Source organism: Rhizobium sp. NPDC090279 (assembly GCF_044769665.1).
Taxonomy (GTDB): Bacteria; Pseudomonadota; Alphaproteobacteria; order Rhizobiales; family Rhizobiaceae; genus Rhizobium.
Genome location: NZ_JBIVYI010000003.1, coordinates 56,386 through 167,827, shown reverse-complemented (window position 1 = coordinate 167,827; position 111,442 = coordinate 56,386). Strand labels below are relative to the sequence as shown.

At 61.2% G+C, this 111,442-nt stretch carries 113 protein-coding genes and 2 tRNA genes (2 of these 115 running past the window's edge); 55 read left to right on the top strand and 60 right to left on the bottom strand.

Annotated features, from left to right (window positions below; all coding sequences use genetic code 11):
- Positions 1–828: the 3' portion of a translation elongation factor 4 gene (gene lepA / locus ACIQWP_RS08775; RefSeq protein WP_402784883.1), read on the top strand. 1,005 nt of this gene lie to the left of the window's left edge; 828 of the gene's 1,833 nt are visible here — the last part of the coding sequence; its start codon lies off the left edge, out of view; it ends in the stop codon at positions 826–828.
- A gap of 9 nt (positions 829–837) precedes the next feature.
- On the opposite strand, the gene ACIQWP_RS08770 is transcribed toward lepA, so the two are convergent.
- Together ACIQWP_RS08770 and ACIQWP_RS08765 are read right to left on the bottom strand one after the other, a co-directional pair.
- Positions 838–1,293: a GFA family protein gene (locus ACIQWP_RS08770; protein WP_402784880.1), complete on the bottom strand. Its 456-nt coding sequence runs from the start codon at positions 1,291–1,293 to the stop codon at positions 838–840.
- 92 nt (positions 1,294–1,385) lie between these two features.
- Positions 1,386–2,120 carry a type 1 glutamine amidotransferase gene (locus tag ACIQWP_RS08765; protein WP_402784876.1) on the bottom strand — a complete coding sequence of 245 codons (735 nt, stop codon included), beginning with the start codon at positions 2,118–2,120 and terminating at the stop codon, positions 1,386–1,388.
- 174 nt (positions 2,121–2,294) lie between these two features.
- On the opposite strand from ACIQWP_RS08765, the gene ACIQWP_RS08760 reads away from it, so the two are divergent.
- Positions 2,295–2,588 carry a SelT/SelW/SelH family protein gene (locus ACIQWP_RS08760; protein ID WP_004108029.1) on the top strand — a complete coding sequence of 98 codons (294 nt, stop codon included), beginning with the start codon at positions 2,295–2,297 and terminating at the stop codon, positions 2,586–2,588.
- 28 nt (positions 2,589–2,616) lie between these two features.
- Here the strand turns inward: ACIQWP_RS08760 and ACIQWP_RS08755 are convergent, their stop codons facing one another.
- The gene (locus ACIQWP_RS08755; RefSeq protein WP_402784871.1) at positions 2,617–3,045 is read right to left on the bottom strand and encodes a BA14K family protein; all 429 of its coding nucleotides are present in this window, start codon (positions 3,043–3,045) and stop codon (positions 2,617–2,619) included.
- 190 nt (positions 3,046–3,235) lie between these two features.
- On the opposite strand from ACIQWP_RS08755, the gene ACIQWP_RS08750 reads away from it, so the two are divergent.
- The 3 genes from ACIQWP_RS08750 to ACIQWP_RS08740 all read left to right on the top strand — a co-directional run bounded on the left by ACIQWP_RS08750 (position 3,236) and on the right by ACIQWP_RS08740 (position 5,262).
- Complete coding sequence (locus tag ACIQWP_RS08750; RefSeq protein ID WP_402786085.1) at positions 3,236–4,657, top strand: phosphomannomutase; 1,422 nt, start codon at positions 3,236–3,238, stop codon at positions 4,655–4,657.
- 92 nt (positions 4,658–4,749) lie between these two features.
- Positions 4,750–4,836: transfer RNA gene (locus ACIQWP_RS08745), tRNA-Leu, on the top strand.
- A 297-nt stretch (positions 4,837–5,133) separates the two neighbouring features.
- Complete coding sequence (locus ACIQWP_RS08740; protein WP_402784868.1) at positions 5,134–5,262, top strand: hypothetical protein; 129 nt, start codon at positions 5,134–5,136, stop codon at positions 5,260–5,262.
- 163 nt (positions 5,263–5,425) lie between these two features.
- On the opposite strand, the gene ACIQWP_RS08735 is transcribed toward ACIQWP_RS08740, so the two are convergent.
- Positions 5,426–5,692 (bottom strand): DUF982 domain-containing protein, encoded by a 267-nt coding sequence (locus tag ACIQWP_RS08735; RefSeq protein WP_402784865.1) that lies wholly within the window; start codon positions 5,690–5,692, stop codon positions 5,426–5,428.
- Between the two features lie 299 nt (positions 5,693–5,991).
- Between ACIQWP_RS08735 and ACIQWP_RS08730 the strand changes: the two genes are divergently transcribed.
- Positions 5,992–6,174, top strand: coding sequence for a hypothetical protein (locus ACIQWP_RS08730; protein WP_402784862.1), 183 nt, complete (start codon positions 5,992–5,994; stop codon positions 6,172–6,174).
- Between the two features lie 87 nt (positions 6,175–6,261).
- On the opposite strand, the gene ACIQWP_RS08725 is transcribed toward ACIQWP_RS08730, so the two are convergent.
- Both ACIQWP_RS08725 and ACIQWP_RS08720 read right to left on the bottom strand, forming a co-directional pair.
- Complete coding sequence (locus ACIQWP_RS08725) at positions 6,262–7,038, bottom strand: SDR family oxidoreductase (protein WP_402784859.1); 777 nt, start codon at positions 7,036–7,038, stop codon at positions 6,262–6,264.
- A gap of 108 nt (positions 7,039–7,146) precedes the next feature.
- The gene (locus ACIQWP_RS08720) at positions 7,147–8,010 is read right to left on the bottom strand and encodes a MurR/RpiR family transcriptional regulator (protein WP_174176042.1); all 864 of its coding nucleotides are present in this window, start codon (positions 8,008–8,010) and stop codon (positions 7,147–7,149) included.
- Between the two features lie 274 nt (positions 8,011–8,284).
- Here ACIQWP_RS08720 and ACIQWP_RS08715 point away from each other — a divergent pair, with 274 nt between their 5' ends.
- Genes ACIQWP_RS08715 through ACIQWP_RS08705 form a run of 3 tightly spaced genes read left to right on the top strand, consistent with a single transcriptional unit; the run spans position 8,285 to position 11,374 of the window.
- Entirely contained in the window at positions 8,285–8,770 is a 486-nt protein-coding gene (locus ACIQWP_RS08715) for a hypothetical protein (protein ID WP_402786082.1), read from the top strand.
- Between the two features lie 11 nt (positions 8,771–8,781).
- The gene (locus tag ACIQWP_RS08710) at positions 8,782–10,257 is read left to right on the top strand and encodes a M81 family metallopeptidase (RefSeq protein ID WP_402784856.1); all 1,476 of its coding nucleotides are present in this window, start codon (positions 8,782–8,784) and stop codon (positions 10,255–10,257) included.
- A gap of 1 nt (position 10,258) precedes the next feature.
- A complete protein-coding gene (locus ACIQWP_RS08705) occupies positions 10,259–11,374 on the top strand; it encodes a D-TA family PLP-dependent enzyme (protein WP_402784853.1) in 1,116 nt (371 codons plus the stop codon).
- Positions 11,375–11,548: 174 nt separating this feature from the next.
- Here ACIQWP_RS08705 and ACIQWP_RS08700 read toward each other — a convergent pair whose 3' ends face one another.
- From ACIQWP_RS08700 to ACIQWP_RS08675, 6 genes are all read right to left on the bottom strand, one after another.
- Complete coding sequence (locus tag ACIQWP_RS08700; protein WP_402784850.1) at positions 11,549–12,682, bottom strand: ABC transporter ATP-binding protein; 1,134 nt, start codon at positions 12,680–12,682, stop codon at positions 11,549–11,551.
- A gap of 84 nt (positions 12,683–12,766) precedes the next feature.
- Entirely contained in the window at positions 12,767–13,996 is a 1,230-nt protein-coding gene (locus tag ACIQWP_RS08695) for an ABC transporter substrate-binding protein (RefSeq protein WP_402784847.1), read from the bottom strand.
- 36 nt (positions 13,997–14,032) lie between these two features.
- Entirely contained in the window at positions 14,033–14,890 is an 858-nt protein-coding gene (locus ACIQWP_RS08690) for a carbohydrate ABC transporter permease (protein WP_402784844.1), read from the bottom strand.
- Positions 14,887–15,774, bottom strand: a complete 888-nt coding sequence (locus ACIQWP_RS08685; RefSeq protein WP_402784841.1) for a carbohydrate ABC transporter permease — start codon at positions 15,772–15,774, stop codon at positions 14,887–14,889. The genes ACIQWP_RS08690 and ACIQWP_RS08685 overlap by 4 nt, the downstream gene beginning before the upstream one ends.
- Before the next feature lie 13 nt (positions 15,775–15,787).
- Entirely contained in the window at positions 15,788–16,945 is a 1,158-nt protein-coding gene (locus ACIQWP_RS08680; protein WP_402784838.1) for a Gfo/Idh/MocA family protein, read from the bottom strand.
- Between the two features lie 195 nt (positions 16,946–17,140).
- Entirely contained in the window at positions 17,141–17,473 is a 333-nt protein-coding gene (locus ACIQWP_RS08675) for a hypothetical protein (protein ID WP_402784835.1), read from the bottom strand.
- Positions 17,474–17,731: 258 nt separating this feature from the next.
- Here ACIQWP_RS08675 and ACIQWP_RS08670 point away from each other — a divergent pair, with 258 nt between their 5' ends.
- Complete coding sequence (locus ACIQWP_RS08670; protein WP_402784832.1) at positions 17,732–18,580, top strand: glycosyltransferase family 25 protein; 849 nt, start codon at positions 17,732–17,734, stop codon at positions 18,578–18,580.
- Between the two features lie 71 nt (positions 18,581–18,651).
- On the opposite strand, the gene ACIQWP_RS08665 is transcribed toward ACIQWP_RS08670, so the two are convergent.
- Together ACIQWP_RS08665 and ACIQWP_RS08660 are read right to left on the bottom strand one after the other, a co-directional pair.
- Positions 18,652–20,634, bottom strand: a complete 1,983-nt coding sequence (locus ACIQWP_RS08665) for a polysaccharide biosynthesis protein (RefSeq protein ID WP_402784829.1) — start codon at positions 20,632–20,634, stop codon at positions 18,652–18,654.
- Between the two features lie 214 nt (positions 20,635–20,848).
- A complete protein-coding gene (locus ACIQWP_RS08660; protein WP_402784826.1) occupies positions 20,849–22,534 on the bottom strand; it encodes a GumC family protein in 1,686 nt (561 codons plus the stop codon).
- Between the two features lie 196 nt (positions 22,535–22,730).
- Between ACIQWP_RS08660 and ACIQWP_RS08655 the strand changes: the two genes are divergently transcribed.
- The 12 genes from ACIQWP_RS08655 (at position 22,731) to ACIQWP_RS08600 (ending at position 37,856) form a co-directional block, all read left to right on the top strand.
- Positions 22,731–23,810: a glycoside hydrolase family 5 protein gene (locus ACIQWP_RS08655; RefSeq protein ID WP_402784823.1), complete on the top strand. Its 1,080-nt coding sequence runs from the start codon at positions 22,731–22,733 to the stop codon at positions 23,808–23,810.
- A gap of 88 nt (positions 23,811–23,898) precedes the next feature.
- A complete protein-coding gene (locus tag ACIQWP_RS08650; protein ID WP_402784820.1) occupies positions 23,899–25,134 on the top strand; it encodes a hypothetical protein in 1,236 nt (411 codons plus the stop codon).
- 154 nt (positions 25,135–25,288) lie between these two features.
- Positions 25,289–26,173, top strand: a complete 885-nt coding sequence (gene purU, locus ACIQWP_RS08645; protein WP_402784817.1) for a formyltetrahydrofolate deformylase — start codon at positions 25,289–25,291, stop codon at positions 26,171–26,173.
- 92 nt (positions 26,174–26,265) lie between these two features.
- Positions 26,266–26,817 carry a hypothetical protein gene (locus ACIQWP_RS08640; protein WP_402784814.1) on the top strand — a complete coding sequence of 184 codons (552 nt, stop codon included), beginning with the start codon at positions 26,266–26,268 and terminating at the stop codon, positions 26,815–26,817.
- 134 nt (positions 26,818–26,951) lie between these two features.
- Positions 26,952–29,879: an aminotransferase gene (locus tag ACIQWP_RS08635; RefSeq protein ID WP_402784811.1), complete on the top strand. Its 2,928-nt coding sequence runs from the start codon at positions 26,952–26,954 to the stop codon at positions 29,877–29,879.
- Between the two features lie 507 nt (positions 29,880–30,386).
- A complete protein-coding gene (locus tag ACIQWP_RS08630) occupies positions 30,387–30,581 on the top strand; it encodes a hypothetical protein (protein ID WP_402784808.1) in 195 nt (64 codons plus the stop codon).
- Between the two features lie 335 nt (positions 30,582–30,916).
- On the top strand, positions 30,917–31,915 hold the full coding sequence (locus ACIQWP_RS08625; protein ID WP_402784805.1) for a P1 family peptidase: 999 nt from the start codon (positions 30,917–30,919) through the stop codon (positions 31,913–31,915).
- A 15-nt stretch (positions 31,916–31,930) separates the two neighbouring features.
- Positions 31,931–32,848 carry a LysR substrate-binding domain-containing protein gene (locus ACIQWP_RS08620; RefSeq protein WP_402784802.1) on the top strand — a complete coding sequence of 306 codons (918 nt, stop codon included), beginning with the start codon at positions 31,931–31,933 and terminating at the stop codon, positions 32,846–32,848.
- A gap of 159 nt (positions 32,849–33,007) precedes the next feature.
- Positions 33,008–34,537, top strand: coding sequence for an ABC transporter substrate-binding protein (locus tag ACIQWP_RS08615; protein WP_402784799.1), 1,530 nt, complete (start codon positions 33,008–33,010; stop codon positions 34,535–34,537).
- An 87-nt stretch (positions 34,538–34,624) separates the two neighbouring features.
- Positions 34,625–35,578: an ABC transporter permease gene (locus ACIQWP_RS08610; protein ID WP_402784796.1), complete on the top strand. Its 954-nt coding sequence runs from the start codon at positions 34,625–34,627 to the stop codon at positions 35,576–35,578.
- On the top strand, positions 35,575–36,441 hold the full coding sequence (locus ACIQWP_RS08605) for an ABC transporter permease (RefSeq protein ID WP_402784793.1): 867 nt from the start codon (positions 35,575–35,577) through the stop codon (positions 36,439–36,441). Before ACIQWP_RS08610 ends, ACIQWP_RS08605 begins: the two co-directional genes overlap by 4 nt.
- Positions 36,442–36,464: 23 nt before the next feature.
- Positions 36,465–37,856: an amidase gene (locus ACIQWP_RS08600; protein ID WP_402784790.1), complete on the top strand. Its 1,392-nt coding sequence runs from the start codon at positions 36,465–36,467 to the stop codon at positions 37,854–37,856.
- 10 nt (positions 37,857–37,866) lie between these two features.
- Here ACIQWP_RS08600 and ACIQWP_RS08595 read toward each other — a convergent pair whose 3' ends face one another.
- Entirely contained in the window at positions 37,867–38,346 is a 480-nt protein-coding gene (locus tag ACIQWP_RS08595) for an Lrp/AsnC family transcriptional regulator (protein WP_402784787.1), read from the bottom strand.
- Positions 38,347–38,470: 124 nt separating this feature from the next.
- Between ACIQWP_RS08595 and ACIQWP_RS08590 the strand changes: the two genes are divergently transcribed.
- Positions 38,471–39,436, top strand: coding sequence for a DMT family transporter (locus ACIQWP_RS08590; protein ID WP_402784784.1), 966 nt, complete (start codon positions 38,471–38,473; stop codon positions 39,434–39,436).
- Positions 39,437–39,786: 350 nt separating this feature from the next.
- Here ACIQWP_RS08590 and ACIQWP_RS08585 read toward each other — a convergent pair whose 3' ends face one another.
- From ACIQWP_RS08585 to ACIQWP_RS08575, 3 genes are all read right to left on the bottom strand, one after another.
- Positions 39,787–40,641 carry an NlpC/P60 family protein gene (locus tag ACIQWP_RS08585; protein WP_402784781.1) on the bottom strand — a complete coding sequence of 285 codons (855 nt, stop codon included), beginning with the start codon at positions 40,639–40,641 and terminating at the stop codon, positions 39,787–39,789.
- Positions 40,642–40,656: 15 nt separating this feature from the next.
- Positions 40,657–41,001, bottom strand: a complete 345-nt coding sequence (locus ACIQWP_RS08580) for a MarR family transcriptional regulator (RefSeq protein ID WP_402784778.1) — start codon at positions 40,999–41,001, stop codon at positions 40,657–40,659.
- A gap of 357 nt (positions 41,002–41,358) precedes the next feature.
- Positions 41,359–42,750, bottom strand: coding sequence for a leucyl aminopeptidase family protein (locus tag ACIQWP_RS08575; RefSeq protein WP_402784775.1), 1,392 nt, complete (start codon positions 42,748–42,750; stop codon positions 41,359–41,361).
- A gap of 167 nt (positions 42,751–42,917) precedes the next feature.
- Here ACIQWP_RS08575 and ACIQWP_RS08570 point away from each other — a divergent pair, with 167 nt between their 5' ends.
- Complete coding sequence (locus tag ACIQWP_RS08570; RefSeq protein ID WP_402784772.1) at positions 42,918–43,748, top strand: tetratricopeptide repeat protein; 831 nt, start codon at positions 42,918–42,920, stop codon at positions 43,746–43,748.
- An 83-nt stretch (positions 43,749–43,831) separates the two neighbouring features.
- Here the strand turns inward: ACIQWP_RS08570 and ACIQWP_RS08565 are convergent, their stop codons facing one another.
- From ACIQWP_RS08565 to ACIQWP_RS08520, 10 genes are all read right to left on the bottom strand, one after another.
- Positions 43,832–44,476, bottom strand: a complete 645-nt coding sequence (locus ACIQWP_RS08565) for a LysE family translocator (protein ID WP_402784769.1) — start codon at positions 44,474–44,476, stop codon at positions 43,832–43,834.
- A gap of 122 nt (positions 44,477–44,598) precedes the next feature.
- On the bottom strand, positions 44,599–45,576 hold the full coding sequence (locus ACIQWP_RS08560) for a type II secretion system F family protein (protein WP_402784766.1): 978 nt from the start codon (positions 45,574–45,576) through the stop codon (positions 44,599–44,601).
- Between the two features lie 21 nt (positions 45,577–45,597).
- Positions 45,598–46,605 (bottom strand): type II secretion system F family protein, encoded by a 1,008-nt coding sequence (locus ACIQWP_RS08555; protein ID WP_402784763.1) that lies wholly within the window; start codon positions 46,603–46,605, stop codon positions 45,598–45,600.
- Between the two features lie 8 nt (positions 46,606–46,613).
- Positions 46,614–48,095, bottom strand: coding sequence for a CpaF family protein (locus ACIQWP_RS08550; RefSeq protein ID WP_402784760.1), 1,482 nt, complete (start codon positions 48,093–48,095; stop codon positions 46,614–46,616).
- Between the two features lie 78 nt (positions 48,096–48,173).
- On the bottom strand, positions 48,174–49,445 hold the full coding sequence (locus ACIQWP_RS08545; protein ID WP_402784757.1) for a CpaE family protein: 1,272 nt from the start codon (positions 49,443–49,445) through the stop codon (positions 48,174–48,176).
- A gap of 31 nt (positions 49,446–49,476) precedes the next feature.
- Positions 49,477–50,208: a CpaD family pilus assembly protein gene (locus ACIQWP_RS08540; protein ID WP_402784754.1), complete on the bottom strand. Its 732-nt coding sequence runs from the start codon at positions 50,206–50,208 to the stop codon at positions 49,477–49,479.
- A gap of 53 nt (positions 50,209–50,261) precedes the next feature.
- Complete coding sequence (locus ACIQWP_RS08535) at positions 50,262–51,794, bottom strand: type II and III secretion system protein family protein (protein WP_402784751.1); 1,533 nt, start codon at positions 51,792–51,794, stop codon at positions 50,262–50,264.
- A gap of 14 nt (positions 51,795–51,808) precedes the next feature.
- The gene (gene cpaB / locus ACIQWP_RS08530) at positions 51,809–52,624 is read right to left on the bottom strand and encodes a Flp pilus assembly protein CpaB (RefSeq protein ID WP_402784748.1); all 816 of its coding nucleotides are present in this window, start codon (positions 52,622–52,624) and stop codon (positions 51,809–51,811) included.
- 164 nt (positions 52,625–52,788) lie between these two features.
- Entirely contained in the window at positions 52,789–53,304 is a 516-nt protein-coding gene (locus tag ACIQWP_RS08525; protein ID WP_402784745.1) for a prepilin peptidase, read from the bottom strand.
- Between the two features lie 94 nt (positions 53,305–53,398).
- Positions 53,399–53,581, bottom strand: coding sequence for a Flp family type IVb pilin (locus ACIQWP_RS08520; protein WP_402784742.1), 183 nt, complete (start codon positions 53,579–53,581; stop codon positions 53,399–53,401).
- 404 nt (positions 53,582–53,985) lie between these two features.
- Between ACIQWP_RS08520 and ACIQWP_RS08515 the strand changes: the two genes are divergently transcribed.
- From ACIQWP_RS08515 to ACIQWP_RS08485, 7 genes are all read left to right on the top strand, one after another.
- A complete protein-coding gene (locus tag ACIQWP_RS08515) occupies positions 53,986–54,414 on the top strand; it encodes a pilus assembly protein N-terminal domain-containing protein (protein WP_402784739.1) in 429 nt (142 codons plus the stop codon).
- A gap of 154 nt (positions 54,415–54,568) precedes the next feature.
- Positions 54,569–55,204, top strand: a complete 636-nt coding sequence (locus tag ACIQWP_RS08510; RefSeq protein ID WP_402784736.1) for a TadE/TadG family type IV pilus assembly protein — start codon at positions 54,569–54,571, stop codon at positions 55,202–55,204.
- Positions 55,205–55,218: 14 nt separating this feature from the next.
- Positions 55,219–55,791 (top strand): TadE/TadG family type IV pilus assembly protein, encoded by a 573-nt coding sequence (locus ACIQWP_RS08505; protein ID WP_402786079.1) that lies wholly within the window; start codon positions 55,219–55,221, stop codon positions 55,789–55,791.
- 134 nt (positions 55,792–55,925) lie between these two features.
- Positions 55,926–57,146, top strand: a complete 1,221-nt coding sequence (locus ACIQWP_RS08500) for a phosphopentomutase (protein ID WP_402784733.1) — start codon at positions 55,926–55,928, stop codon at positions 57,144–57,146.
- Entirely contained in the window at positions 57,143–58,111 is a 969-nt protein-coding gene (locus tag ACIQWP_RS08495) for an adenosine deaminase (protein ID WP_402784730.1), read from the top strand. Before ACIQWP_RS08500 ends, ACIQWP_RS08495 begins: the two co-directional genes overlap by 4 nt.
- Before the next feature lie 121 nt (positions 58,112–58,232).
- Entirely contained in the window at positions 58,233–58,862 is a 630-nt protein-coding gene (gene upp / locus ACIQWP_RS08490; protein ID WP_402784727.1) for a uracil phosphoribosyltransferase, read from the top strand.
- Positions 58,863–58,989: 127 nt separating this feature from the next.
- The gene (locus ACIQWP_RS08485; protein ID WP_402784724.1) at positions 58,990–59,514 is read left to right on the top strand and encodes a TIGR02281 family clan AA aspartic protease; all 525 of its coding nucleotides are present in this window, start codon (positions 58,990–58,992) and stop codon (positions 59,512–59,514) included.
- 36 nt (positions 59,515–59,550) lie between these two features.
- Here ACIQWP_RS08485 and deoA read toward each other — a convergent pair whose 3' ends face one another.
- From deoA to ACIQWP_RS08445, 8 genes are all read right to left on the bottom strand, one after another.
- On the bottom strand, positions 59,551–60,858 hold the full coding sequence (deoA, locus tag ACIQWP_RS08480) for a thymidine phosphorylase (protein WP_402784721.1): 1,308 nt from the start codon (positions 60,856–60,858) through the stop codon (positions 59,551–59,553).
- A 3-nt stretch (positions 60,859–60,861) separates the two neighbouring features.
- A complete protein-coding gene (gene deoC / locus ACIQWP_RS08475) occupies positions 60,862–61,635 on the bottom strand; it encodes a deoxyribose-phosphate aldolase (RefSeq protein WP_402784718.1) in 774 nt (257 codons plus the stop codon).
- A complete protein-coding gene (locus ACIQWP_RS08470; RefSeq protein WP_402784716.1) occupies positions 61,632–62,438 on the bottom strand; it encodes a purine-nucleoside phosphorylase in 807 nt (268 codons plus the stop codon). Before ACIQWP_RS08470 ends, deoC begins: the two co-directional genes overlap by 4 nt.
- Complete coding sequence (locus ACIQWP_RS08465; protein WP_402784713.1) at positions 62,435–62,827, bottom strand: cytidine deaminase; 393 nt, start codon at positions 62,825–62,827, stop codon at positions 62,435–62,437. Before ACIQWP_RS08465 ends, ACIQWP_RS08470 begins: the two co-directional genes overlap by 4 nt.
- A gap of 3 nt (positions 62,828–62,830) precedes the next feature.
- Positions 62,831–63,802, bottom strand: coding sequence for an ABC transporter permease (locus tag ACIQWP_RS08460; protein ID WP_402784710.1), 972 nt, complete (start codon positions 63,800–63,802; stop codon positions 62,831–62,833).
- A gap of 10 nt (positions 63,803–63,812) precedes the next feature.
- The gene (locus tag ACIQWP_RS08455) at positions 63,813–64,916 is read right to left on the bottom strand and encodes an ABC transporter permease (protein ID WP_402784707.1); all 1,104 of its coding nucleotides are present in this window, start codon (positions 64,914–64,916) and stop codon (positions 63,813–63,815) included.
- Positions 64,917–64,923: 7 nt separating this feature from the next.
- A complete protein-coding gene (locus tag ACIQWP_RS08450) occupies positions 64,924–66,435 on the bottom strand; it encodes an ABC transporter ATP-binding protein (RefSeq protein ID WP_402784705.1) in 1,512 nt (503 codons plus the stop codon).
- Positions 66,436–66,515: 80 nt separating this feature from the next.
- Positions 66,516–67,511, bottom strand: a complete 996-nt coding sequence (locus ACIQWP_RS08445; RefSeq protein WP_402784703.1) for a BMP family protein — start codon at positions 67,509–67,511, stop codon at positions 66,516–66,518.
- Between the two features lie 59 nt (positions 67,512–67,570).
- On the opposite strand from ACIQWP_RS08445, the gene ACIQWP_RS08440 reads away from it, so the two are divergent.
- Entirely contained in the window at positions 67,571–67,840 is a 270-nt protein-coding gene (locus ACIQWP_RS08440; protein ID WP_402784700.1) for a hypothetical protein, read from the top strand.
- A 42-nt stretch (positions 67,841–67,882) separates the two neighbouring features.
- Here the strand turns inward: ACIQWP_RS08440 and ACIQWP_RS08435 are convergent, their stop codons facing one another.
- Complete coding sequence (locus tag ACIQWP_RS08435; protein WP_402784697.1) at positions 67,883–68,200, bottom strand: hypothetical protein; 318 nt, start codon at positions 68,198–68,200, stop codon at positions 67,883–67,885.
- 234 nt (positions 68,201–68,434) lie between these two features.
- Between ACIQWP_RS08435 and ACIQWP_RS08430 the strand changes: the two genes are divergently transcribed.
- Positions 68,435–68,524 (top strand) — tRNA-Ser (locus ACIQWP_RS08430).
- A 172-nt stretch (positions 68,525–68,696) separates the two neighbouring features.
- Here ACIQWP_RS08430 and ACIQWP_RS08425 read toward each other — a convergent pair.
- The 3 genes from ACIQWP_RS08425 to ACIQWP_RS08415 are packed head-to-tail and all read right to left on the bottom strand — an operon-like array spanning position 68,697 to position 71,424.
- Complete coding sequence (locus ACIQWP_RS08425; protein ID WP_402784694.1) at positions 68,697–69,275, bottom strand: TetR/AcrR family transcriptional regulator; 579 nt, start codon at positions 69,273–69,275, stop codon at positions 68,697–68,699.
- Positions 69,272–69,808, bottom strand: a complete 537-nt coding sequence (locus ACIQWP_RS08420) for a dihydrofolate reductase family protein (protein ID WP_402784692.1) — start codon at positions 69,806–69,808, stop codon at positions 69,272–69,274. The genes ACIQWP_RS08425 and ACIQWP_RS08420 overlap by 4 nt, the downstream gene beginning before the upstream one ends.
- A 56-nt stretch (positions 69,809–69,864) precedes the next feature.
- A complete protein-coding gene (locus tag ACIQWP_RS08415; RefSeq protein ID WP_402784689.1) occupies positions 69,865–71,424 on the bottom strand; it encodes an FAD-dependent monooxygenase in 1,560 nt (519 codons plus the stop codon).
- 221 nt (positions 71,425–71,645) lie between these two features.
- Here ACIQWP_RS08415 and ACIQWP_RS08410 point away from each other — a divergent pair, with 221 nt between their 5' ends.
- A complete protein-coding gene (locus ACIQWP_RS08410) occupies positions 71,646–72,272 on the top strand; it encodes a TetR/AcrR family transcriptional regulator (protein ID WP_402784687.1) in 627 nt (208 codons plus the stop codon).
- A 174-nt stretch (positions 72,273–72,446) separates the two neighbouring features.
- Here ACIQWP_RS08410 and ACIQWP_RS08405 read toward each other — a convergent pair whose 3' ends face one another.
- Positions 72,447–72,857 (bottom strand): hypothetical protein, encoded by a 411-nt coding sequence (locus ACIQWP_RS08405; RefSeq protein ID WP_402784684.1) that lies wholly within the window; start codon positions 72,855–72,857, stop codon positions 72,447–72,449.
- A 185-nt stretch (positions 72,858–73,042) separates the two neighbouring features.
- Here ACIQWP_RS08405 and ACIQWP_RS08400 point away from each other — a divergent pair, with 185 nt between their 5' ends.
- On the top strand, positions 73,043–73,987 hold the full coding sequence (locus tag ACIQWP_RS08400) for a LysR family transcriptional regulator (protein WP_402784681.1): 945 nt from the start codon (positions 73,043–73,045) through the stop codon (positions 73,985–73,987).
- Between the two features lie 338 nt (positions 73,988–74,325).
- Here ACIQWP_RS08400 and ACIQWP_RS08395 read toward each other — a convergent pair whose 3' ends face one another.
- The gene (locus tag ACIQWP_RS08395; protein WP_402784678.1) at positions 74,326–75,222 is read right to left on the bottom strand and encodes an SDR family oxidoreductase; all 897 of its coding nucleotides are present in this window, start codon (positions 75,220–75,222) and stop codon (positions 74,326–74,328) included.
- Positions 75,223–75,315: 93 nt separating this feature from the next.
- Between ACIQWP_RS08395 and ACIQWP_RS08390 the strand changes: the two genes are divergently transcribed.
- The 3 genes from ACIQWP_RS08390 (at position 75,316) to ACIQWP_RS08380 (ending at position 78,034) form a co-directional block, all read left to right on the top strand.
- Positions 75,316–76,173, top strand: coding sequence for a helix-turn-helix transcriptional regulator (locus ACIQWP_RS08390; RefSeq protein ID WP_402784675.1), 858 nt, complete (start codon positions 75,316–75,318; stop codon positions 76,171–76,173).
- 27 nt (positions 76,174–76,200) lie between these two features.
- Positions 76,201–76,839, top strand: a complete 639-nt coding sequence (locus tag ACIQWP_RS08385; RefSeq protein ID WP_402784672.1) for a class I SAM-dependent methyltransferase — start codon at positions 76,201–76,203, stop codon at positions 76,837–76,839.
- 253 nt (positions 76,840–77,092) lie between these two features.
- Positions 77,093–78,034: an SDR family oxidoreductase gene (locus ACIQWP_RS08380; protein WP_402784669.1), complete on the top strand. Its 942-nt coding sequence runs from the start codon at positions 77,093–77,095 to the stop codon at positions 78,032–78,034.
- Positions 78,035–78,145: 111 nt separating this feature from the next.
- Here the strand turns inward: ACIQWP_RS08380 and attM are convergent, their stop codons facing one another.
- Positions 78,146–78,937 (bottom strand): N-acyl homoserine lactonase AttM, encoded by a 792-nt coding sequence (gene attM / locus ACIQWP_RS08375; protein ID WP_402784666.1) that lies wholly within the window; start codon positions 78,935–78,937, stop codon positions 78,146–78,148.
- A gap of 110 nt (positions 78,938–79,047) precedes the next feature.
- Between attM and ACIQWP_RS08370 the strand changes: the two genes are divergently transcribed.
- Entirely contained in the window at positions 79,048–79,941 is an 894-nt protein-coding gene (locus ACIQWP_RS08370) for a LysR family transcriptional regulator (protein ID WP_402784663.1), read from the top strand.
- Here the strand turns inward: ACIQWP_RS08370 and ACIQWP_RS08365 are convergent.
- Both ACIQWP_RS08365 and ACIQWP_RS08360 read right to left on the bottom strand, forming a co-directional pair.
- Complete coding sequence (locus ACIQWP_RS08365; RefSeq protein WP_402784660.1) at positions 79,938–80,843, bottom strand: phosphotransferase family protein; 906 nt, start codon at positions 80,841–80,843, stop codon at positions 79,938–79,940. The two genes, ACIQWP_RS08370 and ACIQWP_RS08365, sit on opposite strands and share 4 nt — an antisense overlap.
- A 48-nt stretch (positions 80,844–80,891) precedes the next feature.
- Positions 80,892–82,202 (bottom strand): MFS transporter, encoded by a 1,311-nt coding sequence (locus ACIQWP_RS08360; protein ID WP_402784657.1) that lies wholly within the window; start codon positions 82,200–82,202, stop codon positions 80,892–80,894.
- A 109-nt stretch (positions 82,203–82,311) separates the two neighbouring features.
- On the opposite strand from ACIQWP_RS08360, the gene ACIQWP_RS08355 reads away from it, so the two are divergent.
- Positions 82,312–82,764: a winged helix-turn-helix transcriptional regulator gene (locus ACIQWP_RS08355; RefSeq protein WP_402784654.1), complete on the top strand. Its 453-nt coding sequence runs from the start codon at positions 82,312–82,314 to the stop codon at positions 82,762–82,764.
- A 35-nt stretch (positions 82,765–82,799) separates the two neighbouring features.
- Here ACIQWP_RS08355 and ACIQWP_RS08350 read toward each other — a convergent pair whose 3' ends face one another.
- Positions 82,800–83,276, bottom strand: coding sequence for a MarR family winged helix-turn-helix transcriptional regulator (locus tag ACIQWP_RS08350; RefSeq protein WP_402784651.1), 477 nt, complete (start codon positions 83,274–83,276; stop codon positions 82,800–82,802).
- A gap of 97 nt (positions 83,277–83,373) precedes the next feature.
- Here ACIQWP_RS08350 and ACIQWP_RS08345 point away from each other — a divergent pair, with 97 nt between their 5' ends.
- Together ACIQWP_RS08345 and ACIQWP_RS08340 are read left to right on the top strand one after the other, a co-directional pair.
- Positions 83,374–83,742 (top strand): antibiotic biosynthesis monooxygenase family protein, encoded by a 369-nt coding sequence (locus ACIQWP_RS08345; protein ID WP_402784648.1) that lies wholly within the window; start codon positions 83,374–83,376, stop codon positions 83,740–83,742.
- 57 nt (positions 83,743–83,799) lie between these two features.
- Positions 83,800–84,246, top strand: coding sequence for a DUF1772 domain-containing protein (locus ACIQWP_RS08340; RefSeq protein ID WP_402784645.1), 447 nt, complete (start codon positions 83,800–83,802; stop codon positions 84,244–84,246).
- A 28-nt stretch (positions 84,247–84,274) separates the two neighbouring features.
- Here the strand turns inward: ACIQWP_RS08340 and ACIQWP_RS08335 are convergent, their stop codons facing one another.
- Positions 84,275–85,033, bottom strand: a complete 759-nt coding sequence (locus tag ACIQWP_RS08335) for an SDR family NAD(P)-dependent oxidoreductase (RefSeq protein WP_402784642.1) — start codon at positions 85,031–85,033, stop codon at positions 84,275–84,277.
- 57 nt (positions 85,034–85,090) lie between these two features.
- Here ACIQWP_RS08335 and ACIQWP_RS08330 point away from each other — a divergent pair, with 57 nt between their 5' ends.
- Positions 85,091–85,678 carry a TetR family transcriptional regulator gene (locus ACIQWP_RS08330; RefSeq protein ID WP_402784640.1) on the top strand — a complete coding sequence of 196 codons (588 nt, stop codon included), beginning with the start codon at positions 85,091–85,093 and terminating at the stop codon, positions 85,676–85,678.
- A 41-nt stretch (positions 85,679–85,719) separates the two neighbouring features.
- Here the strand turns inward: ACIQWP_RS08330 and ACIQWP_RS08325 are convergent, their stop codons facing one another.
- The 4 genes from ACIQWP_RS08325 to ACIQWP_RS08310 form a co-directional block, all read right to left on the bottom strand.
- The gene (locus ACIQWP_RS08325; protein WP_402784637.1) at positions 85,720–86,601 is read right to left on the bottom strand and encodes an NAD(P)/FAD-dependent oxidoreductase; all 882 of its coding nucleotides are present in this window, start codon (positions 86,599–86,601) and stop codon (positions 85,720–85,722) included.
- Positions 86,598–87,047, bottom strand: a complete 450-nt coding sequence (locus ACIQWP_RS08320) for an RrF2 family transcriptional regulator (RefSeq protein WP_402784634.1) — start codon at positions 87,045–87,047, stop codon at positions 86,598–86,600. The genes ACIQWP_RS08325 and ACIQWP_RS08320 overlap by 4 nt, the downstream gene beginning before the upstream one ends.
- Before the next feature lie 58 nt (positions 87,048–87,105).
- Entirely contained in the window at positions 87,106–87,672 is a 567-nt protein-coding gene (locus ACIQWP_RS08315) for a cysteine hydrolase family protein (RefSeq protein WP_402784631.1), read from the bottom strand.
- 137 nt (positions 87,673–87,809) lie between these two features.
- Positions 87,810–88,559: a sulfite exporter TauE/SafE family protein gene (locus ACIQWP_RS08310; RefSeq protein WP_402784629.1), complete on the bottom strand. Its 750-nt coding sequence runs from the start codon at positions 88,557–88,559 to the stop codon at positions 87,810–87,812.
- Between the two features lie 98 nt (positions 88,560–88,657).
- Here ACIQWP_RS08310 and ACIQWP_RS08305 point away from each other — a divergent pair, with 98 nt between their 5' ends.
- The 4 genes from ACIQWP_RS08305 (at position 88,658) to ACIQWP_RS08290 (ending at position 92,414) form a co-directional block, all read left to right on the top strand.
- A complete protein-coding gene (locus ACIQWP_RS08305) occupies positions 88,658–89,539 on the top strand; it encodes a LysR family transcriptional regulator (RefSeq protein ID WP_402784626.1) in 882 nt (293 codons plus the stop codon).
- Between the two features lie 84 nt (positions 89,540–89,623).
- Positions 89,624–90,430, top strand: a complete 807-nt coding sequence (locus tag ACIQWP_RS08300; protein ID WP_402784623.1) for an alpha/beta fold hydrolase — start codon at positions 89,624–89,626, stop codon at positions 90,428–90,430.
- Positions 90,431–90,567: 137 nt separating this feature from the next.
- Complete coding sequence (locus tag ACIQWP_RS08295; RefSeq protein ID WP_402784620.1) at positions 90,568–91,689, top strand: alkene reductase; 1,122 nt, start codon at positions 90,568–90,570, stop codon at positions 91,687–91,689.
- Positions 91,686–92,414, top strand: coding sequence for an SDR family NAD(P)-dependent oxidoreductase (locus tag ACIQWP_RS08290; RefSeq protein WP_402784618.1), 729 nt, complete (start codon positions 91,686–91,688; stop codon positions 92,412–92,414). The genes ACIQWP_RS08295 and ACIQWP_RS08290 overlap by 4 nt, the downstream gene beginning before the upstream one ends.
- Positions 92,415–92,450: 36 nt before the next feature.
- Here the strand turns inward: ACIQWP_RS08290 and ACIQWP_RS08285 are convergent, their stop codons facing one another.
- Entirely contained in the window at positions 92,451–92,741 is a 291-nt protein-coding gene (locus ACIQWP_RS08285) for a hypothetical protein (protein ID WP_402784615.1), read from the bottom strand.
- Positions 92,742–92,893: 152 nt separating this feature from the next.
- Between ACIQWP_RS08285 and ACIQWP_RS08280 the strand changes: the two genes are divergently transcribed.
- Positions 92,894–93,952, top strand: a complete 1,059-nt coding sequence (locus ACIQWP_RS08280; RefSeq protein ID WP_402784612.1) for a LacI family DNA-binding transcriptional regulator — start codon at positions 92,894–92,896, stop codon at positions 93,950–93,952.
- Between the two features lie 71 nt (positions 93,953–94,023).
- Positions 94,024–94,434 (top strand): RidA family protein, encoded by a 411-nt coding sequence (locus tag ACIQWP_RS08275; protein ID WP_402784609.1) that lies wholly within the window; start codon positions 94,024–94,026, stop codon positions 94,432–94,434.
- A gap of 67 nt (positions 94,435–94,501) precedes the next feature.
- Here the strand turns inward: ACIQWP_RS08275 and ACIQWP_RS08270 are convergent, their stop codons facing one another.
- Positions 94,502–96,667, bottom strand: a complete 2,166-nt coding sequence (locus tag ACIQWP_RS08270; protein ID WP_402784606.1) for a mechanosensitive ion channel family protein — start codon at positions 96,665–96,667, stop codon at positions 94,502–94,504.
- A 164-nt stretch (positions 96,668–96,831) separates the two neighbouring features.
- On the opposite strand from ACIQWP_RS08270, the gene ACIQWP_RS08265 reads away from it, so the two are divergent.
- Positions 96,832–97,797, top strand: coding sequence for a hypothetical protein (locus tag ACIQWP_RS08265; protein ID WP_402784602.1), 966 nt, complete (start codon positions 96,832–96,834; stop codon positions 97,795–97,797).
- A 140-nt stretch (positions 97,798–97,937) separates the two neighbouring features.
- Here ACIQWP_RS08265 and pncB read toward each other — a convergent pair whose 3' ends face one another.
- From pncB to ACIQWP_RS08230, 7 genes are all read right to left on the bottom strand, one after another.
- Positions 97,938–99,242, bottom strand: coding sequence for a nicotinate phosphoribosyltransferase (gene pncB / locus ACIQWP_RS08260; protein WP_402784599.1), 1,305 nt, complete (start codon positions 99,240–99,242; stop codon positions 97,938–97,940).
- Between the two features lie 204 nt (positions 99,243–99,446).
- Complete coding sequence (locus tag ACIQWP_RS08255) at positions 99,447–100,406, bottom strand: 2-hydroxyacid dehydrogenase (protein ID WP_402784596.1); 960 nt, start codon at positions 100,404–100,406, stop codon at positions 99,447–99,449.
- An 11-nt stretch (positions 100,407–100,417) separates the two neighbouring features.
- Positions 100,418–102,055 carry an ABC transporter ATP-binding protein gene (locus tag ACIQWP_RS08250; protein WP_402784593.1) on the bottom strand — a complete coding sequence of 546 codons (1,638 nt, stop codon included), beginning with the start codon at positions 102,053–102,055 and terminating at the stop codon, positions 100,418–100,420.
- Positions 102,052–103,206: an ABC transporter permease gene (locus tag ACIQWP_RS08245; RefSeq protein WP_402784590.1), complete on the bottom strand. Its 1,155-nt coding sequence runs from the start codon at positions 103,204–103,206 to the stop codon at positions 102,052–102,054. The genes ACIQWP_RS08250 and ACIQWP_RS08245 overlap by 4 nt, the downstream gene beginning before the upstream one ends.
- Positions 103,206–104,300, bottom strand: a complete 1,095-nt coding sequence (locus ACIQWP_RS08240) for a microcin C ABC transporter permease YejB (protein WP_402784587.1) — start codon at positions 104,298–104,300, stop codon at positions 103,206–103,208. Before ACIQWP_RS08240 ends, ACIQWP_RS08245 begins: the two co-directional genes overlap by 1 nt.
- A gap of 171 nt (positions 104,301–104,471) precedes the next feature.
- Entirely contained in the window at positions 104,472–106,310 is a 1,839-nt protein-coding gene (locus ACIQWP_RS08235) for an extracellular solute-binding protein (protein WP_402784584.1), read from the bottom strand.
- Positions 106,311–106,417: 107 nt separating this feature from the next.
- Positions 106,418–107,053, bottom strand: coding sequence for a TetR/AcrR family transcriptional regulator (locus ACIQWP_RS08230; RefSeq protein WP_402784581.1), 636 nt, complete (start codon positions 107,051–107,053; stop codon positions 106,418–106,420).
- A 37-nt stretch (positions 107,054–107,090) separates the two neighbouring features.
- Between ACIQWP_RS08230 and ACIQWP_RS08225 the strand changes: the two genes are divergently transcribed.
- From ACIQWP_RS08225 to ACIQWP_RS08205, 5 genes are all read left to right on the top strand, one after another.
- Entirely contained in the window at positions 107,091–107,660 is a 570-nt protein-coding gene (locus ACIQWP_RS08225; protein ID WP_402784578.1) for an isochorismatase family protein, read from the top strand.
- Positions 107,661–107,811: 151 nt separating this feature from the next.
- Positions 107,812–108,846 carry a penicillin-insensitive murein endopeptidase gene (mepA, locus tag ACIQWP_RS08220; protein ID WP_402784575.1) on the top strand — a complete coding sequence of 345 codons (1,035 nt, stop codon included), beginning with the start codon at positions 107,812–107,814 and terminating at the stop codon, positions 108,844–108,846.
- A gap of 99 nt (positions 108,847–108,945) precedes the next feature.
- The gene (locus ACIQWP_RS08215) at positions 108,946–109,326 is read left to right on the top strand and encodes a methylglyoxal synthase (RefSeq protein WP_402784572.1); all 381 of its coding nucleotides are present in this window, start codon (positions 108,946–108,948) and stop codon (positions 109,324–109,326) included.
- Between the two features lie 34 nt (positions 109,327–109,360).
- Complete coding sequence (locus ACIQWP_RS08210; protein WP_402784569.1) at positions 109,361–110,383, top strand: glucokinase; 1,023 nt, start codon at positions 109,361–109,363, stop codon at positions 110,381–110,383.
- A 265-nt stretch (positions 110,384–110,648) separates the two neighbouring features.
- Positions 110,649–111,442, top strand: the start of a protein-coding gene (locus ACIQWP_RS08205; protein ID WP_402786076.1) for an ABC transporter ATP-binding protein. 946 nt of this gene lie beyond the right edge of the window; only the first 794 of its 1,740 coding nucleotides appear in the window; it begins with the start codon at positions 110,649–110,651; its stop codon lies beyond the right edge, outside the window.

Below are 111,442 nucleotides of genomic sequence, written 5' to 3'. Positions count from 1 at the left end.
AGCTTCTCCTTCGAAATGGAATCCTCGGCCGCTCTCGGTTTCGGTTTCCGCTGCGGCTTCCTCGGCCTTCTGCACCTGGAAATCATCCAGGAGCGCCTGGAGCGCGAATTCAACCTCGACCTGATCGCGACGGCCCCTTCCGTCGTCTATCAGCTCACCATGACCGACGGCACCGAGATCGAGCTGCACAACCCGGCCGACATGCCCGATGTCGTCAAGATTTCCGAATTCCGCGAGCCGTGGATCAAGGCGACGATCCTGACGCCGGACGATTATCTCGGCTCGATCCTGAAGCTCTGCCAGGACCGCCGCGGCGTCCAGACCGAGCTGACCTATGTCGGCAACCGCGCCATGATCACCTACGACCTGCCGCTCAACGAAGTCGTCTTCGACTTCTACGACCGTCTGAAGTCAATCTCCAAGGGCTATGCCTCCTTCGACTACAGCCTGACCGACTATCGCGAGAGCGATCTCGTCAAGATGTCGATCCTCGTCAATGCCGAGCCGGTGGATGCGCTGTCCATGCTCGTGCATCGCTCCGCCGCCGAAAAGCGCGGCCGCGTCATGTGCGAGAAGCTGAAGGACCTGATCCCGCAGCACATGTTCCAGATCCCGATCCAGGCCGCCATCGGCGGCCGCATCATCGCCCGCGAAACGGTGAAGGCGCTGCGCAAGGACGTGACCGCCAAGTGCTACGGCGGCGACGCCAGCCGCAAGCGCAAGCTGCTCGACAAGCAGAAGGAAGGCAAGAAGCGCATGCGGCAGTTCGGCAAGGTCGAAATCCCGCAGGAAGCGTTCATTGCGGCACTGAAGATGGGGGATGAGTGAGGCTCAGCCTCACCCTTGCCCCATATACTCCCCGATCAAGCCCTCATAATCTTCCATCGCCGGCAGCGCGGCGTAGCTGTGCTTGGCCGGCGTCGTCACCCAGGGCAGCTTTTCGCTCGTCCAGGTCTCGACGAAGGGCGTGAACCAGCCCGTATCATCAAGCATGGTGGCACGTACATTGACGAACCAGTCGACGCCATCCAGCTTCGTGAACAGCCAGCTCATGCAATGCGGGCAGAAATAGTGATGGATGGCGGCGCCGTGCAAGCCGCCGATCACGGGCTCGCCTGCGGTGACCTCGAAGCCCTGAGTCGGGATGGCGGCGCTCAGCGAATAGGGGCCTGCCGTCATACGCTGGCAGCCGGTGCAATGGCAGGCCATGGTCAGCAGCGGCTTGGCGCTGATCTTCAATCGCACCTGCCCACAGCGGCAACCGCCCTCGCTCGGTAGTTCCAGCGTGCTCATGATGATTTCCTCCTATTTCGTAGATTATCGACGTGTAGCATGTCGCTATCGGAAGCAGCGGCCCTGCAATGGACGAGAGCCCCTGGCGATCCTCAAGCCTCCGCGACTTGCAGAGACTCCGTTCGGGCGCCAATCGTCCGCACCCAGGCCCTGGCGATGGCGAGCCCTGCGGTCTCCGCCGCCGCCGCGTGTTTGGCGAGCAGCTCCGGATAGCTTTCCAACCAGCCGGGTTCCTTGCGCTCGATCGTTTCCTTGAATTCGCTGCGCCAGCGATCGACCACGGCGGCGTTGGCCTCGAAGTGGAACTGCGTGCCGTAGGTGGCGCGGCCGATGCGGAAGGCCTGGTTCGGCGTGACACCGTTTGCCGCAAGGCGTACGGCACCGGCTGGTAGGGTAAAGGTGTCGCCATGCCATTCGAAGATGGTGAATTCGTCGCCGACATCGGCGAGCAGCGCGTCTTTCCTGCCCTCATTTGTCAGGCCGACCGTCTTCCAGCCGAATTCATGGGCGGTGCCGATCAGATTGTCCGCCTCATAGGCTCGCGCCAGGATCTGGCTGCCGAGGCAGATGCCAAGCACGGACTTGTCTTCGCCCTCGAAGCGCCGCATCAGGCCCGCCAGTTCCGGCAGGTAGGGGTGAGTTTCATCATCACGGGCATTCTGCTCGCCGCCGAGCACCACAAGCGCATCATAGGCTGAGGTGTCCTTGGGAAGGGCCTCGCCATCCCAGGCGCGGACCCAGTCGATCGTTGCTCCAGCCTCCTCCAGCGCGATGCCGAGGGCGCCAAGCGGGGTGTTCTTCATGTTCTCGATGATTGCGACGTGCATGCCGATGATTCCCGAGCGATATTCCCGCCAGAGATGAGCACGGGGCGGCCGGTCAGGCAAGAGGCCAGAGCGGTTAAGCTTTCCAAACCACTTCGCGCTTTTCCTGGAATGGCTTTGGCTTGCGGCCGCCTAAGACTATGCCTAGATGTCAGCAAACGACAAAGGATCATGACGATGAGCGACAAGCCGCGGATCACCATTCTCTATTGCACGCAATGCAACTGGCTGCTGCGCTCCGGCTGGATGGCACAGGAGCTGCTGCAGACCTTTACGGACAGTCTCGGCGAAGTGGCGCTGATCCCCGGCACCGGCGGCGTCTTCGAAATCCGCATCGATGGCGAACTGTTGTGGGAGCGCAAGCGCGACGGCGGCTTCCCCGGGCCGAAGGAACTGAAGCAGCGGGTGCGCGATATCATCGACCCGGAGCGCGATCTCGGCCATACGGACCGCGCATCGTTGGAAAGCTGAGCCGTCCCTCGATCCGCCAGCCGAGACATCAATCGAAGGGCGACCGGCAGGGCTGGGTGCCGCGGTTGATCGTGGTGTAGCTGTTGGTGCCGGGATTGTAGGTCCGGTAACGTTCGGCGCACCAGGTCTGATGCCGCCTGAGCTGCTGGGCCGGCGAAGGGAAGACGGTCCGCGACGGCGGCGTAAAGGTCTCGCGAGGCGGCGTTTGGATGCGCGGATTCCCGAACCGATTGACCCCTCCCGTGAAGGGCGGCGTGATCGGAAGCGGCTGGCCGGGCCGGGTGTAGAACTGCCGGGAGCCGAAGCCGAAGCAGCCGCGGGAATCGCAAATGACGGAATCGGTGCGCGGCGGAGTGATGACCTTTCGAGGGTCCGAGGCGGCCGTGGCGAAATCCGCCTGCGACAGCGCGACGAGTGCGAGAGCGCAACCTAGCGCGATCCTGTGAAAAACAGCCATGACGAGCTCCTGTTCCGGACGCTACGAACCTGTGCCGCGGCCGCTGCGCCTCTCAACCTATTTGGGGTCGTGACAGTGGCAAAACCAGTGTTGCCGCAACCGGAACGCATCGACCCACGATCAGTTGATCGCCGCCACCGCTTGCGCCATAACAGCGCAATCATTGCAAGGGAGATTGCCCGTGAGCAGCTTGAAATTCGGCACCAGCGGCCTTCGTGGCCTATCCGCGGACCTTACGGGACGGGCATCCGCGCTTTATGCCACGGCCTTTGCCCGCCATTTGCTGAAGAGCGGCCACGCAAAACCCGGCGATCTCATCCTCGTCGGCCGGGATTTCCGCGAATCGAGCCCGGCCATTTCGGCCACCTGCATCGGTGCGCTGAAGCGGGCGGGCCTGACGCCGATCGACTGCGGCACTTTGCCGACGCCGGCGCTGGCGCTCTATGGCCTGCAGCTGAAAGCGGCCTCGCTGATGATTACCGGCTCGCATATTCCCGCTGACCGCAACGGCATCAAATTCTACCGGCCGGACGGCGAAATCGACAAGCGCGACGAAGTGGCGATCAGCGAGGAAGCCCTGGCGATCGACGATTCGGTTCTGGACGAAACGCCCGACGAAGCGGAAGACCGCAAGGCGCAGACCGAGGCGCTCTTCCTGGAGCGCAACAAGGGCCTGCTGCCATCAGGCAGCCTCGTCGGCCTCGCCATCGGTGTCTACCAGCACAGCACGGTGGCGCGCGATCTCTTCGGCGAGGTGCTTTCCCATTACGGCGCCCGCGTCGTGCCGCTCGGCCGCTCCGAGAGCTTCATCCCGGTGGATACCGAAGCGGTCTCGGCCGAGACCATCCGCCTCATGAAAGGCTGGGCGCCGGAACATGGGCTGGACGCGATCGTTTCGGCCGATGGCGATGGTGACCGGCCGCTGGTCGCGGATGAAACCGGCGAGCCGCTGCGTGGCGATCTGCTCGGCCTCATCGCCGCAAACTTCCTCGGGGCGGACGTGGTGGTCACGCCGGTCACCTCCAATTCCGGTATCGAGGCGGCCGGCTCCTATGCCGTCACCCGCACCCGCGTCGGCTCGCCCTATGTGATCGCCGGCATGGACGAGGCTATTGCCGCCGGCCGGGGCAATGTCATGGGTTTCGAAGCCAATGGCGGCACGCTGACGGCCAGCCGCTTCATCGTCGCGGGAAAACCCTTCGACGCGCTGCCGACGCGCGACAGCTTCCTGCCGATCCTGGCGACGCTTTACGCCGCCGTGAAGGCAAAGAAACCGCTTTCGTCGGTTGCCGGCAGCTACCACCTGCCGTTTGCCGCTGCCGACCGCCTGGAGAATTTCCCCGTGGAGACCAGCGCGGCGCTGATGGCCTATCTGCGCGCCTCCGACGCCAATCTTGCGGATTTCTTGAAGCCGGTGGCTGCCGTCGCTTCCAAGAGCGATATCGACGGGCTGCGGGTCACGCTTGTGGATAACCGAATCATCCATTTCCGCCCCTCCGGAAATGCACCGGAAATGCGCTGCTATGTGGAAGCATCCAGCGAAAGCGAGGCAAAGGCCTTGCTGGAACAGGGACTTGGCCTGATCAGCGCATGGGCGGCAGCCCGGGTCTGACCCGGGCTTCAACCGCTTTTTTCACGAATGACACGAAAACTTCAAAAACCCTGTTGACACCGGACGGCCACCCCCGTACATCGCTCTCCGTCGCCCAGATGGCGGAATTGGTAGACGCGCCAGCTTCAGGTGCTGGTACCCGAAAGGGTGTGGAGGTTCGAGTCCTCTTCTGGGCACCATTCCATTTTGAGAAACGTTGATTTCTCAATATTTTCAAGACTCAGCGAGTAAACGTGATGCAGCTTCCGGTTAGCCGGAAGTTCACGTGAGCTTGTCTTGAAACAGGCCGGGTGGGTGGAAATCCGCGCCTTCGGCATTTCTCGCACAATCTCGGTTCCAACGGTTGCCCGATGCCGCCTGCGGCAGGTGATGACAGCCTGATCGATGACGGACGCCGAAGTTCTCCAGGTCAGCTTTAAATCATTGACTGCCGAAGAAGACATCGACCTAATAAGGGAAACCTCGAGGGATTTTCGATGGATCACAAGAGCGACTGGTACGATCTGATCGTCGGCAATGGCAACGTCAACGAAGGGCTCGGGAGGATGATGGGGTTCATCCTCGCCGTTATCGTGATCCTCAGCCTGATCTTCTGGATGTTCTGAGCGTTCGCCGCCCGAATGTCCGGGGCCACTTCATCACTCTCGCCATGTGTTCCATGTCGATCTAGAGCAGTTCCAGCAAAAGTGCGAAGCGGTTTTGCGTCCGGAACTGCGTAAAGACAAAAGGATAGAGGATTTCCGTGACTCCATTTAAAACGGAAATGCTCTAGTGAAGGCTTCCGGCGTCCGGCCTGACGCTGAGCCCCGCCTCGCGGGCTGCGTCCAGGAAGGCTTTTCGCGAATCCTCGGCGGAAGCCTTGCCAAGAACGGCGTCGAGGCACACGAGCACGGCCTCGTCCACCACAGGCCCGCTATTTACCGGCCATTCCTCGCTCATGCAGTTTGCTGCATCCAACGCGTTGGTAATGATCGCAAAGTGTCCCGCGCCGCCAAGCTCGACTATGACGGGATTGTTCCAATCACCGTGTTCCATGACCCTGCCTCCTCAGCCCGTCCATCTTGCGATAACGGGAGCGATGGCGAGATGTTCCCGCGCTCTGGGGATGCCCTTAAGATTTTCCTGAGGCTTCATCGGGCCAGGCTCGATGTGCGGCATGGCGCGCGATAATCCTCGGCTGGCTTGATGCCGGCGTCCAGGCCTTGGGTGCCGATCGGCCCATCCCTGCTTCCCGCTCTGTGCAAACCTCCATCCCGCTACCGCGCTACCTCTTGCGTCTCCAACTCGTTAACTTTTGCGGTTGGGAGGGCAAGACGAATAAGGGGAACAACAAAATGGACCACGTCTGCAATCTGCTCTGGCTGGCCTTCAGCGTCGCTCTTCTCTTTGCCGCGCTCAATCGACGCCTGGTCGGGGATTATCTCGCCATGTGGTACCTGCTTGTTATCACCGCCGTGACCGTGATGGCCTGGGCGGGCTTCTTTCCGACCGACATGGCAACCGTCCGGGTCCTCTAACTCCATCGGCCCGGCGTGAGAAACGGACAAGGCGAAAATCCGCAAGAGACGGACGGTTGCCTGATGTTCCCCTTTTGGCGGCGCGCGTCAGTAATGTTCGGATTGCGAGAAAGTGTGGGCGAGCTCGGCCTGGCCGGCCGTCAGGCCGCAGTCGACGGGCAGGCAGACGCCCGTAATGGCCGAGGCGAGCGGGCTTGCGAGGAAAGACACGGCATTGGCGACATCGGCGGGATCGACGACGCGCTGCAGCGCATACCAGCGCTTTGCTTCTTCGAAGACATTCGGGTTCGCGGCGGCGCGCACTTCCCAGGCCTGGGTACGCACGGTGCCGGGCGCGACCGCATTCGAGCGGATGCCGAACTTGCCGTATTCGACCGCGACCAGCCGGGTGAAATGCAAAAGCCCGGCCTTGGCGGCGCTATAGGCGGGGTGACCGAAGACGGCCATGCCGTTGACGGAGGCGATATTGATGACCGACCCCTTCGACGCCTTCAGCTGATCCTCGACGGCGCGGAAGCACAGGAAGGCTGCCTCGAGATTGAGGGCATTGTCGGCACGCCAGATGGCGGGCGTGGTGTCATGAAGGCTGACGGCGCGGGCGGCACCGGCGTTGTTGACGAGCGTCTTCACCCCACCCAAACCCGATGCGGCCTTGGCCATGCCGGCAACATCGGCGTCGCTCGTGATATCCGCCTTGAACGACGCGAAACGTTCCGCCGGGCCGAGCCCTTCTGCCGCCTTCCGCACCGCCGCCTCGTCGATATCGACGAGCAGGATGATATCGTGGTCATCCGCCAGGCGCTTTGCGATGGCGCGGCCGATATCGCCGGCCGCCCCGGTGACGATGGCAACAGATTTGCTCATGTGATTTTCCTCTGAATACGTTCCCTAGCGGCAAGTCCGCCGCTCATTATCGTTGCTTCTCTTGCAGCTCCCGACGGAAAACCGCTTCGCACTTTTCCTGGAATTGCTTTAGTCCCCCAGCAGCTGGCGGTCGTCGCCGTCGCGATGGGTGACAAGCTGCTGCTTGATGCGACGCAGCGTCACCGTGGCTTGCGGCTGGATGCGGTAGGCGATCAGGCTGGCGAGAATGTCCACCACGGCGAGATAGGCAATGCGTGTCGATGTCGGCCGATAGATATTGTCGCCCTCCGGCAGATCGACGGGCAGCGTGATCTCGGCAGCGCGGGCCACCGGGCTTTCGCTCTGGGTCAGGGCGATGGTCGGCACCTTGGCTTCGCGCGCCAGCGCGAAAGCGCGCACCAGTTCGGCGTTGCGACCGGAGAAGGATGAGCCGATCAGCACATCCGTCGGCTTGGCGGCAGCTGCCATCATCAGCTGCATGCTGTGGTCGGAGCTCGCGGTAATGCGAAGGCCGAGCCGGAACAGCCGGTTCTGCAGCTCGGTGGCGATCATCGAGGAATTGCCGCCGGAACCGAAGGCATAGATCATCTCGGCGCCGGCAAGCCGGTTTGCCGCGCGCTCGATGGCGGCGACGTCCAGTCCGCGATGCAGCAGGAAGAGCGCATTCTGCGCCTTGGTAATAATGTCCTGGGCGACATCGGCCGGCGCGATGCTCTTCGGCTCGGGTTTCAGATAGCGCATGCCGACATAGGCGGTGCGCGCAAGCTGCACCTTGAAATCGGAAAAGCTTTCGCAACCGAGCCGGCGGCAGAAGCGCGTCACCGTCGGCGGCGAGACATCCGCCTTGCCGGCCAGCTCGATGATGGAGGCGTTGACTGCGAATTCGAAATCATTGAGGACGATATCGGCGATGCGGATTTCCGATTGCGAAAGCCGGCCCCTCTCGTCCTGCATGGTCGTGAAGATATCCATCAGCCCCCCCTTTGTCGCTGTTTTCCTAACGTTTGACACGTAGTAGGCGACGCGACCCATCTCAACCTCACCATCGCCGCCGGCGCCTGTGAACAGGCTTGCGGGCGGATGCGGCTTGTCATTCGTTCCCATTCCGCCGAACCCTGACATGTGATGGCCACCATGCGGTTCCTGCAAATTATTTTCTTGATACGTTGACAAATGACCATAGAAAGCAGAATTTGACCAGTGAAAATCGCAAATTATGAAAAGAATTTAAATGACGGCGAATACCATGCGCGATCCTTTCAAGAATCCCTTCCCTGCCAGCGATACCCCCAGGCATTCGATCTGGGAGATGCTCGTTCCGCGCGATATCGATGCTTTTCTTGCTGCCGACTGGTCGATGGTAGCGGGCGATTTCGTCGAAGAGGGCTTCATTGGCATCGACGGCAAGCGTGACGTCAGCCCGGACAAATGGCGCCTCGCCTTCCCGACGCTGTCGGCCTATCGCGACGAGTGGCTGCGCCAGGCACGCGATTTCGCCACGCAATCCTTCGCCGAAGATGTGCGCACCGCCATCTTCACCACGACGACGCTCGAAGACATCGAGATCGAAGGCGATATGGCGCTGGTGCGCAAGAAGTTCGACGGCAGCCTGAAGAAGTCGGATGGCGGCATCGACGTGATGAAATGGCAGACGCTTTATTATTGCCGCCTGCATGAAGGGCGCTGGAAGATCTGCGGCTTCACCGGTTACCTGCCGAACCCCATGGAATAGAGGCGACAGCATTGCGCATTTTCACCGCGGCCCTTGCGACCGAGACGAATACCTTCTCCCCCATCTGCATCGACCGTCGCGCTTTCGAAGCCTCTCTCTATGCGCCGCCAGGCATGCACCCGGAAACGCCGACGCTGTGTTCCGCGCCGATCACCGTCGGCCGCCGCATCGCGGTGGAAAAAGGCTGGGAGGTAATCGAGGGCACTGCCACCTGGGCCGATCCGGCCGGACTGGTGAACCGCCGGACTTATGAGGAACTGCGCGACGAGATTCTCGATCAGCTGCGGGCCGCGATGCCCGTCGATGCCGTCGTGCTTGGCCTGCACGGGGCCATGGTTGCCGATGGTTACGAGGATACCGAAGGCGATTTCCTCACACGCATCCGCGACATCGTCGGGCCTGATATCCTCGTCTGCTCCGAGCTGGACCCTCATAGCCATCTGACCGGGAAACGTCTCGCGGCGGCGGATTTCTTCGTCTATTTCAAGGAATTCCCGCACACTGATTTCGTCGATCGCGCCGAGGACCTCTGGCGCATCGCCATCGACGCGCTGGAAGGTCGGGTCAAGCCGGTCATGTCCGTCTTCGACTGCCGCATGATCGATGTCTTTCCGACATCGCGCGAGCCGATGCGCTCCTTCGTCGACAAGATCATGGCGATGGAGAAGAGCGACGCCGATATCCTCTCGATCTCGGTTGTTCATGGCTTCATGGCCGGCGACGTGCCTGAGATGGGCACGAAACTTCTCGTCGTCACCGATAATAAGCCGGATAAGGGCTCTGCTGTCGCCCGCGATCTCGGCCTCGAACTCTTCTCCAAGCGCGGCACCTTCATCATGCCGCAGATCGACGAGAAGCAGGCCGTGAGTGAGGCCATGGCCGCGACGTCCGGCCCGGTCGTCATTGCCGATCTATGGGACAATCCCGGCGGCGGCACGGCCGGCGACGCCACGGTCATCCTGCAGGAATTGCTTGATCGCGGCGGCACCGACACGGCGATCGGCACGATCTGGGACCCGATGGCCGTGCAGATCTGCATGGCGGCCGGCGAAGGCGCGGAAATCCTCTTGCGCTTCGGCGCGAAATCGGCGCCGGGCACTGGCAACCCCATCGACGGCCTCGTCAAGATCATCCGCCTCGTCAGCAATGCGGAGATGCGCTTCGGCGAAAGCTTCGCACCCTTCGGCGATGCCGCGCATATTCAGCTCGATGGCATCGACATCATCCTGAATTCGACACGCGCCCAGAGCTTCGATCCGAGCCTGTTCTCCGTCATGGGCATCGATCCGACAACCAAGAAAATCCTCGTCATCAAGTCGACCAATCATTTCTACGCATCCTTCTCGAAGATCGCCTCGGAGATCCTTTACTGCTCCGCGGGAACGCCCTATCCCAACAATCCGGCGCGCACGCCCTATCGCCGCGCGCGAAAGGATCTCTGGCCGATGGTGGCAGACCCCTTTGCGGAAGAACGGAAAGACGCCTGACATGGCCCCTAACATCGCTCATGACATCGCCTTGGAAATCAGCCCCAAGCCCGGCGACCGGATCGACAACCTCTCCACGCCGCGCCCGGTCATCGACGAGGACCGGTTGGCTGCGAACATCGCCCGCGTGCAGTCCTACATGGACGCGCACGGCGTGAATTTTCGGCCACATATCAAGACGCACAAAATCCCTGCATTGGCACGCGCGCAGGTCGCCGCCGGCGCCAAGGGCATCAACTGCCAAAAGATCACCGAGGCGGAGGTCTTTGCCGATGCGGGCTTCGAGGATATTCTGATCACCTTCAATATTCTCGCACCGGAAAAGCTCGCGCGTCTCTCCGCTCTGAACGATCGGATTTCGGGCCTCAAGGTCGTGGCGGACAGCGCCGTGACGGTGGATGGCCTTGCCGGCTGGTTCGCCGCCCGCAAGCCGCTGACCGTTCTGGTGGAATGCGATACAGGCGGGGCGCGCTGCGGCGTGCAATCCCCTGGCGACGCTGCAAAGCTTGGCAAACACATCGCCGGCAAGCCGGGTCTCGTTTTCGGCGGCCTGATGACCTATCCGAAGCCGGATAGTACGGCGGCGACGCAGGAATTCCTGTCGGAAGCGGTAAGGCTGCTGAAAGCCGAGGGCGCGGAATGCCCGATCGTCAGCAATGGCGGCACGCCGAGCCTCTTCGAAGCGCATCTCGTCACCGCAGCCACCGAGCATCGCGCCGGCACCTACATCTATAACGACCGCTCCATGGTGCGTGCGGGCCATTGCGGCGAAGAGGATTGCGCCATGCATATCCTTGCCACCGTCGTCTCGCGCCCGACCGAAGATCGCGCCGTCATCGATGCCGGCTCGAAGGCTTTGACCTCGGATCTTCTCGGCTTTTCAGATTACGGCCAGGTGGTCGGCTATCCCGATGCCGTCATCAAGGGGCTTTCCGAGGAGCATGGCGTCATCGACCTGTCGAAGTGCGCCGGCCCGCGCCCGCAGATCGGCGACAAGATCCGCATCATCCCGAACCACACCTGCGTCGTCTCCAACCTCTTCGACCAGATGGTGTTTCATCGCGATGGCGTTGTCACCCGGGTCGAAGACGTGGCAGCGCGCGGGCTGGTCTGGTAGGCGATCGCCTATCCGTCCTCTTGGTTGCTTCCCGGGCCACCCTCGTCCTTCGACGGGCTCAGGATAAGGGCGGAGGAGCTATGCTGGGCGAGATGATCAGTCCTCATGGTGAGGAGGCCCAAAGGGCCGTCTCGAACCACGAGGGCGGATGGTTGCTTCTGTAGCCGCCTCCCCTCAGGAAGCGGCCTGGTTCAGCAAGTCCATATCGATTTCGGTCAGCTCCACCCGCCGCTCGAAAGCCTGGCCGCTCTCGTCGAAGAGGTGGCAATCGCCGATGCGGATGCTGGTCTTGAGCGGCACATCCATGCGCATGGCGGCACTGCCCGCGAGCGTCGCGCAGAAATTCTCGTCGATCCCGTCAGTCGTGGCATAGGCAACGGTTTGCGCGCCCAGACGCTCGACGACGGTCGGCACGATGGTCAGGGTGAGGTCACCATCGCCAAGCTGGACATGTTCCGGCCGGATACCGAGCGTCAGTGCCTTGCCGACGAAGCCCGGGCGGGGTGTGACAGGCAGCAGGGCCTTCTGCCCCTTGTAATCAACCTCCACGCCCGCATCGCTGACATTGGTGCAGGTGACAGGCAAGAAGTTCATCTTCGGATTGCCGATGAAGCGAGCGACGAAGGTATTGGCAGGCTTGTGATAGAGCTCCAACGGAGCGCCCACCTGCGATATCTCGCCGGCGTTCAGCACCACAATACGGTCGGCCATGGTCATGGCCTCGACCTGATCGTGCGTCACGTAGATCATGGTCGCCTGCAACTGACGATGCAGTTTCGCCAGTTCAATGCGCATGTCGGCGCGCAGGGCGGCGTCGAGGTTGGACAGCGGTTCGTCAAAGAGGAAGATCTTCGGCTCGCGCACGATCGCGCGTCCGATGGCGACGCGCTGCCGCTGGCCGCCAGACAGCTGGCCCGGCTTCTGCTGCAGGCGCTGATCCAGATGCAGGATGCGGGCAGCATTCTCGACCTTGGCCTTGAGCTTGTCCTCCGGCATTTTCTCCACCCGCAAGGGGAAGGCGATGTTCTCGAAGACAGACATATGCGGATAGAGAGCATAGGACTGGAAGACCATTGCGATGCCGCGCTTGACGGGCGGCAGATCGTTGACGCGAGCACCATCGATCATGATGTCGCCGCTGGTCACTTCGTCGAGGCCTGCAATCATGCGCAGCAAGGTGGACTTGCCGCAGCCGGACGGACCGACGAAGACGATGAATTCACCGTCATTTACGTCGAGCTCAACGCCCTTGATGACCTCGAAGTGACCATAAAATTTTTTGACCTGATTAAGGTGCAGCTTTCCCAAACTCTGTCTCCGCGCGGCGCCGCCATTTGACGGGCAGGGCTCCAAAGGCCGCGCGCGGTGCGCGCGGCCCGGTGACTTGCAGGCTTATTTATACTGCTCGAGATCGGCAGCGGCCTTCTTCAGGGCATCCGCCGGCTGGGCCTGACCGGTAACAACCGACTGGACCATGGAGATCATCACGTTCTGGAAGCCCTTATAGTCCTTGAAGAGCGGCTCGGGACCACCGTAGGCGATGCCATCGATGAACGGCTTCCAGGAAGCGTCCTTCTTGACGAACTCGTCAACCAGCGGCGACGGGCGCAGCGGCGTCAGGCCGGCGCCGCCCTGGAGTTCGTATTCCGCCTGCGGGCCCGGAGACGTGATGAACTTGGCGAATTCGGCTGCCTTGTCCTCGACGCCGCTGCCTTTGAAGACGGCAAGGCTGTCGGTGATGAGCAGCGTGCCCTGACCCTTGGCCGAAGGACCGAGCGGCAGCGGTGCTACGCCCCAGCTGATCTTTGTTTCCTTCAGGCGAGCGGCGGCGCCGGAGCCGGCCTGGATCATGCCGACCTTGCCATCGAGGAAGATGGCGCGCATTTCGTTCTGCTCGTAAGCCGTCGGTCCTTCGACCGAGTAAGGCGTAATGTCCTTGTAGGCCTGAAGGGCGGCCAGCACTTCCGGGCTGTCGAGAACAATCTTGTCGCCGTCGATGACCTTGCCGTTGTTGGTGTAAACCCAGTGCAGGAACTGGTGCATGGTGTTGTCGTAGGTCTTGGCCGACAGGCCGTAGCCGGGGATACCGGTCTTTTCCTTGATCTGCTTGGCGTCGGCGATTTCCTCGGCCCAGGTGGTCGGCGGCTTCTCAGGGTCAAGACCGGCCTTTTTGAAGAGGTCCTTGTTCCAGTAGAGTGCCTTGGTCGAGAAGGCGATAGGCGTGCCCCACTGCTTTCCGTCGAACGTTACCGTATTAACGATGCCCGGATAATAGGCCTTCTTCTCGTCGTCCGTCATCGGGATCGGAACGATCAGATCGTTGTCGGCGAACTGCTTCAGCGTGCGCGAACCGACATAGGCCATGGCGACCGGCGTGCCGGCTGCGGCGAGCGTCGTGGCCTTGTCCTGGCACTGCTCCCAGCCGACGACCTCAGGCTTGACGGCCCAGCCCGGGTTCTTGTCTTCCCACTGCTTGATGTACTTGACATGGATCGGATCGATGGTGTCACCGCAATAGATCCAGCTGATCTCCTTGTCGGCCGCGTGCGCGGTCACGGCGCCAAGCGCGGTGGAGCCGAGCAAAGCAAGGGCAAGAAGCCCCGTCTTGAAATGGAATGTCACGTTTAAGCTCCCGTTCTCTCTGGTGGTTGATTTGTTTTATTGCTTCACCGCGCCGGCGGTCAGACCGCTGACGAGATACCGTTGCAGGAAGAAGATCACGACCAGCGCCGGCGCGATGCCGACGAAGCTTGCGGCCATGAGTTCGTTCCAGACGACCTCCTGCCGGCCGAAATAGGCAAAGAGCCCAACCGGCAGCGGCATGTATTCCGTCTTCGAATTGAAGGTAAGAGCATAGATGAATTGCTGTGCGTAGGAACCGATGAAAGTGGTAATGGCGACAACGGTGATGCCCGGCATGGCGATCGGCAGGATGACGCGACGCAGCGTATAGAAATGGCTGGCACCATCAACAAAGGCCGCCTCGTCGAGCTCCCTCGGAATGCGCATCATGTAGGTGCGCAGCAACCAGATCCCTGAGGGAATAAGGAAAGCGACACCCGGTATGATCATGGCAAAGTAGGTGTTCAGCACGCCGAAGGAGCGCATGAGCCGGAACAGCGGGATCAGCAGCACGGCGCCGGAGAACATGTTGACCGCCAGGAAGGCCCCGAGCAGCAGGCCGGAGCCTCTGAACTCGAAACGCGCGAAAGCATAGGCTGCCGGCACGACGAGGATCAGCACGATAATGGTGCTCACGCCGGAAATCAGGAACGAGTTAAAGATATACCAGCCGAAGCCGGGAACACTGGTCCACATCGTGCGATAGGCTGCAAACGAACCGTTTTCGGGAATGAAGCGGTAGGGCGACGAGAAGAGCTGGCTGAGCGGCTTCAGCGAGACCAGGAACCCTTCGACGAAGGGTGCCAGCACGAAGGTCAGGAAGAGCAGGATGCCGGCGTAGATGCCGATGAGCTCGTACCACTTGTAGCGATTGATCATCGAAGGCTGGCTCATCGCTGCTTGGCTCCCGTGGAAAAGCGGCTGGTCAGGCGGAAATAGGCAAGGCAGAAGATCGACAGAAAGATGCAGATCAGCACCGCGCGGGCCGCACCCTCGCCATATTTGTAGGACCCGATCGCCGTTCGATAGGTGTCGATGATCATCGTCGTCGTCTCGCCGTTCGGGCCGCCGCGCGTCAAGATCCAGATGATGTCGAAGGAATTGAAGGTGGCGATCAGCGACAGCATCGACATGGTGACCAGGGACGGCACCAGCAGCGGCAGGGTAATGCGGCGGAAGCGATAGAGACGGCCAGCGCCGTCCGTCCACGCGGCCTCATAGAGATCGTGTGGGATCGCCTGCATGGCCGCCAGCATATAAAGAGTGACCATCGGCACGCCGATCCAGACGTCGGTGACGATCGTCGCCCAGAAGGCCGAGCTGCCATAGGCGAGAAACGCCACCGGGCCGTCGACGATTCCGAAACGCTGCAGCAGGCCCGAAATCATGCCGAACTGGCCATTGTACATCCAGCCCCACATGAAGATACCGATCGCCATCGGCACGATCCAGGGCGGCATGGTCAGCACGCGGAAGAGCGCGCGACCCGGAACGGCCGAGTTCAGCAGTGCCGCCCCCAGCGTTCCGATGATCATCTTGATCGACACGGAGAAGAACGTCCAGATGAAGGTGCGGACGATGACGCCTGCGAATGTGTCGTTGAAGATCTTCGCATAGTTCTCGAAACCGACCCAATTCGTCACCTTCTTCAGCGACGCATCGGTGAAGGACAGGATAACGGTGTCGACCAAAGGATAGGCGACGATGACGATGACGTAGAGAAGAGCCGGAAAAAGCAGGAGCCAGGCGAAGATGACCGTGCTGCGTTGAACACCCATCCTGCGCCCCTCCCTAGGCGGCTCTTGAATGAAGCGCTTCGTCGAACTCGTCCCAGATCGGTCGGAGATCGATGACGGCCTTCTTCATGCGCGCTTCGTCCATCGACAGTGCCAGAATGCCGGCCTCCAGCGCATTCTGGGTCGAAACCGGCAGATGCAGACCCGTTTTGGCGTTCGCGATGATATCAGCGGCCATCTGCTCGTCGGCACCGTAGTGCTGGGAGAGCGTCGTGGCCGCGTAGGTATTTTCGATTACCTTTTTGCCGGTGAGCATCTCATGCACATTGAAATAGCCACGGATAAAGTCGCCTTCGGCCATGCCGCGCGAGCCCATGATGGCAAAGCGGCGGAACTGGTCCGGCACATTCAGATTGGTGTGGAAGTTCATGCCGACGCCGTTGGCATATTCGACGATCGCCACCTGATAGTCGATGATGTCACCGTCGCTGTCGAACACCTTGTCCGATCCCATCCAGCCGCTCGGCTTGCGATGGAAAAGCTCGAGGTCGTTAATGCCTTCTCGAGCCGGGTCGTTTTCGGGAATAAAGCTCTTGCGGCCGCCGAAGCTTGCGACCCTCTCCGGCCTTGCGCCGACCACGCCATTATAGAGATCGAGGTCGTGGCAGCACTTCTCGAGCATGAAGCTACCGGAATAATGTTGGTAGCGGCGCCAGTCGCGCATGAAAAAGGCGCCGTGATAGGGCTCGATATGCTCTGACGCCTCGATGGAAACGACATTGCCGAGTTTCCCTTCGGCCTGGGCGGCCAGCAGATCGCGGTACATTGGCGAGTAACGCAGGACGAGGCCGACATTCAGGCGCTCATGGCCAAACTTTGCCATCAGGCGGGCAAGCTCGATGCTGTCCTTGATTGATGTGACGATCGGCTTTTCGCAGAAAATCTTGAGACCGGCCTCAAGGCCGATGCGGATGTGATCGAGATGCATGTGGTTCGGCGAACCGATCATCAAGAGGTCGATCTTCTCGTTGGCGATCAGCTCCTGAGGTGTCGCATAGGCCTTTCCGGCCGATATGCCCTGTTCCAGCAAACCGGGCAGGCCCGCCGGTTCCGGATCGACATATCCGGCAATCTCGAAACTTTCGTCGATCGCCTTGAAGACATAGCCCAGATAACCCAGGCGGAATCCCAGCCCAATGATTCCAACGCGCATGCTTTTTGAGTTCCCATTACGTAATTTATTTTCGTAACCTTGGGGCAAATTTTCGCATTCGTCAACGACGTTCGCGCATTTAACCAAAAACATGAAATTTATTTTCAGATCGCCGGCAAAACCTGCACGACGTTGAAGCGGAGCCACGCTCGTTTTGATTGCGCTGCCGCTTAATTCGGCAGGCTGCCTACAGCATCATCTATCCGGGCCGTTATATTGCCAATACTGGTAGTTTGGCTTTCTGGTGCTGCTGGAAATGACGCCATTCTGGTCGCAGACATAGCCCAGCCGAGGCAGGCCCCGGTAGAACGGACCGTCATGGAAATAATCCGCGTACACGGTGGCAGTGCGACATTGAAATTTTTCGTCAGCCGCCATTTTCGGCGCCGTTACGCCCGGAAGGTCCTTGTAAGGATAGACGGGAGCGACATATGGCTTCGGCAGCAGCGGATTGTCGGCAAAGGCGGCTGCGGGCATCACGACCGCAAGGAACAGCGCAGCAACGGCGATTTTCGACTTGACCCACATGAATTACCAGGCTCCTTTGCGGATGCGAACGCAACGATCACACGTCGCACTCGATAGATATAATGGGGCTTCAGTGGCACGCCAACGGGTCCCCGATCAGAATCACGCGCATGCGATGGTTTCCGCACCACCAGACGGTCCGTTCACGCTACGTTACACCAAAGAAAATGCTTTTATCTGAGAATACAACATATGCGTGCAATAGCGGTTTGCGACAAGCCATAAGCATGATATATAGTATAAAAAATGGCATCCTAGTTGCTGTCGGCGCGATTTCTGTTTGAAGGAGTAGCAGTCATTCTCGAACAGATTAATCGTATCCCTCCCCGCGTTGATCCCGAGATCGCTGACGACGTCGCTCAGCAGGTTTCGATCTATGTCATCAACCTCGATCGCTCACGTGATCGCTGGGAGCACCTGTGCAGCCAGGCTGTCGAGTACGACCTGCATGTTACGCGCATTCCCGCCGTCGATGGGCGCGTGATTGCGGAGGCGGACCGGGTCGATTTCCACCAGCATTCGTTCATCTACCATAATGGCCGCAAGCTTCTGCCGGGAGAATACGGATGCTACCGCAGCCATCTCATTGCGCTTGAGCAATTTGTCGCCAGCGGCGACAAGATGGCGATCATCATGGAAGACGATGTCGAGCTGAACGAGAAGCTGATCCCGCGCGCCGTCGCAGCGATGGAAAGCGTCCAAGGCGCCCGTCTGGTCAAACTCGTCAACCATCGCCTCGTTGGCTTCAAACCGATCTGCGAAACCGCCGAAAACGATGTCATAGGCCGTTGCATGCACGGCCCGCAGGGGTCGGCTGCCTGCTACATCGTCAACCGCAAGGCGGCCAAGAAGCTGCTGACGACGCTGAAGCCCATGCTTCTTCCTTACGACATCGCTCTGGAGCGCGGCTGGTCGACCGGCGTCGAGACATTCACGACATTGGAAAACCTGGTCGATTTCAGCCCGCACCGCGCCGACACCACCATCGGCAAGCGCGTGCATTACCGCGCCGTAAAGCGGCATTTCATGTTGCGCCTGACGGCATACTGGTTCCGCACATGCGATCAGCTGCGTCGCTGGTACTACGCCATCAAGGTCAAACAGTAGCTCGTGGCAAAGCCTGGCCATCGCCGAGACCAAAAGCACGGCGAGCAGCCGGGCAGCGGCCGAACACGCATTTACAGCTGCGCGACATTGTCGAGGTTCGGCTGATCGACCGTCAGATCCGTCTCGCGTTCGCGATAGACCAGATCGACCACCTCACTACTCGGCGCATAGCCGGAGACCAGCTTCTGCAGCAGGGTTCTTGCGAAGGGAATGTCGTTTTCATCCAGCGCCGCCTCGAGTGCGGCAAGCCGCTTCGACAGCTCGGGCCAGGGCAGAAAATCCTCCTTGGCCTGCATGATGCGCGGATGGCCGGTCGGCTGAGGGTTGTCGCCGATCAATAGTTCCTCGAAGAGCTTTTCGCCCGGTCGCAGGCCGGTGATTTCAAGCTCGATATCGCCATCCGGCTCGTCTTCGTCCCGCACGGTCAGACCGGACAGCTCCACCATGCGCCGCGCGAGGTCGGCAATGCGCACCGGCTCGCCCATGTCGAGCAGGAAGACGTCGCCGCCCGCCGACATAGCACCCGCCTGGATCACGAGCTGCGATGCCTCGGGAATGGTCATGAAATAGCGGGTGATGTCGGGATGCGTGAGCGTGATCGGCCCGCCATCGCGAATCTGCTGACGAAACAACGGCACGACCGAACCGGAGGAGCCGAGCACATTACCGAAGCGGACCATGGCAAAATTCGTGCCGTTGTCGCCTGGCTTGCGATTGGCATCCATTGCCTGCAGCACCATTTCCGCCAGCCGCTTGCTCGCACCCATGATATTGGTCGGACGCACGGCCTTGTCGGTGCTGATGAGCACGAAATTCTCGACACCATAATCGCGCGCGGCTTCAGCAGCGATCAGCGTTCCCAGGACATTGTTGCGGATGCCCGCGACGGGGTTGTATTCGACGAGCGGCACGTGCTTATAGGCGGCGGCGTGATAGACGGTCTTCGGCCGCCAGGCCTCCATGATCTGCCTGATCCGCTGACCGTCCCGGACGGACGCCAGGAAGGGAATGATGCGCACGTCGGCATGGCCGGCGGAGGCTGCCGATTTTTCCAGCTCGGCATGAATGGCATAGAGGGCGAACTCGCTCTGCTCGACCAGCAGCAGCGAGGACGGGCCGTTCTTCAGGATCTGGCGGCAAAGCTCGCTGCCAATCGAGCCGCCGGCGCCGGTGACCATGACGGCCTTGCCGCGAATGTTCTTCTCGATCAGGCCGCGATCGGGCGCGATCACGTTGCGGCCGAGCAGATCCTCGATATCCAGTTCGCGCAGATCCGAAACCGCCACGCGGCCCTGGGCGAGCGCCGTCAGATCGGGCATGGTCCGCACCGTGACGCGGGCCTTGCGCATGTCTTCTAGGATTTCATTGCGGCGTTGCCGCGAGGCGTTCGGCAAGGCCAGCAGCACGCCCTTGATCTCACCCGAGACCACGAGCGCCGGCAGATCGGCCGGATCGTAGATCGGCAGGCCGCCCATGATGCTGCCATGCAGGTTGCGGTCGTCGTCGAGATAGCCGACGACGTTCAGCTCGGCGCTGTTGGCAAGAGCGCCCGTCAGCTGCCGCCCCGAGGCGCCGGCGCCATAGACCAGCACCTTGGCGAGCTGATTGCGATTGAGAAGCCGCTGATAGGCGTTGCCGAGCCAGTAGCGCGTCCACATGCGCGACAGGCCGATCGCGATCAGCAGCAGCAAGGGCTGCAATATGCCGACCGTGCGCGGCACGCCCGGCACACTGATCGCGGTGAAAACCGTCATGAAGGCAAGCGCATAGATCGCCACCGCCTTGACGACCGTCACGAAGGCCGAAAGCCCCGCATAGCGGAAAATCGCGCGATAGAGGCCAAGGACGATGAAGATCGGAATGGCAAGCAGAAGCGAGACTATGGCCGGCAGCCATTCCACTCCTTCGAGAATGACCCAATCGTCGAGGCGCAGACAATAGGCGAACCAGACCGTCAGCACGCACAGGCTGGCATCGACCAGCAGCGCAAGCGCGCGCTTGGTGGAGCGTGGCAAAGCCAGAAACGGCAGAACGAGTTTATCCGCGGGCACCATCGGTCAGTTTTCCCTGGCGCCAGTCATCGGAGCAGCGCACCGCTTTTCTCGCATAGATTGTCTCACAAAGTATCATACGACGCCTAATGACCGTATCGCGCTTCCATTAGCAAGATCCGATCATCCCCAGCGCCGATTTACATTTAGAACAGTCGGCGGACAATTGCATCCTCAATGCTGAAAAAGCCGCCGTCGCGAAAAGGTGAAACCGTGATCACCTGGCGAAGTAGCCACGGATAACGGGGTGCCGAAACAGGCCGAGGAGAATGGCAAACGCCATGCCGAGACCGGCGCCGAACATCGCGCCGGCGATAAGACCGGCCACCATCATCACCTTGCGGCTCGGCCCATCGGGCTTCAGCGGCGGTTCCGCCTCGGAGATCACCCGAATATTGCTCTGCGACAGATCTTGCGCATCGCTTGCCTGGCCGGACCGCTTCAGCAGCGATTCATAGAGATCGCGCGACGCGGTCGCCTTGCGCTGCAGCTCGTTCAGGCCGACGAGCTTGCCTGACGTGTTGACCTGCGAGGCCTTCTGCACGGCAAGTTCCTTGGCGATATCCTGCTCGGCCTTCTGCGCCTGTTCGTAATCGGCGCGGGCAGACGTCATCTGCCGCTGCAGCTCCGCGCGGATTTCTGCGGCAAGGCTTTCCAGCGAGGATTTGGCCGCGAGCAGACGCGGATGGCGGGCGCCGAGCTGGCTCTGCAGGCTGCCGACATTGGCGGCGAGCGTCGCATATTGTTGACGCAGGCTGCTTAGCGCCGTCGATGCCGTGCTGGCGCTGGGACTGTTGGGATTGTTTGCGACCACATCCTCGAAGCTCAGCTTGCCGGCCGCGTCGGCTCGAGCCCTGGCCTCGATTGTTCGCTGCTGGGCGGTCACCAGCATGTCGTTCAGCGCCGTCAGACGCTTGTCGGAGATCAGATTGCCCTCGACAGCCACCATGTCGTTGTCGGCGCGGTAGGTCTCGACCGCCTTTTCGGCTGACAGCACCTGCTGGCGCAAATCCTCCAGGCGAGTATCCAGCGCCGTATTGCTGTTCCTGTAGCTGTTCGCCGCCGCCTTGCTCTCCTCCGCCATGAAGGAGGTCACGAGCTGATTGGCGATCCCAGCCGATTTCTGCGGATCGCCCGTCGTCACTTTCGCAGTCACGACATAGGTGCTGGACTCTCGGGCGATCTGCACGGCTTTCGCCAGGGCAGCGGCCGCCACATATTTTGCCGCCTCGCCGGTGGCGCCGCCATTGAATTTCGGGTCCTGATCGAGTTTCAGCGCATCGACGACGCGGCCAAGCACCTTGCCCGAAGACAGGATCTGCGTCTGGCTGTCGATCATCGTCGTGATCAACTCCGGCGCCGTCGGAGCTTGTTGGGTGGAATCGGAGCCTCCGACCGGGCGGGGATCAAAATAGAGGCTGGTTTCCGCGGAGAATTTCTGCGGGATCATCGGAATGACGGCAGCGCCCAATACGGCGCCGGCTGCCGCCAGGGCGAGCACGACGAGCTTCCTTGCCAAGATCGAACGAATGGCAGAGCGAAGATCGAGGAGCGGCGCATTCGCTGACGGAGCAGATGCCGGCTGCGCGACGACATTCGCCTCGGCCGCTACCGCTTGCTTTGCGGCTGGAACAGCCGCGATTGTCACTGGCTCAGCTGCCGCTTGCGGGAGGGCTGCCTCCTCAGGCTCGAATCTGTCCGCTACCCTCCGATGGGCAGAAGGGTCAGGATCGGGCATTTCAGGCAGCTCGGAAGATGTGACGGGCTCAGCCGCAGCGACGAAGTCGCGCAGGCGCAAGACTGGACTGCGTGGGCGCACGCTGTCGTGCCGCGTGTCAGACGGCTCGGCACCGTGCCAACTCGCAAGTTGGTCCGATCTCTTGCTTCGTTCCATTGAGCTCATGTCAGACTTTCAATGCTTCGCAGGCGGATTCCACGCAGCAGATGCCCTGAGTTTAGAAATGTTTGGCTAACGGAACATTAAGGACGCTCCAAGGAAATCGCGATACCGGCGACGACGGCACCCACCTTTTCACCATTGCTCAACACCATGATCCCTATGAGAAGGACACATCCGCACGGAAGATGGGGAGCATGAAATGAATGGGCAAAGGACCTTGGTGTTGCGCCGCCTGTTGGCGGCAGCTGCCATGCTTGTTTTTGCGGGACAGGCGGGAAGCGGTCTGGCCGCGCCCCAGCTGTGTTACCGCGGCGTCAATCTCTCCGGCGCGGAATATGGCGAGCGCGATGGCGCGGCCAATGTAAACTACACCTACCCTTCGGAAGATACGGTACGATACTTTGCCGGAAAGGGCATGAACGTCATCCGCCTGCCTTTCCGCTGGGAGCGGTTACAGCCCGCGCTCGGCCAGCCTTTGAACGGCGGCGAACTGCAGCGGCTGAAGGACGCGGTCGATCTCATCCAGAAACACGGGATGTCAGTCGTGCTCGATCCGCATAACTACGCCTATTACGACAAGACCCAGATCGGGCAGGCTCCCGTAACGGATCTCGCCTTCGGCGACTTCTGGGCGCGGCTCGCAGTCGAATTCTCCAACCATAAGGGCGTGGCCTTCGGTCTGATGAACGAGCCGCACGACATCAAGGCCCCCGATTGGCTGGAAGCGGCGAACACAGCCATCCGCAGCATCCGCACGGTCGGCGCACGCAATCTCATCCTCGTACCCGGCACGAATTGGACAGGCGCTCACAGCTGGTCGGCCGACGTGCTGGGCGGCGGTGCAAACGGAACGGTCATGCTCGGCATCAAGGACCCGCTCGATTTCTACGCCTTCGAATTCCACCAGTATCTCGATTCCGACAGCTCGGGCACACATCCGGTCTGCGATGGCACCGACAATGCCAAGAGGGGCATGAACGACGTCACCGACTGGCTGCGGAAGAATGGAAAGCGCGGATTCCTCGGTGAGTTCGGCGTCGCTGCCAATGACGGTTGCCTCGATGGTCTCAAACAGGTTCTCGGCATCATGAATGCCAACAGCGACGTCTGGCTCGGCTGGAGCTACTGGGCTGCGGGTGACTGGTGGCCACCGGAGGAGCCGCTCAACGTCCAGCCGCACAACGGCCGCGACAAGCCGCAGATGAAGGTTCTGATAGAGGGACTGAGCAAGAAAACGCCGCTCCCGCCCTTCTGCGCGCTCGTCAAATCGGCGAAATGACCGACGGCAAGCAACCGGCTCTTTGTCGCGAATCATCGGGCTGGTATGCTGCCGCAGCCAGTGAAGACGCCACGACCCCGGATATCTGATGCAACGTTCAGGCGAAAAGCAGCCGATCAATTACGTCATCCTCACGATCTCGCTGCTGGCGGTCTGCTACAACTGCATCCTGGCTTTCATCAATCACAATATCACGCCGCTGACGCCGAGCTCGGTCGTGCTGTCCGAAGTGCTGCTGCAGGTTGCCGCTTTCACCTATCTGCTGACGAAAGGCATCTATGAGGAGGACATCGCGCCGCTCCTTTACCTGCTGCTGACCATCGCGCTGACGATCTTCGTCATGGCCATCAACAAGCAGGCCTATATCGACCATCTGCGCAACGTGATGATCATCTTCGCCTTTTCGATCATGGGACGGCTAGCCAACGAGCGCACCGTCAAGCTCGCCTTCAAGATTTCATGCCTCATCGTACTTGCCGTGCTCATCTGCGAAATCGTGTCGGTGAAGCAGTATGTCGCGCTGTTTCATCCGGCCGAATATTTCCAGAACACGCGCGGCGTGCCACCGGCCACCTACAGCGATATCGGCCTGTTTCGCGGGGCACTCGGCTTCGAGGGCCGGTTTTCCTTCGGCCTGATAGACCACCGGTCATCATCCATCTTCCTCGAACAGGTCTCGCTCGCCAATTTCTGCGGCGTGATGGTGCTGTATCTCATCAGCTTTTCGAACCGGTTGCGCTGGTTCGACCGGCTGCTGATTTTCTCGACCGTGGTGCTGATCCTGCTGACGAACGACACGCGCACGATGCTGATCTTCAGCCTCATCTGCGTTGCCGGCTATTTCATCTATCCCTGGCTGCCGAAGGCGATGGACCTTCTGACGATGCCGGTCATCATCGTCGTCGGTTTCGTCATTCACGGCCTGAAGCCGACGGTGACGGGCGATAATTTCGTCGGCCGCATCAATGGCACGGTGAAGGCTTTCCTCGGCATGGATCTGCAGAGCACCATCGGCCTGCAACTCGATCAGGTCGGCATCTTCTTCGATAGCGGATATGTCTACATCATCTACGGCGCCACCATCTTCGGCCTGATTTTGTTCTGGCTCTACGCCTCGCTCTATCCGGGCGGCGAGACTGTCAATCAGCGACGTCTCGGCCATGCGCTTTCTCTCTTCCTGTTCCTCAATCTGATGATCGGCTCGACGGCCATCTTCTCCATGAAGACGGCCGGCCTGGTCTGGCTTCTCGTCGGCTTCCTGAAATTCAACGAGGGCACCCAGGCAAAGCAACCCCGGAAGCTCGCCCTGGCCACCTCAGGCTGAGGCGGGGATGCGCCGTCCGAAGGCGCAATGGGAACGGCTTTTTCCTCGCCATCCTGCCTAAATTAGCGTCGAAAGCTGATGGGGCGGAAGGTATTTCCCACCCTTGCGATTTCCTTTAAGTGGGCGGGCATCCTCGGTATAAGAGAGAAGAACCATGAAGAACTATGTACTGACCGTTGCGTGCCAGTCGACGCGCGGGATTGTTGCGGCGATATCGAACTATCTGGCCGGACAGGGCTGTAACATCGTCGATTCCAGCCAGTTCGACGATCTCGACACCGGCATGTTCTTCATGCGCGTCTCCTTCATCTCGGAAGAAGGCGTCGGCGAAGCGGCATTGGTCGACGGCTTCAAGCCGATCGCGGAAAAGTTCGCCATGGTGTCGGAGATCCATGATGCCAAGAAGCGCATGAAGGTGCTGCTGATGGTGTCGCGCTTCGGCCATTGCCTGAACGACCTGCTCTACCGCTGGAAGATCGGCGCGCTGCCGATCGACATTGTCGGCGTCGTCTCCAACCATTTCGACTACCAGAAAGTCGTCGTCAATCACGACATTCCCTTCCACCATATTCCGGTGACCAAGGCCAACAAGCCCGAGGCGGAAGCCCGGATCATGGATGTGGTCGAGCAGACCGGCACCGAGCTGATCGTGCTGGCGCGCTACATGCAGATCCTGTCGGACTCCATGTGCCAGAAGATGTCCGGCCGGATCATCAACATCCACCATTCCTTCCTGCCGTCGTTCAAGGGGGCCAACCCCTACAAGCAGGCCTATGAGCGCGGGGTGAAGCTGATCGGGGCGACGGCGCATTACGTCACCGCCGATCTCGACGAGGGTCCGATCATCGAGCAGGACACGGCGCGCATCACGCATGCGCAGTCGGCCGAGGATTACGTGTCGATCGGCCGCGATGTCGAGAGCCAGGTGCTGGCCCGCGCCATCCATGCCCATATCCATTTCCGCACCTTCCTCAACGGCAACCGCACCGTCGTCTTCCCGGCAAGCCCAGGTTCATACGCCTCCGAGCGGATGGGCTGAGACGCGCCACTGTCGCCGTCTCCCTTTTCTTTTCGTTCCGAAGCCCGATTTGATATTGCTGATATCGAATCGGTCAGGGATTAGGAAAAGACATGCCATTCTATCGCGACGGAACGCTGCTGCTTGCGGCGTTCTTGCTATCTGCATCGGCGTCCCATGCCGAAACCGCCGAGCAGGACCCCTCCAAGATCGGTCTCGCCAAGCTGATCGAATGCACGACCTATGACGTGCCGAGCTATAATAATTTCGCCCTATGGCTGACAGGGCCGGAAAGCACCAAGGCCATGCAACAGTTCGGCATGACCGAGCTGCCTTCGGACAATCCCTTCCTGCGCGAATTCCAGCTTTCGGCGCCCGTGACCGTCTTCGGACGGCAGACGAGCAGGATTGTCTTTGCCTCCACTGGACCCCTCGCCGTGCTCGACGAGGCAGATCCGCATCCGCTTGCCAAGCAACTCGGCGTGACGGCGACCGTCGATCAACCGAACAAGTTCCTCGGCGAAAAGGCAATCGTGTCGCGCAAGGAACAGCAGGAAAATTCCGATACCGTGCTGGAGACGCGCATCCTGCTCGACGTCTCCACCGTTGACACCCATCCCGGCAAGACGCTCGCCGGTTGCAGCTATTCCATCGAGGTCGAATAAGAGATAACGCCTAGCCGGCTGCATTGCGCGGCCTATCTTCCGTCTCCTCGCTCGACCACCCTATCTGTTTTGGGTAATTTTCTTTAAGATGGAATGGTTTAGTGTCGATGCAAATGAATCGTCCGGGGGATGCCATGGCCGACGCCACGCTCGTGAACCGTATGCAACTGCCGAGACCGGACGTGACGCCGGAGGACGCAGCCGAGATCCTGCAGACGCATTACGGTCTGAGCGGGACACTGACCGAGCTCGGCAGCCAGCAGGACCGCAACTATCGCATCGATGCCGGCGACAATGCCTATGTGCTGAAGATATGCCGGGCTGAATACGAGCTGGTCGAGCTGGAAGCGCAGAACGCCGCCATCCGCCATCTGCATGCCAAGCCGGATGCGCCGCGCGTGCCCGACATCGTGCCGTCCCTGAATGGCCGTGATGTTCTCGCCATCACCGTCCGCGAACAGGACTATCTCGTCCGGCTGCTCGGTTTTCTCCCCGGCCAGACGCTCACTCAACGCAAGCATCTGCCGCCAGTTGCAGCTGCAGGGCTCGGGGCGCTTTCGGCCCGGCTCGCGCGCGACCTCGCCGATTTCGAGCATCCCGGCCTGCACAGGAACCTGCAATGGGATCTGCGCCGGGCCGGACCGGTCGCCGTGCAGCTCCTCTCGGCGATAACAGACCACGAGGCGCGCGACCGCATCGCCAAGGCGATGGTTGCCGCCGTCAAGCGCATTCAGCCGCTTGCGAGCGAGCTGCGCGTGCAGCCGGTGCATCACGACGTTACCGACGACAATGTCGTCAGCCACCCCGATGCGCATGGCCAGCAAGTGCCGGATGGCGTCATCGATTTCGGCGACATCATCCAGGGCTGGCTGGTGGGCGATCTTGCCGTCACCTGCGCCTCGCTGCTGCATCACGCCGGCGGCAATCCGTTCCATATCCTTCCCGCCGTCAAGGCCTATCACGCGATCTATCCGCTGGAGGAGGCCGAGGCCAAGGCGCTGTGGCCGCTCATCGTCGCGCGCGCCGTCATCCTGGCCGCCAGCACCGAACAGCAGCTCGCCATCGATCCCGACAACGACTATGTACGCGGCAACCTCGATTTCGAGCGCGAAATCTTCGATGTGGCGACCGGCGCGCAGCCGGACGTGATGGAAGCGGCGATCCTCAAGGCGATCGGCTTTGACATCACGCCGATCGCAACCGACCACTGGTCGCCACTGCTGCCCGATATCGATGCCTCGCAGATCGCCGCGCTCGATCTTTCCGTCAACGGATCGGATTTCGCCGACGGCAACTGGCAGAAGCCGGATATGGATTGGCGGCTGCTTGCCCAGACGGCGATAGCCTCCGGCGCCGCGGCGACCCGCTACGGCGAATTCCGCCTGTCCCTCGCAGCCCCGCTCACCATGGCGCCGCCGCAGAATTTCGCCCTGCATTGCGATGTCTGCCTGCCGGCCGGCGCCGCCGTCGCCGCCCCCTTCGCCGGCCTGCTGCAACGCCAGGGCCAGCATTTCGTGCTCGCCGGCGAGGAGATCAGCCTGCATCTCGACGGCATCGAGAGTGCTCTCGAGGACGGAGCGACCATCGAGCAAGGCGCGACGATGGGGACGATCGGCAGCGAGGGTTCGGCGATCGGCGGATTGCGCGTGCAGCTTTGCCGCGTGCCGGGCCTCGTGCCGCCGCTCTTTGCGACAGCGGATCAGGCGGATGGCTGGTCGGCCGTCTCCCCCTCGCCCGTCGCCCTCCTGAATCCGTCATGCGAAGCGCCACGGCCGGATGCGTCAGCACTGCTGTCCCTGCGCAATGCCCGCTTCGCCAAGCCGCAGAAGCACTATTACGCGTTCCCGCCGCAGATCGAACGCGGCTGGCGCGAGTTCCTGTTCGACATGCAGGGGCGCTGCTACCTCGACATGGTCAACAACGTCACGACGCTCGGCCATGCCCATCCGCGACTGACGGCTGCTATCGCCCAGCAATGGTCGCGGCTCAACACCAACTCGCGGTTCCACTATGCCGCCGTCGCCGAATTCTCCGAACGGCTGGCGACGCTGGCGCCTGATGGACTCGACAGCGTCTTCCTCGTCAATAGCGGCTCGGAGGCCAACGATCTCGCCATCCGCCTTGCCTGGGCGCATAGCGGCAAAAGGAACGTGGTCTGCCTGCTGGAGGCCTATCACGGCTGGACGGTCGCAAGCGACGCGGTCTCCACCTCGATTGCCGACAATCCGCGGGCGCTGACGACACGGCCGCACTGGGTGCATCCCGTCCTGTCTCCCAATACCTATCGCGGCCCGTTCCGGGGTCCGGATTCAGGGCTCGACTATCTCAATGACGTCACGGCCAAATTGCAGGCGATCGACGAAAAGGGAGATGGGCTTGCAGGCTTCATCGCCGAACCGGTCTATGGCAATGCCGGCGGCATCGCGCTGCCGCATGGCTACCTTGCCGGCGTTTACGATGCGGTGCGCCAGCGCGGCGGTCTTTGCATCGCCGACGAAGTACAGGTCGGCTATGGTCGGCTCGGCGAACACTTCTGGGGCTTCGAAACGCAAGGCGTTACGCCCGATATCATCACCATCGCCAAGGGCATGGGCAACGGCCACCCGCTCGGCGCCGTCATCACCCGCCGCGAGATTGCCGAATCGCTGGAAAGGGAAGGCTATTTCTTCTCTTCCGCCGGCGGCAGCCCGGTCAGCTGCGTCGTCGGACTGACCGTTCTCGATATTCTCAGGGACGAGAACCTGCAGGAAAACGCCCATGTGGTCGGCGACCGGCTGAAGGCGGGACTGATCACCCTGATGGATCGCTTCCCGCTGATCGGCGCCGTTCACGGCACGGGGCTCTATCTCGGCATGGAATTCGTCCGCGACCGCGAAACCCTGACGCCGGCCACGGAAGAGACGGCCGCGATCTGCGATCGCCTGCTCGATCTCGGGGTCATCATGCAGCCGACCGGCGATCACCTGAATGTGTTGAAGATCAAGCCGCCGCTATGCCTTGCACCCGAAAGCGCCGATTTCTTCGTGAAAGCCCTGGAAAAGGTGCTTGAGGACGGATTTTGACGGTCTCGTCGCGCCGTTAACCATTGAGGTGTTTTAGCGGCGCGTGAATTTTAATGCCGCCGGGGCATTGTCGAATCTCCTGGCAATTCCTATTTGCTTGTCGGTGATCGGCAAGCCGTTCCGACATGGGCGATAGCGCGGAAGTTCATTACAACCTTCCCCGTATTTAGCCAGATACGGAATTTTATTTTACTGATCGTCGACATTTTGACATCTTTAGGAATATGTTTCTGGAGATGAAATTGTTATTGTCTACTAATATAATAGACAATAGCGCACTCGCTCACCGGCTCCTTTTCGGAGCCCAACAAGTACAACACCAACTAGGGACGTGACATGCTGAATTTTAAAATCATCGCTTCGATCCTTGGGCGGTCCGTGCTTGGCCATGACCGCTCGGGCGCGCTCTCCAGCCCGCGCTGTCGAATGTGACGTTCGTCCCCTAATCGGATTCAAACAGTCAATTCGCCATGTCTGCACCGATAGCGGTGCGGAGGGAGTCTATTTATGAAGAAGCAAGTAATCGAGTATGGCGGCGTTCCCGTCGGTATCGTCGTTCCTGACCAGGATCGGCTCAAGTTCATCGCTGTCAAATACCATGTCCATGATCTGGACGAGCAGCATTTCAGAAATGCGGACGAAGTGAGACTCGCAATCCGCGATCTTCTCTCCCGCCAACAGGCCAAGCCGATCCACGTCTGATGGATCGGCTGGCCGTTCCCCTTGCATTGACACAACACCCGCCCTCGCCCTTCGACAAGCTCAGGGGTGAGGGCCAATCTTTTCGCTACCATCGCCAAGCCGATCCTGCTTCCCTTGCTGAAGCCGGACGTTATCGCACATATCGACCGCAAGTCGCTCCGTCCTCATGGTGAGGTGAACGGCCGACGCAGCGACAGCGTAGGCGGACGGGCCTCGAACCACGAGGGTCGGCCCCCACAGGGCCAACTATCCCCAACACCCCGCTTGTCTTTTCCCCCTCTTTACGGTCCTATCGCCGTGACAGTTTCGCGCTGCCAAAGGCGAAGGATTTTTCATTGGCTGACCTTCTCAATCTGCTGACCGATGTCGATGGCGTCGCCGTCGGTCACTCCACCGATCTCGCGCTCGGCTCCGGTGTTACCGCCATCATCTTCGACGAACCGGCGGTCGCATCCTGCACCGTGCTCGGCGGCGCGCCGGGCGGCCGCGATACGGCGCTGCTCGATCCGGCGATGACGGTCAGCGTGGTGGACGGCCTCGTTCTCTCGGGTGGCTCGGCCTTCGGGCTCGATGCCGCCGGCGGCGTGCAAGCGGGCCTCCGGGATATCGGCCGCGGCCTCAAGGTCGGCGATGCGCTGGTGCCGATCGTACCGCAGGCGATCCTGTTCGATCTCATCAATGGCGGCAACAAGGACTGGGGGCTGCACTCGCCCTATCGCGACCTCGGCTATGCGGCCTTCAAGGCAGCAAACAAGGGGCCGTTCGCGCTCGGCACGGTCGGCGCGGGCACGGGCGCCACGACAGCGACGGTCAAGGGTGGGCTCGGCTCGGCCAGTGCCGTCAGTAGCAGGGGGTACAGGATCGCCGCCATCGTCGCCGTCAACGCGCTCGGCTCGGCTACTATAGGCAATGGCCCGCACTTCTGGGCGGCTCCGTTCGAGGAAGATGGCGAATTCGGTGGCTTCGGCATGCCGCAGGTGATCGATTCGCGCCTGCGCCTGAAGGGCGCCAACATCACCGCCACGACCATTGGCGCCGTCGTCACCGACGCGCAGTTGACCAAGGCGGAAGCGCATCGCCTGTCCATCTCAGCTCATGACGGCTTTGCCCGGGCGCTTTTGCCGACACATCTGCCGCTGGACGGCGATACCGTCTTTGCCGCTTCCACCGCCAGGCACGCCCGCGACGACATGCCTGGGTTCATGGAGCTTTGCCATCTCGCCACCATCGTCATGGCGCGCGCAATCGCCCGCGGCGTCTACGAGGCGACGGCGCTGCCGATCGAGGGCACGCAGCCCGCATGGCGGGATCGTTTCGCCAAGCCAGTCGCCTAGCCGGAGATTTCGCGCATGCAGCTCCGGGCGCTGATCTATTTCGATGAGTTGGTGCGCACCAACTCGATGCGCCAGGCGGCCGAAAATCTGAACGTGGCGCCGACGGCGATCAGCCGCCAGATCGAGAATCTCGAATATCACTTCGGCACGCCGCTGGTCGAACGCAGCGCCCGCGGCATCAAATTGACGGCTGCCGGCGAACTGCTGGCGGCGCGCGCCGGCCGGACGCTGCGCGAACTCGAGCACGTTCATCAGCTGATCGAGGATCTGAAGGGCCTGCAGCGCGGCACCGTCAGCATCTATGCCAATGGCGCGTCCGTCGCTACTATCCTTGCTCCGGCGCTGGCCGAGTTCAGTTTGCGGTATCCGCGCCTGCGCTTCGAAGTGACCATCACCAGCGCCCGCGGTGCCATCGAAGCCGTCAACAATGCCGAGGCCGATATTGCGGTGACGCTGTTTGCCCCAGCGCTTTCCGGTACCAAGGTGCGTCTGCGCTCCGAGCTGGTCTATGACGTGATCGCCGCCACCGCCCATCCGCTTGCCGCCGCCAGCCAGATCACGCTTGCGGAGATCGCGGCACACGCGCTTGCCGTGCCCGATCGCTCGTTCGGCGCAAGGCAAGCCTTCGACGCACTATTCGAACGTGAGGGGCTGACACTCGATCCAGTGTTCGAGACGGGATCGCTGGAAATGCTGAAGGAACTGGTGCTGCGCGGCGCGGCCATTACCATGCTGCCGGCGCTGACCGTTCAGAGGGAGATCGAGGCGGGCCAGGTCGTCGCGCGACCGGTTGCCGGCGGCAAGGGCGTGCGGACGCCGGTCGACCTGTGCGTCGCACCCGATCGCCAGCTTTCCTTTGCGGCCGGCAAGCTGCTTGACTTCATCGAGCGCTTCATGCGCCAGCAACTTTCCGCCAAGGGGAGGCAGGATTGATCGAAACGCTGTAGACGACGAGGGTCAGTGTAGCGGTTTCGGCTACACCGAGCACACATTTTCGGAATTGTGTGTGCGCCTGCGAGATGACACTATCCTGAAAAAGACCGCATGCCGGAGGGAAGCCGGACTTGCGGGCAAAAAAGCAAGGGAACCGAGATGACCAAGTTTTCACGCCCGAGCCTTCGCCATATCGCGCGTCGGCTTGCCTGCGGCGCCGCACTTTCTGTCAGCCTGCTGATGACGGGCATGACACAGGCCGAGGCCGCGAAGACGACGCTCAATCTCGGCATGAGCGTCGAGCCGACCGGGCTTGATCCGACGATCGCCGCTCCCGTCGCGATCGGCCAGGTCACCTGGCAGAATATCTTCGAGGGACTGGTTGCGATCGACGAAAGCGGCAAGATCGTGCCGCAGCTCGCCAAGAGCTGGGAGATTTCTCCCGACGGGCTGACCTATACGTTCAAGCTTCAGAGCGCCGTGAAGTTCCATGACGGCGAGGCCTTCGATTCGGCCGCCGCCAAGTTCGCGCTCGACCGCGCCCGTGGCAAGGATTCCGTCAATCCGCAGAAGCGCTTCTTCGCGACCATCGCCTCGGTCGATACGCCCGATCCGGAAACGCTGGTGCTGCATCTTTCCTCGCCGACCGGCAGCCTGCTCTACTGGCTCGGCTGGCCCTCTTCGGTCATGGTCGGGCCGAAATCGTCTGCCAACGACAAGACGACGCCCATCGGCACCGGCCCGTTCAAATTCTCCGCCTGGACTAAGGGCGACCATGTCGACCTCGTGAAAAACCCCGACTATTGGAACAAGTCCGTCGACGTGAAGCTCGAGAAAGTGACCTTCCGCTTCATTTCCGACCCGCAGGCGGAAGCAGCGGCGCTGAAGGCCGGCGATGTCGACGCCTTTCCGGAGTTTGCCGCGCCCGAGCTGATGAGTTCCTTCGACGGCGATGCCAGACTGATGACCAAGGTCGGCAATACCGAGCTCAAGGTCGTGGCCGGCATGAACAACACGCGCAAGCCCTTCGACGACAAGCGCGTTCGCCAGGCGTTGATGATGGCGCTCGACCGCAAGACGATCATCGAGGGCGCCTGGTCCGGCTTCGGCACGGCGATCGGCAGCCACTACACGCCGAACGATCCCGGCTACAAGGACCTGACCGGCGCGCTGCCCTATGATGCCGCCAAGGCTAAGGCACTGCTTGCCGAAGCCGGCTATCCAAACGGTTTCACCTTCACCATCAAGACGCCGCAGATGGCCTATGCGCCGCGCAGCGCCCAGGTGATGCAGGCGATGTTTGCCGATATCGGCGTGACGATGAACATCGAGCCGACGGAGTTTCCGGCGAAATGGGTGCAGGACGTTTTCAGCGGCCGCAACTACGACATGACCATCGTCGCACATGCCGAGCCGCTGGATATCGATATCTATTCGCGCGACCCTTATTACTTCAACTACAAGAACCCTGTCTTCAACGAGCTGATGAAGAAGATCCAGCTCACCGCCGATCCGGCCGAGCAGAACAAGCTCTACGGCGAGGCGCAGGCCATTCTTGCAGAGGACGTGCCGGCGCTCTTCCTCTTCGTCATGCCGAAGCTCGGCGTCTGGGACAAGAAGCTGAAGGGGCTTTGGGAAAACGAGCCGATCCCCTCGAACGTCCTGACCAACGTCTCCTGGGAAGACTGAGCACTTTTGCCCGCAGGCGCGGATGGGCGGATCGTTTCGCCCCTCGCTAGAGATTTCGATGCCGGCCTGATCGGCCACGGATACGCTATGATCGTATTACTCACCCGCCGGATTTTCGGTCTGATCCTGACGCTGATCGCGGTTTCGCTGCTGGTCTTCGCCGTCATGGCGCTGCTGCCGGGCGACCCTGCCGCGATCACGCTCGGCACCTCCGCGACACCCGAAACGCTGACCGCGCTCCGGCATGACATGGGTCTCGACCAACCGTTGATCGTCCGCTATGGCCAGTGGCTTGCCGGCGCGCTGACGGGCGATCTCGGCAGATCCTATACGTATGGCGTGCCGGTTGCAGGCCTCATCGCGGAACGGCTCGCAGTCACCCTGCCGCTTGCGATGCTTGCCATCCTGCTGTCCGTTATCATTGCCGTTCCGCTTGGGGTCGCCGCGGCGGCCAGGCGCGGTGGCGTTTTCGATATCCTCGCCGCTCTGTTTTCGCAGATGGGCATTGCCGTGCCGGGCTTCTGGGTCGGCCTCCTGCTGGTGTTGCTGTTTGCGACCTCGCTCGGCTGGATGCCGGCCGGCGGCTTTCCCGGCTGGAGCAACGGTGTGTGGCCATCGTTGAAAGCACTCGTGCTGCCCGCCGTGGCCCTTGCGCTGCCGCAAGCCGCAGTCTTGACCAGGGTAACGCGCTCCGCTGTGCTCGACACGCTACATGAGGATTTCGCCCGCACCGCAGTTGCCAAGGGCCTGTCGCGCAGCCGCGTGCTCTGGGGGCACGTGGTGCCGAATGCGCTGGTGCCGGTGCTGACCATCCTCGGGCTGCAATTCACCTTTCTGGTCGCCGGCGCCGTGCTGATCGAGAATGTCTTCACCCTGCCCGGCCTCGGCCGCCTCGCCTATCAGGCACTCAGCCAGCGCGACATCATCGTGCTTCAGGATGTCGTGCTGTTCTTTGCCGGCCTCGTCATCGTCGTGAACTTCCTCGTGGATCTCTCCTATCTCGCCGTCGATCCCCGGCTGCGGGCGGGAGGCGCGCGATGACCGCAGCCGAAGCAACAGCTGCCGCCCAGCCTTCCCGCCGCCGCTTTCGGGCGTTGCGACGAGCCAATCTGGTTGTCGGCGCCGTCATCATCCTCGCGCTTGTCGGCATCGCCATCCTCTCGCTGTTCTGGACGCCGGTGCCGCCGGCGAAGATGCAGATCGCCCAAAAGCTGCAGCCACCCTTCGGCTTCGGCCTTCTCGGCACGGATCAGCTCGGCCACGACGTCCTGTCGATGCTGATGGCCGGCTGCTGGAATTCTCTGTCGATCTCCGTTTCGGCCGTCGCGATCGGTGGGACACTGGGCACGATCATCGGCGTCACCGCCGCCGCCCAGCGCGGCCTGTTCGAGGCACTGGTCATGCGCGCCTGCGATGTGATCTTCGCACTGCCGCCGATCCTCTCCGCGATGATCCTGGGAGCTTTTCTCGGGACCGGACGCATGACGGCCATCATCGCCATTGCCGTCTTCATGGTGCCGGTCTTTGCCCGTGTGGCACTCGGTTCGGCGCTGCAGGCCTGGAGCCGGGACTATGTGCTGGCGGCGCGCGCCATCGGCAACACGCAGTTGTCCATCACGCTCCGCCATATCATGCCGAACATCATGGGTAGTATCATCGTCCAGGCGACGATCCAGCTCGGCCTTGCGATCCTGACCGAGGCAGGGCTTGCCTTCCTCGGCTTGAGCGTGCCGCCACCGGCGCCGACCTGGGGCCGCATGCTGGCCGACGCACAGACCTATTTCCACGTCGCGCCGTGGCTCGCCCTCCTGCCGGGCCTTGCCATCGCGCTCTCCGTGCTCGGCTTCAACCTGCTCGGCGACGGGCTGCGCGATCTCCTCGACCCCCGCGAGGCGACGCGCTGATTGAGACATGAAGAGTATAGGCCATGACCGAACCAACCGACCTTTCCATCCGAGACCTCAGGCGCAAATTTGCCGAGAAGAGCCTGTCCCCCAGCGAATACTGGCTGGCAGTCGAACAGCATATCGAGGCATGGGAGCCGACAATTGCTGCCCTTTATGCCTATGATCCCGAGGAGGCACGCAGGCAGGCGGCGGCCTCCACTGAACGCTGGGCAAGGGGCGAGCCGCTTGGGACCCTGGACGGCATCCCGGTGACCCTGAAGGAATTGATCGCCACCAAGGGCCAGCCGGTGCCGCTCGGCACGGCGGCCGTCGAGCTTGTCCCTGCCGCCGAGGACGCGCCGATTGCCGCCCGGATGCGCGAAGACGGTGCGGTGATCTTCGCCAAGACCACCTGCCCCGACTACGGCATGCTATCGTCAGGTCTTTCAAGCTTTCACAAGCTCAGCCGCAATCCGTGGGACCCCAGCCAAAATCCGGGCGGCTCCAGTGCCGGTGCGTCGGCGGCCGCCGCAGCCGGCTACGGACCGCTGCATATCGGCACCGATATCGGCGGCTCGGTGCGACTGCCGGCAGGCTGGACGGGCGTCTTCGGCTTCAAGCCGAGCCATGGCCGCATTCCGGTCGATCCCTATTATGTCGGGCGCTGCGCCGGACCGATGACCCGCATAGTCGAGGACGCCGCCTTCTCGATGGCGACGCTCTCGCGGCCCGACTGGCGCGACGGCACCAGCCTGCCCCCGAACGAGATCGACTGGATGGACCTCGATATAGACGTCCACGGTCTGAACATCGGGCTGATGCTAGATGCCGGCTGCGGCCTGCCCGTCGATGACGAGGTGGGCGATGCGGTCATTGCCGCCGCCAAACGCTTCGAAGAAGCGGGCGCGACCATCATCGACGTCGCGCCGGTGCTGACGCGACAGATGCTTGACGGGCTCGATGTCTTCTGGCGCGCGCGCTTCTGGGGCGACATCGTGGGATTGAGCGAGGAACGCCGCAACTCGATCCTGCCTTATATCCATAGCTGGGCGAAGGGTGGCGCCGATGTCAGCGGCGTCGATGCCGTTCGCGGCTTCAACCAGACGATCGAGATGCGCAAGAGCTGCGGCAGACTTTTCACTGAAGTCGACGCCGTGCTTTCACCGACCAATCCGATCGTTTCCTATCCCGCCGAATGGGCTTCCCCCACCAACGATCCCGCCCGGCCCTTCGAACATGTCGGCTTCACCGTTCCGTGGAACATGTCGGAGCAACCGGCCTCGTCGATCAATTGCGGCTTCTCCCGCTCCGGCATGCCGATCGGCCTGCAGATCGTCGGCCCGCGCTTCGGCGACATGCTGGTGCTGCGCCTTTCCAAGGCCTACGAGGACTGGAGCGGCGGCGTGACAAACTGGCCGAAACGGCCGGGATGAACACGCCCCGCTAATCCCGCGCCAATGGCAGGGAAAGACCGATCTTCACCCGGTCCATGGTGACGAGCGACTTGAACTTCGTGACATTCGGATTGTCATAGAAGAGACGCCGTGCGACCTCTTCATAAGCCGACATGCTGGCGACGACGATAATAAGCACGAAATCCGCCTCGCCGGTGACCCCATAGCATTGCTGCACTTCCGGCGCTTCGAGGAAGCTGCGCTTGATCGCGTTGATAAGGTCATAGCGCTCGTTTGCTATATGGACTTCGACGACAATGGTGATTGGCAGGCCCACCGCTGCCGGGTCGACGACGGCGATGTTCGCCTGAATGACGCCGCTCGCCTGCATACGCTTGATGCGCCGCTGCACGGCCGGCGCTGACAAATTGACCCGTTCGCCGATCTCGCGCTGCGGAACCGTATTGTCCTTCTGAAGGATATCGAGAATCGCCAGGTCGAACTCACCGAGATCGGCAATATTGCGCATTTCAAAACATCCTTACCGCAAAGAAGAAACAAAATTGCATGAAACTTGTCGCAATAGAGCCAAATCCTCTTTCCCTACGTACTAGCTTTGCGCCACAAATCACCCGACTTGCAAAGGCACGAGAATGTCACAGCCGCAAACCGATTACGATATGGGCGCCGCAGATCTTGGCGGGAGGACGGATGCCCGTCGCCCTGTCGACGGCCAGAAAGACACCGACGGCTCGAAAGGATTTCTTTTCGGGGTAGTGGCGATGATCCTCGCGGCGCTTGCGATGAGCATCTCGCCGAGCCTCGTGCGGCTGGCCGATGTCGGACCTTTCGCCAGCGCATTCTGGCGCGTCCTTCTGGCCTTGCCTATCCTCTGGATATGGATGCGCTATGCCGAAGCGGCGAAAGCCGACGCACCCCGCGCCAGCTTTACGATACCGACGATCCTGGCCGGGCTCGCCTTTGCCGGAGACCTGTTCTTCTGGCATCTCTCCATCATGCAGACGACCATCGCCAACGCCACCTTCTTCGCGACGATGGCGCCGCTCTGGGTCGTCATCTTCGGCTGGCTTCTCCTGCGGCAGCGGGTCGATCGCACCACGCTTCTCGGACTTCTGGTCTGCCTTGCCGGCGGCGCGGCGCTGGTGGTGCAGAGCCTGGCGTTCAATCCGAGCCGTGCAGTCGGCGATGCGCTCGCGATCATCACCGGCGCCTTCTTCGGCCTCTATTTTCTGGCGGTCGGTGCAGCACGTCCCAGAACGAATGCCGCGCGCGTCACCTTTGAGCTCAGCATCATAACCGCGGCGATCCTGTTCCTCATCGCCTTCTTCTTCGAACCGCGGATATTGCCGCAATCGATCTCGGGATGGGGCGCGCTTCTGGCGCTCGGCCTCATCAGCCATGCCGGCGGACAAGGGCTGCTCTCGGTGGCGCTTGGAAAGCTGCCGACGGTCTTTTCCTCGCTCGTCATTTTCCTGGAAGCCATCACGGCTGCACTCTTCGCCTGGGTACTGTTCGGCGAAGACGTGACGCTGATGCAAGCCCTCGGCGGCATCGTCATCGTTGTCGGCATCTGGATCGCGCGGCCTCGCACGCCCTGAGACTGTGGACAATACGAACGCCGGCAAGCGCTGCGGCGACAAGGTCGCGGCGCCCTTCTGCGAGATATCGGCATCAAGATCGTGCAATGCCTTTTCAATGACGCGCAGATCGTCCTGAAGGCCGTCATCGGCGCTCATCGAGCTTTCGCTGCCGGCACGCTGGATAGCGCGAGCCTCGCTGCGCAGCTCGCGCAGCCTGTCGATCTTGCCGGTCCTGCGCGTACGGTTGTCGAGCAGAATATCCCGGACCGTCTTTTCCATGGCCGTGATCGGCATGACTTCTCTCCTCTCGATAGGATATCTCGATCAGGGAGATAACGAGCGAGCGAAAAGACGGTTTCGGAGCGCTATCAGTCGATGAAACGGCGATAGCCGGTCGGCCGTTCATAGAGCCAACCGATGCGGTCGATGGCCGCGGCGAAATTCTCGCGGGCGACGGTCATGGTATGGCCGTTGGCGTGAACGATGGTTTCCGGATCTTCCATGATCGCGACATGGCCCTTCCAAAAGACGAAATCGCCGCGCCTCAGCTCCTCGCGCTCGATCGGCTGGCCGAGGCCGGCGGCCTGCATATCGGTATCGCGCGGTGCCACGCGGCCCGTCATCGCGAGCGCCAGTTGCACCAACCCCGAGCAATCGATGCCGAGGCCAGAGCGACCGCCCCAGAGATAGGGTGTCTCGAGGAAGCGCAAGGCGACATCGACAAAATCGCCGCCCCGGTTATCGCCGATCGGCTGCACATGCTTGGCGAAGATGGCGGTGCCATCCTCGAGGACGACATAGTGGTTGCCCCGCGCCTCCGCCGTGCCGGCAACATGCACGAGGCTGCCCATCGAGAGGATCGCGGCATGCGGCTTGCGCAGCTCCGGCTCGGGATAGAGGAAGGTGCGCTGGGGAACGACGACATGGGTCGGGGCGGCCGCGGCTTCCTTGATCGCCGCTTCGGGGAGATAGCCGACATAGCCGTCGGACAGAGCCTTTACCCAGCACCAGCCGTCGCGGCGCTCGAACACCGTCACTTCCTCGCCCATCAGCAGCTCGGTATCGATGCCCGAGGCGAGATCCGGCTTCGGCCGAAGCGCAATGACCGGGACGGCAACGCGCGCGCTTACGCCTTCGACGAAGCGCTCGGCCTCGACTTTGCCCCGCAGGGAAGCCTCGGCGAGATCGGGCCTGAAAGCATTGAGACGGCGGTCGAGCGTCATGGCGGAATTCCCAGATTACAGTTTGCGGCCGTGCTCGATGACGAGATCGCCGAGTTTTTCCAGATAGAGCGCGCCGGTGACCGTGCGCTTGATGATAACATTGCGGCGATCGCGATCGTCGCGCACGCGGTCGACCAATCCCATCTCGCCCATGGTGTCAAGCGCGCGCGTGATGACCGGCTTGGTGACGCCGAGCGTCGCGGCCAGACCGCGCACGGTGTGCGGCGGCGGCACGAGATAGATCTGCAGCAGGATAGCCGTCTGCCGCAAAGTCAAATCATGATCCTCGCGGCGCACCTGAGCGAGCGTCACGCCATGCCAGAGGCCGAGAGCCTGCGAGGCGGAGAGTTCAAGCGGCAAGGGCAACCCCGCAATTCGTTACGCTGCCGTTCCAGTTTCAACCAAGATCGTGGCAGATTCAAGGGGTGAACTTCCCAGTCGCTGGTAAGAAGCGCAACGACGGAACATGTTGAGAATGCACACCCCCCTCTGTCACTTCGTGACATCTCCCCCACAAGGGGGGAGATTGGTAACTCGTTGCACACGCCTACCACAAGCTGACGTTGAGCCTGCTGAACTCCTGGGGTCTTTGTTTTACGGGTGACGAGCAGCAAACTCCCAACGATCTCCCCCTTTGTGGGGGAGATGTCGCGAAAGCGACAGAGGGGGGTATCGGAGGCTCCGCATATTCAGCCCCCTACCTGCAACAACCGCGACCTACCGCACGCTCTGCCTGATATGGTGATACAGCGCCCGGATCGCCTGCGCCTCGCCGCCGCCGGGGGAATGCGGCCGCTCGCTCGGTGCCCAGCCGAAAATGTCGAAATGCACCCAGCTCGGCGTCTTGGTGACGAAGCGCTTGAGGAACAGGGCCGCGGTGATGGAGCCCGCCATGCCGCCGGCGGGCGCATTGGTGATATCGGCGAACTTGGTACGGATATCCTTGTCGTAGCCCATATAGAGCGGCATGCGCCACAGCGGGTCGTCCGTCTCCAGGCTCGCTTCCGTCAGATCGCTGGCGAGTTCCGCGTCGTCGGTGAAGAAGGGCGGCAGGTCGGGGCCGAGCGCGACGCGTGCAGCGCCCGTCAGCGTCGCCATGTCGATCATCAGGTCCGGTGCATCCTCGTCGGCATAGGCGAGCGCATCGGCGAGGATCAACCGCCCCTCGGCATCGGTATTGTCGATCTGCACGGTCAGGCCCTTGCGGCTTTTGTAGATATCGCCGGGACGGAAGGCATTGGCCGAAATCGAGTTCTCGACGACCGGAATGATGACCCGGAGGTCGACCTTGAGCTTGGCGTCCATGATCATCAGCGCCAGGCCCATGACGTTGGCGGCGCCGCCCATGTCCTTCTTCATCAGCAGCATCGAGGAGGCCGGCTTGATGTCGAGACCGCCGGTGTCGAAGCATACGCCCTTGCCGACCAGCGTGATGCGGCGATGACCCTTCTTGCCCCAGCGCATTTCGAGAAGACGCGGCGCATCGGCGCTCGCGCGTCCGACCGTGTGGACGAGCGGGAAATTTTCCTTCAGCAGATCATCGCCGATGATGACCGACATCTCGGCCTTATAGTGTTCGGCAAGCGCCCGGAAGGCGGCTTCGAGCTGCTCCGGGCCCATATCGTTGGTCGGCGTATTGATAAGATCGCGGGCGAGGAAGACGCCGGCCAGCTGCCGCTTGATGTCGGCGGCATCGGCGTCGCGCGGGATCATCAGTGTCGGCGCCGTCGCCTTCTCGGACTTGTAGCGCTCGAAGCGGTAGCTGCCGAGACCGAAGCCGAGCGAAAGCCGGTTCGCCGTCAAAGGCGCCGTCTCGATGTGCCAATCGCCCGCCGGTAGGCCGCGCGCCAACCTGCCCGTCAGGAAGGGTTGCTCTGATGGGTTGGAGCCAAGGCCGAACAATGCACCACCGAGATGACCTTCCGCCGTCGGTATCAGGAGCAATGAGCCGCTTTCGGCCTTGTAGCCGGCCTTGCGGGCCCAATCGAGCGCGATGGGATCGATCGTGCCGGTCTCGATATGCGCCGGGGTGACGGCAAAGATCGGCAGGGTCGCGCCACCCTTCGAATTGAAGGGCGTCGCGCGCTCGATGAATTGATAGGGGGCCATGACTATCCTTTGACGATGACTTCAGGGAATCGGGGACTTCAGGGAATCGAGAGTTAACCGTCTGTTAGGGTTAACAGATTATTGCTGGAGCGAACATTGCGTCGAACCTTTCCCTGTTCCGATTCTAGGCCGGGCGCAAGACTGTAAGGAATTCAGGGATAAGCGACATGCCCGCCGTCTCAGCTGCGTCTTCATTCAGAACCTTTCTCTTGCGGGGAGCTTCGGTTGCGCTTCTGGCGATCGCGCTCGCAAGCTGCTCGACAACCGGCAAAGACCGGATGACAACGGGCTCGATTCCGAAGACGTCACAATCTCTCGACACGATGAACAGCACTGACCTGGCGCAGGCAACTGCGGTCTATGGCAAGGCTTATGACGCCAATCCTAAAGATCGCGATGCCGGCGTCAACTATGCCAACGCGCTGCGCATGAGCGGACGCAACGACCAGGCGCTTGCCGTCATGCAACAGGTGGCAATCGCCAATCCGAGCGATCGCGGCGTGCTTGCGGCCTATGGCAAAGCGCAGGCGGCGGCAGGCCAGCTTGACGAAGCTCTATCGACCATCGACCGCGCCCAGCTTCCGGATCGGCCGGACTGGCGTCTGGTTTCGGCGCAGGGCGCCATCCTCGATCAGCTGGGGCGCTCCACCGATGCGCGGGCGAAATACCGAGACGCGCTGGTGCTGGCCCCCAACGAGCCGACGATCCTCTCCAATCTCGGCATGTCCTACGTGCTGACCGGCGATCTCAAGAATGCGGAAAGCTATCTCCGCACGGCCGTCACTCAGCCGGGCGCCGATAGTCGCGTGCGGCAGAATCTGGCGCTCGTCGTCGGCCTGCAGGGCCGCTTTGCGGAAGCCGAACAAATCGCCCGCCAGGAACTGACGCCGCAGCAGGCCAACGCCAACGTCGCCTATCTGCGCGGCATGCTGGCGCAGCAGAACTCCTGGCAGAAGCTTGCCACCAGCGGCGACACCAGGAAGGTCGCCCAGCAATAAGGCCCGCAAGAACCTGGCGGCTTCCTTGCAAAACTTTCGATAGCAGAGGGCAGAGCCGGCGAACGCTCGACCGGCCCAGACACTTAACGCCAGATGTGACGCGGCAGGCCCTCGGCCACCAGCCGCGCCCCGAGCGCGCCTATGACAGCACCCGCCACCCTGTCGATCCAGAGCTTCGATCCGACATAAAGCGCACGCGGGCGGTTGGAGGAGAAGGCCAGCGTCACCACCACATACCAGCCGACTTCGACCAGGAAGACTGCGGGCGGAACCGTAAACAGCAGCCAGGGCGCCGGAGCCGCGGGCAGAAGTGCGGCGAAAATACTGCCGTAGAAAATGGCCGTCTTCGGATTGCTGAGCTGCGTGCCGAGCGCGAAAAGGAAGTTGCGCACCACACCACCCGCCGCCGGTGTGGCCGGCGCATCGATGGGAAGATCGTCGGCGGCGCTGCGCCAGATACGGATGCCGACATAGATCAGATAGAGACCGCCGCCGATTTTCAGCGCGAGATACAGCCATTCAACTTTCATCAGCAATGCGCTCAGGCCGAACAGGGCCAGGGTCGCGAAAATGACGCTGCCCGTTCCCATGCCGAAGGCCGCGGCAAGACCAGCCTTGCGCGAACGGGAGATGGCAATGCGCGAAACCAGCACGAAACTCGGACCGGGGCTCACCGCCCCGATGAAGACCGCTGCGATGACGCTGAGAAATATTGCCAAGGATGACATGCGGGACCTCCCCATACGGCCGAAACGAACGCCGGCGCTTTTCGGGAATGATGCGCCCGGCGCAATCGGCGACACTGCATAGGAGATTAACCACGCCCGCGTGCCGCGGGCAAGCGGGCGGCTCAGAACTTGTCCATCGCCTGGATGATGGCCGGGCCGAGAATGACGGCCATCAAGACCGGCAGGAAGAAGATGATCATCGGTACGGTCAGCTTCGGCGGCAGCGCGGCCGCTTTCTTTTCCGCCTCGTTCATGCGTTCGTCGCGGCCTTCCTGCGCCATGACGCGCAATGCCTGCGACAGCGGTGTGCCGTAGCGTTCGGCCTGGATGAGCGCTTGCGTCACCGATTTGACGAGCTCGATCTGCGTGCGGGCGGCGAGGTTGTCAAAGGCGGTGCGGCGATCCTGCAGAAAGGAAAGCTCAGCCGTGGTCAGCACCATTTCCTCGGCAAGCGCCGGGGATTGCTCCGCCATTTCCTCGGAGACGCGATGCATGCCGGCTTCGATCGATATCCCCGACTCCACGCAGATCAGCATCAGGTCGAGCGCGTCGGGCCAGGCACGCTTGATCGATTTCTGCCGCTTGGTCATCAGGTTGGAAATATAGATGTTCGGCGCGTAGAAACCGAAATAGGCAACGACGATGACACCAAGCAGGCGGATCGGCAGCGGCCTCGAGGCGAAATAGCCGAGAACGAAGACAACGACGATCGCGACCGCCAGGAACAGGAACGGCAGCAGAAATCGCGCGACCAGGAACATGTTCAGCGCATTTTCCGAGCGCAGGCCGGCGGCGCGCAAGCGATTGACGGTATTGGCATCGACAAGCGCATTGCGCAGGTTGAAGCGCTCGACGATCTGCCTGGCATTTCGATTGTTGTGGCTGCGCAGCGATGCCTTGCCGCCATCGGCACTCAGCCGCGCCCGCTCGCGCGCGCGAATCTGCTCGCGCTCCGTCGACACGGCCTTCATGCGCTTGCCGAGATCACCGCGCTCCAGCAGCGGCAAGGCGATCGTATAGAAGGTGGCAAAGACGGCAACCGCGACGACGACGGCGAGCAGGGTGCCGGGATCGGTCAAGTTGGCAGCCAGATCGGACATGGACTATGCGGCTCCCTCCGCTCAGATCTCGAAATTGACCATGTTGCGCATGATGAAGATGCCGACCGACATCCAGATGCCGGCTCCGATCAAGATCAGATGGCCGCGCGGATCGGTGAACAGGATCATCATGTATTGCGGCGACGTCAGGTAGACGAGTGTCATGACGATGAAGGGCAGAGCGCCGATGATGACGGCGGATGCCTTGGCCTCCATCGACAGCGCCTGGACCTTCGCCTTCATTTTCTTGCGCTCGCGCAGCACCTTCGAGAGATTGCCCAGAGCTTCCGACAGGTTGCCGCCCGCCTGGGCCTGAACGCTAATGACGATCGCGAAGAAATTCACTTCCTGCAGCGGCATTTGGTTTATCATGCGTGCGCAGGCGTCCGACATGCTCAAGCCCACCTGCTGCGCCTCGACCACTCGCCGAAATTCCGACTTGACCGGCTCACGCGCCTCGGCGGCCACCAGCCGCACCGCATCGTTGAGCGGCAGACCCGAGCGAAGAGAGCGGGTGATCAGGTCAAGCGTGTTCGGAAACTCATCGAGAAACTTGACCTGCCGACGCTTGATGAGGAAACCGATGACCCAGCGCGGCAGACCGAAAGCCGTGGCAAAGAACACTCCAAGGACAGCGAGAAGCGGCGCGCCGATAATGAATAGGACCAGCATGGCGAACAGGCCGAACACCACACTGAAGACGTAGAAGCGCGCCGGCGTCAGAGACAGGCCGGCCTGCGCCAGACGCGCTTTCAGCGACTGCTTCCTTTTCGTGTTTTCCGACTGACGCCGTTCCAGATCCTTCAGCGTATCCTGCACCGACTTGCGGCGCTTCGACATTTCCTGGACACGATCGCGCGCCACCTTGACCTTGATACGGTCGGTTTCGGCCTGCTTGACCCGATTGACCCGGCTTTCCGCCTTCTTCTGGATCTCGATCCGTGAATAGAGAATGCCATAACAGACCGCGGCGGCAGAGACCGCCGTCAGCAGCACAATCAACAGCACTATCGGATCGATACCGAACATCGTAAGTCCTATTGCACCTTCTGTTCCATCTCATCGAGAGCGGCGGCCAGGCGCCGCTCCTCGTTATAGTAGCGGGCACGATCCCAGAAATGCGGCTTGCCGATACCGGTGGAGACATGCCGGCCGATGATCCGGCCGTTCGCATCCTCGCCCTCGATTTCGTAGCGCATCAGATCCTGCGTGATGATCACATCGCCTTCCATGCCGATCACCTCGGTGACCTGGGTAATGCGGCGCGAACCGTCACGCAGGCGGGCGGCCTGGATAACAACGTCAACCGAGCTGGAGATAATCTCGCGCACGGTCTTGGCCGGCAGGCTGAAACCACCCATGGCGATCATCGATTCCATACGGCTCAGGCATTCGCGCGGCGTGTTGGCGTGGATCGTGCCCATGGAGCCGTCGTGACCCGTGTTCATTGCCTGCAGCAGATCGAAAACCTCAGGCCCGCGCACTTCGCCGACGATGATGCGTTCGGGGCGCATACGCAGGCAGTTCTTGACCAGATCGCGCATGGTGATTTCGCCCTCGCCCTCGATATTGGGCGGGCGGGTTTCGAGGCGGACGACATGCGGCTGCTGCAGCTGCAGTTCGGCCGTGTCTTCGCAGGTGATGACGCGCTCGTCGCGGTCGATATAATTGGTCAGGCAGTTCAGAAGCGTTGTCTTGCCCGAGCCCGTGCCGCCTGAAATGACGACGTTGCAGCGCACGCGGCCGATGATCTGCAGCAGCGTGGCGCCTTCCACCGTGATGGCGCCGAAGCGGACGAGCTGATCGAGCGTCAGCTTGTCCTTCTTGAATTTACGGATGGTCAGCGCTGGGCCGTCGAGCGCCAAGGGTGGTGCGATGACGTTGACGCGCGAGCCATCAGGCAGACGCGCGTCGCAGATCGGGCTGGACTCATCGACGCGGCGGCCGACCTGGCTGACGATACGCTGGCAGATCGAAAGAAGCTGCGCATTGTCGCGGAAGCGGATCTCGGATTCGACGGTCTTGCCGCCGACTTCGATGAAGGTCTGGCCGGCGCCATTGACCATGATGTCGGCGATGTCGTCGCGGGCCAATAGCGGTTCCAGCGGGCCATAGCCGAGCACGTCGTTGCAGATGTCCTCGAGCAGCTCCTCCTGCTCGGAGATCGACATCGCAAAGCTTTTGATCGTGATGATGTCGTTGACGATATCGCGGATTTCCTCACGCGCGGCCTCGTTGCCGAGCTTGGAAAGCTGCGACAGGTCGATCGTGTCGATGAGCGCGGAGAAGACCTGCGCCTTGGTGTCGTAATATTCTTCGGTGCGTGCTGTGCGACGCCGGCTGGGCGTCTGCATCGGCGGCGGAACGACCTGCTGGCGTGGCTGCGCGGAATCGCGCGACGGCTCTATCAGCACTGCCGATGCCGTTGGTCCGCTCGCGGCGGGCGCACGCGCCAGTGCCGGCGGAGGCATCACGCCGCCGCTCTTTGCAGGACCTTCATTTCCGCGCTTGCCAAACATGTCCTTGATCCAATTCTACTGCTGCTGCACGACCTTCATGAAAGCTCCACTTTCGGAAGTCCATGCGAAATCAAACGGTTACTTTCGCTTCAGAAGGCCAAGCAAACCGCCCTTTCTCGCCTTCTTCAAAGCGACGCGCCCGGTGACGATGTGCGATATCTGCGAGAAGGTCTCCGCGATCGGCGACTTCGGATCGGTCTCGGAAATCATCTGGCCGCTATTGGCGGCATTGCCGAACAGGTTGATGTCAAAGGGGATGATGGCGATCGGGTCCGTCTCCAGCGGCACGCAGAACTCCGAAGGATTGATCTCCGGGCGCTTCGGCATGCCCACCTGATTGAGAATAAGGTGAGGCGCCTTGTCGTTCGGCCGCAGCTTGCGCAAGGCGTCGATCAGGTTCTTGGCATTGCGCAGATTGGCGAGATCGGGTGCCGCGCAAATGACCACCTCGTCGACGGCACCGAGCACCGAGCGCGTCCACTCCGTCCAGACATGGGGCACGTCCAGCACCGCCACCGGCGCGCTGCGCTGAAGGACGTCGAGAACCGGCAGGAAAGCCTGTCCTTCGAAATCATAGGCACGATCTAGCATCGAGGGTGCCGCAAGCAGCGACAGATGCTGGGAGCATTTGGTCAGCAACCGGTCGAGGAAGACCTCGTCCAGGCGCTCCGGCGCATAGACGGCCTCGGCGATGCCCTGCGCCGGGTCCTGATCGAAATCGATGTTGGCGGTGCCATAGGGCAGATCGAGATCGGCAAGAATGGTTTCGGTTGAAAAGAGGCTCGAAATTCCAAAGGCGCAATTATGGGCGATGGTGGATGCGCCCACCCCGCCCTTGGCACCGATGAAAGCAATGCTGCGTCCCAGCGGCTCGGCATCGGGATCGATGAAGATCGACGCCATCGCCGTCATCAGATCGACCATATCGGTTGGCTGCACGATATATTCGGAAATGCCGTTGCGGATCAGTTCGCGGTAGAGACCGATGTCGTTGTGGTAGCCGACGACGATGACCTTGGTGGTCGGATCGCAGACGGCGGCGAGCGGCTCAAGTTCCGCCAGCAGGCTGCGTGGATTGGCGCGCGTCTCCAGGATGATCAGATTCGGAGTCGGCGCCGAGGCGAACATATTCGCCGCGGCCGCGACACTGCCGCTGGTGACCCTGAGACTGGCCCTGGACATGCGTCGATCGTTGGCGCATTGGTCCATCACCTGCTGCAACTGCTCGCTTTCGCAGAAGGCATGTATGGATATGCGCGGCAACGGCCGCAGGTTGTCGAGATTGCCCGAGCGCGAGACCTCTTCCGCTTCCACGGTGGTCGAGCCGATGTCATAGTCGATGGCGTTCATGATTTCATCCCGTTGCGCCGGCCCCTTGCGTTCAATTTCCGCTACCGAAGCCGCCGACCGTTGCCGTGCTGGTCGGAGTGGAGCCGCTGCGATAATCGTTGATGACCTTGCTGCGCTGATCGGCATCGATCGGCGTCATTGCGCGCGGCGATACCAGATCGGTCGGATTGGCAACCTGCGCCGCGAGATTTTGCTGGGTCGCGCAGCCGAAATTATAATAGTTCTGATTGTCGAAGGCGTTGTCGGCGAGGTCGTCCGGCCACTGGCCGCAGGCATTGGTGGCTGCCGTCGTTGCCGTAAAGCGCAGGCGGATCGGCGCCGCGTCGCCAGGGCCGTTAGCCGCATAATATGTGTTGACGATGCGCCCTGACGGAATGCCGCTTGCGACCAGTTCCCGGCGGATCTGCGAATTGAGCGCCGATGCTGCCAGCGCATTTTCCGATTGCCGCGGCGAAAGGATTTCAACGGTGCCGCTTGCATGGGCACGATAATCCTGCACGAAGCCGCGAACCATATCGCGCATGCCTGTTGTCAGGTGCCGGTCGCTGCCTGCGACCGGTATGTCGACGCTGTGTTCCTTTTCGGTCAGCACGATGGGGTGCCGCTGGCGATAATCGTCCCTGATCGCACTGGTCGCCATACCGTCCGGAGAGCCGGCGCAGCCGCTGACAGCCGAGATCAAAGCCAGGACCGGAACGATCAGCATCGATTTGGAGAAACGCGGTCGGATGGTGCGAGGCGCATTGCTTTCGGGGCTGACCATCTTTTGCTCTCTCGCTAAGCTCGTTGAAAAGGCTGCTCTCATGGTCCCGCTCCTCACTTGTAGATGAAGCCGACCGTGCCGTGGAAATCGGCATCGGCGACCGGCGGGCCATCCTTGCGGCCGTAGATCTTGTTGACACGGTTCATGAAGAAGACGCCGGCATCATTGGGCGGCGAGAAATTGTCGTCCGGACGTGCCAGCTTCTCGCGCGCCACGGGCCGAACGAGATAGGGCGTAGCGATGATCACGAGCTCGCTCTCATCCCGCTGGAAACTCTTCTGGCGGAACAGGGCGCCCAGGATTGGGATTTTCGATGCGCCCGGCGTTCCCGAGCTCGTCTGCTGTACGCTGTCGCTCAGCAAGCCGGCAAGAGCGATAGACCCTCCCGATGGCAACTCGACCGAAGTATTGGCTGCACGCTGGTTGTAAGTCGGGGTCGATGATGACGCGACCGGTTCGGAAACCTGGGTCTGCACGTGTAGGCTGATACGCCCCCCGGCAAGAACGACAGGCGTGAAGGCCAGCGTAATGCCGTAGGTATAGGGCGTGATCGTCGTATTGCCGTCCTTGTCCGTGGTGGAATAGAGCGTCTGACCGCCGGAGTTGAAGGTCGCGGCCTGCCCGGAAATCGCAGTGAGCGTCGGCTCGGCCAGGGTGCGCACGGCGCCCGCCTGTTCGAGAGCGTTCAGATAGGTGCTGATATTGTATTTGCCGAGGGCGTATTTGAAGAGCGTCGAGATGCCGCCGGCACCAGTCGCGTTGGTGGGGTCTCCGTTTACTCCCAGGAAGTTCGTCGTTCCGTTGTTCCCGATATTGCCGAGCTGCGCCACGCCCAAACCGGAGGAATTGCTGACCAGATTGTCGAAGCCGATCTGCTTCAGGACGCTGCGCTTGATTTCGGCGACGGTGACCTTGAGCGTCACCTGATCTTCGCCTTCGATCTGGAGCATGTTGACGATCTGCGACGTCTGCCGACCTTCGGCGAAAATGGCGACTGCGTTGTTATCGCCGCTGCCGGAAGCTGTCTCGTTTCGCGTCGTCGCTTCGCCGCCCTTCAGGAAGGCCTGGGCGAGCTGCTGGGCACGAATCGAATCCTGCGGTGTGCGCACCAGGCCGGTGAGGACGATGTTGTCGGAGATGATCTCGACATTGATGTCGGAGTCCGGAATGAAGCGTTTGATATTGTCCTGCAGGCCGGCAATGTCACGCTCGATCTGCAGATCGAGGCTGACGATCTCCTTGCCGTCGGCGCCGAAGATGAAGATGTTGGTCTGACCGACCGTCTTGCCGAAAAGGTAGATGCGGCGCGAGGTCCGCGTCACAGCATCCGCCATCTTGGGATCGGAAACGAGGATGTCGTGCGCATCCGCCGGAAGATCGACGACGAGCGCCTTGTTGAGGCCGAGCTTCAAGGTGCGTTTCGTGCCGAGGCCGGCTATGGTGACGATACTGTCGGAACCGCCAGCGAAAGCTGCTGGCATACGCAGCAAAGCGGGGGCATCCCCCAGCGGCAGGCCGGCAAAGGCAACCGAGAAGGAGAGGATGGCGGCGAGAGGAAGGCCGGCTTTCTTGCTTATCTTGAACATGGTCTCGCCCCTTCTCACTGCGGTTTCGGCCCGGTTGGACCATCGGTCACGATCGCCCCGGACTTGATGACTTGGACCAGGCCACCGCCGTTGTCGCCGGCAAGCAGATAATCGGCCGCCGTCGTATCGGGCTGCTGCGCGTCGGCAACGGAGCGCAGGGCCAGCGTCAGGCGATCGGCCATCTGGTGAGCGACGACCAGCACCTTCGTCTGATCCGGCGTCAGCTCCAGTGTCGCGGTTGCGCCGACCGCAGCCTTGCTTCCGTCCTGCTTTTCCTCGATCTGCTGATCGACGGCCAGAACGCGAACGTTGCTGAGCACGGTTTCGGTGACGAGCTGCTGCTGCGAACCCTTGCGCACCATGATGACGTCGACACGGTCGTTCGGAAGGATGAAGCCGCCCGCGCCGGTGGCGACGGAAATCTCCGTGGCGACGGCCCGCTTGCCGGCCGGCAGCAATGAAGAAAGAATGCGGCTGTTGGAATCGGCGACCTTTTCCTCGCGGATCGGCTCGCCCTCGAATATCGGCAGGCGAACAACCGCACCGGTCAGATCCTTCAGTGCTTCGGGTCGTTCGTTCTGGGTAATGAAGCCCTTGACCAGCCCGCCTTCCGGCCAGGCCATCCATTGGATTGATTTTTCGTTCAGACGCGAACCGACGGGCAGATTGGCGCTCGCAACCAGCACATTGATCGTTGCTTCCTTCTCAATCACCGCCGCGACCTGCTGGGGAACGATATTGCGCGAACCAGCCAAACGCATCGCGAGCAGCCCGGCCATCCCGGCCGCGACGGCTGCCACTGCGAGTATCATTATGCGAGCGGGTTTCATGGTCATTCCTTGAGGAACAGGATTCTTCGCCCTGCAGAATGACCGGCAATTGGTATAATTATGGTTAATGTTAGGTTACATTTATTATTATTTAACCATGATTACTTGATGTATATTAGAAATTATATATGTGTGAGTTCAATTTTTACTCGCCGACTTCCGCCTCAAGGCATGCTGTGCGTCGTGGCCGCGATCAAAAGCGGTGAGGATGGAAAGGCCATGACGCCACCGATGGCAATGGCAATGCCGTAAGGGATTTTTTTCGCAACCAACAATGAATTCGGCAATGGAAGGCCGATTGCCATGATGGTGGTCGCCTGCGAGCGAAGCAGAACGATCAGGAACGTGACCATGCCGCCGATAAATGCGACATAGACGAGGAATTCCACCAGCGACGAATCAAAGCCGAACCAAAGCGTTGCCGCAGCCAGAAGCTTTGCGTCGCCACCACCCATCACATTCAACGCGAACAATGCGAAGCAGGCGAGGAAGACGGCGATGGCGCCGGCGAAATGCATGCCGAGCTCGGACAATGGCAATCCGGAGAAAGGTGCCAACACGATAAACGACACGGCCAGCGCAAGCGATACCCGGTTGGGTATCGTCATGGTCAGCAAGTCAGAAATGGCCGCAATCGAAAGGCACAGTGGAAAGATCAACAATGTTGCGGCTTCCAGCATTTCATCGGCCCGTGCTAGATGAAAATCCAAAAACCGCCCAAATATCTGGGCGGTTTTTCTATATGCTATAGTATGGCCCCGCCACCAGGTACGATTAGTACTTGGTGGATGCGTTGCCCATCTTGTTGGAGATGTTGTTGAAGGTAGTGCTGAGCGAAGTGCCCAGGGTGGTTGCACCGGTGATGATGGCAACCGAAATCAGAGCAGCGATCAGGCCGTATTCGATTGCGGTCGCGCCGGACTCATCTTTCAGGAAGCGCGAAAAAAGCTTGGACATTAATTTAACTCCACTTTGTTGACAGCACGTCCGCCAACTGTTGCCGTTGATCGGATGAGTTGCACGGTAGCTGCGCGCCGTTTCTATCGCTTTAAAGAATTAGGTTAATGTGCAGTAAATACAAAAGCGAAAATAGAATAGTTAATGTGAGTTCTATGTTATTCGCTGCAGTTTTAAAGAAATTCTTCAGCCAAATAGAAATTATTAGATGTATGAATATTAGTGCGATATACGTTTCGTCTCGAAATAATACACGATCTGTCTGGGAAGGTGACGATTGGGGCCGTGTGCGGGACATCTGCGCCATAATTGAGTGACAACAGGCCAGCTTAATCGTTCATTCACCATTCTTTCTCATTCTATCCGAAAATTCTTTTCGCCATCGCTTTCCAAGAGGCCAAGCCATGCCAATCGGCGGCAGAACAGCATTCCTTGCCGGCATTGTCGCCATGGCCGGCCTCATGCCGCAGCTTTCCCATGCTGCCGGAGAAAACATGCTGCGCGTCTATATGGATCACGCGCGCGTATTGAAGCTTGATCGCCCCGTCAGCAAGGTCATTGTCGGCAATTCGCAAGTCGCCGACGCCACGGTCGCCGATCCGAAAACCATCGTGCTGACCGGCCGCAGCTTCGGCACGACAAACATCATCCTGCTCGATGCCGACGGCAATGCCATTGTCGACGAGCAGATCCTAGTGTCGATCGACGAAGGCAATACGGTGCGTGTTTTCCGCCAGACGGATCGCGCCGTACTTTCGTGCACGCCCAATTGTGAACAGCATGCCCAACAGAACAATACGACGGCTGGGGCGCCGGCTGCAGCCGGACAATAATTAAATTCGATAAATCAAATATTCTAAAGTACTTTCGAAGAATTAGCTGCCCCACGATAATCCTGATTTCCTCTAAATATGAATAGAGAAGAGAAACGGATTATCAACAAAGCAATTCTAGTGTCGGCCGCGTGTAAATCGCCGCGGACTCCCCATGACATCAGATGACGCCCTTCTCGCCAATACGAACCCCGCACGGCGATATGCCCGGGGCCGCTTTCGCGAATTCGTGCGTTCTCGGGACGGGACAGCAGCGATCGAATTTGCCTTGCTTGCCATCCCCTATTTTCTGATCGTCTTCGCCATCATCGAGACCTTCGTCGCCTTTACGGCGGAGCAGGTCGTTTCAAACGCCGTCGATACCCTGGCGCGGCAGATCCGGACCGGGCAGATCACCACCGATCCCAACAAGACCTCCTATACGACATCGCAGCAATTCCGGCAGTCATTCTGCAACGAGATTGCCGTGCTCATCACCTGTTCCGCGTCTGAAGTACAGACGCCGGCAAACCTCTATCTCGATGTGGAGAGCTATTCGACCTTTGCGTCCATGCCGACGACGATCCCCCGCAAGTCGTCGACCGATCCCTATTCCGATCTCAACACCACAGGTTTTGCCTTCACGCCCGGCGGTGCCAAATCGCTGAACATGGTGCGCGCCTACTATCGCTGGCAGATCATCACGGATCTGCTGCGCCCCTATCTTACCAACGTGCGTCCAACCGACGGCTCGGCGTCGGTCTATCTCATTGTCGCAACCGCCGCCTTCCAGAACGAGAATTATCCGTGAGCGGCCCCGTCAGCATGCCTGGAAAGGAAAGCGCGCCCTTCTGCATCCTGAGACGTTTCGCCCGCGACGAACGTGGCGTCGGCGCGATCGAGTTCGCCATTCTCTTCCCCGTATTGCTGATGCTCTATCTCGGTGCCTTCGAGCTTACCGTCGGCCTCAACGCATCGAAGCGCGCCAGCCGTTCGGCCGGTTCGATCGCCGATATCGTCTCGCAGCAATCGACGGTCACTAAATCCGTGCTCGCGACCATGCCCTCCGTCGCCGGCGCGATCTTCGCGCCCTACGGCACGACGGGCCTGACGCTGAAGATCACCGGCATTACGATCGACACGACAGGCAAGGCAACCGTCGCCTGGTCCTGGGCGCAGGACGGAACCAGGCCATATACCGCCGGCTCCACGGTCACGGTGCCTGCCAACCTGAACCAGGCAAGCACATTCCTCGTCCGCAGCGAGCTTGCCCTTCCCTATCAGCTTATCAGCTTCGGCACCAATTTCCTGCCGAGCGGCACCAACCAGATCACCATCAGCCGGCAATATTACTACCGGCAGCGCGTCGGCAATTCGATCAGCTGCAGCGACTGCTAGGAACTCCACCGCAAGGGCGGCGCCTGGAGAACCCTTCCAAACGGAAAATTGCCAAGTCGATGCCTCCGTTATATGGGTGACGTCCAATGACCCGGAAGACCTCCCCGGGTGACGGCATTCTTATCGGGTGATCTATGGCGCGCGCCTTTCTCTTCGTTCTGGATTCTTTCGGTGTCGGCGGCGGCCCTGATGCGGCAAGCTACGGCGACGAAGGGGCCGACACGCTTGGCCATATCGCCGAATTCTGTGCCGCGGGCGCCGCCGACCGGGAGGGCCTGCGCCAGGGGCCGCTCGCTCTGCCGATCATGTCCGGCCTTGGCCTGCTGGAGATCGCCAAGGCGGCAACGGGCAATTATCCGGCCGGCATGCCGCGACCGGAAAAACTCTATGGTCTCCACGGCTGCGCCAATGAAGTCTCCCGCGGCAAGGACACGCCATCGGGCCATTGGGAGATAGCCGGAACGCCCGTCATGTTCGACTGGGGTTACTTTCCGGCAGAGGGCGATGCCTTCCCGCCGGAGCTGGTGAAAGCCATCTGCGAGGCCGCCGATCTGCCGGGCATTCTCGGCAATTGTCATGCATCCGGCACCGATATCATCGCCAGGCTCGGGGAAGAGCACATCCGCAGCGGCAAGCCGATCTGCTATACTTCGTCCGACTCCGTCTTCCAGATCGCGGCGCATGAGCGGCATTTCGGCCTCGATCGGCTGATCGGCCTCTGCAAGATCGTGCGTAGCCTGCTCGACGCTTACAATATCGGCCGCGTCATCGCCCGCCCTTTCGTCGGCGAGACCGTGGCGACATTCGAGCGAACCGGAAACCGCCGCGATTTCTCCGTGCTGCCGCCGGAGCCGACACTGCTCGACCGCCTGGTCAAGGCCGAGCGCACGGTGCACGCAGTCGGCAAGATCGGCGATATCTTCGCCCACCAGGGCATCTCCAGGGTCATCAAGGCCAATGGTAACATGGCGCTGATGGATGCGACGCTGAAGGCCATGGACGAAGCCGAGGACGGCGATCTGGTTTTCACCAATTTCGTCGACTTCGACATGCTCTATGGCCACCGCCGCGATGTGCCCGGCTATGCCGCAGCACTCGAGGCCTTCGACGCGCGGCTACCGGAAGTTCACAAGAAACTGAAGGCCGGCGATCTCGTCATTCTGACGGCCGATCATGGTTGCGACCCGACCTGGCGCGGCACCGATCACACGCGCGAGCGCGTGCCGGTCATGGCTTACGGACCGGGCATTCGTGCCCGCTCCATCGGCGTCCGCCAGACCTATGCCGATATCGGCGAGACGGTCGCGAAACATCTAGGAATTGCGGCCGGGCCGCACGGGAGGAGTTTCCTTTGACATCGCATTTGAAGAAAGTGGAGCTGCACTGCCATCTGGAGGGCGCGGCACCGCCGGCGCTGACGCTGGCACAGGCGGAGAAATACGGCGTCGATACCAGCGCCTTCCTCAAGGACGGTATCTACCTCTGGAAGGATTTTGCCGAATTCCTCGTCTGCTACGACAAGGTTTCCGAGATCTACCGCACCGAGGAAGACTATGCGCTCTTGACGGAAACCTATCTGGAAGAGCTTGCCGGCATCGGCACGATCTATAGTGAACTCATCGTCTCGCCCGACCATGGCGACCGCATCGGCCTTGGTGCCGATGCCTATATTGCCGGCGTTTCGGCCGGCATTCGTGCCGCAAAGGCAAAGACCGGCATCGAGGCGCGGCTGATCGTAACCGGCGAACGGCATTTCGGCCCGGACCGGGTGGTGAAGGCGGCGGAATATGCGGCCAAAAGCGACAATCCGTTGATATCGGGCTTCAACATGGCCGGCGAAGAGCGCATGGGCCGCGTCGCCGACTATGCCCGCGCCTTCGACATCGCCCGCGAAGCTGGGCTCGGTATCACCATCCATGCCGGCGAAGTTTGCGGCGCCTTTTCCGTCGCCGATGCCGTCGAGCTGGTGCGCCCTGATCGTATCGGCCACGGCGTGCGCGCCATCGAGGATATGGATCTCGTCAAGCGCCTCGCCGATCTCGGCACGGTGCTCGAGGTCTGCCCCGGCTCCAACATCGCGCTGAACGTCTTTCCGGATTTCCAGTCGCATCCGCTGCGCAAGCTGCGCGATGCCGGCGTGAAGGTGACGATCAATTCCGACGATCCGCCGTTCTTCCATACCTCGCTGAAGCGCGAATACGAACTGGCTTCGTCGGCTTTCGGCTTTAGCGACGACGAGATCAACGCGATGACGCGCACGGCGATCGAGGCGGCGTTCGTGGACGAAGCGACACGGGCGGCGTTACTGACAAGGCTGTAAAATGAGGATTTGGGCCGCAGATTGGGGATGAAATCCCGCAAAGCGGCCTATTTTCTTGCACCAGAGGCGATTTCCGTGGAAGAACCATCTCATATCACGGAACTACTGGAAGGCTGAAACCATGGACGGCGTCACTGTCATCGATCACCCGCTTGTGCAGCACAAGCTCACAATCATGCGCAAGAAGGACACGTCGACGGGCAGCTTCCGCCGGCTGCTGCGCGAGATTTCGACGCTGCTCTGTTACGAAGTGACGCGCGACCTGGAACTGACGATCGAGACCATCGAGACGCCGCTGCAGCCGATGGATGCGCCGATCCTCGAAGGCAAGAAGCTGGTCTTCGCCTCGATCCTGCGCGCCGGCAACGGCCTGCTCGAAGGCATGCTCGATCTCGTACCCTCAGCCCGCGTCTCGCATATCGGCGTCTACCGCGATCACGAGACGCTGCAGCCGGTCGAATATTACTTTAAGGCGCCTGAGGATATTTCCGAGCGCCTGATCATCGTCGTCGATCCGATGCTGGCAACCGGCAATTCCTCGATTGCCGCGATCGACAAGCTGAAAGAACGCGGCGCCCACAATATCCGTTTCCTGTGCCTGCTGGCGGCGCCTGAAGGTATCGCCAATTTCCGCGGCGCGCATCCGGACGTGCCGGTCTTCACCGCCGCCATCGACAGCCATCTGAACGAGAAGGGCTATATCGTGCCCGGCCTCGGCGATGCCGGCGACCGCATGTACGGTACGAAGTAAAATCAGCTATTATACTTTTTATGGAGCCCGGCGGTTATCCAACTGCCGGGCTTTTTATTGATTGCATTAGCGGCATTTCAGCAAAGCTGGCCTATAGATAGCATGGCCCGCAGGAGGGGCCTTGCCGATGCTCGTTCGCGTTCTTGTCTTTGCCGGTATCATTGCCGTTGCAGCGACCCAGGTGCCGATGCTGGTGGATAGCTACGAAGAGCGCGCGGAAAGGCCGGCACCGATAGAGGCCGTGTCGCTCGCGCCGCCAAAGTTGGAGGCTCCTGTATCCTATGGTAGCGTTCAGCTGCGCGCCAATGCCGGCGGCCACTATGAAGGTGATTTCAGCATCAACGGCCGGTCCGTGCATGGGATGATCGATACCGGCGCGACCTATGTGGCGATGAACGAGAGTACCGCGCGCAGCCTCGGCTTCAGCAGCGTCGATCTCGACTTTCGCTACTCGGTCCAAACCGCGAATGGCGCGTCCAAAGTTGCCTATATCAAACTCGACCGCCTGGAGATCGGCACGATCCGGGTTCGCGATATCGACGCCGTGGTAGCGAAGGATAGCGCACTGAGTACGACGCTCATCGGCATGAGCTTCATGAAGAAGCTGAACTCCTATGGAGTGCAGAACGGCACCCTACTGCTGAAGCAATAGGACATCAGGGCATTTCACAAGGCCGCTGCTTTCATATCAAATTCTGCTGAGAATGACTGGTGGCAAAACCGGAGCCGCCTCCACAACACGATAGTTAGCCGACAAATCGGCCGCAGCTCTCTCCGCGCTCGCCTCGTCCGCCGCGTGAACAGTAGCGATACGGTCGCCCTTGCTGACCCGCGTACCAAGCGGCAGGATATCGCTGAATCCGACGCGATGATCGATCTTGTCCTGCGGACGGCGGCGGCCGCCGCCGAGGTCGATGACGCTCATGCCAATCGCACGCGCGTCACAGCTGCCAAGCCATCCATCGGCGGCGGCGAGAACAGGCTTCTGCACCGGCGCGGTGACCAGATAGCGATTAGGATGTTCAAGCAAATCCACCGGGCCGCCGAGCCCATGCACCATCCGGCCAAAAATCTCAGCCGCCTTGCCGGATGCCAAGGCCTCGCGCGCCCGGCCCTCCGCCTCGACGGCGTTCGTGGCAATGCCGGCCTGAACCAGCATTTCGGACGCAAAGGCAAGGACAATCGTTTCGAGCCGCGTGCCTGCCTTGTTCCCCTTCAGGAAATCGAGGCAGTTGTGAAGTTCGACGACATTGCCGGCGGCATCGGCGAGCGGCTCGTTCATGTCGGTGATAAGCGCCGAGGTCTTCACCCCGCCGCCATTTGCCACCTCCACCAGCGAGCGCGCCAGCGTTTCTGCCTCCTCCTGCGAGGTCATGAAGGCGCCGCTGCCGATCTTGACGTCGAGCACCAGCGTTTCAAGCCCCGCCGCCAGTTTCTTCGACAGAATGGAGGCGGTAATCAGGGGGGCGGAATCGACGGTCGCGGTGACGTCGCGCACCGCATAAAGCTTGCCATCGGCGGGCGCCAGCGCGCCGGTCTGGCCGATGATGGCGCAGCCGACCTCGTCGACCACCTTGCGGAAGCGGGCCGCATCCGGCGTAATCCCGTAGCCGGGAATGGATTCGAGCTTGTCGAGGGTGCCGCCGGTATGTCCGAGGCCGCGGCCGGAGATCATGGGAACTGCCAGGCCGCAGGCGGCCGCGATGGGCGCCAGCATCAGCGAGACATTATCGCCGACGCCGCCAGTCGAATGCTTGTCGGCAATCGGCCTGCCGATGCCGTCCCAGGACAGAATATCGCCGGAGCGGGCCATGGCGAGCGTCAGGGCCACGGTCTCTTCCCGCGTCATGCCGCGAAACCAGACGGCCATGGCGAAGGCGCCGATCTGGCTTTCAGCCAGTTCACCACGCCCCAATGCGCCGATGAACCCATCGATATCGGCAGCTGACAGCGTGCCGCCGTTACGCTTCTGCCGGATGATCTCCTGCGGGATCATGGATCAGTAGCCCGAAGACGCCGTCTTGGACTCGCCGCCGGCCAATACGTTCAGAATATCGTCGAGCAGGCTCGACGCACCGAAGCGGAAGGTCGACGGCATGGCCCAGTCGGGCGCCATGATGGTCTCGGCGAGGCTGAGATAAAGCGCCGCATCGGAGACCGAGCCGATACCGCCGGCCGGCTTGAAACCGACCTTTCGGCCGCTGGCACGGATCGCCCGCAGCATGATGTCGGCGGCCTCCAGCGTCGCGTTGACGGTAACCTTGCCTGTGGACGTCTTGATGAAATCCGCGCCGGCGTCGATCGCCAGTTCGGAAGCACGCTGGATCAACGCCGCGTCCCTCAACTCGCCGGTTTCGAGAATGGTCTTCAGGATGACCGGTTCCTTGCACTCGGCCTTGACGGCGGCGACCATATCGGTGACGGCCTGTTCATTGCCGGCCAGGAATGCACGGTAGGGAATGACCAGATCGATCTCGTCGGCGCCATCGGCGATCGCCTCGCGGGCTTCAGCCGCGACGTCTGCCACCTCCATGTCGCCACCGGGGAAGTTCACCACGGTCGCAATCTTCACGGCGTGATCTATTCCGAGAATGCCGCGCGCCTGAGCGACGAAGCGCGGCCAGATGCAGATGGCGGCGGTATTGCCATAAGGCGATTGCGCACGGGCGCACAGCGCCTCGATCTGTGCCGGCGTGCAGTCATCCTTGAGATTGGTCAGGTCGAGCAGAGAAAGCGCAACGGCCGCCGTTTCTCTGAGGGAATGGCCCGTCATTGTGGATCTCCTTCGTCAGCAATCATTTCTTTCAAGATAGCGGCGAGGCGTGTGCCGCCGACCGGCGCCATATCCTTCGTCTCGTCATGCGAGAGTTCGGCGCCCGTCATGCCAGCACCATAGTTAGTGATGACGGAGGCGGCAGCAACCCTCAAGCCGAAAAGACGCGCCAGGATGACCTCAGGCACGGTCGACATGCCGACGGCATCGGCACCGAGGATGCGTGCCATGCGGATCTCGGCCGGCGTTTCGAAGCTCGGTCCGGAGAACCACATATAGACGCCGTGCGACAGCTTGATCTCGGCCTTTTCCGCAGCCTTGCGCATGCGCATGATGAGATCGCTATCATAGGCGCTGGTCATGCCGACGAAACGCTTGTCGCTTTCCTCGCCGATCAGCGGATTCATGCCGGAATAATTGATGTGATCGGTAATCTGCATCACCGATCCCGGCGACATCTCCTCGCGCAGCGATCCAGCCGAGTTCGTCAGGATCAGCGTATCGACGCCAAGGGCCTTCAAGGTCTCGATCGGCGCGCGCATGGCGTTGGCGTCACCCCTTTCGTAGTAATGCACCCGGCCGGAGAGCATGATGACCGGGACGTCGCCGAGCTTGCCCGCGACCAGCGTGCCGGCATGGCCGGAGACGGCGCTGACGGGGAAACCGGGTAGATCGGCATAGGGGATGCGCACGGCTTCCGCGACCTGATCGACAAGCGAACCGAGGCCGGAGCCGAGGATGACGCCGTAGCGCGGCTTCAGATCGCCGAGCTTCTCGGTGAGGATGTCGACGGCGGCGCTCATCCGAGTACCTCCGTCTCAAAGCTGAAGGGCAGCATCTCGTCCATGGTCATGGTCTTCCTCACGCCGGTTTCGTCGCAAAGATAGATCCGCGTTCCCTTACTGGCAAATTCGGCGATCTTCTGCCGGCAGCCGCCGCAGGGCGGGCAAAGCGGCAGTTTCTCCGCGATGACGGCGATCTCGACGATCTGCTTGGCGCCGCCCATGATCATCTGGCCGATCGCAGTCGGTTCGGCGCACCAGCCCTGCGGGAAGGACAGGTTCTCGATATTGGCGCCGGTATAGATCTTGCCATCCTCGGCACGGATCGCCGCGCCGACCGGAAATTTCGAATAGGGAGCATGGGCGAAGGCCATCGCTCCGCGAGCGGCCTCGAACAGATCATGCGACATGGACTAGCGCTCCTTGGTATAGGGCACGCCACCGGCCTTCGGGGGCTTGGCGACGCCGATAAAGCCTGCAAGCAGGATGCAGGTCAGAATATAGGGCAGCGCCTGGAAAATCTGTACCGGCACCTCACCCATGCCCGGAATCGTCTTGCCCTGCATGAAATTGGCGAAGGCATCGAGGAAGCCGAAGAGAAGGCAGGTGAACATGACCGGCACCGGCTTCCACTTGGCGAAAATCAGTGCGGCGAGAGCGATATAGCCCTTGCCTGCCGACATGTTGTTGATGAAAGCGGCCGACTGGGCGATGGCGAGATAGGTGCCGGAGAAGCCGCAGAGGACGCCCGCGACAATCAGCGAACGATAGCGAAGCCATTCGACCGAGATGCCGGCGGTATCGACAGCACCCGGATTTTCGCCGACAGCGCGCAGGCGCAAGCCGAAGCGGGTGCGATAGAGAATCCACCAGGAAATCGGCACGGCAAGGAAGGCGAGATAAGTCAGGATGTTGTTGCCGGAGATGACATTGGCGTAGAGCGGCCCGATGAACGGGATATCGCGGACAGCGTCGACACCCGGCAGGGTGATGCCGGAAAAGCGTGCGGTGGCGGGCAAAGTCGGCGTACGCCCGCCCTGGCCGAACCAGGCATTGCCAAGAACAATGGTCAAGCCGGCCGTCAGGAAGTTGATGGCAACGCCCGAAACGATCTGGTTGCCGCGATTGGTAATCGATGTGAAGCCGTGTAGCAGACCGAGAAGAACCGAAACGACGATGCCGGCGCCGAGACCCGCCCAAGCCGAGCCGCTGATGGCGGCAACGCAGGCTGCCGCGAAGGCGGATGCCAGCATCTTGCCCTCAAGACCGATGTCGAAGATGCCGGCGCGCTCGGAAAACAGGCCCGCCAACGCTGTGAAGATAAGCGGAATCGACAGACGGATAGTCGAGCCAAATATAGCGATCAGAAGATCATAATAATCCATCGTCCGATCCTTACGTTCTAGCAAATTGCTGGTAGATGCGCACGAGCGCGGGGCGGAACATATATTCGAGAGCGCCGGCAAACAGGATAACGAGACCTTGGATTACCACGATCATATCGCGCGTGATCTGAGGTATGTCAAAAGGCAGCGTGTCGCCACCCCTATAAAGAATGCCGAACAGAAGCGCCGCCGGGATAATGCCCAACGGATGGTTGCGGCCCATCAGCGACACGGCGATACCGACGAAGCCCGCGCCCAGCACAAACTCGATCTGCAACCGGCCGGAAGCGCCCATGACCGGATTGAGCGACATCATACCGGCAAGGGCACCCGATATGAGCATGGCGATGATGACCGTGCGGGCATAGGGAATGCCGGCATAGACTGCAGCCGTCGGGCTGAGGCCGAGCGTGCGCATTTCATAGCCGAGCTTGGTGCGCCAGACGAGCACCCAGACAAGGAAACACATGACCAGCGCGATCAGGAAGGAGACATTGAGGGGCGCGGCACCGATGGTCGACCCAAATATACCCATCAGCCAGTCGAGCTTGGGCAGCTGACCACCCTCGAGAAAGGTGCGGGTTTCGGGCGCCATCTTGCCCGGAACGATCAGCACATGCACCAGCAGGAAGTTCATCAGCGCCGATGCGATGAAGTTGAACATGATTGTGGTGATGACGACGTGGCTGCCGCGCTTGGCCTGCAGCCAGGCGGGGATGAGGGCCCAGAGAGCGCCGAAGACGGCGGCACCGACCACCGCAAACGGCATCGTTACATACCAGGGCACGTAATGGTCGAGCGTCAGCGCCACGAGGGCGCAGCCGAGACCGCCGACATAGGCCTGGCCTTCCGAGCCGATGTTGAACAGGCCGGCATGGATGGCGACGGCGACCGAGAGACCGGTGAAAATAAAGCTGGTGGCGTAATAAAGCGTGAAGCCGATACCTTCGCCGCTGCCAAGCGCACCATCTAGGAGAGATGCCAGCGCATCGAGCGGGCTGGCGCCGATAAACCAGACGACCAAGCCCGAGATCAGGAAGGCGACGATCAGATTGAGAAACGGGATCAGACCGTAGTTGATCCATTTGGGAAGCGAAACGGAAGCGGTGCTCATCGAGGCCTCACGCGGCAATGCCGGCCATCATCAGGCCGAGCGTTTGTTCACCGGCCTCAGCCGACTTTTCACCGACGATGTGGCCGGCAAACATGACGAGGATGCGATCCGAAAGCGCACGGATCTCATCCAGCTCCACCGAAACCAGCAGGATCGCCTTGCCGGCGTCGCGCATCTCGATGATGCGGCGATGGATGAACTCGATGGCGCCGATATCGACACCGCGTGTCGGCTGGCCGATCAGCAGGGCTTTCGGATCACGTTCGATCTCGCGCGCGACGACGATCTTCTGCTGGTTACCGCCGGAGAAATTGGCTGTCTTCAGCCGCGCATTCGGCGGACGAATGTCATATTTCTCGATCTTCTCGATGGCATCCTTGCGCATGGCTTCGAGATCGAGCATGCCGCCACGCCCGTATTTGGCGTCGCGGTGATAGCCGAGCATGGAATTCTCATATTCCTCGAATTTGAGGACGAGGCCCATGTGGTGGCGATCTTCGGGAATATGGGCAAGGCCGAGGTCGCGCAGCGCGGCCGGATCGGCGTTGCCGATCGGCTTGCCATGCAGATGGATCTCGCCGGAAGCCGGCTTGCGGATACCGGCGATCGCCTCCAGCAATTCCGACTGGCCGTTGCCGGCAACGCCGGCAATGCCGACGATCTCGCCGGCGCGGACATCGAAGGAGACATTGTCGACCATGGTGACGCCGCGGCCGTCCTTGACGGTGAGGTTGCGCACCGAAAGCAGGACCTCGCCCGGATTGGGAGCGCCCTTTTCGACGCGCAGCAGCACGCGGCGGCCGACCATCAGCTCGGCCAGTTCTTCCACCGTCGTTTCCGCCGTCTTGCGGGTGGCAACCATCTCGCCGCGGCGCATGACCGACACCGTATCGGTGATCGCCATGATTTCGCGCAGCTTGTGGGTGATGAGGATGATCGTCTTGCCCTGGTCGCGCAGCACGCGAAGGATGCGGAAGAGATTGTCGGCTTCGGCTGGCGTCAGAACGCCGGTGGGTTCGTCGAGAATGAGGATCTCGGCACCGCGATACATCGCCTTCAGGATCTCGACGCGCTGTTGCTGGCCGACGGGAAGCTCTTCGATCAACGCATCGGGATCGACGTCCAGGCCGTAATCCTTCTCCAGCCTGCCGAGCTCGGCGCGCGCGGCGGCGACGCCCTTGGCGAGAAGCGCGCCGCCTTCGGCGCCCAGCATCACGTTTTCAAGGACGGTGAAATTGTCGACCAGCATGAAATGCTGGTGCACCATGCCGATGCCGGCCGATATTGCCGTCTGGCTATCGCGGATGGCGATGGGACTGCCGTTGATGCGGATCTCGCCGCTGTCGGCCTGATAGAATCCGTAGAGGATCGACATGAGAGTCGATTTCCCGGCACCGTTTTCGCCGATGATCCCGTGGATCGAGCCCTTGGCGACGGTCAGGTTGATATCTTTATTGGCGTGGACAGCACCGAACTTCTTGTCGATGCCCACGAGTTCGATGGCAGAGGTTTGGTTCACTATAGGGGCTCCAGAAACCGGATTCCGGATAAGAAAAGGGCGTATGACGTTTTTGCCTCGTCATACGCCCTTGTTTCATATCAGTTCTTCGGGCAGGCGTTGTCGGTCAGATAGTCGTGGACCTTGATGGTACCAGCGACGATATCGGTCCGCGCCTTGTCAACCGCAGCCTTCATTTCCGGAGTGACGAGCGGCTTGTTGTTGTCGTCCATGGCAACGGTGACGCCATCTTCCTTCAGGCCAAGCTCCTGGGTGCCGGGCGTGAACTTGCCGTTCTTGGCATCGCTGAAGGCATTGTAAACCGCGAGGTCAACGCGCTTGACGACGGAGGTCAGAACGGAACCCGGATGCAGATAGTTCTGGTTGCTGTCGACACCGATCGACAGTTTCTTGTTGTCGGCAGCCGTCTGCAGCACGCCGAGGCCGGTCGCGCCGGCGGCGGCGTAAACAACGTCGGCGCCCTGGTCGATCTGGTTCTTGGTGAGCTCGCCGCCGCGAACCGGGTCATTCCAGGCAGCACCCGTCGTGCCGGTCATGTTCTGGAACACTTCGATCTTCGGATTCGTAGCGCGCGCACCCAGCTCGTAGCCGCACTCGAACTTGCGGATCAGCGGAATGTCCATGCCGCCGACGAAGCCGACCTTGCCGGACTTCGAGGCGATCGCGGCCATGACGCCAGCGAGATAGGAGCCTTCGTTTTCCTTGAACTTGACGGAGCGAACGTTCGGCAGATCGAGGCTGTCGTCGATCAGCACGAATTCGGTCTTCGGATATTCAGCGGCAACCTTCTGGAGAGCCGAGGTCCAGGCGAAAGAAACGGCGATAACCGGATTGAAGCCCTTGCTGGCGAAGTTGCGCAGTGCCTGTTCGCCCTGGGTGTCGCCCGTCGGCTCGAAGTCGCGATAGGCGATGCCGGTTTCCTTCTTGAACTTTTCAGCGCCGTTATAGGCAGCTTCGTTGAAGGACTTGTCGAACTTGCCGCCGGTTCCATAAACGATTGCCGGCTTGATGTCGGCCGCAAGCGCCGTTGCCGACATGGCAGCCAAGGCGAAAAGCGTCAAAAGGGATTTTTTCATGTGTTGCAGCCCTATTGTTTCTATCTTGTTGGGTCCTCCCGCAAGCCCGTTGACCGGGCATGTCTGCGGAACCGCCGACCTCCCCCGAGGCCAAGCTGGCGCGCATCCTTGCATGGCTGCACGAAAAATTCACGAGAAATTTTTCAGTTGGTAAAGATTTGTGGGAATTGGTGAAAACCCGTCCAAACAACCCGTTTTTTAAACAATTTCGGCCCAAAACTGCAATTTTATTGGTCAGGACGGTTGTCGATCAGCGCTCCGCAATCGCTAGTTTTAACCCCTTCACCGGCGTAACAAGTCCATCGTCAGATCACCGCCGACAACACTGAAATCCCTGAATGGCACAGGTCGAAAGGCACACCAGACCCCTGTCAGGCGGTGAAGCGGCCGGCGACTGGCTGACGCTTGTAGGCAATCATCCACAGAAACAGCGAGATCACCAGGAAGACCGCGAAAGCCGGCTGAAACAACAGCCATTGCATTGCCATGTCATAGAAGCGGGGGTGGACATAATAGGCGATCGCCGAGCGAAGATTTGCCAGCGACGACGGGCTGACATCGTTCCATGCATCGCCCATCGGGGTCATGACCACGGCCGAAGCCGCAACGGACTGGATGGAATCGATAGTTCCGGCGATGACCGCAACCACCAGCGCGACAAGGCTGGCAAAACGCAACAGGAAACGCATAAACTCCTCCGGATACTCGCTTTTCCTCGGCCATACACGCTTGGCCGGTCGCACTCTTTTTCCGTCCTTCTCTTTAGATAAGTTGAGTGTGGGACAAACGCAATGGAGGGGAAGCGCGTAGTTTTTTGTCCAGAAGTCAAAAAACTGTCAGATTCGGGTTGATCCCAGAAAATTCATCGGTATATATCGCGCCGTTCCCACAATAGCTCCTTTATCGGACGCGAAAGTGCAGATGGACAGGTGGCCGAGTGGTTTAAGGCGCACGCCTGGAACGCGTGTGTACGTGAAAGCGTACCGTGGGTTCGAATCCCACCTTGTCCGCCATTTGCCGCTAATAACAGCATGTCACCCAGCAGCATGGTCCATAGCCGATTATACGCTATAGCCTGACATATCTTTGCCGGGGTCATGACCGGCGAAATATCCTGTTGACCGCTATCGACCTCATGCGATCGTCACTGCTGTGTGCGCGGCGCCCTCCAAGCTGCAGTTCACACTACGCATCGAGACGGTCCAGAAGTTCAGAGATCGCATGTTCGTAGTTTTCATGCTCCCGATCGGTTGCAGCCGCCGGCGAGCCGCCGCCCTTTCCGTCCATCGCCACAGCAAGCGCTGCGCCGTGGGTATAGTCCACAAGGATATGCACCCAGAGCAGAGCTCGCGAAGGCGATAGGCCAAGCTCACCGAGCAGATCTGTCAAATTGTCCGTGATCCGCCTTGCGTGGTCGGGAAACACGCCTGGCCGGTAGAAGATAGCAAGGGTTAGACCTGGATGACGCACCACCTTTGTTCGATACGCCCCGAGAAGGCCCTCTATCCGAGATCGAACAGTTCCTTCCAAAGGGACGGCAACATCAGCGTAGACCGTATCCGCCAAAGCTCCAATCAATCCGTCCCGATCTTGGAAATGGTGATAAATCGTCATCGGATTGATGCCCGCACGCATGGCTACGGCGCGCATTGTAAGATTTTCAAAACCCTCGGTGTCCAGGATAGCCAAGGCCTCGGCAAGGATGTTTGCTGGTGACACGCTCGTCTCATCGGCGCGCGGCCTGCCTCGGCTTCGCTTGGTCATCGCGCTATCGTGTAAGTCGATTGCACCAGCCCGGAAGGAAACGGACGGGTGCCCATGTGCCTGAGATTAATGTCGTGCGGAACCGGGCCGAACAAGGGGCGGCCGGTGCCGAGCAATATAGGAACGCGCGTGATTACCAGATCGCTGATCAATCCTTCCAGGAGAAAGGATTGGATGACACGTCCCCCGTCAACATAGACACGGCGGCACCCTTCCGCTTCGAGCGTCGCCATGGCTTGCTGCGGCGATTTCCCCATGAAACGGACCTTACCGGCAAGATCAGCGGGAACCGGCTGCTCCGCCAAGGTGGCTGAAAGAACAAGCACCGGGCGACTGTAGAACCATGGTTTCATGTCACGGACCGCTTCGAAAGTACCTCGGCCCATTATTATGGCGTCGATGTCCCTTATGAAATCATCGTAGCCGTGGTCCTCGCCCGATGCGTCGCGCTCAAGCAGCCACGCGATGTCGCCGTTATCGCGCGCGATGAACCCGTCCAAGCTGGTTGCGATAAAGACATGGCCGGTAATCATCTCGCCTCTCCTAAATTATACGATGTATAATTATAGATCGCGCCAGGTGTCAACGCTCAGCGATGAGCGGGCTGCTTGAGAACCGCAGAGCTGCCGGCTTCACCGAACCATCGCAACACAGCTCGAGCGGCTTCCTCGGCATCGGGTTCGGCCTCGCCGACCCAGGCAACGAAACCGTCGGGGCGCACGAGCAAGGCACTCAAGCCCAGCCGATCCTTGGCGTCACCGGCGACATAAGTGATCCGGTCACTCCTGCGGCTCGCGATCGCTTCAAGCGGTGCGCTGCCAGCGAAATCCAGCAGCAGGCCCTTGCCCGTTCTGAGGTGATCGCCAAGCTTCGTCCCATCGGCCAGCTCGAAATCGGGGGCGCTGCGGCCCACCAGCGGATTGATGTCGCCAAGATCGTAGCGCAGAGAAACGCCCCAGACACGTTCGGCGAAATAGGTCGCGCCGTCGCGCGTATCGATCAGATCGCGGATGACGGCTTCGAGCGCGCGCGAACTCCGGCTTGGCCGCATGAGCGCGACCTGAGCGCGCGACCAGTCGAGCACCTGCGCCCCAACGGGATGCCGCTCGCTCGAATAGCTATCGAGCAGACCCTCGGGTGCCTCGCCGCGGATGGTGGCGGCAAGCTTCCATCCAAGGTTCATCGCATCGCCGAGACCGAGGTTGAGGCCCTGGCCGCCCAAGGGCGAATGAATGTGCGCGGCGTCGCCGGCAAGCAAGACGCGCCCATTGCGATAGGTAGTCGCCTGGTAGGCGCGATCCGTCCATGTGGTGGCAAGCTTGAGCGCCGTCACGGTGATGTCGGTGCCGGAGACATGGCGCAGCACGGCCTGCACCTGATCGAGCGTGATCGGCTCGGTGCGGTGGAAGGCGCCGCCGTCGAAGTCGGCCATCGAAATCGTGCCCGGCGGCGAAAAAGTATACATGCCCGTCGCGGTATAGTGGCGGCCGACGCGAAGCTTGTGCGGGTCCGCTATCTCGATTTCCGCGGAATAGCCGGTAAATTCGGGGTTGGTGCCGACGAACTCGAAACCGCCGGCCTTACGAACGGTGCTGCGGCCGCCGTCGCAGCCGACGAGCCACAGTCCGCGAAAAGTTTCGCCTCCGGCGCGAACGGTGACGCCCTCACCCGACTGCTCGAAGCTCTCGACGCCGAAGCCGCGTCTGATCCCGACCCCCATCGCCTCAGCGCGAGCGGCCAGGACCGTTTCGAGACCTTCCATCTCGACCATCATGCTGGTGCCGGCTGGGCTCGGCAGGCGATAGGGCCACTTCGAGGCGTCGATCTTGTCTTGAAAAAACTGGATGCCGGCGAAATGGCCGCCCGGGCGGCGCGACTGGTGCATCCAGTGCGCAGTCAGTGAGGCGCGATCGCCCGAGCCGTCCTTCGCAGGTTTGGGCGCAGCGACATCATCCAGCAGGCAGCGACGGTAGAAGGCCTCTAGGGTCGGCGCCGAGAGGCCGCGCATGCCAAACGGAAGGCGCTTCAGCGGCGAGCGTGGATCTGCGGCCTGCTCCAGCACCAATACGGAAAGGCCAGCGAGACGCAGCTCACAGGCGAGAAACAAGCCAACGGGTCCGCCGCCGGCAATCAAGACATCATAGTTCAAGACAGAACTCCTCAAGCGAGCGGCGCCGCAAGGGCGCCAGACATCCCGGCTTCGAGCACTCTCAGCCGGCGCGAGTCGTTGAAAAATGCCCATCCCTATTCGGGCGAGCGGCGGTCCGGTCACGGGAAACAGCCATAAAGCCTGTGCCGATTTCACCGATCTTGTGATCGCAGTACGATTTTTATACTCGGTATAAATTTATCTATGGTATAAATATCTCCATGTCAAACCGAATCAAACTCCGGGACCGCAAGAAGGAGATGACGCGTCAGGCGATCTCCAACGTGGCAACGCGCCTGTTCGTGGAGCATGGCTTCGATAACGTGTCCGTCGCCGATATCGCCGATGAGGCCGATGTCGCCAGAAAGACGGTGTTCAATTACTTCCGCCGCAAGGAGGATCTGGTCTTCGATCGCGAGGATGAGGTGCGGGAGCTGGTGCGGAAAGCGATTGCCGACCGTGGCCGGCAGCCGCCCGTCCGCGCCTTCCAGGCGCTGATGCGTGAACTGGTGGAAGCGCAGCACCCTCTGTTCAGGATCACGGAGCGGCCCATCCAGTTCTGGCGCATGGTGGCGGAGAGCCCGGCGCTGACAACACATGCGCGCGAGCTGCAGGTGACGCTTGCCGATGATCTCTCGGGAATGCTGTCCGACGCGGTGGGCAGGACGCACTCCGATCCCGATGCGCGTCTTGCGGGCGCAATGCTGATGGCGACGCTGGTGGTCGCTTATGGCGAGGCGCTACGCGCCTTTCGTGAGAAGGCAGAACCCGAGGCCGCTCTGTTAAGCGTCATGAACCGCGGCTTTGCCGGCGTCGATGTGGCGCTTGCCGGAACGCCCTATATTTGAGGCGAAAGAATTCCGGCAGGTGAACGCCGTGGGTATTGCCGGAGTGGTCTGGGACCCATTTGGCTCATGTGTGAGCGTGAAGACTTGCCATGCTTGTCCCTGTCGGTGCTGCTAGCCTTATCGATGCCGGATATTGCACAATGCCGCTCTTCTGCCTCTTACAATGATCGGCAATCAGCGCACGCCATGCAGCGTGTTCCGCGCGGATCTGCGCAGCACAAGCACTGCACAAAATTGGAGGGTGGCGATAACAAGTGGTCCGACAATTTTTCCAGGATCATGCTGAAACAAGCCTACTCCGGCGTCCAGCACTTGAATGATGCCGGCAAGCGCGCCAAGCACAAGCAATGTTGATGTTGCATGCCTGTAGATTGCTACCCATACCATCAACGCCAGCGGAATTGAGCGAGCCGCCGCGTACATGGCAAACAGAGACGATGCTGGCGTCGCGGTATAGCCACTTGGCAATATCGATAAAGGGCTGACGAGGCCTGCTATGGAATAGCTGCCTGCAACCCAGACATTGATCGCCGTGACCCATGAAGCCAGCGGCCAGGCCTTTTCTTGAAGGAACGATATCGGCATGAATGATTTCCCTGAATTGTTGAAGCATTGGCTTGGCCAAGCGGGGCGCCCATCAGCCCAAAGCCTCCGATTACGAGAAGACAGCTCAGCCTTTGCCGGAGCCTGCGAGGTCGTTCCGAGAGGCTTTCGTGTGAACGGCAAAATCTGTATCAATTGGCGATTATGAACAAAATCGAATTCGATTCATGAATTCCATCGATGACATTCATATTCGCCGCCTCGACCTGACGCTGCTCATTGTGTTCGAAATGCTGCTGAAGAAACGCAATATGAGCGCAGTCGCCGTCGAAATGGGCCTCACCCAGTCCGCCGTCAGTCACGCCGTGGGCCGGCTGCGCGCGGTGTTTGATGATGCGCTGTTTGTCAGGAAGGGCACGGGCGTTGAACCGACGGCGCGTGCGCTACTGCTGGGTCCTCCCCTGGCTGAAGCTCTCGCAAGTGTGCGTAACGCGGCGCAGATCGGGCGGCACTTCGACCCTGGAACGGCGGTTCGCCACTTTACCATTGCCGCGCCGGATACCATCGTTGCATCGATCGCCGAGACAACCTTGGCGTGGCTGGCTCACACAGCGCCGCGCTGTCGGATTATGTTCCGCACCTTCAGCCACGACAGTGCGGCAACCGCCGTTGCCGCTGGAAATGTCGATGTAGCCCTTGGCGTATTCCCAGATACGCCAAGGGAGACAATAGGCAGCGTCGTGAGTTATGAAGTATTCCGCGTTGCCTCCAGGCGCGATCATCCGCGCATTGCAGGAACACTCGACCTCGATACCTATTGCTCCCTCGATCACATATTCGTGTCGCACGATCGCGACGGGCGCGGGATGATCGATACTGCCCTCGACAGCATCGGTCGCCGGCGCCGCGTCGCGGCGATAATGCCGCAAATGCTGGTTGGTTTTGCCGCGGCAAGTCGATCCGATGCAATCATGACCGCACCGCTCAGCGCCTGTCTCTACGCAGCGTCGTTATTTCCGATCGCGCTCCATGAGCCGCCGATCGTCATTCCCGGTTTTCCGCTCACGTTACTGCATCATCGCGATGCACTTGGCGACCCAGCCATTACATGGCTCGTCAAACTTGTCACGGAAGTGCTGTTTCGAAACCAGCAAAATGACCAGGTTCGTTAGGCATCAACCCATTTTTGGAACGCATCCGGTTGCGCAGGCATTTTCATGCACCCGCTTACACACGTCAGTTCGGTCTGAAACTCAGCAGAAGGCTAGGTTTCCTGGTTGGGTCAAAGCACAACAGCGCGGATGCGGGCGCCGATTTTCATCGCTTGTGGCTTGCGATTTTAAACGTCCGTTCGAATTCTAATCCCTGCTGGCCATCTGTCGTGCGCGACAGCGCGCTTTGGGAACATAGTCTCCCATCCGCAAAAGTTCGGCCGACCAAGTCGACCGGACCTTGAGCCATGCGGCTTCTCCAACTCCACGCCGTAAACGGATTGAAGCTCTTGGGGGTGTTACGCCGCGGAAACCTGCAGCCTCGCGAGGTCCTCGAGCAGCGTCGGACCCGTCGGCTCCCAGCCCAATTTCTGCCGGGTCTTGGCGCTGGAGGCCGGCATGTCGTGGCCGGCAAACAGAGCGAGCCAGCCGAAATAATGCGGCGCCTCTTCCTTGACGACGGATTTGGCCGGCAGGTTCAGGCGTCGACCGATGGCTTCGGCAATATCACGCATAGGCACGCCTTCCTCGGCAACCGCGTGATATCTGGCATTCGGCTCGGCGCGCTCGACGACGAGCCGATAAAGGCGGGCGACATCGGAAAAATGCGCGGCAGGCCAGCGGCTTGCCCCATCTCCGACATAGGCGCAGACGCCCTTTTCCCGGTAGATCTCGATCAACGGGGTAATGAGCCCTTGGCTGACCGGATCATGCACCTGCGGCAGACGCACGACCGAGACGTTGACCCCGATTTCGCTGGCAAGGATCGCCGCCTCCTCGGAAGCTGCCCGCGGATGCCTGTCGGAACCGACGATCGCATTGTCTTCCCTGGCGGGCTCGCCCGGCACCGTGTTGGCGATCGGCGTTCCCGAGGTGATGACCAGCGGCCGGCCCGAACCCGCAAGAGCCGAGGCAAGCGTCGCGATGACGCGGCGATCATCCTCGCAATTTTGGGCGAACTTCGAGAAGTCGTGGTTGAAAGCGAGATGGATGACGCCGTCCGATTGCGAGGCGCCGCTTTTCAGGATTTCCATATCCTCGATCGTGCCGTGAAGGACTTCGGCACCAGCAGCAGCAAGCACAACCGCCTTTTCCTTCGAGCGGGAAAGGCCGAGCACCTGATGGCCGGCTCCGATCAACTCCCTGACGACATGCGAGCCGATATTTCCGGTCGCACCGGTAACGAATATACGCATATGCACTGTCTCCTTATTTCGTCGGAGACAAATCTGTGCCTATCGTTTATTCTGGTAAAGTAGTGACCTTATCATAGTAAAAACGCTAACAGGATGACCGATCTCATCGAAACCGAAAACGTGCTTGGGACCTATCTGAGGGACCGCCGCGCGAAACTCGACCCATCCGCGCTTGGATTTGCCGGCGAACGGCGGCGCACGCCAGGGCTTCGGCGCGAGGAAGTGGCGCAGCGCGCCAATATCAGCCCGACATGGTACACATGGCTGGAACAGGGACGCGGCGGCGCGCCCTCCGCCGACGTGCTCGACCGGATCGCGCGTGCGCTCATGCTGACGGAGGTGGAGCGCGAACACCTGTTCCTGCTCGGCCTCGGCCGTCCACCCGAAGCGCGTTACCGCAAGAATGACGGCGTAACGCCGCGACTGCAGCGCGTGCTCGATGCCCTGGAGCCGAGCCCTGCCATCATTCGGACCGCCACCTGGGACGTCATCGCGTGGAACCGGGCCGCACCCGTGATGCTGATCGACTACCGATTACTGCCGCCGGAAGAGCGCAATATCCTGCGCTATATCTTCCTCGATCCGCGTGCGCGCGCTATGCAATATGACTGGGAAAGCGTCGCGCGTTTCGCCCTGGGCGCATTTCGTGTCGATGCGGCTCGCGCAGGCGCATCAAGCGAGATCGAGCCTTTCGTGGCGGAGCTTTGCCGCATCAGCCCGGAATTCAGGGCCATGTGGCGCGAAAACGACGTTCCCGGCCCCCACACCGAAGCCATCAAGCATATACGCCATCCCATCCTCGGCCCGCTCGCCTTCGAATACTCGGCCTTTTCGGTCGATGGCCGGACGGATCTCAGCATGATCGTCTACAATCCGGCAACGCCTGACGATGCCGAGCGCATCAGATCGCTGCTGCCCGCCTCGCCTTCGGATCGCGTCGCTTCCGACTGAGCGCCAATGACGGAGAGAACAGCCTTCATGAGCATTGCCAGCGACACCCGTTTCTGGGACCGAGCTTCACGCAAATACGCCAAGGGTGCGGTTGCGGACCAGGCAGGATATGAGCGTACGCTGGACGGCACTCGCGCGTTGCTGAAAGCAAGCGACAGGGTGTTGGAACTGGGTTGCGGAACCGGAACGACGGCGCTTCTGCTTGCGGGTGACGTCCAGGACTATCTTGCAACGGATATCTCTGCGGAGATGATCGCAATTGCCGCAGAGCGGCATATCGCCCAGCCGATACCGACCCTTGCCTTCCGGGTCGCAACCGCTGAAGCTCTTGCGCCCGGCCCGACACAATTTAATACCGTTCTGGGATTCAACTATCTCCATCTGGTCCGCGATCTGCCAGGCACGCTTCGCCACATCCACCGCTTGCTTGCCGCAAAGGGCCTGTTCATCTCCAAGACGCCCTGCGTCGGCGAGATGAATCCGCTTATTCGACTGGCCCTGCTGCCGGCGATGCGCGCGATCGGCAAGGCACCCTACGCGGGCGTCTTTCGGGCATCGGAGCTAAGTGGGCAAATATTTGCCGCAGGCTTCGACATCCTTGCCACGGAAAATCACGCAACCAGGGGCAACGACAACCGCCCCTATATCGTCGCCCGCAAGAGGTAAAGGGGAGATGCCGGCGACAGCATATGACCCATCTTTCGATTGACCCCGACAACAAGTCAGCCCTAAATACATTTGTCGAAAATGGCTGGCTTGGTCTCGGTAGGCCCAGGCCCTTCTCCTTGAATGGAGAAGCTCTGTTCCACGCAGTCAAGTGGATACCCCGACAGTCCCTGCGCCTCGTGCGCGTTTAGGGTCTGCTCGGTGGCCATCCTTAGATGTTCCTTCGGCAGACCATGTTCGAAGGAAACTTTCCATGTCCGTTATCGATCAATCCAAGCCCATCCTCGTCTATCTCGCCGCCGGCGTTCAAGGCAGTGCCGTCGTTCGCGCCGCTCTTCGACGCGGCTTCAAGGTCAGGGCACTTGTCCGCGACCGGAGGCGGGCTTCGGCGCTCTCGGCCCTCGACGTCGAGCTTGCCGAAGGGGATCTTCGCGATCCAGCCTCGCTTCGCGCCGCCAGCGCCGGCATCGCACATGCCGTGCTCCAGATTCCGATAGGCTCGCGGGACGACATGCGTGTGCAAGCGGATAATGCTGTGTCAGCCTCCCTCAGCTGCGGCCTCAAATCCATCGTCCTGAAGCTCGCCAGCGCCAGCCGGCCGGCCCCTTGCGAAGAGCCGAGCTTCGTCGCCAATGCCACGATCGAGGACGTGGTCCGCCGCTCCGGCCTGCCCTTCACCACCGTCCGCCCGACCATGTATCTCGACAATCTGCTGAAGCCATCGGCGCGGATCGATATCGTCAATGAGGGAACCTTTGCGCCACCGCTTGCCGAATCCCAGTGCATCGCCTGGACCTCCGTCGACGATTGCGCCCGCGCTGCCGTCACCCTTCTGGAACGCGGCATCCATTCCGGCGACCATCGCATAGCCGGGCGGGAAAGCGTGGCCGGTAAGGAACTTGCATCGCGGATCGGTGCCGGGCTCGGACGCCGGGTGGCCTATCGTGCCCAGCCGCTCGATGAATTCGAGAGGGATGTCGATGCGGCGATGGGACCGGGAACGGGCCGCCGCGTCGCCTCGAAATTCCGCTTCTTCGCATCGCATCCAGCGGAAGCGGATGCGATGCTGGCCGCACCGTTCACGCCGCAGCCCGGCCTTGAGGATTTCCAGCCGACCGGCATCGAGGAATGGGTTCGGCAGCACCGGGCGCAGTTCTTCGAAACCAACCAGACGTCATCGGGCGGACCAGGCTGATCGGCTTAGCGAAATCGCGCTGAAAGTGACGCATCCCCGGCAGATCATGCAGGACGAGATTTTCGTCACGCGCCTGCGTGATCTGCTTTTCCAAGGCGAACTGACGCGCCTTCAATCGTAATAGGCCGGAGCCTGTTTGAACCCCGGCCATGCCTCGGGATCATGCCCCGGGACCACCATGGCATTGGTCTGTTCGGCAAGCGCTCGCAGCTTGGCGACCGATCGCACCGTGTCGACGGCGGAAGCCATGAAGCCGGGCAGCGCCTTTTCGTGCCAATGATCGAGCGTATAGGCGGCGTCGATCGCCAACACTATTGCACCCGCATTCGGCAGATGCACAAGGAAGGACTGGTGGCCGACGCTGTGGCCCGGCGTGAAGACCATCCGCAGCGCTCCGTCGCCATGAAGATCGTAAGCGTCGGTGGCATCGCCTTCGAGGAAGTGCCATTTCAAGCCGGGACGGTCGAAATCGCGGCGGACATAGGCGCCGGCGGCGAACCAATCGGGCGTGAAGGCATACTCATATTCGCGGCGCTGGACGATGTGGGTCGCGTTGGGGAAGCGGCCGATAGCGCCGCTATGGTCGGAATGCAGATGGGAGAGCACGACGAAACGGATGTCTTCACTGGATATGCCGAGCCTTGCCAGTTGCGCGACGCATCCCTGTTCCTTCGTCATCACAGGCCGATAGCTGTCGACGACATCGCCCCAATAGCCGCGCGGATCGGCCAGGCCCTCGGCTGCCAGCCCGCCATCGATGACGGCGTTGCCCTTGGGATGCGTGAGCAGAAACCAGGGCACCGGGATTTCATAATCGGCGCCCTCGCCCTGATTCATCCTGATGTCGTGGGCCTTGCATCGCTGCGTGCCCGATTGGAACATGTAAAGCCTGATATCGCTCATGAGCCTGACCTGTGGTTGACGTTTGAGTGCCGTTTTCGGCAATCGAAAGCTCTCTCACTAGGCGGCATCATCCACTTACATTTATCGGCTGAGCCGATATATTGGCGCGCATGGATCTGTTGGTGGCAATGCGCGTCTACGTCAGGGTGGTGGAAAGGGGCAGCATGTCGGCCGCCGCGCGCGATCTCGGCATGGGCCAGCCCGCCGTCAGCGAACGCATTGATCGGCTGGAGCAATATCTCGGCGCGCGGCTACTCACCAGAAACACCCGCAAGCTTTCCCTCACCGATGTCGGCGCCGCCTTCTATGAGCGCAGCAAGCAGGTGCTGGAAAGTGCCGACGACGCCCTGACTGTCGTCAACGGCGATCAGTCCTTGCGCGGCACGCTGAGGATCGCAGCGCCGCATGGCATCGGCGAGGTCATGCTGCCGTCAATCCTGCTGCAGATGCGCAAACAGCATCCGCTGTTGAAGATCGAGCTGATCCTCAACGACAGGATCGTCGATCCGGTGACGGAGGGTGTCGATATCTCGCTGCGGCTGGGCGATCTCGGCGAGGGAAGCTTCATTGCCCGCAAGCTCGGCCATGTCGGCCGCGTGCCGGTGGCCTCGCCGGACTATCTCGCTCTGCATGGGACGCCGACAAAGCCCGAGGACCTTGCCGACCACGCTTTCCTGCGGGTCTCCGGCCTCTTTAACGGCGGACGGCTTCCCTTGATCGGCCCGGATCGGCAAATCGAACTTGCCGCCATCGACATCGTCCTCAGCACCAGCCATTGGCGGCCGCTGCACCGCCTGCTGCTCGATGGAGCGGGCATCGGCGTCCTGCAGGAGCCGGTCTGCGCCGAGGATCTGGCGGGTGGCAGGCTGATCCGCCTGCTGCCCGAATTTACCGTGCCGGGATTCGATCTGCATGCGCTCTATGCGGCGATAAGGCCGGTTTCGCCCCGGATTCGGGCTGTTCTCTCGCTGTTGGAAGAACAGTTGCCGTCCGTCTTGCCCTAGACCCGAGGCCCGACAACCAGGGTTTCGCATCTTGCCATCACCCAGCGGAGATCTTGTTCGCTTCCGCTTAGGGCAGCTTCGCAGACCTGCTGGAGACCGATACGAAGCTGATAGCAGGACAACACCAGCGGATCGCCCATCGCCTCCGGTTCGTGCTCTTCGAAATAGCGGGCTTGCGCCTCCATGCAGGCAAGCCAAGGACGCCAGAAGAAGATGTTCGCGACATCGTAGAGCGGATCGCCGAACAGCGCCTCGCTCCAATCGATGACGCCGGTGATGACGGCGCCGTCGACAAGCACGTTGTTCGACCCGAAATCGCCATGCACGAGCCTGCGGATTTCGGGGCATTGCGGCACGAGGCTCGTCAGGCGATCGAGATGGCGATCCGACCATCCCGCACCGATGACGGCATCCACACGATCCCAGTCGTAATGCCCGTGGTCCGCAATCACAGCGAGGAAGTCGCGCCAGCTTGCATGTTCGCCGATGCCTCGATCATTGAAGCGGCCGAATCCTTGCGTCTCGTCAAGCGACGTTTCGGCCATGGCCCGCAGGACTTTGACGACGGGAGCGACCGCGCCGGGCAAAGCGGCTGCAGGCAGATCCTGCAAAGTGAGCCCGGCGGCACGGCGCGAGACACAATAGGCCTGTTGACCGACAATTCCGATCGAGAGGACTTCCGGGATGGGCAGGGCGGGTGAAGCAAAGCGGCGCGCGCAGAAGACATCCTTCTGAAATCCTTCGGCCAGGCGATTGATGCGAAGGACGAGGCTTTCACCACCAACATGAATGCCGAAGGCCTGCGATTCCTCACCTTGCGATACCGGGTTCCACTGCGAGATCGCACCCAGATCGCGCTCGACGGCTTCAACAATGGCTTCGAATGGCAGCGCCGGCTTCATTTTCTTCCTCCCTCCTTGTTACTTAAAACCAGCTTTGGCAGCGGAAAGCTAGCGATTGCCTTGATCGATGCTTTGCGTCGCCACCTTGGGCGTCGCCCGCAAGGTCAGCGCCCAGAAGACAAGCGTTGCGAGGCTGATGGCGGCACCGGAGACGCACACGCCCGCCCAGCCCGCATGGGCGTAGATGATCGTCGATGTCGATGATCCCACGGCGCTGCCGATGGAGTAGAAGATCATGTAGGCGGCGGTCAGCCTGTTCTGCGCGTCGGGCCGGACGCGATAGATCATGCCCTGGTTGGTGACGTGCGTTGCCTGCAGGCCGAAATCGATGACGAGGACGCCGAGGATCAGCCAGAGGATCGAGCGATCCAGCATCGAGATCGGTAGCCAGGCAACAAGCATCAGCGCAAGCGCAATGCCTGTGGTGCGCTGGCCATGGCCCCGGTCGGCCCAGCGCCCTGCCCTGACGGCACCGAGCGCGCCCGCGGCGCCGGCAAGGCCGAACAAGCCGACTTCGGTGTGGGAGAGGGAATGGGGCGGCGCGGTCAGCGGCAGCACGAGGGGGGCGAGCAGCGTGGTGATATTGGCGAAGATCAGCATGGCGATCACGGCGCGGATGCGCAGGACCGGTTCTTCGACAAGCAGGATGCCAAGCGAGCGGATGAGCCTAAAATAGGAAAGCCCACCCTTCGGCTTTTCCTGTCGCGGCAGTGCGCGCCATAGGAGAAGCGCGATCACAAACGTCAGTAAGGCGGAGACGATGTAGACAGTCCGCCAGCCGGAAAGATCGGTCAGCGTTCCCGCGACGCTGCGCGCCAAAAGGATGCCGAGCACGATGCCGCTGGTGACCATGCCGACGATATGGCCGCGTTCGGCGGGATGCGCGAGGCTCGCCGCATAGGCAACCAGCGCCTGCGTCACCACGGCCAGAAAGCCGACGGCCGCCATGGAGGCGAACAGCATGGTGGCACTGGAGGAAAAGCCAACAAAGAGGAGTGCCGCTACGCTCAGCAGCGATTGCAAGACAATGAGCTTGCGCCGATCGACCAGATCGCCGAGCGGCACCAGCAGGATGAGGCCGAGGCCATAGCCGAATTGTGTCGCGCCGACGATCAGGCCGGCAACCGTGCGCGACAGCTTGAGGTCATCGGCCATGACATCGAGGAGCGGATGGGCGAAATAGGCATTCGCCACGGCGAGACCGCTCGCGACGGCAAACAGGAAAATCGTGGCGCGCGTCAGCGGGGAAATGCCCTCCGCTGAGAACCCGTCGTTGCCAGCCAAGCCTGTTGCCGGGGAATGAAGGCGTGCAACATCCTTCGCGCTGCCAGCCGGCGGCGCGTCCTGGTCGATCGTCATTGCAAAACTCCCGATTCTTCGGTTTAATAATGAAACCATCGATCGAGTAACATTATTGGTTTAATCATGCAACCATTCTTGCAGACAAAAGACCGGGAGGGCTGAGCGCATGGTCGCGCGGAAAAGCCTGAAGGGTGATTATTGCCCGAGCGCGCGGTCGCTTGACGTGATCGGCGACTGGTGGTCGCTCTTGATCGTCCGCGATGCCTTCGACGGGCTGACACGGTTCGGCGAATTTCAGAAAAGCCTCGGCATCGCCAAGAACATTCTCACCGACCGCCTGCGCACGCTTGTTACAAGCGGCATTCTGGAGCTGGTGCCTGCCGGCGACAGCGGCGCGCGCATGGAATATCGCCTGACGGCGATGGGAAAGGATCTGTTCCCGGTCATGGTGGCGCTGCGCCAATTCGGCGAGCGCCATCTCTTCGCCCCGGCGGAAGAGCATTCGCTGCTGGTGGACCGGGCAAGCGGGCAGCCGGTGCAGCTTGAGATCCGCGCGCAGGATGGGCGCCCCATCGGTCCGGACGAGGCGCTGATCTTGAAGGTGCCCGAAGGGGAATGATGCAAAGTCGCAGGACTGCGACCGCGCCTTAGCGGTCAATCCTGCTTTTCGGCATCTCCGTTTCCTTCCAGCTTGCCGCGCAAGGCCAGCATGACCTTGTGCATCGTTTCGATATCCTCGATCCTCAACCCGTCCGACAGTTCGTTGACCCATGGCGCCTGCAGCCGCATGGCAGCATCGAAAATTTGCTTTCCCTTATCCGTCAGCACGACAAGCTGCGCCCGCCGGTGATGCGGATTGGTTTCGAAGGCCACGAGGCCTTCCTTTTCCAGATCATTGACGATGCGCTGGATGTTCTGGCGATTGGCCCCCATGTCGCGTGCCAGCCACGCAACTGGCTGCGGCCGGTCTGCTGCGATAATGGCACCCAGAATCTGCCAACGCGCACTCGTCAGACCAAGGGGGGCAACGAGCCTGTCACCGGATGCGAGCACCCGGCCGTGCAGTTTGAACAGCTCGAGAATGAGATTGGTCAAAGCGCTTCCGACCGAGGTTTGTTTCGCGTCATTCATTTGTCACCATATAATTTAATTGACACCATGATGTCAATTTTCTAGATATGCATCGCACCACATTGACATCATATATCCATATTGAATGGAGCACGCCATGCCTCATATGCGTCCGATGGACCCAAGCTTCCCCATAGAACGGCAGATCGGCATCGATGTCGCTCCCGTCGTCCTCGTGAATATCTTCACCCTCGCTAGGACAGACGAAGAAATCTTTCTCGATACGTGGCGCGACGACGCGGCATTCATGAAGCGGCAGCCGGGATTCATCTCGACGCAGCTTCACCGGGCGATCGGTGAAAGCCCGACCTATTTCAACTACGCCGTCTGGGAGACGATGGCGGATTTCCGCGCTGCGTTTACGCATCCTGAGTTCAGAGCAAAGATTTCGGAGTATCCATCCTCGGCCGTTGCCTCACCGCACCTGTTTCAGAAGGTGGCGATTGCGGGCATCTGCGTGGCCTAATCTCGGCCTCCATGACGAAGCCAAGAGTTCCAAATCAATAAGAGCAGGAGAGATCCGATGCGGCTCGTATTTAACATTCTCGCCATTTCGGGCTCCGCCATGTTCGCCGGCGTTATGCTCGTCATCGGCGTGACTCTTGGCGGCTACTGGAAGAGCCTTCCGGCGTCCGACTTCCTCGACTGGTTCGGCCAAAACGGCCAGTTCATCACACGCACGATTCCGCTTGTCGTCGCCCCGACACTCATCGGCCTGGCCGGCTCGCTATGGTCGGGCTGGGGCGAAGGAACGGCAAGGGCATATTGGACTGGAGCGGCCGTCTGTATTGCTGCCGTCCTGGTTCTCACCGTTGCCTGGTTCCTGCCGACCAACGCGCAATTTGCCTCCAGATCGATCCCCGTCGATCAGGTACCGGCGCGGCTCGATACCTGGCTCATGATCCATAATATGCGGATCGCACTTGCCATGATTGCGTCTGTGCTCGGGATCGTCGCCATCTATCGGTGAAGACGATCAAGCTGCGATCATTCCGGCCTTAGACATGCGCCATGCCACCATCGACGGTCAATTCGGCTCCGGTCGTGAAGCTCGCAGCCGGCGACAGCAGGAAGACAATGGCTTCAGCCACCTCCTCCGCGCGTCCCCAACGGCCCATCGGGATCATGTTCTCCACGTAGCTGCGAATTTCGGGAACGGTGACAGCGGCTTCCGTCAGCGGCGTCTCGATCGGGCCGGGCGAGACGACATTGACACGGATGCGCCGTGCCATGAGATCAGGCGATGTTCCGAGGTTGCGGGCAAACGCGCGGATGAAGCCCTTGCTGCCGGCATAGAGGGCATCGCCAGGCTGGCCCTTGCGTCCCGCGACGGAGCCGACGAAGACCACCGACGCGCCCTCGGCCAGAAGCGGCAAGGCATGAACGAAGGTGAAGACGGCGCCTTTGACATTCACATCCATCAGCCGGTCGTAGCGATCGATATCGAGGTCATCGATGTCGGGCGCATTCGAGAGGCCGGCATTGACCACAAGGCCATCCAGCAGGCCATGGCGCGATGTGACTTCACTCATGAGACGGGCAACTTTGGCCGGCTGGCCGACATCGGCGAACATGCACTCGCCACGGGAGCCGAGATCGCGCGCCAATCTAGCCAGTCGGGTTTCGTCTCTGCCACAGGCGATGACATGCGCGCCGGCTTGGGCCAGTTGCAATGCCGTGGCCCTGCCGATGCCGCTGCTTCCGCCTGTGACGAGGACGATCTTGTTGGAAAGATGCGCAGACGTGTCTGGAGTCATCGCTTGACCTCTGTTATCAACACTTGTTGACAACTCAGATAGAGGTGAAACGCGTAAATGTCAACGAGTGTTGATAATGAAGGACGACCGCCGCGCCTTACGGCAGCGGAAAGTCGCGCCCGCATCCTCTCGGCGGCCCGCGCCGCCTTCACCCGGGCGGGATATGATGCGGTCGGAGTTCGCGAGATAGCGGCATTGGCGAGTGTCGACCCGGCGATGGTGCCGCGGCTGTTCGGCTCGAAGGAGGCTCTGTTCACGACGATCGCGGACAAGGCATTCGGGCTGGAGCCGGCCTTCGAAGGGCCGATCGAGGGCATGGGCCGACGTGTGGCGCACCATCTGATGGGGCCGATCGAGCGCCGCGATCCCGACGATTTCGACGAATTCGCTTTCCTGCTGCGTTCGGTCGGCAGTCCAACGGCGGCGCCGATCCTCTCGGCTGCAATGCATACGACCTTCATCGAGCCCCTGTCGCAGCGCATGAGCGGCCCTGCCGCCGAGGCACGGGCAGCACTTGCCACAGCCTATGTGATGGGCTTTGCAGTGCTGCGCGCCGGGCTCGGCTCTCCGAGCATCGAGGCGGCAGACCAGGATATGATCATCGAAAGACTGGGGGATGCCATCCAGGCGTGCCTGACGCCGTAAAGACGATGGATCGCCAGCGCATCAACCCTGGCGATCCGCAGTCAAAACACCAGCGAGCGATGCAGCTGCGCGCCGGCCCAGGCACCATCGCCGACGGCAAGCGACACCGAATGCGGGATACGGGCGGCATCACCGCAGGCAAAGGCGCCTGGCACGGTGGTTTCCTTCATCGTGTCGGTCTGGATCTGCGTGCCGAAGGGCGTTTCCTCAAGCGCGCAGCCGAGCCGTTCGGCAACCGGGCTCGAGGGCGACACGCGCGACGCGGTGAACAGGCCGGCGAATGGCAGCAACCGTCCATCAGCAAGCCGCACGTCGGCAGCTCCCTCGAGCCTTGCGACAGGTGTTTCCTCGATCGCGACACCGCGCGCAGAGAGATCGGCGCGCTGCGCCTCATCCGGAACAAGACTGCCATTGAGGAACAGCGTCACCTCTCCCCATTCCGGCAGCAATTGCGCCTGATGCAGCGACATCGCCCCTGTGGCGATGCAGCCGATGCGACCCTGATCGAGCTCATAGCCATGGCAGTAGGGGCAATGGAAGACGCTTCTACCCCAACGTTCGCCAAGACCCTCGATCCCGGGCAAGGCATCGAAGACGCCGGTGGCAAAGAGAAGACGCCGGCCATCATGGCGCGCGCCGTCCGCCGTGGTGACGACAAAGGCATCCTTCTCGCCCTCGGCCCGTTCGGCAGCTCCCTCGATCCAGGTCAAAGTCGGATAGGCGGAAAGCTGCTCGCGCGCCTTGCGGGCGATCTCGCCGGGGTTGACGCCATCCTGGCCGAGAAAGCCGTGGGAAGCATCCGCGAAACGATTGCGACGCTTGCCGGCGTCGATGACCAGCACCTTGCGGCGGGCACGGATAAGCTGGAGGGCGGCCGCCATTCCGGCGTAGCTGCCCCCGATGACGATGACGTCATGGGTCACGATAAGGTCCTTTCAGTGCGCCATTGCGCATGACGCCGCGCAAATTCAGTGGCGAGATCGGCAAGGGTGACGTTTTCGAAGCGCTTGAGCAGCAGAGCCTCGGCTTCGGCAAAGGCATCGTCGAGCACGGAATTGACCGATTGCTCGACAAGGCATTCCGGCATCTCGTTGCGATTGCCGATGGCGAAGACGGCCGGTTCGCCCAGCGCCTCGTGCAGCTGGCGCAGCGTGACGGTCTTGAGATCGGCCGCGATCGTCCAGCCACCGGTATGCCCCCTGGCGGAACGGACGATGCCGACCTCGCGCAGCAACCCCATGGTGCGGCGCACGACGACGGGATTGGTGTGCATGCATTGCGCCAGGGTTTCCGAGGTCAGCGGTCCATCCTGCTCGGCCATATGGAGCAGGGCGTGAAGAACGGAGGAAAGTCGGCTGTCGCGTTTCATGTAACTTCAATTATTACGATTTAAAACGACATTCAAGTGTAAACCGCGCGTCGCGCGGTTAAGGGCGTTTTCTAAAATGAACGTCCCGTGCCGAGGCGCAGATGCGCAGCTCGTCGCCCAGCGACCATTCCGCGGCCCTTGCCGCCATGGCCGCCGGTACGCCCTCTGACCCCGGCCCGGCAGGGACGTCATAGGTGGCGTGCGCATCATGCGGCAGCAGCACGCCATAGCCGCGCTCAAGGGCTCCCCGCGCCGTCGCTGCCACACACATCTCCGAGAGCACACCACAGAGCACAAGGTCCTGCACGCCGAACGCGGTCAGAATAGCGTCGAGATCGGTGCCGTCGAAGCCGTTATCGTGGGTCTTCCGAATGACCACTTCGCCTGACAGAGGTGGGAAATGGAGTTTCCATCCGGCCTGAAGCGGCTCGTCCAGCGCACCGGCCGGACCATCGTTCTGCAGGAAAATCACCGGTGCCCATGCCGATCGCGCCCTATCCAACAAGGTCCCGACCATTGACTTCAGCCTGGCATGGTCAGGAATCGCATGCGGGCCTTGCACGAAGGCATTCTGCACATCGACGACGAGCAGGGCATCGGCCGGCCTGTCATAATCATCGATCATTTCCTGCTTTGTTTCCATCGATATGCCAACCCTGTGTTCGGAAGCCCTACATCATATGGATGGCGCGCGATGCGAGTTCAAAGCCGCCGATGCCGCTTTCAAGCAAGCCATTCGCGGTCTGACTGTGCTGCCGCACCTTACACAAATGCCTTCACGACCATCTCGGCGCCGAGCACCAGAAGGCAGACCAAAAACCAGCGTCGAAAAGTGGCGGGGCTGACGCGATTGCGGATGATCTGACCGGCCCACATGCCGGCGAGCGCCGGGACGATCGCAACCGCGGACAGCGCGAGATTGTCGATGCGGAAGGCACCATGCCAGGCGAGCGCGGCGGCCAGCGCTACTGTCGAAACGGTGAAGGACAGGCCGAGCGCCTGAACCAGCTCTTCCTTCTCCAGCCCGAGCGACTGCAGATAGGGCACCGCCGGCACGACGAAAACGCCGGTCGCGCCGGTCAGCAGACCGGTAATCAAGCCGATGATCGGCGATAGCAGCGGCGCCAGCGCCGGAGACACATGCAGCTGCCGGGCAAGCAGAGCGTGGCCCGCATAGACGACGAGCGCGGCTCCGAGCGCAGCCGTGGTCATGCGCGTGTCACCGGCGGCGAGAAGATATGAGCCGGCGAAAGTCCCGACGATGACGGCGAAGGTCAGGAGAAAGAAACGACGGGCAAGCGCGCCGAAGCTCGGGCCGGCCAGAAGCTGCCAGACATTGGTGACGAAAGACGGGACGATCAGCAGGCTGGCCGCCGTCAGTGGCGAGATCAGCGCGCCCAGGACGCCCATCGCCACGGTCGGCAGCCCCATGCCGGTGACGCCCTTGACCATGCCAGCCACGAAAAATGTCGCGAAGATCGTCGCGACGAGCCATATCGAATGATCCATCATGCCCTTTCACTAGCAGAGGCACGGGCCGCCACAATGCGGATGATGCGAAGGCAGCCTTCGGCTTCTCCGAAGGCTGGAGATGCGATACTCTCCAATCCATGCGCTTCGACCTGACCGATCTTCGCCTGTTCCTCGCCGTCGTCGATGCCGGCAGCATCACGCATGGGGCTGCCGATGTCGGGCTTTCGCTGCCGGCCGCCAGCGAGCGGCTACGCGACATGGAGGTGAATGGCGGTGTGCAGCTTCTGGAACGCGGGCGACGCGGCATCAGCCCGACTCCGGCCGGAGAGGCGCTGGCGCATCATGCGCGGTTGATACAGCGGCAGCTCATGCAGATGCGCGGCGAGCTCGGCGAACATGCAAGCGGCCTCAGGGCGACCATCCGGCTTGTCGCCAACACCGCCGCAATCGCCGAATATCTGCCGCCGCGCCTTGCCGAGTGGATGGGAAAACACCCGCGAACCGATATCGATCTTAGGGAGCGCCAGAGCATCGAGATTGCGCGCGCCGTTGCGGCAGGGCTGGCCGAGATCGGCATTCTATCGGATGCGGTCGATACTTCGGGCCTGATATTGCGGCCCTTCGCGATCGATCGACTGGTGGTGGTGATGCCTCGCGACCATGCGCTTGCGGCATCAAAGCAGATTGCTTTCACTGAAATCCTGCATGAGCATTTCATCGGGCTTGCCGGCGGCGCGTTGCAGGATCACATCAACGCGCAAGCCGCCCGGCTCGGCAGCCGGCTGAAAATGCGCGTGCGGATGCGGACATTCGAGAGCATCTGCGACATGGCCGGCCAGGGCATCGGTCTCGGCATCGTGCCGGAAACGGCGGCACGCCGCTGCGGCCGATCCGCGAAGATTGCCGCCCTCCGCCTCACGGACCAGTGGGCCACCCGCCAGCTTTCGGTTTGCGCCCGCTCGCTCGAAGACTTGCCGACCCCGGCGCGCGATCTTTTCGAGCATCTGGCAACGATATGACCACTGCCTGTTGAAAACGCGGTTTTGGATCGACTAGTCTTACAGGATGGCTGTCGGGAGGAGACGGCGCAATGGGAGGTGGATATGGAATTTCACGACGATGAGCTCTATCGCTTCGAAGCAGAGGGGGCCGCACCCCTGCCGCAAACCGAGACGGAAGGCCATGTCGATCATGATGGCGCCCGCATCTGGTATGCCTCCTACGGCAGCGGCGCTGCCGTGATCCTCCTGCATGGCGGGCTCGGAAACAGCGGCAATTGGGGCTATCAGATCACCCCCCTGATCGATGCCGGCCATCAGGTCATCGTCGTCGACAGCCGCGGTCATGGCCGCAGCACGCGCGACGAGCGACCCTACACCTACGAGCTTATGGCCTCGGACGTTCTCGCCGTGATGGACAGGCTAAAGATTGAAAACGCGGCCATTGCAGGATGGAGCGACGGCGCCTGCATCGGTATGGTGCTTGGAAAAACCCATCCGGAGCGCGTTTGCGGCGTCTTCTTCTTTGCCTGCAACATGGACCCGAGCGGCACCAAGGAATTCGTGGCGACGCCGATCATCGAGCGCTGTTTCTCCCGCCACACGAAGGATTATGCGGCCCTCTCCGCCACGCCTGATGCGTTCGATGCCTTCGTCGAGGCCGTCGGCCTGATGCAACGGACGGAGCCGAACTATACGATCACAGATCTCGGCGAGATCGGCGTGCCCGTCGCCATCGTGCAGAGCGAACACGACGAGTTCATCAAGCGCGAACACGCAGATTATCTCGCTCGGCACATTCCGGGCGCGAAGCTGATCTTGCTGCCCGGCGTCAGCCATTTCGCTCCACTGCAGCGACCGGCGCAGCTCAACGCCGCTTTGCTCGGCTTTCTCGCAACAATCCCGGCCTGATACGAGATTCAGTTGCGCACGTCCGATTGTTGGAATAAATGATGAGCATCATCTTATTCGACACTCCCGAGACCGATTCGCCACTGACAGGCCCTTCCGCCCCGGGGAGCAATCTTGGCTCCAGGCAGGAGAATTTTATGACAGCCACTTTGTTTTCGCCGCTTTCCGTTGGCCCCTATGAACTTGCGCATCGCATCGTCATGGCGCCTCTCACCCGCATGCGGGCAAGCCAGCCGGGCAACGTGCCCTCGGCGCTGAATGCCGAATATTATGCCCAGCGCGCCAGCCGGGGCGGCCTCATCATTTCCGAAGGCTCGCAGATTTCCCGCGTCGGACAGGGCATGCCGGCAACGCCTGGGATTTACACCGCGGAACAGATCGCCGGCTGGAAGGCGGTAACGGACGGGGTTCATTGTCGGGGCGGCAAGATCTTCCTGCAGCTCTGGCATGTCGGCCGCATCTCTCATTCCTCGCACCACGCGGATGGCGCCCTGCCGATTGCCCCTTCCGCCATTGCCGCCAAGGGACAGGCCTTCACCGCCTCGTTCGAGCGCGTGCCCTTCGAGACACCGCAGGCGATCGACATCGATCTCATGCCGCTTTTGATCGACATCTATGCGCAGGCGGCCGCCAATGCGAAGCAGGCGGGCTTCGACGGCGTCGAGATTCATGGCGCCAATGGCTACCTGATCGAGCAGTTCCTGCAGGCGCGCACCAACCAGCGAACCGACCAATATGGCGGTTCGATCGACAACCGCACCCGGCTGCTGCTGGAAGTGGTCGAGGCGGTTTCCAAGGTCTGGGGTTCGAACCGTGTCGGCGTCCGTCTTTCGCCCTTCGGCATCGCCAATGACAGCGGCGAGGACGACCCCCTGCGCCTCTACGGCCATGTCATTCGCGAGCTCGACCGGCTGCACCTTGCCTATCTGCATCTGATCGAACCGCGGGCCAGCGGCGCCGGCTTTGCCGAAGTCGACCACAAGAACGTGCCTTCGGCGGCGGAGCTGTTTCGTCCCGCCTGGTCGGGCACATTGATCGCGGCCGGAAACTTCCGGCCCGACAGCGCTCAGGCGGCACTTGCGGCAGGTCACGCCGATGCCATCGCCTTCGGCCGGCTCTTCATTGCCAATCCTGATCTGCCGGAGCGGATTCGCCGCGAGGCGCCCCTCAATCCCTATCATCGCCCGACCTTCTATGGCGGCGGCGCCGAGGGCTATACCGATTATCCGACACTCGATGCCAGGGAGGCCGCCGAATGAGTATGCCAAGCGCCGTTATAGTCGGAGTGGGAGCGGAACAGGGTCTGGGAGCCGCACTCTGCCGGCTGCTCGCCGGCAAGGGCTACCATGTGTTCATTGCCGGCCGGACATTGGCGAAGATCGACCAGGTCGCGGCCGCCATCAAGGCGTCCGGCGGCAGCGCCGAGGCGATCGAGACCGATGCAACCGATGAAGCCGCGGTTACCAGGCTGTTCGAACACGCTTTCGCGGCGCATGCGGATATTGCTGCACCCGACTTCATCGTCTTCAACGCCGGCATCAACCGCCCCATCGGCTTTCGCAATCTGACGGCCGCAGAGTTCGAGGAATTCTGGCGCATCTGCTGCTTCGGCGGCTTTCTTGTCGGTCGCGAGGCGGCACGTCATCTGGCGCCACTTGGCCGCGGCACGGTGATCTTCACCGGCGCTTCCGCCAGCCTGCGCGGCAAGGCAGGCTTTGCGCAGTTCGCCGCCGCCAAGGCGGGTCTGCGAATGATCAGCCAAAGCATGGCGCGTGAGTTCGGGCCGCTCGGCCTGCATGTCGCCCACACCATCATCGATGGCGGAATAGACGGAGAGAGGCTGCGTTCGCGGCGGCCGGATGTGGATGCCGATGGGCTGCTGAATATCGATGCCATTGCCGAAAGCTACTGGCATATTCATCGCCAGCATCCTTCTGCCTGGACACAGGAACTCGATCTCAGGCCCTACAAGGAAAACTTCTGAGGCCGATGCCGGGGCGGCGTACATCGGGGCGTTGCTCTAGCAATTGCGAGACAGCGCCTTGGCGAGAGCGAGGAGCTTCGGGTCTTCAAGCCGGGTGCGAAGTCGGATATCGGCTTCGCCTTCCGTTTCGAACGTCTCGCTCTGTATCGTGAAGGACCATGCCGACGGGCGCTTCCGGCGGCGGAAAAGCCCCACCAGCCGGCGAAGCACGCTCTGCCTGGCGGCCCTGCCCTTATGTTCGACCAACGGCGGATCGACGGCATTCGGATTGCAGGGATCACCCCAACGATCATCGTAGAGATCCTTAAAGAGATAGTTGGTCGGCATCGGTGCATCCTTTATTTTTGAATCGATTCAATTTCGGCTCGCACATCTTCTTGAATCGGTTCAATCGTACGCTTCAAAAACTCACTGTCAAGCGGAATTGAACCGATACAACTTCATTGCTAATATCCGTCGGAAACATATGGAGGATTTCATTGGTCAAGGGCACGATCAGGCTCGCGGATGTCGCCAAGGCGGCAGGCGTTTCGCAGGGAACCGCTTCCAACGTTTTCAGCCGACCCGAGGTCGTGCGTGAAGAAGTGCGTGAACATGTGCTCGAGACAGCCAAACGGCTCGGCTATGCCGGCCCGAGCCTGACTGGGCGCTTGCTGCGCGCCGGAAAGGTCAATGCGATCGGCGTCGCCGCCGCCGAACCTCTGGCCTATTTCTTCGACGATCCCTGGGCAAGAGCGCTATTGGCGGCCGTTGCCCAGGTCTGCGATGCCAGTGGCACCGGGCTTGCGCTTGTCTCGGCCAAGGATCGGCAGAAACTGGACTGGACCATCAAGAGCGCCCTGGTGGACGGCTTTATCCTGCTCTGCGTCGAAGGCGGCGAAAAGCTGGTGCAGCTGACGCGCGAGCGGCAGTTGCCCTTTATTGCCCTGGCATTGAATGACGACGATCCGTCGGTCCCGTCGGTCAGCGTCGACAATATCGGCGGGGCTGCAACTGCCGCCAGGCATCTGGCGGAACTCGGCCATCGGCGCTTTGCCGTGCTTGCCACGGAATTTTCCTATGACCATGTCGGGCCGGTCGGCATCAGCGAGATCGAGCGCGCTGTTTATTCGACCTCGCGCGATCGTGTCAGCGGCTATTGGCAGGCACTCGAAACATTTGGCATTCATCGCGACGAGGTGCCGGTCTACGAGACGGATAACCAAAAAGCGAGTGTCGAGGCCGGTCTGGAATACTTGTTTTCCATGCCGGAGCCGCCGACCGCGATCCTTGCCATGTCCGACAATATCGCCCTATTGGCCATGAACTGGCTGCGCGCGCGGGGACTCTCCGTTCCAGGAGACATCTCCATCGTCGGCTTCGATGGCGTCCCAGAGGGTGGCATGGTGGAGCCGGGCCTGACGACGATGGCTCAGCCCTTTGCCCAGATCGCGCAACGCGCGGTCAGGGCCGTCCTGGACGATGCCATGCCGGTTGAACGCGAAATGATCGACGTCACACTCATCATCCGCGGTAGCACCGCCGCGCCAAAAGCATAAGATTAATCCACCGGCTAGATCGATGGGAACACAAGCAAAATCCGCGGCTGTTTCAAGGAACTCAACTCATCATGGCAACAACTTTCAATCCGCCCGAACTCTGGCAGCCATTCGGCGCTTTCTCCATGATGAAGATTCAGGGCGCAGGTCAGATAGTTCATCTCAAGGGACAGGTATCTCTCGACAGCACAGGAGAGATCGTCGGCCGGAACGATATGAGAGCGCAGGTGCGCAAAACCTTGGAGAATATCCGGAGCGTTCTCGCATCTGTTGGCGGCGCAATGACCGATATTCTTTCCCTTAATCAATATACGACGGATATCGAACAATTCATGGCCGCCGGAGACATTCGCAAGCAATTCTTCGCCGAACCCTTTCCCGTCACCACGACCGTGGAGGTCGTCCGACTATTCGATCCGGACCTGATGATAGAAATCACCGCAGTCGCTGAAATTCCGCATGACCGGTTCAGGATGCCGTAGGAAATCAAGGTTTTCTTGCCCGTTGCAGGCAGAGTTAGCCTAGTCGGACCTGACCCAATCCGCTGTCTCAACCCGCCTGCTGTGCACTGTCGACGTTTGCGGCCCGCATCTCGATGAGCTGCCGGGCCGCAGCCGCAGCGGCATCCTTGTCGCTTGCCACCTGCACGGTCGGGAAGGCGAACTGGATGCCGTTTTCATCGAAGGCCTGCTTGATCAGCGCGAGCGCATTGCGGCGGATGACCGACAGCTCGTTGGGCTTGGCGGTAAGCGCGAGCCTGATTTCGATGGCGAAATCGCCGAACTGTTCGACACCCTTCATCTTCAGCGTCTGGATGATGCTCGGCGCCAATTCGGCATCTTCGAGCAGGCGCTGGCCGATATCCTTGACGATCCGCTTCAGTTTCACCAGGTCGGTATCATAGGTGACCTTGACGATGATCTTGTCGATCGCCCAGTCGCGATTCATGTTGTTGACCGCGCCGAGCGAGCCGAAAGGTATGGTCGCCAGCGGGCCGCGCTGGTGACGCAGCTTCACCGAGCGCAGGCTGAAGGATTCCACGACGCCCTTGTAGTGGCCGCTTTCGATATATTCGCCGATACGGAAAGCATCGTCCCAGAGGTAAAAGACGCCGCTGATGACATCCTTGACGATGGTCTGCGCACCGAAACCCACCGCGACGCCGACGACGCCGGCGCCGGCGATCAGCGGGCCGATCTGGACGCCGAGACCGGACAGCACCATCATGATGGCAATGATGCCGATGACGACAGCGAGAATGTTGCGGAAGATCGGCAGCAGCGTCTGCAGCCGGGCGCGGCTTGCCCTTATCTCATCCGACTCGCCAGCGGCGGGCAGGGACTGCATCACCTTGCCGTCGATGTAGGTTTTCGCCAGTTGCCAGACGAGATCGGCGACCAGAAGGATGACGATACCACCCAGAACACCACGGGCGACACGGCCGACGACCGATTCGCTGCCGCTCATCATCGCATGCGCCTCGACCCCGAGCATCTTGCCGAGCCACAAGGCCGCGAAAGTGATGATCAGCGCACGCACACCGCGGTCGAGCAGCACGGCAGCGATCTTGCCGGCGCCGAAAATGCCGTCGGCCGCGTCATGCAGAGCCTCGATCGCCCTTGTCGATACCGAGAGGGCGCGCGGCAGCAAGATCGCATAGATGCCGACCCACAAGAGGCCATCGAAACCGGCCACCCAGAGACACCAGAGCGTCGCGAAGAAAATCGTCAGCAGCCAGGAAACCGTCTTTGCTCCATGCTTTTCCGGCGCAACCGGCCTCGACCACACCGCGGCGGTGGCAATCAGGAAGAGACCGATGCCAAGCGCGTAACCGATCAGGTCTCTTGCACCGAAAGAAAAGTCCAGCGACGTGACAGCCTGCATGATCGCCCAGCCGCAGGCGAAATAGGCGGCAAACAGCGTACACCGCCGATACCAGTAATAGGCCACTCGCCGCCGCTCGGCGATGCGGGCCACGCCGCCATCCTCATCGAGGACGTCGTTGGCGCGACGCATGGCGATCAATTCCATGACGAGCTTGCCGATGGAAATCGCCAGCCTGATCGAAACCATCGCAATGACGCAGGCGATGGCAAAACTTTCAATGGCCGGCGGCCAATCGAAGGCCAGAAGCGGGACGAGCGTCACCAGGCCGTGGATGATGGCGGGCACGACGCCGCCCAGAAACTGGAAACGTGCCGCCTGCAATTCCGTCTCGGTGCCGGCTGCCCTTTCGGTGCGCCGCATGTGCTTGGTGTTGATGAAGCGCGCAACGGCGAGTTCGGCCACCAGCCCCAGGAAGAAGAGGAGGACAATCTGAATGATGATGCGCACGAGGCCGACCGACTTACCCTCGCCCTCCAGCTTCTCTGACGCGGTCATCACCTCGTAAGGCAGCGTCATCGCAGCGCCGGAGACCAGTTCCAGATGATGCCGCGTATGGCCGAGCATGCCCGACAGGACCGACATCTGATCGTTGCCCGTCGTTCCGGAATCGCCGGCGGGCGCGGGTTGAGGGTTGAGCTGCGTGGTCAGCCATTGTCTGACATCCGGCTCGTTCATCAGCTGGATCAACTCGCGAACCTTATCGGGCGGCGGGGCTGCCGGTTGTGGGGCTGTCGCATTCTGCGCAAACACCGCGACCGGCGCAGCCAGAGCAAATAGACATAAAAGCAGACCCACGAACGTCCACCTACCGCCCCCGACATTCTTCATCCGCGCTGCCCTTCCCGCAATCCGACCATCTGGCCCGCTCCCGCAGACTATACGCGTTTTTCATACGGGCAAGCAGGCACTTACTCCTCATCATGCCGCCATTGCCCCGCAGGGGCAGCCGCGCTAGGTTCTGCGGCGATACCGTCCAGTACTCGGGGATGCGCGTGTTCAATTTCCTGAAAAGGCTCTTCGGCAAAGGCAAGCGCGCGGACATGCATCGCGGCCAAACCTTTCCGATGCCAGAGCCCGACAGCGCGACCGCTACCAAAACGCTCGATCTCAACATTCCCGACGAAGCCTTGCAGGATGAAGCGGCCTTTGCCGCCTATCTGCAGGAGCGGTTACCATTCTTCGGCGACCTGATCCGCGTCGACTACGACCCTCCCGCCGGCAGCCTGACGCTGCACAGCCGCAACGGCGATACGATGACGAAATTCCTGAGCAATGCGTTGCTGGCGCTGCGCGAAAAACGCGGCGCGGCTCGCGCGCAGGCGCTGCTCAACTATCTCAACATGACGGAGGCCCTCGGTGACAACAGCGAGCTCGCCAAGGTCCTGCCGGTCCTGAAAACACGCGATTTCGTCGAGGTGGCGCGGCGGCAGATGATGCAGGCCGTCAAGGACGAACCCGATCCGCCGCAATTCGTCTTTCTCGACGAGGCCGAAAACCTGATCAAGCTTTTCGTCGTCAACGGCGAGACAACAGTCAATTATGTCATGGTCGAAGCACTCGACAACTGGGGTATCGATGCCAGGGAGCTTGCCGAGATGGCCCAGGTCAACCTGCAGAAATTCCTCGCCAAGACCGGCGTTCAGATCGCCAGACGCAGCCGGTTTCAATATGTCGAGGTCGACGGCCAGTTCGAATCCAGCATCGCCTTCCTGCCGAATTTCTGGGCGCAGGTGCAGGAACAATCCGGCGGCGCCGCCCCGATCGCGGCGTTCCTGTCGCGCGACAAGGTATTCTTCACACATGAGAACGACATTGAGGGCCTGCAACTTCTGGAGCTGATCAGCGCCGATTTGAGCGACGTGTCCTACGTTATTTCGCCGGATCAATATCGCTGGGAAAATGGCAGATGGACACTCTTCCGGCGCGTCGCCCGGATGGAAGCGGCCATCCGCCATTAGAGCCGGATGATTTTAGGTCTGTTCGACCTAAAATCTGAATCCGCTCTAGATCAAATAGGTAGAGCCTGATGTCGCCCGAAAACCGCTTACACTTTTCGGCACCACGCTCTAGCCGCTAAAGCGACTCACCTGCAATGGCTTCAAACCAGAACTTCCTGATCGACGCGATCTTCCGCACCGAAGAACTTCAGATAGCGCTCGACTTCCGCCGGCTCGCCCGTCGCCTTCTGCGGATTGTCCGAGAGCTTGACGGCCGGGCGGCCGTTCGCCTCGATCACCTTGCAGACGATCGAAATCGGGCTGAGGCCCTTGAGCTCGGTTGGCGCACAGCCGGCGAAATCGTTGGTGAGATTGGTGCCCCAGCCGAAACTCATGCGCACGCGGCCGTCGAAATGCTTGTAGGTATCGATGATGGCATCGACATCGAGGCCGTCGGAGAAGATCAGAAGCTTCTGGCGCGGATCGCGGCCCATCTTCTTCCACCAGTCGATGATCTTCTCACCGCCTTCGATCGGAGGGGCGCTGTCGGGACGGAAGCCGGTCCAGTCGGCCACCCATTCCGGCGCATTGCGCAGGAAGGAGGCGGTGCCGAAGGCGTCGGGCAGTACCACGAGCAGATTGCCGCCATAGAGGCGGTTCCAGTCGCGCAGCACCTTGTAGGGCGCTTTGCCGAGTTCCTCGTCGTTCCTGGCAAGCGCGGCGGCGACCATCGGCAGTTCATGCGCGTTGGTGCCGACGGCTTCGAGATCTGAATCCATGGCGAGCAGCACGTTGCTGGTGCCGGTGAATGCGTGAGGCACGCCTTCCTTCAGCGCCTCGACGCACCAGCGCTGCCAGAGGAAGCTATGGCGGCGGCGAGTGCCGAAATCGGAAATGCGCAGGCCCGGCAGCTCCCGCAGCCGGTCCACCTTTTCCCACATCTTCGCCTTGGCGCGGGCATAAAGCACATCGAGCGTGAAAGGACCGAGCGCCTTCAGCGCCGTGCGCGAGCGCAGCTCGTTGATGATGGCGAGCGCGGGGATTTCCCACATCGTCGTTTCCTTCCACGAGCCATGGAAGTCGAGAATATACTGGCCATCGCGCTTCGACAGCTCATATTCCGGCAGCTGGAAACTCGACAGCCAGGTGAGAAATTCCGGTTCGAAAATCTGGGCGCGACCATAAAAGCTGTTACCGGCAAGCCAGATCATCTCCTTCTTGGAGAGCCTGAGCGTACGGGCGTGATCGAGCTGTTCACGCAACTCCCTCTCATCGATCACTTCGGCAAGGCGGACGCTCTTGGTGCGATTGATGAGCGAGAAGGTGGCGTCGACATCGGGATAGAGCTTCCAGATCATCTGGAGCATCAGAAGCTTATAGAAATCCGTATCGATCAGGCTGCGGATGATCGGATCGAGCTTCCAGGTATGGTTATAGACGCGGGTGGCAATATCCGTCTTGGTCATGTCGTTCCTGCCCCGTCTCCTGCCCTGCGGACGTCATGCTTGTCGCCAGCGAGTATGCCGGCATGCGTTTCTAGCGCCCTGTTATCAAAAAATGTTGACCGAAAGTCCAGTCGCTGAAAGAAAATTGATACCGGAGCCAATCGGTCGCGTATCCCTCGCAACAGACCGGGCAACGCGCCCCGATTGCTGCCGCCTCATGGAGATTTAGTAGCCCCGGCCGCGATCCACCAGATGCTGCAGCGGTTCGCCGCGTTCGACGCGGGCGATCTGTTCCTCGACGTGGCGCATCAACGCCTTTTCGTCCGACACGGCGGAATCATGCGGCGTGATGATGACATTTTCCAGATCCCAGAGCGGATCGTCGGCCGAAAGCGGTTCGACGGCGAAGACATCGAGCGAGGCGCCACCGAGAATGCCGGTACGAACAGCCGAGGCGATATCGGCCTGCACCTGGCTCTTGCCACGGCCGGCATTGATGAAGACTGGCTTGCCAAGAGCGTTCTGTCGGCGAAGCTTGGAAAGGAGGGAGGCGTTGTAGATCCCGGTCGTATCCGGCGTCAGCGGCAAGAGGCCAACGAGAATGTCGGTGCGCGCCAGGAACGCATCCAGCCTACCGGCATCGAAGGTTTCCATGCCGTCGATCTCTTTCTTGCTGCGCGACCAGCCGATGACGTTGAAGCCCATGATCTTCAACTTGGCGGCGGCATCGCAGCCGAGAACGCCGAGGCCCATGACGCCGACGGTGACATCCGCTGCCTCCGGACCGTGCTGCGGCGCCCAGACATGCTGGCGCTGGTTCCTGAAATGGCCCTGCACATCGCGCAGGTGCATCAGGCACTGCATGACGACCCATTCGCTCATCCGCGTTGTCAGGCTGCGATCGACGAAACGGACCATCGGTATATCTGGCAGGCCGGCAATCGACATCATCGAATCGACGCCGGCGCCGCCCGAGAAAATCACCTTCAGATTGGGCGCGCGCTCGAAAAGATCGGCATCAGGCTTCCACAGAAGCGCATAGTCGACATGGCTCAGATCCACGCCCTTGGTGGCGGGATCGGCCAGATTGATGCTGCTGCGATCGGCAAAGGCGGTTTCCAGCGCCTTAGCGACGGTCTCGGGGCTGAATTTGAGGTCGACAAGAACGGGGCTTTTGGCCGGCATGGCGATGGCCTTCATTGCTGGATGGCGGCGGTGGGCACGGCTTCGATGTTGAAGGCGGCGGCGAGAAGCGCCTTGGTGTAATCCTCTTTCGGCGCGCGGAAAATATCGGCCGAGGCACCCTGCTCCACGACCTTGCCGAAGCGCATGACGATCAGCTCGTTGGCAAGCGCCTTCACCACCTTCAGGTCGTGGCTGATGAAGAGGTAGGCAAGATCGTGCTTCTTCTGCAGGTCGCGCAGCAAATCGACCACCTGCGCCTGCACGCTCATGTCGAGCGCCGAGGTCGGCTCGTCCAGCATGACGAAGCGTGGCTTCAGCACCATGGCGCGGGCAATGGCGATGCGCTGGCGCTGGCCACCGGAGAATTCGTGCGGGAAGCGCCAGCGGGTCGACGGATCGAGGCCGACCTCATCCAGCGCCCAGCAGACGCGCTTGTCGCGCTCGTCGGCCGAAAGAGACCGCTCATGCACCTTCAGCCCCTCGGCGATGATCTCGCCGACCGACATGCGCGGGCTGAGCGAACCATAGGGGTCCTGGAAGACCACCTGCAACTGGTTGCGCAGCGGCCGCATCTCCCGAAACGAATAGCCTGCTATCTCCTTGCCGACGAAGGCGATACGGCCTCGGGACGAAATGAGCCGGGCGAGCGCCAGGCCGAGCGTCGTCTTGCCCGATCCGGATTCGCCGACGACGCCGAGCGTCTGACCGGCTCTCAGCTTCAGATCGATGCCATCGACCGCCTTCACGTGATCGACGACCTTGCGCATGAAGCCAGCCTTGATCGGGAACCAGACGCGGATGTCGCTGCCTTCCATGACCACGGGCTTGCCGTTGTCGCTGGCCGGCGGCTCGCCGCGCGGCTCGGCGGCCAGCAGATGGCGAGTGTATTCGTGCTGCGGCCGGGTGAAGACATCTTCCACCGTGCCTGTTTCGACGATGCGGCCCTTGGTCATGACGCAGACGCGGTCGGCGAACTTGCGGACGATGCCGAGGTCGTGGGTGATGAACAGCATCGACATGCCGTGCGCGCCCTTGAGGTCGCGCAGCAATTCGAGGATCTGCGCCTGCACGGTGACGTCGAGCGCCGTCGTCGGCTCATCTGCGATCAGCAGTTCGGGGCGGTTGGCAAGCGCCATGGCGATCATCACGCGCTGGCGTTGGCCGCCGGACAGCTCGTGCGGATAGGCCTTCAGACGCTTCTCCGGCTCGCGGATGCCGACCTGGTTCAACAGTTCCAGCGTGCGGTTGCGAGCGGCTTCACCCACCATGCCCTGATGCAAGGCCAAGATTTCGCTGATCTGCTTTTCGATCGAGTGGAGCGGATTGAGCGAGGTCATCGGCTCCTGGAAGATCATGGTGATATCGTTGCCACGCACGGCGCGCAGCTCGTTGTCCGATGCCTTCAGCAGATCCTTGCCCTTGAACAGGATTTCGCCCGAGGGGTGGCTCGCGGCCGGATAGGGCAAGAGCTTCAGGATCGAATTGGCCGAGACCGATTTGCCCGAGCCGGATTCGCCGACCAGCGCCACGACCTCGCCCCGATGGATATCGAAGGAAACACCGTCGACGGCGGTCGAGGTCTGCCCACCCTGATGAAAGGCGACCGAGAGATTGCGGACGGACAGTAGCGGAGTGGAGTTTTCGCTCATCGAAACGTCTTCCGTGGATCGAAGGCGTCGCGCACGGCCTCGCCGATGAAAATCAGCAGCGACAGCATGATCGACATGGTGAAGAAGGCCGACAGTCCCAGCCAGGGAGCCTGCAGGTTGGATTTGCCCTGGGCGATCATCTCACCCAGCGACGGCGAGCCGGGCGGCATGCCGAAGCCGAGGAAATCGAGGGACGTCAAGGTGGAGATCGAACCCGACAGGATGAATGGGACGAAAGTCAGCGTCGCCACCATCGCGTTCGGCAGCAGGTGGCGATACATGATGGTGCGGTTGTCGACGCCCAGCGCACGGGCGGCACGGACATATTCGAAATTGCGCGCCCGCAGGAATTCGGCACGCACGACGCCGACCAGACCCACCCAGGAAAACAGCAGCAAGATACCGAGCAGGATGAAGAAGCCGGGCGGCAGCACGGATGCGATGATCAGCAGGATATAGAGCACCGGCATCGACGACCAGATCTCGATGAAGCGCTGCATCAACAGGTCAGTCCATCCGCCGAAATAGCCCTGCACCGCACCGGCGCAGACGCCGACGACGGCCGAGCAGATTGTCAGTACCAAACCGAACAGCACCGATATGCGGAAACCGTAGATCAGGCGGGCCAGCACATCGCGCGCCTGATCGTCGGTGCCGAGCCAGTTGAAATTGCTCCAGTTGCAGTTCGGGTCGGCAACGCCGGCCGCATAGCCCGAGCAGCGCTGCTCCTTGCTCATCATCCAGAAAGGCGGGGTCGGCGCCGACTTTCCCTGAGGAAGGTTGGAATTGGCTGTCTGATAGGAATAGTGGATCGGCGGCCAGATCATCCAGCCATTGGCATTGATCTCATCCTGGATATCCTGGGCGCGATAATCCGTCTGCGCCAGAAAGCCGCCGAATTTCTCTTCCGGATAATCGACGAAGACAGGCGTCAGGATCTCGCCCTTGTAAGAGATGAGGATCGGTCGGTCGTTCGCGATGAATTCCGCGCCAAGCGTGAGGACGAACAAGACCATGAAGATCCAGAGCGACCAGTATCCCCGGCGGTTTGCCTTGAAATTCTGCCAGCGGCGCACATTGGTCGGCGAGAACAGGCCCTTGCGCGGCGGCTTTACGGTCACCGGAAGTGCCGGATGATTGGCTGCATCCATCACACATCCCTCCGCTCGAAGTCGATGCGCGGATCGATCCAGGTGTAGATCAGGTCGGAAACGAGGCTGACGACGAGGCCCAGCAGCGAGAAGATGAACAGCGTCGCAAACACCACCGGATAGTCGCGCTGGACGACGGAGAGATAACTGAGGCGGCCAAGGCCATCGAGCGAGAAGATGTTTTCGATCAACAGCGAACCGGTGAAGAAGGCGGAGATGAAGGCGCCGGGAAAGCCGGCGATGACGATCAGCATCGCGTTGCGGAAGACATGGCCATAGAGCACGCGCCGTTCGGAAAGACCCTTGGCGCGGGCGGTGATGACATACTGCTTCTTGATTTCCTCGATGAAGGAATTCTTGGTGAGCAGCGTCGTCGTGGCGAAGGCGGCGAGCGACAACGAAATCAGCGGCAGCACCAGATGCCAGAGGTAATCGAGGATCTTCTGCCACCAGGTGAGATCGGCGAAATTATCCGAGACGAGGCCGCGCAGCGGGAACCAGTCGAAGAAGGAGCCGCCGGCAAACAGCACGATCAGCATGATGCCGAACAGGAAGCTCGGAACGGCATAGCCGATGATGATGATGCCCGAGGTCCAGACGTCGAAGGTCGATCCGTCCTGCACCGCCTTGCGGATGCCAAGCGGAATGGAAATCGCATAGGAGAAGATCAAAATCCAGATGCCGAGCGAGATCGACACCGGCAGCTTCTGGGCGATGAGATCGATGACCGAAGTGTTGCGGAAGAAACTCTCGCCGAAATCGAAGCGGATATAGTTCCACATCATCTGGCCGAAGCGCTCGAGCGGCGGCTTGTCGAAGCCGAACTGCTTGTCGAGCTTGGCGATCAACTCGGGATCGAGCCCCTGGGCGCCGCGATATTTCGAGCTGCTGTCATCGAAGGCCTGCTGGGCAGCCATGTCCGTACCGCCACCCGACAGGCGGCCATTGGCATTATCGCCCTGGCCGGTCAATTGCGCGATGACCTGCTCGACCGGACCGCCGGGCGCGAACTGCACGATGGTGAAGGAAATCGCCATGATGCCGACGATGGTCGGGATCATCAGCAGCAGGCGTCTCAGGATATAGGCACCCATCAGCCGGCCGCCCCCTCGAAGAGGACCATATTCCGCCTCGCCTCAATCCATCTATCGATCAAATCACATTCCCTTCCGCCGGATGCAAACCGGCGCAGTCATATTAGCTTGAAACTATCCGAATCAGCCTTGAGCATTTGGAGCCAGCGAGGCCCCCAATGCAAGAGAGGCTCACTTTCCGGCGCTCTTCGACCACCAGACATCGGGGAAGCCGATGGAATAGTAGGGAAGCTCGGGGAGGTGCTCGAACTTGTCCCAATAGGCTATCCTGGTCGTCGTCCCGTAGAAGGTCGGCAGAACATAGTGGTGGGCAAGCAGCACGCGGTCGAGCGCCTTAGTCGTCGCTTCCTTCTCCGCCACGTCCTTTGCGAAGATCACCTTCTGGATGAGCGCGTCGACGCCCGGATCGGCGATCCCAGCATAGTTGCGCGATCCCTGGCGGGCTGCGGAAGCGGAGCCCCAGAAATCGAGCTGCTCGTTGCCGGGGTTCAGCGTTTCCGCCCAGACAACCCAGATCATGTCGTAGTCAAAGCTGCGAATGCGATTGATATATTGCGAGGGATCGACCGTCCGGACACTGGCATCGATACCGATGCGCTTCAGGTTCTGTACATAGGGCAACACCGATCTTTCCAGCGAAGGATTGTTCAGCAGAAGCTCCAGCGAAAACGGTTGACCGGTCTGCGCGTTCACCATCTTGTTGCCCTTGAGGACCCAGCCAGCATCCTTGAACAGGGCGATCGCCTTGCGGAAATTGTCGCGCGCCTTCTGCGGATTGCCGCCGACGGGATTGGCATAAGGCGTGGTAAAGACATCGGCCGGCACCTTGTCCTTTACACTATTGAGAACATTGAGCTCGTCTCCTTGCGGGAGACCGGAGGAGGCGAACTTCGTGCCGAAAAAGAAGCTGTCGACACGCGTCAACTTGCCGAAGGAAAGGGTTCGGTTCAGCTCCTCGAAATCGTAGGCATAGTTCAGCGCTTCCCGGACTCGCTCGTCCTTGAACCGCTCGCGCCGCATGTTGGGAACAAGCGCCTGCATGATGCCGACCGAGCGTAGCGTGTTGGGCAGCTCCTCCCGCTTGATGCGGCCGTCCTTGGCGGCCGGAAAATCGTAGCCCGTCACCCAATGGCTGGTCGAATTGTCCTGCCAGTAATCGATGACGCCGCTGCGAAACGCCTCGAACGCAACGTCATAGTCGGAAAAATAGACATAGTTTATCGCGCCGAAATTGTTCGCGCCGACATTGACCGGGGTATTCTTGCCCCAATAATCGTCACGCAGTTCGTAGCGGATCGAAGAGCCCGGCTGGATAGATGCGATCTTGTAGGGACCCGATCCCATGACCGGCTCAAGCGTCGTGCGCGAGATGTCGCGCGGCTTGCCATCGGGACCATTTGCCTCCCACCAATGTTTCGGCAGGACGGTAAGCTGGCCAAGGATCGACGGCAGCTCGCGATTGCCCTTTTCATCGAAACGGAAGGTGACATCGCGCTCGCCGGTCTTTTCGGCGCTCACGACATGCGCATAGTAGCTTGTCGCCAGCGGATTGAGTTCCTTGGCTTTCTCAAAGCTGAAGATGACGTCCTCGGGCGTTACCGGCGTGCCGTCGGCCCACTTCGCCTCCGCGCGCAGGCGGAAGGTGGCGCTCGAAACGTCATCGGGATAGGAAACGCCCTCGGCAAGCAGACCATAGGACGAATTGGCCTCGTCATCGGCCTTTTTCAGCAGCGTATCGTAGATCAGCTCCGTTCCGTCGGCGACATTGCCCTTCGACAGCACCGGATTGAGGGTGTCGAAGGTGCCGCTGGCCGACAGCTTTACCTCGCCGCCCTTCGGCGCGTCCGGATTGACGTAGTCGAAATGCTTGAAGCCGGGCTGGTATTTGAGGTCGCCGAGAATCGCCGTGCCGATGCGGAATTGCGGCTCTTCGGCTTTCGAGGACAAAGGCATTGCCAGCAGGCAAAAAAGAGAAACGACCAAGCCTGCTTTCAACCGCGACAATGCCATCCATGATCTCCTGATGATTTCCAAGGAATCAGCATAGGGCAAATGAGGGCAAAAAACAGGACGCAATCACTCACCTCTTCGCAACGAGGCCGAGCGGCGCACCCAAATCAGGTTTTTGCCGCGGCTTCTTCCAGACGCCGGCGCAGCATCAGCCGCAGTTCGCCGACGACGCGCCGATCCTCCCCGGTTTCCGGCTCGTTGGCGACGACGACGGCGATGCGCAGCAGTTCGAGAACGACGCCTGACATCAGCGCGACATCGTTGGCTATCGACGGCTTGGCCTGCCGCAGGACACCCGCGATCAATTCCTTCAACTCGACGCGTGAAACCGCCTTGCGCTCCTTGGGAATATCGCGACGGCCGGCGAGCACCGAAAGTTCCGGATACGTCTCCATGAAGACACCGAGCGCATCGAAGATCGCCTCGCCGCAATCGGCTGCCGAAAGGCCGGCGCTGCTGTTCGCCACGTCCCGAAGCTCGGCCTTCAATCGCTCCAGGCGTTCGATATGCAGCGCCTCGGCAAGCAGGGGCTTGGTCGGAAAGAACTGATAGAGCGAGCCGATGGACGAGTTCGCTTCGGCAGCGATCTCGGTCATCGTCGCGGCATCATAGCCTTTCCGCGCAAAAACCCTTGCGGCCGCTTCCAGCAGGATAACGACGCGTTCATGGCCGCGCTGCCGCTTTGGGGTGCGCGTCTTCAATTCTTCACTTGATTTTCGTGAGGTTACCCTCATATTTTCCATTGTGAGGATATCCTCATGTTTTTCTCGGAGCCCCCAGATGCCACTCTACGATCCCAAGACCACCGCTCTTGTTTCCATCGATCTTCAAGCCTTCGTCCTTGGCCGCCCGCTTGCGCCCTACTCCGCCCAGCAGGTCACCACCAATACCGTCGCCATCGCAAACAGGCTGAAAGCCGATGGCGGAACGACCGTTTTCGTAACGGTCGGATTTTCCTCAGACTATGCCGACGCTGTCAATCAGCCTGTTGACGAAAGCTTCACACTTCCCCCAGGAGGTTTGCCGCCGGCCGCGCTCGAGGCTCCCCCGGAGATGGCGGCGCTGACGCCCGACGTCGCCATCGTCAAGCGCCAGTGGAGCGCCTTTTACGGCACGGAACTCGACCTGCAGCTTCGCCGCCGTGGTATCAACACGCTGATCCTGACCGGCGTCGCCACCAATTTCGGGGTAGAAGCGACCGTGCGCGATGCCTACGCGGCAAACTACGCCGTGATCGTCGCGGAAGACGCGGCGACGACCTTATCGCAGGAGATGCAGGATTTTTCCTGCACGAAAGTCATGCCGCGGCTGTCGCGCATCCGCAAGACGGCGGAAATTCTGGGGAACTGATCCGCTAGAAGCGACGGCCCATGCAAGCGAAGGCGGCCGGCCACCTGTGATTGCCGCGGTTTCACTTTCATCCCTTTTCGGGATAGTCTCACCGCAAATCACTTCGGCCCAAATCATTTCGGATAACGCCGACCGCCTTCCAAGGATATGCATGGTTTCACTTCTGGCTCGCGCCTTTCGAACGATCGGCAAATTTTCTCTCGCGACAATGATCGGAACGGGTCTGGTCGCCGGCGATGCGCTGGCGCAGCAGACCACCCCTTCGCCCGGGAGCGCCAAGGCGGTCTTCGGCGCGGTAACGCTGCCAACGCAGGGACCACCGCAATCGATCGGCTTTTATGCCAAGGGTTGCCTTGCGGGCGCGGTCGCGCTTCCGACCGACGGCCCGACCTGGCAGGTCATGCGCCTGTCGCGCAACCGCCGTTGGGGTCGCCCGGAAACAATCGGGCTGCTGGAGCGCCTGTCGCGTGATGCGGCGAAGAATGATGGCTGGCCGGGCCTCCTCGTCGGCGATATCTCGCAGCCGCGCGGCGGCCCGATGCTCAACGGCCATGCCTCGCATCAGATCGGCCTCGACGCCGATATCTGGCTGACGCCAATGCCGCGGCGCAAGCTGACAGCCGAAGAGCGCGAAGCCCTGCCCTTCACCACGATGCTCGCCAAGGACAAGTTCCTGACGATCAACGACAAGGTCTGGACGCCCGCGCATGCCCGCCTGCTGATGCGCGCGGCGAGTTACCCGCAAGTCGAGCGCATCTTCGTCAACCCGGCCATCAAGAAGAAGATGTGCGAGACATGGACCGGCGACCGCAGCAATCTCGGCAAGCTGCGGCCGGAATATGGGCACGACTCGCATTTCCATATCCGCCTCCGCTGCCCGGCCGGCTCGGTCGGCTGCACGGGACAGGCGCCGGTCGCCGCCGGCGACGGCTGCGACAAGACGCTCGCCTGGTGGCTCGGCCCCGAACCGTGGGCGAAGCCGAAGCCCGGCACCAAGCCGCCGCAAAAGCCGCGCGAGGTCATGGTTTCCGATCTGCCCAAGGCCTGCCAGGCCGTGTTGGCAGCTCCTTCGGTCGCTTCCACGCGTGCCGCTACCTCTGGCGCCAAGGCTGCCGGCGCTTCGGCCGACACAGACGCAGCGCCGATTTCCGGCGATACGCCGCCCGGTCAAATCCCGCAGCAGTGAGACCCGAACCGTCCCTGCCGGGGCAGTCTTTCAAAACGCGCCCCCTTGGTATAGAAGGCGGATAAATCGATTGAAAGCATCGGGCGGAGCAAGGATTTCATGGCCGGCAGCAAATGCATCGCGCTGATCGCGCATGATCAGAAAAAGGACGCGATGGCGGAGTTTGCGCGGCGCAACGAGGCGGCTCTGGCCGGCTGGCACATCGTTGCCACCGGCACGACAGGCGGCCGCGTGCTCGACGCCTGCCCCGATCTCAAGGTCACCCGCCTGAAAAGCGGACCGCTCGGCGGCGACCAGCAGATCGGCGCGCTCATCGCCACCGGCGAGATCGACATGCTCATCTTCTTCATCGATCCCCTTACGCCGTTGCCGCACGATGTCGACGTGAAGGCATTGACGCGGCTTGCCGTTCTCTACGACATTCCGATGGCGCTCAACGAATCCACCGCCGAGCGGCTGATCAAAACACTGAACCATTAATCCGCCTTGCCGGCGGCAGACCACGGACCTGGCCATGCCCGAGCTCAATCACAGCGATGCCCCCCTGCCTTTCCCAATCCTGATCGGCGATATCGGCGGTACCAATGCACGTTTCTCCATCCTTGCCGATGCGGACTCCGAACAGGAGCATTTTCCGGTCGTGCAGACGGCGAATTTCGCCACGATCGACGATGCGATCAAACTGACCCTCGAGAAGAGCAAGGTCCGGCCCCGCGCTGCGATCCTTGCCATGGCCGGCCCCGTCCAGGGTGACGAGATTCCGCTGACCAACTGCGACTGGGTGATCCGGCCGAGGACGATGATCGCCAATCTCGGCATCGAGGACGTGCTCGTCATCAACGATTTCGAAGCGCAGGCGCTCGCCATCGCGGATGTCGCTGACGAGCATCGCGAAACCATCGGCGAAGCGACCAACAACCTCGCCGCCTCGCGCGCCGTGCTCGGGCCGGGCACCGGGCTCGGCGTGGCGGGTCTCGTCCATACGCAGCATCAATGGGTGCCTGTGCCGGGCGAAGGCGGACATATCGATCTCGGGCCGCGCACGGCACGCGACCTGCAGATCTGGCCGCATCTGGAAACCATCGAAGGCCGCATCTCGGCCGAGCAGGCCATCTGCGGCCGCGGCCTGCAGAACATCTATCATGCCGTCTGCGCTGCCGATGGCATCGAACCCAGCCTGAAGGAGCCGGCCGACATCACCAACCACGCGCTTGCCGGCACCAACCCGCAGGCCGAGGAGACGCTGACGCTGTTCGTCACCTATCTCGGCCGCGTCGCCGGCGATATCGCCATGATCTTCATGGCGCGCGGCGGCGTCTATCTTTCCGGTGGCATCCCGCAAAAGATCCTGCCGGCGCTGCAGAAGCCGGAATTCCGCGCCGCCTTCGAGGACAAGGCGCCGCACACGGAAATGATGAAGACGATCCCGACCCATGTGGTCGTCAATCCGCTGGCAGCCCTTTCCGGCCTTGCGGCCTATGCCCGCAAGCCAGCAAGCTTCGGCCTTGCGACCGAGGGCCGCCGCTGGCGGCGTTAACCGCCTTGCAAACAACCGATGGCGCGCCAAAATAGCCGGTGCGCTATCCCTTTTTGAAGGAACCGCCTTCCTCTATAGTGAGGCCGGCTCCGTGATCGGCCTTAACCAGCGCGGCAAGCCATGTCTAGCCAAAGCCGTGCTAACTCTTTAATAGAGCCGCGCAAGCACGTGCCATATGCGGCTCGCTTGGTTCAAGACAGGAAGCCGATTATTGAAATTGCCCGATCCGAAAAGCAAAAGCGTCGACAGCGAGGCCATCACCGGCATGCTGAAACGCATTATCGCTGAGAACGGCCGCGACCACATCCGCGGCTATGCTGTCGCGATCACCTGCCTGATCCTCGTTGCCCTATCGACTGCTTACATCGGCTATATCGTCAAAGCGGTCATCGACAGCGCCTTCATCGCGCGCGATATCACCGATGCCTGGAAAATTTGCTTCAGCATCTTCCTCGTTTTCGTGGTGCGCGGCTTTGCGGGATATTTCCAATCGGTCATCCTGTCGAAAATCGGCAACAACATCATCGCCCGCTACCAGCGCCGCCTCTATTCGCATCTGATGACGCTGTCGGTCGGCTTCTTCAACGAAGCCCGCTCCGCGCAGCTCGCCGCCCGGATCAGCCAGAACGTCTCGGGCATCCGCGACGTCATGAACCTGACGATCACGTCGACGGCGCGCGACCTTCTGACCTTCATAGCCTTGCTCTGCGTCATGGTCTTCCAGGACCCGGTGCTCAGCATCGCATTCGTCGTCATCGCGCCGCCGCTCTTCTTCGCGCTGCGTTATATCTCCAAGCGTCTGCGCGCGGCCACGCGCGATGCGATCGTCCTGAACAGCCATGTGCTCGGCGCGATGCAGGAAACCATCCAGGGCATTTCCATCGTCAAGGCCTTCACGATGGAAGAAGAGCTCGAGCGCAAGATCAACAAGCTCATCACGGCAGCCGAGCATCGGCAGAACCGCATTGCCCGCCTTTCGGAGCGCAACGGCCCCCTTATCGAAACCGTCGCCGGCTTCGCGATCGCCAGCCTCTTTGCCTATGCCGCCTATCGCTCGAT

Excerpts from the sequence above, each read along its gene's own strand:
- ACIQWP_RS08770 (WP_402784880.1), bottom strand. The coding sequence starts at position 1,293 with ATGAGCACGCTGGAACTACCGAGCGAGGGCGGTTGCCGCTGTGGGCAG.
- ACIQWP_RS08765 (WP_402784876.1), bottom strand. The coding sequence starts at position 2,120 with ATGCACGTCGCAATCATCGAGAACATGAAGAACACCCCGCTTGGCGCC.
- ACIQWP_RS08760 (WP_004108029.1), top strand. The coding sequence starts at position 2,295 with ATGAGCGACAAGCCGCGGATCACCATTCTCTATTGCACGCAATGCAAC.
- ACIQWP_RS08755 (WP_402784871.1), bottom strand. The coding sequence starts at position 3,045 with ATGGCTGTTTTTCACAGGATCGCGCTAGGTTGCGCTCTCGCACTCGTC.
- ACIQWP_RS08740 (WP_402784868.1), top strand. The coding sequence starts at position 5,134 with ATGGATCACAAGAGCGACTGGTACGATCTGATCGTCGGCAATGGCAAC.
- ACIQWP_RS08735 (WP_402784865.1), bottom strand. The coding sequence starts at position 5,692 with ATGGAACACGGTGATTGGAACAATCCCGTCATAGTCGAGCTTGGCGGC.
- ACIQWP_RS08730 (WP_402784862.1), top strand. The coding sequence starts at position 5,992 with ATGGACCACGTCTGCAATCTGCTCTGGCTGGCCTTCAGCGTCGCTCTT.
- ACIQWP_RS08725 (WP_402784859.1), bottom strand. The coding sequence starts at position 7,038 with ATGAGCAAATCTGTTGCCATCGTCACCGGGGCGGCCGGCGATATCGGC.
- ACIQWP_RS08720 (WP_174176042.1), bottom strand. The coding sequence starts at position 8,010 with ATGGATATCTTCACGACCATGCAGGACGAGAGGGGCCGGCTTTCGCAA.
- ACIQWP_RS08715 (WP_402786082.1), top strand. The coding sequence starts at position 8,285 with ATGCGCGATCCTTTCAAGAATCCCTTCCCTGCCAGCGATACCCCCAGG.
- ACIQWP_RS08705 (WP_402784853.1), top strand. The coding sequence starts at position 10,259 with ATGGCCCCTAACATCGCTCATGACATCGCCTTGGAAATCAGCCCCAAG.
- ACIQWP_RS08690 (WP_402784844.1), bottom strand. The coding sequence starts at position 14,890 with ATGAGCCAGCCTTCGATGATCAATCGCTACAAGTGGTACGAGCTCATC.
- ACIQWP_RS08685 (WP_402784841.1), bottom strand. The coding sequence starts at position 15,774 with ATGGGTGTTCAACGCAGCACGGTCATCTTCGCCTGGCTCCTGCTTTTT.
- ACIQWP_RS08680 (WP_402784838.1), bottom strand. The coding sequence starts at position 16,945 with ATGCGCGTTGGAATCATTGGGCTGGGATTCCGCCTGGGTTATCTGGGC.
- ACIQWP_RS08675 (WP_402784835.1), bottom strand. The coding sequence starts at position 17,473 with ATGTGGGTCAAGTCGAAAATCGCCGTTGCTGCGCTGTTCCTTGCGGTC.
- ACIQWP_RS08665 (WP_402784829.1), bottom strand. The coding sequence starts at position 20,634 with ATGGTGCCCGCGGATAAACTCGTTCTGCCGTTTCTGGCTTTGCCACGC.
- ACIQWP_RS08660 (WP_402784826.1), bottom strand. The coding sequence starts at position 22,534 with ATGAGCTCAATGGAACGAAGCAAGAGATCGGACCAACTTGCGAGTTGG.
- ACIQWP_RS08655 (WP_402784823.1), top strand. The coding sequence starts at position 22,731 with ATGAATGGGCAAAGGACCTTGGTGTTGCGCCGCCTGTTGGCGGCAGCT.
- ACIQWP_RS08650 (WP_402784820.1), top strand. The coding sequence starts at position 23,899 with ATGCAACGTTCAGGCGAAAAGCAGCCGATCAATTACGTCATCCTCACG.
- purU (WP_402784817.1), top strand. The coding sequence starts at position 25,289 with ATGAAGAACTATGTACTGACCGTTGCGTGCCAGTCGACGCGCGGGATT.
- ACIQWP_RS08640 (WP_402784814.1), top strand. The coding sequence starts at position 26,266 with ATGCCATTCTATCGCGACGGAACGCTGCTGCTTGCGGCGTTCTTGCTA.
- ACIQWP_RS08635 (WP_402784811.1), top strand. The coding sequence starts at position 26,952 with ATGGCCGACGCCACGCTCGTGAACCGTATGCAACTGCCGAGACCGGAC.
- ACIQWP_RS08630 (WP_402784808.1), top strand. The coding sequence starts at position 30,387 with ATGAAGAAGCAAGTAATCGAGTATGGCGGCGTTCCCGTCGGTATCGTC.
- ACIQWP_RS08620 (WP_402784802.1), top strand. The coding sequence starts at position 31,931 with ATGCAGCTCCGGGCGCTGATCTATTTCGATGAGTTGGTGCGCACCAAC.
- ACIQWP_RS08615 (WP_402784799.1), top strand. The coding sequence starts at position 33,008 with ATGACCAAGTTTTCACGCCCGAGCCTTCGCCATATCGCGCGTCGGCTT.
- ACIQWP_RS08610 (WP_402784796.1), top strand. The coding sequence starts at position 34,625 with ATGATCGTATTACTCACCCGCCGGATTTTCGGTCTGATCCTGACGCTG.
- ACIQWP_RS08605 (WP_402784793.1), top strand. The coding sequence starts at position 35,575 with ATGACCGCAGCCGAAGCAACAGCTGCCGCCCAGCCTTCCCGCCGCCGC.
- ACIQWP_RS08600 (WP_402784790.1), top strand. The coding sequence starts at position 36,465 with ATGACCGAACCAACCGACCTTTCCATCCGAGACCTCAGGCGCAAATTT.
- ACIQWP_RS08595 (WP_402784787.1), bottom strand. The coding sequence starts at position 38,346 with ATGCGCAATATTGCCGATCTCGGTGAGTTCGACCTGGCGATTCTCGAT.
- ACIQWP_RS08590 (WP_402784784.1), top strand. The coding sequence starts at position 38,471 with ATGTCACAGCCGCAAACCGATTACGATATGGGCGCCGCAGATCTTGGC.
- ACIQWP_RS08585 (WP_402784781.1), bottom strand. The coding sequence starts at position 40,641 with ATGACGCTCGACCGCCGTCTCAATGCTTTCAGGCCCGATCTCGCCGAG.
- ACIQWP_RS08575 (WP_402784775.1), bottom strand. The coding sequence starts at position 42,750 with ATGGCCCCCTATCAATTCATCGAGCGCGCGACGCCCTTCAATTCGAAG.
- ACIQWP_RS08570 (WP_402784772.1), top strand. The coding sequence starts at position 42,918 with ATGCCCGCCGTCTCAGCTGCGTCTTCATTCAGAACCTTTCTCTTGCGG.
- ACIQWP_RS08565 (WP_402784769.1), bottom strand. The coding sequence starts at position 44,476 with ATGTCATCCTTGGCAATATTTCTCAGCGTCATCGCAGCGGTCTTCATC.
- ACIQWP_RS08560 (WP_402784766.1), bottom strand. The coding sequence starts at position 45,576 with ATGTCCGATCTGGCTGCCAACTTGACCGATCCCGGCACCCTGCTCGCC.
- ACIQWP_RS08555 (WP_402784763.1), bottom strand. The coding sequence starts at position 46,605 with ATGTTCGGTATCGATCCGATAGTGCTGTTGATTGTGCTGCTGACGGCG.
- ACIQWP_RS08550 (WP_402784760.1), bottom strand. The coding sequence starts at position 48,095 with ATGTTTGGCAAGCGCGGAAATGAAGGTCCTGCAAAGAGCGGCGGCGTG.
- ACIQWP_RS08545 (WP_402784757.1), bottom strand. The coding sequence starts at position 49,445 with ATGAACGCCATCGACTATGACATCGGCTCGACCACCGTGGAAGCGGAA.
- ACIQWP_RS08540 (WP_402784754.1), bottom strand. The coding sequence starts at position 50,208 with ATGGTCAGCCCCGAAAGCAATGCGCCTCGCACCATCCGACCGCGTTTC.
- ACIQWP_RS08535 (WP_402784751.1), bottom strand. The coding sequence starts at position 51,794 with ATGTTCAAGATAAGCAAGAAAGCCGGCCTTCCTCTCGCCGCCATCCTC.
- cpaB (WP_402784748.1), bottom strand. The coding sequence starts at position 52,624 with ATGAAACCCGCTCGCATAATGATACTCGCAGTGGCAGCCGTCGCGGCC.
- ACIQWP_RS08525 (WP_402784745.1), bottom strand. The coding sequence starts at position 53,304 with ATGCTGGAAGCCGCAACATTGTTGATCTTTCCACTGTGCCTTTCGATT.
- ACIQWP_RS08520 (WP_402784742.1), bottom strand. The coding sequence starts at position 53,581 with ATGTCCAAGCTTTTTTCGCGCTTCCTGAAAGATGAGTCCGGCGCGACC.
- ACIQWP_RS08515 (WP_402784739.1), top strand. The coding sequence starts at position 53,986 with ATGCCAATCGGCGGCAGAACAGCATTCCTTGCCGGCATTGTCGCCATG.
- ACIQWP_RS08510 (WP_402784736.1), top strand. The coding sequence starts at position 54,569 with ATGACATCAGATGACGCCCTTCTCGCCAATACGAACCCCGCACGGCGA.
- ACIQWP_RS08505 (WP_402786079.1), top strand. The coding sequence starts at position 55,219 with ATGCCTGGAAAGGAAAGCGCGCCCTTCTGCATCCTGAGACGTTTCGCC.
- ACIQWP_RS08500 (WP_402784733.1), top strand. The coding sequence starts at position 55,926 with ATGGCGCGCGCCTTTCTCTTCGTTCTGGATTCTTTCGGTGTCGGCGGC.
- upp (WP_402784727.1), top strand. The coding sequence starts at position 58,233 with ATGGACGGCGTCACTGTCATCGATCACCCGCTTGTGCAGCACAAGCTC.
- ACIQWP_RS08485 (WP_402784724.1), top strand. The coding sequence starts at position 58,990 with ATGCTCGTTCGCGTTCTTGTCTTTGCCGGTATCATTGCCGTTGCAGCG.
- deoA (WP_402784721.1), bottom strand. The coding sequence starts at position 60,858 with ATGATCCCGCAGGAGATCATCCGGCAGAAGCGTAACGGCGGCACGCTG.
- deoC (WP_402784718.1), bottom strand. The coding sequence starts at position 61,635 with ATGACGGGCCATTCCCTCAGAGAAACGGCGGCCGTTGCGCTTTCTCTG.
- ACIQWP_RS08470 (WP_402784716.1), bottom strand. The coding sequence starts at position 62,438 with ATGAGCGCCGCCGTCGACATCCTCACCGAGAAGCTCGGCGATCTGAAG.
- ACIQWP_RS08465 (WP_402784713.1), bottom strand. The coding sequence starts at position 62,827 with ATGTCGCATGATCTGTTCGAGGCCGCTCGCGGAGCGATGGCCTTCGCC.
- ACIQWP_RS08460 (WP_402784710.1), bottom strand. The coding sequence starts at position 63,802 with ATGGATTATTATGATCTTCTGATCGCTATATTTGGCTCGACTATCCGT.
- ACIQWP_RS08455 (WP_402784707.1), bottom strand. The coding sequence starts at position 64,916 with ATGAGCACCGCTTCCGTTTCGCTTCCCAAATGGATCAACTACGGTCTG.
- ACIQWP_RS08445 (WP_402784703.1), bottom strand. The coding sequence starts at position 67,511 with ATGAAAAAATCCCTTTTGACGCTTTTCGCCTTGGCTGCCATGTCGGCA.
- ACIQWP_RS08440 (WP_402784700.1), top strand. The coding sequence starts at position 67,571 with ATGTCTGCGGAACCGCCGACCTCCCCCGAGGCCAAGCTGGCGCGCATC.
- ACIQWP_RS08435 (WP_402784697.1), bottom strand. The coding sequence starts at position 68,200 with ATGCGTTTCCTGTTGCGTTTTGCCAGCCTTGTCGCGCTGGTGGTTGCG.
- ACIQWP_RS08425 (WP_402784694.1), bottom strand. The coding sequence starts at position 69,275 with ATGACCAAGCGAAGCCGAGGCAGGCCGCGCGCCGATGAGACGAGCGTG.
- ACIQWP_RS08420 (WP_402784692.1), bottom strand. The coding sequence starts at position 69,808 with ATGATTACCGGCCATGTCTTTATCGCAACCAGCTTGGACGGGTTCATC.
- ACIQWP_RS08410 (WP_402784687.1), top strand. The coding sequence starts at position 71,646 with ATGTCAAACCGAATCAAACTCCGGGACCGCAAGAAGGAGATGACGCGT.
- ACIQWP_RS08405 (WP_402784684.1), bottom strand. The coding sequence starts at position 72,857 with ATGCCGATATCGTTCCTTCAAGAAAAGGCCTGGCCGCTGGCTTCATGG.
- ACIQWP_RS08400 (WP_402784681.1), top strand. The coding sequence starts at position 73,043 with ATGAATTCCATCGATGACATTCATATTCGCCGCCTCGACCTGACGCTG.
- ACIQWP_RS08395 (WP_402784678.1), bottom strand. The coding sequence starts at position 75,222 with ATGCGTATATTCGTTACCGGTGCGACCGGAAATATCGGCTCGCATGTC.
- ACIQWP_RS08390 (WP_402784675.1), top strand. The coding sequence starts at position 75,316 with ATGACCGATCTCATCGAAACCGAAAACGTGCTTGGGACCTATCTGAGG.
- ACIQWP_RS08385 (WP_402784672.1), top strand. The coding sequence starts at position 76,201 with ATGAGCATTGCCAGCGACACCCGTTTCTGGGACCGAGCTTCACGCAAA.
- ACIQWP_RS08380 (WP_402784669.1), top strand. The coding sequence starts at position 77,093 with ATGTCCGTTATCGATCAATCCAAGCCCATCCTCGTCTATCTCGCCGCC.
- attM (WP_402784666.1), bottom strand. The coding sequence starts at position 78,937 with ATGAGCGATATCAGGCTTTACATGTTCCAATCGGGCACGCAGCGATGC.
- ACIQWP_RS08370 (WP_402784663.1), top strand. The coding sequence starts at position 79,048 with ATGGATCTGTTGGTGGCAATGCGCGTCTACGTCAGGGTGGTGGAAAGG.
- ACIQWP_RS08365 (WP_402784660.1), bottom strand. The coding sequence starts at position 80,843 with ATGAAGCCGGCGCTGCCATTCGAAGCCATTGTTGAAGCCGTCGAGCGC.
- ACIQWP_RS08360 (WP_402784657.1), bottom strand. The coding sequence starts at position 82,202 with ATGACGATCGACCAGGACGCGCCGCCGGCTGGCAGCGCGAAGGATGTT.
- ACIQWP_RS08355 (WP_402784654.1), top strand. The coding sequence starts at position 82,312 with ATGGTCGCGCGGAAAAGCCTGAAGGGTGATTATTGCCCGAGCGCGCGG.
- ACIQWP_RS08350 (WP_402784651.1), bottom strand. The coding sequence starts at position 83,276 with ATGAATGACGCGAAACAAACCTCGGTCGGAAGCGCTTTGACCAATCTC.
- ACIQWP_RS08345 (WP_402784648.1), top strand. The coding sequence starts at position 83,374 with ATGCCTCATATGCGTCCGATGGACCCAAGCTTCCCCATAGAACGGCAG.
- ACIQWP_RS08340 (WP_402784645.1), top strand. The coding sequence starts at position 83,800 with ATGCGGCTCGTATTTAACATTCTCGCCATTTCGGGCTCCGCCATGTTC.
- ACIQWP_RS08335 (WP_402784642.1), bottom strand. The coding sequence starts at position 85,033 with ATGACTCCAGACACGTCTGCGCATCTTTCCAACAAGATCGTCCTCGTC.
- ACIQWP_RS08330 (WP_402784640.1), top strand. The coding sequence starts at position 85,091 with ATGTCAACGAGTGTTGATAATGAAGGACGACCGCCGCGCCTTACGGCA.
- ACIQWP_RS08320 (WP_402784634.1), bottom strand. The coding sequence starts at position 87,047 with ATGAAACGCGACAGCCGACTTTCCTCCGTTCTTCACGCCCTGCTCCAT.
- ACIQWP_RS08315 (WP_402784631.1), bottom strand. The coding sequence starts at position 87,672 with ATGATCGATGATTATGACAGGCCGGCCGATGCCCTGCTCGTCGTCGAT.
- ACIQWP_RS08310 (WP_402784629.1), bottom strand. The coding sequence starts at position 88,559 with ATGATGGATCATTCGATATGGCTCGTCGCGACGATCTTCGCGACATTT.
- ACIQWP_RS08305 (WP_402784626.1), top strand. The coding sequence starts at position 88,658 with ATGCGCTTCGACCTGACCGATCTTCGCCTGTTCCTCGCCGTCGTCGAT.
- ACIQWP_RS08300 (WP_402784623.1), top strand. The coding sequence starts at position 89,624 with ATGGAATTTCACGACGATGAGCTCTATCGCTTCGAAGCAGAGGGGGCC.
- ACIQWP_RS08295 (WP_402784620.1), top strand. The coding sequence starts at position 90,568 with ATGACAGCCACTTTGTTTTCGCCGCTTTCCGTTGGCCCCTATGAACTT.
- ACIQWP_RS08290 (WP_402784618.1), top strand. The coding sequence starts at position 91,686 with ATGAGTATGCCAAGCGCCGTTATAGTCGGAGTGGGAGCGGAACAGGGT.
- ACIQWP_RS08285 (WP_402784615.1), bottom strand. The coding sequence starts at position 92,741 with ATGCCGACCAACTATCTCTTTAAGGATCTCTACGATGATCGTTGGGGT.
- ACIQWP_RS08275 (WP_402784609.1), top strand. The coding sequence starts at position 94,024 with ATGGCAACAACTTTCAATCCGCCCGAACTCTGGCAGCCATTCGGCGCT.
- ACIQWP_RS08270 (WP_402784606.1), bottom strand. The coding sequence starts at position 96,667 with ATGAAGAATGTCGGGGGCGGTAGGTGGACGTTCGTGGGTCTGCTTTTA.
- pncB (WP_402784599.1), bottom strand. The coding sequence starts at position 99,242 with ATGACCAAGACGGATATTGCCACCCGCGTCTATAACCATACCTGGAAG.
- ACIQWP_RS08255 (WP_402784596.1), bottom strand. The coding sequence starts at position 100,406 with ATGCCGGCCAAAAGCCCCGTTCTTGTCGACCTCAAATTCAGCCCCGAG.
- ACIQWP_RS08250 (WP_402784593.1), bottom strand. The coding sequence starts at position 102,055 with ATGAGCGAAAACTCCACTCCGCTACTGTCCGTCCGCAATCTCTCGGTC.
- ACIQWP_RS08245 (WP_402784590.1), bottom strand. The coding sequence starts at position 103,206 with ATGGATGCAGCCAATCATCCGGCACTTCCGGTGACCGTAAAGCCGCCG.
- ACIQWP_RS08240 (WP_402784587.1), bottom strand. The coding sequence starts at position 104,300 with ATGGGTGCCTATATCCTGAGACGCCTGCTGCTGATGATCCCGACCATC.
- ACIQWP_RS08235 (WP_402784584.1), bottom strand. The coding sequence starts at position 106,310 with ATGGCATTGTCGCGGTTGAAAGCAGGCTTGGTCGTTTCTCTTTTTTGC.
- ACIQWP_RS08230 (WP_402784581.1), bottom strand. The coding sequence starts at position 107,053 with ATGGAAAATATGAGGGTAACCTCACGAAAATCAAGTGAAGAATTGAAG.
- ACIQWP_RS08225 (WP_402784578.1), top strand. The coding sequence starts at position 107,091 with ATGCCACTCTACGATCCCAAGACCACCGCTCTTGTTTCCATCGATCTT.
- mepA (WP_402784575.1), top strand. The coding sequence starts at position 107,812 with ATGGTTTCACTTCTGGCTCGCGCCTTTCGAACGATCGGCAAATTTTCT.
- ACIQWP_RS08215 (WP_402784572.1), top strand. The coding sequence starts at position 108,946 with ATGGCCGGCAGCAAATGCATCGCGCTGATCGCGCATGATCAGAAAAAG.
- ACIQWP_RS08210 (WP_402784569.1), top strand. The coding sequence starts at position 109,361 with ATGCCCGAGCTCAATCACAGCGATGCCCCCCTGCCTTTCCCAATCCTG.